Annotated in this window: 110 protein-coding genes and 3 pseudogenes (1 of these 113 only partly in view); 56 read left to right on the top strand and 57 right to left on the bottom strand. The window is 35.3% G+C overall.

What is annotated here, in order from left to right; genetic code table 11:
• Window positions 1-110: 110 nt before the first annotated feature.
• From C4F50_RS21660 to C4F50_RS21635, 6 genes are all read right to left on the bottom strand, one after another.
• Window positions 111-539, bottom strand: coding sequence for an ArsR/SmtB family transcription factor (locus C4F50_RS21660; RefSeq protein ID WP_194140731.1), 429 nt, complete (start codon window positions 537-539; stop codon window positions 111-113).
• A gap of 400 nt (window positions 540-939) precedes the next feature.
• Window positions 940-2,106, bottom strand: coding sequence for a lycopene cyclase family protein (locus C4F50_RS21655; protein ID WP_194140730.1), 1,167 nt, complete (start codon window positions 2,104-2,106; stop codon window positions 940-942).
• 18 nt (window positions 2,107-2,124) lie between these two features.
• Window positions 2,125-2,589, bottom strand: a complete 465-nt coding sequence (locus tag C4F50_RS21650; RefSeq protein WP_194140729.1) for a thioredoxin family protein — start codon at window positions 2,587-2,589, stop codon at window positions 2,125-2,127.
• Between the two features lie 163 nt (window positions 2,590-2,752).
• Window positions 2,753-5,005 (bottom strand): TonB-dependent receptor, encoded by a 2,253-nt coding sequence (locus C4F50_RS21645; protein WP_194140728.1) that lies wholly within the window; start codon window positions 5,003-5,005, stop codon window positions 2,753-2,755.
• A 230-nt stretch (window positions 5,006-5,235) separates the two neighbouring features.
• Window positions 5,236-6,141, bottom strand: a complete 906-nt coding sequence (locus C4F50_RS21640) for an NAD(P)/FAD-dependent oxidoreductase (RefSeq protein ID WP_194140727.1) — start codon at window positions 6,139-6,141, stop codon at window positions 5,236-5,238.
• 4 nt (window positions 6,142-6,145) lie between these two features.
• Window positions 6,146-6,499 carry a MerC domain-containing protein gene (locus C4F50_RS21635; protein ID WP_194140726.1) on the bottom strand — a complete coding sequence of 118 codons (354 nt, stop codon included), beginning with the start codon at window positions 6,497-6,499 and terminating at the stop codon, window positions 6,146-6,148.
• Window positions 6,500-6,593: 94 nt separating this feature from the next.
• On the opposite strand from C4F50_RS21635, the gene C4F50_RS21630 reads away from it, so the two are divergent.
• From C4F50_RS21630 to C4F50_RS21620, 3 genes are all read left to right on the top strand, one after another.
• On the top strand, window positions 6,594-6,986 hold the full coding sequence (locus C4F50_RS21630) for a Fur family transcriptional regulator (RefSeq protein ID WP_194140725.1): 393 nt from the start codon (window positions 6,594-6,596) through the stop codon (window positions 6,984-6,986).
• Window positions 6,987-7,060: 74 nt separating this feature from the next.
• Complete coding sequence (locus C4F50_RS21625) at window positions 7,061-8,932, top strand: Nramp family divalent metal transporter (protein WP_194140724.1); 1,872 nt, start codon at window positions 7,061-7,063, stop codon at window positions 8,930-8,932.
• Window positions 8,933-9,021: 89 nt separating this feature from the next.
• On the top strand, window positions 9,022-9,675 hold the full coding sequence (locus C4F50_RS21620) for a metal-dependent transcriptional regulator (protein ID WP_194140723.1): 654 nt from the start codon (window positions 9,022-9,024) through the stop codon (window positions 9,673-9,675).
• A 265-nt stretch (window positions 9,676-9,940) separates the two neighbouring features.
• Here the strand turns inward: C4F50_RS21620 and C4F50_RS21615 are convergent, their stop codons facing one another.
• The 6 genes from C4F50_RS21615 to C4F50_RS21590 form a co-directional block, all read right to left on the bottom strand.
• Complete coding sequence (locus tag C4F50_RS21615; RefSeq protein WP_194140722.1) at window positions 9,941-10,342, bottom strand: hypothetical protein; 402 nt, start codon at window positions 10,340-10,342, stop codon at window positions 9,941-9,943.
• A gap of 116 nt (window positions 10,343-10,458) precedes the next feature.
• Window positions 10,459-11,241, bottom strand: coding sequence for an enoyl-CoA hydratase/isomerase family protein (locus C4F50_RS21610; protein WP_194140721.1), 783 nt, complete (start codon window positions 11,239-11,241; stop codon window positions 10,459-10,461).
• Between the two features lie 10 nt (window positions 11,242-11,251).
• The gene (locus C4F50_RS21605; RefSeq protein WP_194140782.1) at window positions 11,252-12,667 is read right to left on the bottom strand and encodes an ATP-binding protein; all 1,416 of its coding nucleotides are present in this window, start codon (window positions 12,665-12,667) and stop codon (window positions 11,252-11,254) included.
• Between the two features lie 134 nt (window positions 12,668-12,801).
• Window positions 12,802-13,350, bottom strand: a complete 549-nt coding sequence (locus tag C4F50_RS21600) for a CopD family protein (protein ID WP_194140720.1) — start codon at window positions 13,348-13,350, stop codon at window positions 12,802-12,804.
• A gap of 68 nt (window positions 13,351-13,418) precedes the next feature.
• Window positions 13,419-14,432 carry a ferrochelatase gene (gene hemH, locus C4F50_RS21595; protein WP_194140719.1) on the bottom strand — a complete coding sequence of 338 codons (1,014 nt, stop codon included), beginning with the start codon at window positions 14,430-14,432 and terminating at the stop codon, window positions 13,419-13,421.
• Between the two features lie 345 nt (window positions 14,433-14,777).
• Entirely contained in the window at window positions 14,778-15,653 is an 876-nt protein-coding gene (locus C4F50_RS21590) for a helix-turn-helix domain-containing protein (protein WP_194140718.1), read from the bottom strand.
• Between the two features lie 226 nt (window positions 15,654-15,879).
• On the opposite strand from C4F50_RS21590, the gene hemA reads away from it, so the two are divergent.
• The 14 genes and pseudogenes from hemA (at window position 15,880) to C4F50_RS21525 (ending at window position 27,356) form a co-directional block, all read left to right on the top strand.
• Window positions 15,880-17,130: a glutamyl-tRNA reductase gene (gene hemA / locus C4F50_RS21585; protein ID WP_194140717.1), complete on the top strand. Its 1,251-nt coding sequence runs from the start codon at window positions 15,880-15,882 to the stop codon at window positions 17,128-17,130.
• 179 nt (window positions 17,131-17,309) lie between these two features.
• Entirely contained in the window at window positions 17,310-17,714 is a 405-nt protein-coding gene (locus C4F50_RS21580) for a GxxExxY protein (RefSeq protein ID WP_194140716.1), read from the top strand.
• Between the two features lie 101 nt (window positions 17,715-17,815).
• Window positions 17,816-18,739, top strand: a complete 924-nt coding sequence (gene hemC / locus C4F50_RS21575; protein WP_194140715.1) for a hydroxymethylbilane synthase — start codon at window positions 17,816-17,818, stop codon at window positions 18,737-18,739.
• Window positions 18,739-19,416: a uroporphyrinogen-III synthase gene (locus tag C4F50_RS21570; RefSeq protein WP_194140714.1), complete on the top strand. Its 678-nt coding sequence runs from the start codon at window positions 18,739-18,741 to the stop codon at window positions 19,414-19,416. The genes hemC and C4F50_RS21570 overlap by 1 nt, the downstream gene beginning before the upstream one ends.
• A 50-nt stretch (window positions 19,417-19,466) precedes the next feature.
• On the top strand, window positions 19,467-20,492 hold the full coding sequence (gene hemE, locus C4F50_RS21565; protein WP_194140713.1) for a uroporphyrinogen decarboxylase: 1,026 nt from the start codon (window positions 19,467-19,469) through the stop codon (window positions 20,490-20,492).
• A gap of 125 nt (window positions 20,493-20,617) precedes the next feature.
• Entirely contained in the window at window positions 20,618-20,998 is a 381-nt protein-coding gene (locus tag C4F50_RS21560) for a hypothetical protein (protein ID WP_194140712.1), read from the top strand.
• 5 nt (window positions 20,999-21,003) lie between these two features.
• Window positions 21,004-21,918 carry an oxygen-dependent coproporphyrinogen oxidase gene (hemF, locus tag C4F50_RS21555; RefSeq protein ID WP_194140711.1) on the top strand — a complete coding sequence of 305 codons (915 nt, stop codon included), beginning with the start codon at window positions 21,004-21,006 and terminating at the stop codon, window positions 21,916-21,918.
• 282 nt (window positions 21,919-22,200) lie between these two features.
• Window positions 22,201-22,293 (top strand): annotated as a pseudogene (locus tag C4F50_RS25740) (oxygen-dependent coproporphyrinogen oxidase); the annotation flags it as partial.
• 165 nt (window positions 22,294-22,458) lie between these two features.
• Window positions 22,459-22,677, top strand: coding sequence for a hypothetical protein (locus C4F50_RS21550; RefSeq protein WP_194140784.1), 219 nt, complete (start codon window positions 22,459-22,461; stop codon window positions 22,675-22,677).
• Window positions 22,678-23,067: 390 nt separating this feature from the next.
• Window positions 23,068-23,526 carry an IS200/IS605 family transposase gene (tnpA, locus tag C4F50_RS21545; RefSeq protein WP_194140710.1) on the top strand — a complete coding sequence of 153 codons (459 nt, stop codon included), beginning with the start codon at window positions 23,068-23,070 and terminating at the stop codon, window positions 23,524-23,526.
• Between the two features lie 95 nt (window positions 23,527-23,621).
• Window positions 23,622-24,560 carry a DUF4421 family protein gene (locus C4F50_RS21540; RefSeq protein WP_194140709.1) on the top strand — a complete coding sequence of 313 codons (939 nt, stop codon included), beginning with the start codon at window positions 23,622-23,624 and terminating at the stop codon, window positions 24,558-24,560.
• Window positions 24,561-24,644: 84 nt separating this feature from the next.
• A complete protein-coding gene (locus tag C4F50_RS21535) occupies window positions 24,645-25,535 on the top strand; it encodes a fructose bisphosphate aldolase (RefSeq protein WP_194140708.1) in 891 nt (296 codons plus the stop codon).
• 413 nt (window positions 25,536-25,948) lie between these two features.
• On the top strand, window positions 25,949-26,944 hold the full coding sequence (hemB, locus tag C4F50_RS21530) for a porphobilinogen synthase (RefSeq protein ID WP_194140707.1): 996 nt from the start codon (window positions 25,949-25,951) through the stop codon (window positions 26,942-26,944).
• 13 nt (window positions 26,945-26,957) lie between these two features.
• Window positions 26,958-27,356, top strand: a complete 399-nt coding sequence (locus C4F50_RS21525) for a c-type cytochrome (protein ID WP_194140706.1) — start codon at window positions 26,958-26,960, stop codon at window positions 27,354-27,356.
• A gap of 77 nt (window positions 27,357-27,433) precedes the next feature.
• On the opposite strand, the gene C4F50_RS21520 is transcribed toward C4F50_RS21525, so the two are convergent.
• Entirely contained in the window at window positions 27,434-29,494 is a 2,061-nt protein-coding gene (locus C4F50_RS21520; protein WP_194140705.1) for a M13 family metallopeptidase, read from the bottom strand.
• Between the two features lie 317 nt (window positions 29,495-29,811).
• Here C4F50_RS21520 and C4F50_RS21515 point away from each other — a divergent pair, with 317 nt between their 5' ends.
• From C4F50_RS21515 to C4F50_RS21495, 5 genes are all read left to right on the top strand, one after another.
• On the top strand, window positions 29,812-30,477 hold the full coding sequence (locus C4F50_RS21515; protein ID WP_194140704.1) for an SCO family protein: 666 nt from the start codon (window positions 29,812-29,814) through the stop codon (window positions 30,475-30,477).
• A 103-nt stretch (window positions 30,478-30,580) separates the two neighbouring features.
• Window positions 30,581-30,820, top strand: a complete 240-nt coding sequence (locus C4F50_RS21510) for a FeoA family protein (protein WP_194140703.1) — start codon at window positions 30,581-30,583, stop codon at window positions 30,818-30,820.
• On the top strand, window positions 30,820-32,919 hold the full coding sequence (gene feoB, locus C4F50_RS21505) for a ferrous iron transport protein B (protein ID WP_194140702.1): 2,100 nt from the start codon (window positions 30,820-30,822) through the stop codon (window positions 32,917-32,919). Before C4F50_RS21510 ends, feoB begins: the two co-directional genes overlap by 1 nt.
• Before the next feature lie 6 nt (window positions 32,920-32,925).
• The gene (locus C4F50_RS21500) at window positions 32,926-33,048 is read left to right on the top strand and encodes a FeoB-associated Cys-rich membrane protein (RefSeq protein WP_194140701.1); all 123 of its coding nucleotides are present in this window, start codon (window positions 32,926-32,928) and stop codon (window positions 33,046-33,048) included.
• A gap of 179 nt (window positions 33,049-33,227) precedes the next feature.
• Window positions 33,228-33,782 carry a PH domain-containing protein gene (locus C4F50_RS21495; RefSeq protein ID WP_194140700.1) on the top strand — a complete coding sequence of 185 codons (555 nt, stop codon included), beginning with the start codon at window positions 33,228-33,230 and terminating at the stop codon, window positions 33,780-33,782.
• Between the two features lie 46 nt (window positions 33,783-33,828).
• Here C4F50_RS21495 and C4F50_RS21490 read toward each other — a convergent pair whose 3' ends face one another.
• The 3 genes from C4F50_RS21490 to C4F50_RS21480 are packed head-to-tail and all read right to left on the bottom strand — an operon-like array spanning window position 33,829 to window position 39,389.
• On the bottom strand, window positions 33,829-35,193 hold the full coding sequence (locus C4F50_RS21490; RefSeq protein ID WP_194140699.1) for an efflux transporter outer membrane subunit: 1,365 nt from the start codon (window positions 35,191-35,193) through the stop codon (window positions 33,829-33,831).
• Window positions 35,190-38,336: an efflux RND transporter permease subunit gene (locus tag C4F50_RS21485; protein WP_194140698.1), complete on the bottom strand. Its 3,147-nt coding sequence runs from the start codon at window positions 38,334-38,336 to the stop codon at window positions 35,190-35,192. Before C4F50_RS21485 ends, C4F50_RS21490 begins: the two co-directional genes overlap by 4 nt.
• Window positions 38,337-38,339: 3 nt before the next feature.
• Window positions 38,340-39,389, bottom strand: a complete 1,050-nt coding sequence (locus C4F50_RS21480; RefSeq protein ID WP_194140697.1) for an efflux RND transporter periplasmic adaptor subunit — start codon at window positions 39,387-39,389, stop codon at window positions 38,340-38,342.
• 321 nt (window positions 39,390-39,710) lie between these two features.
• Between C4F50_RS21480 and trhO the strand changes: the two genes are divergently transcribed.
• From trhO to C4F50_RS21465, 4 genes and pseudogenes are all read left to right on the top strand, one after another.
• Window positions 39,711-41,069 carry an oxygen-dependent tRNA uridine(34) hydroxylase TrhO gene (gene trhO / locus C4F50_RS21475; protein ID WP_194140696.1) on the top strand — a complete coding sequence of 453 codons (1,359 nt, stop codon included), beginning with the start codon at window positions 39,711-39,713 and terminating at the stop codon, window positions 41,067-41,069.
• Between the two features lie 30 nt (window positions 41,070-41,099).
• Window positions 41,100-41,417 (top strand): annotated as a pseudogene (locus C4F50_RS25920) (IS200/IS605 family transposase); the annotation flags it as partial.
• Between the two features lie 185 nt (window positions 41,418-41,602).
• Window positions 41,603-42,844: a peptidase U32 family protein gene (locus tag C4F50_RS21470; protein ID WP_194140695.1), complete on the top strand. Its 1,242-nt coding sequence runs from the start codon at window positions 41,603-41,605 to the stop codon at window positions 42,842-42,844.
• Window positions 42,844-43,074 (top strand): ferredoxin, encoded by a 231-nt coding sequence (locus tag C4F50_RS21465; RefSeq protein ID WP_039118414.1) that lies wholly within the window; start codon window positions 42,844-42,846, stop codon window positions 43,072-43,074. Before C4F50_RS21470 ends, C4F50_RS21465 begins: the two co-directional genes overlap by 1 nt.
• A 60-nt stretch (window positions 43,075-43,134) precedes the next feature.
• Here C4F50_RS21465 and C4F50_RS21460 read toward each other — a convergent pair whose 3' ends face one another.
• The 6 genes from C4F50_RS21460 to C4F50_RS21435 form a co-directional block, all read right to left on the bottom strand.
• On the bottom strand, window positions 43,135-43,887 hold the full coding sequence (locus C4F50_RS21460) for a hypothetical protein (RefSeq protein WP_194140694.1): 753 nt from the start codon (window positions 43,885-43,887) through the stop codon (window positions 43,135-43,137).
• Between the two features lie 57 nt (window positions 43,888-43,944).
• Window positions 43,945-45,009: an ankyrin repeat domain-containing protein gene (locus C4F50_RS21455; protein WP_194140693.1), complete on the bottom strand. Its 1,065-nt coding sequence runs from the start codon at window positions 45,007-45,009 to the stop codon at window positions 43,945-43,947.
• 43 nt (window positions 45,010-45,052) lie between these two features.
• The gene (locus C4F50_RS21450) at window positions 45,053-45,592 is read right to left on the bottom strand and encodes a hypothetical protein (protein WP_194140692.1); all 540 of its coding nucleotides are present in this window, start codon (window positions 45,590-45,592) and stop codon (window positions 45,053-45,055) included.
• A gap of 22 nt (window positions 45,593-45,614) precedes the next feature.
• Complete coding sequence (locus C4F50_RS21445; protein WP_228012105.1) at window positions 45,615-46,961, bottom strand: ankyrin repeat domain-containing protein; 1,347 nt, start codon at window positions 46,959-46,961, stop codon at window positions 45,615-45,617.
• 35 nt (window positions 46,962-46,996) lie between these two features.
• The gene (locus C4F50_RS21440) at window positions 46,997-48,178 is read right to left on the bottom strand and encodes an ankyrin repeat domain-containing protein (protein ID WP_194140690.1); all 1,182 of its coding nucleotides are present in this window, start codon (window positions 48,176-48,178) and stop codon (window positions 46,997-46,999) included.
• Between the two features lie 328 nt (window positions 48,179-48,506).
• Complete coding sequence (locus tag C4F50_RS21435; protein WP_194140689.1) at window positions 48,507-49,211, bottom strand: hypothetical protein; 705 nt, start codon at window positions 49,209-49,211, stop codon at window positions 48,507-48,509.
• A 299-nt stretch (window positions 49,212-49,510) separates the two neighbouring features.
• Here C4F50_RS21435 and C4F50_RS21430 point away from each other — a divergent pair, with 299 nt between their 5' ends.
• From C4F50_RS21430 to C4F50_RS21400, 7 genes are all read left to right on the top strand, one after another.
• Window positions 49,511-50,902: a PSP1 domain-containing protein gene (locus C4F50_RS21430; RefSeq protein WP_194140688.1), complete on the top strand. Its 1,392-nt coding sequence runs from the start codon at window positions 49,511-49,513 to the stop codon at window positions 50,900-50,902.
• Window positions 50,886-51,365, top strand: coding sequence for a gliding motility lipoprotein GldH (locus C4F50_RS21425; RefSeq protein ID WP_194140687.1), 480 nt, complete (start codon window positions 50,886-50,888; stop codon window positions 51,363-51,365). The genes C4F50_RS21430 and C4F50_RS21425 overlap by 17 nt, the downstream gene beginning before the upstream one ends.
• 11 nt (window positions 51,366-51,376) lie before the next feature.
• Window positions 51,377-53,683 (top strand): penicillin-binding protein 1A, encoded by a 2,307-nt coding sequence (locus C4F50_RS21420; protein WP_194140686.1) that lies wholly within the window; start codon window positions 51,377-51,379, stop codon window positions 53,681-53,683.
• A 290-nt stretch (window positions 53,684-53,973) separates the two neighbouring features.
• Complete coding sequence (locus C4F50_RS21415) at window positions 53,974-54,675, top strand: CoA transferase subunit A (RefSeq protein WP_194140685.1); 702 nt, start codon at window positions 53,974-53,976, stop codon at window positions 54,673-54,675.
• 201 nt (window positions 54,676-54,876) lie between these two features.
• On the top strand, window positions 54,877-55,764 hold the full coding sequence (gene bla / locus C4F50_RS21410) for a class A beta-lactamase, subclass A2 (RefSeq protein WP_194140684.1): 888 nt from the start codon (window positions 54,877-54,879) through the stop codon (window positions 55,762-55,764).
• A gap of 95 nt (window positions 55,765-55,859) precedes the next feature.
• Window positions 55,860-56,516 carry a CoA transferase subunit B gene (locus C4F50_RS21405; RefSeq protein ID WP_194140683.1) on the top strand — a complete coding sequence of 219 codons (657 nt, stop codon included), beginning with the start codon at window positions 55,860-55,862 and terminating at the stop codon, window positions 56,514-56,516.
• 347 nt (window positions 56,517-56,863) lie between these two features.
• A complete protein-coding gene (locus C4F50_RS21400) occupies window positions 56,864-59,641 on the top strand; it encodes a M4 family metallopeptidase (RefSeq protein WP_194140682.1) in 2,778 nt (925 codons plus the stop codon).
• A gap of 92 nt (window positions 59,642-59,733) precedes the next feature.
• Here C4F50_RS21400 and C4F50_RS21395 read toward each other — a convergent pair whose 3' ends face one another.
• Window positions 59,734-60,261 carry a DUF6646 family protein gene (locus C4F50_RS21395; RefSeq protein WP_194140681.1) on the bottom strand — a complete coding sequence of 176 codons (528 nt, stop codon included), beginning with the start codon at window positions 60,259-60,261 and terminating at the stop codon, window positions 59,734-59,736.
• Between the two features lie 49 nt (window positions 60,262-60,310).
• Window positions 60,311-61,045 carry a metallophosphoesterase family protein gene (locus C4F50_RS21390; RefSeq protein ID WP_194140680.1) on the bottom strand — a complete coding sequence of 245 codons (735 nt, stop codon included), beginning with the start codon at window positions 61,043-61,045 and terminating at the stop codon, window positions 60,311-60,313.
• Between the two features lie 139 nt (window positions 61,046-61,184).
• Here C4F50_RS21390 and dinB point away from each other — a divergent pair, with 139 nt between their 5' ends.
• On the top strand, window positions 61,185-62,267 hold the full coding sequence (gene dinB / locus C4F50_RS21385; protein WP_194140679.1) for a DNA polymerase IV: 1,083 nt from the start codon (window positions 61,185-61,187) through the stop codon (window positions 62,265-62,267).
• A 99-nt stretch (window positions 62,268-62,366) separates the two neighbouring features.
• Window positions 62,367-62,867, top strand: a complete 501-nt coding sequence (locus tag C4F50_RS21380; protein WP_194140678.1) for a PAS domain-containing protein — start codon at window positions 62,367-62,369, stop codon at window positions 62,865-62,867.
• A gap of 137 nt (window positions 62,868-63,004) precedes the next feature.
• On the opposite strand, the gene C4F50_RS21375 is transcribed toward C4F50_RS21380, so the two are convergent.
• The 9 genes from C4F50_RS21375 to C4F50_RS21335 form a co-directional block, all read right to left on the bottom strand.
• Window positions 63,005-64,609 carry a fumarate hydratase gene (locus C4F50_RS21375; RefSeq protein ID WP_194140677.1) on the bottom strand — a complete coding sequence of 535 codons (1,605 nt, stop codon included), beginning with the start codon at window positions 64,607-64,609 and terminating at the stop codon, window positions 63,005-63,007.
• 84 nt (window positions 64,610-64,693) lie between these two features.
• Window positions 64,694-65,431 (bottom strand): hypothetical protein, encoded by a 738-nt coding sequence (locus C4F50_RS21370; RefSeq protein ID WP_194140676.1) that lies wholly within the window; start codon window positions 65,429-65,431, stop codon window positions 64,694-64,696.
• 247 nt (window positions 65,432-65,678) lie between these two features.
• A complete protein-coding gene (locus C4F50_RS21365) occupies window positions 65,679-67,118 on the bottom strand; it encodes a nucleoside recognition domain-containing protein (protein ID WP_194140675.1) in 1,440 nt (479 codons plus the stop codon).
• 86 nt (window positions 67,119-67,204) lie between these two features.
• Entirely contained in the window at window positions 67,205-68,275 is a 1,071-nt protein-coding gene (locus tag C4F50_RS21360) for a winged helix DNA-binding domain-containing protein (protein WP_194140674.1), read from the bottom strand.
• A 93-nt stretch (window positions 68,276-68,368) separates the two neighbouring features.
• The gene (locus C4F50_RS21355) at window positions 68,369-69,082 is read right to left on the bottom strand and encodes a 3'-5' exonuclease (RefSeq protein WP_194140673.1); all 714 of its coding nucleotides are present in this window, start codon (window positions 69,080-69,082) and stop codon (window positions 68,369-68,371) included.
• Between the two features lie 189 nt (window positions 69,083-69,271).
• Entirely contained in the window at window positions 69,272-69,748 is a 477-nt protein-coding gene (locus tag C4F50_RS21350; protein WP_194140672.1) for a methylated-DNA--[protein]-cysteine S-methyltransferase, read from the bottom strand.
• 173 nt (window positions 69,749-69,921) lie between these two features.
• Window positions 69,922-70,746, bottom strand: coding sequence for an SDR family oxidoreductase (locus tag C4F50_RS21345; protein ID WP_194140671.1), 825 nt, complete (start codon window positions 70,744-70,746; stop codon window positions 69,922-69,924).
• Window positions 70,747-71,021: 275 nt separating this feature from the next.
• Window positions 71,022-71,471, bottom strand: coding sequence for a GNAT family N-acetyltransferase (locus C4F50_RS21340; RefSeq protein ID WP_194140670.1), 450 nt, complete (start codon window positions 71,469-71,471; stop codon window positions 71,022-71,024).
• On the bottom strand, window positions 71,456-72,358 hold the full coding sequence (locus C4F50_RS21335) for a LysR family transcriptional regulator (RefSeq protein ID WP_194140669.1): 903 nt from the start codon (window positions 72,356-72,358) through the stop codon (window positions 71,456-71,458). Before C4F50_RS21335 ends, C4F50_RS21340 begins: the two co-directional genes overlap by 16 nt.
• A gap of 146 nt (window positions 72,359-72,504) precedes the next feature.
• Between C4F50_RS21335 and C4F50_RS21330 the strand changes: the two genes are divergently transcribed.
• Complete coding sequence (locus tag C4F50_RS21330; RefSeq protein ID WP_194140668.1) at window positions 72,505-72,900, top strand: rhodanese-like domain-containing protein; 396 nt, start codon at window positions 72,505-72,507, stop codon at window positions 72,898-72,900.
• Between the two features lie 255 nt (window positions 72,901-73,155).
• On the opposite strand, the gene C4F50_RS21325 is transcribed toward C4F50_RS21330, so the two are convergent.
• From C4F50_RS21325 to C4F50_RS21310, 4 genes are read right to left on the bottom strand one after another with little or no spacing between them, the layout of a single operon-like run.
• Window positions 73,156-75,540 (bottom strand): M28 family peptidase, encoded by a 2,385-nt coding sequence (locus C4F50_RS21325; protein ID WP_194140667.1) that lies wholly within the window; start codon window positions 75,538-75,540, stop codon window positions 73,156-73,158.
• A gap of 11 nt (window positions 75,541-75,551) precedes the next feature.
• Window positions 75,552-75,899, bottom strand: coding sequence for a hypothetical protein (locus C4F50_RS21320; protein WP_194140666.1), 348 nt, complete (start codon window positions 75,897-75,899; stop codon window positions 75,552-75,554).
• A gap of 13 nt (window positions 75,900-75,912) precedes the next feature.
• Window positions 75,913-76,248 carry a hypothetical protein gene (locus C4F50_RS21315; RefSeq protein WP_194140665.1) on the bottom strand — a complete coding sequence of 112 codons (336 nt, stop codon included), beginning with the start codon at window positions 76,246-76,248 and terminating at the stop codon, window positions 75,913-75,915.
• Window positions 76,249-76,271: 23 nt separating this feature from the next.
• Complete coding sequence (locus C4F50_RS21310) at window positions 76,272-77,798, bottom strand: bifunctional GNAT family N-acetyltransferase/carbon-nitrogen hydrolase family protein (RefSeq protein ID WP_194140664.1); 1,527 nt, start codon at window positions 77,796-77,798, stop codon at window positions 76,272-76,274.
• A 465-nt stretch (window positions 77,799-78,263) separates the two neighbouring features.
• Between C4F50_RS21310 and C4F50_RS21305 the strand changes: the two genes are divergently transcribed.
• Window positions 78,264-78,596 (top strand): single-stranded DNA-binding protein, encoded by a 333-nt coding sequence (locus C4F50_RS21305; protein WP_194140663.1) that lies wholly within the window; start codon window positions 78,264-78,266, stop codon window positions 78,594-78,596.
• A gap of 313 nt (window positions 78,597-78,909) precedes the next feature.
• Here C4F50_RS21305 and C4F50_RS21300 read toward each other — a convergent pair whose 3' ends face one another.
• The 14 genes from C4F50_RS21300 to metG all read right to left on the bottom strand — a co-directional run bounded on the left by C4F50_RS21300 (window position 78,910) and on the right by metG (window position 92,069).
• Window positions 78,910-79,602 carry a DUF2461 domain-containing protein gene (locus tag C4F50_RS21300; RefSeq protein WP_194140662.1) on the bottom strand — a complete coding sequence of 231 codons (693 nt, stop codon included), beginning with the start codon at window positions 79,600-79,602 and terminating at the stop codon, window positions 78,910-78,912.
• 82 nt (window positions 79,603-79,684) lie between these two features.
• The gene (locus C4F50_RS21295; protein ID WP_194140661.1) at window positions 79,685-79,870 is read right to left on the bottom strand and encodes a hypothetical protein; all 186 of its coding nucleotides are present in this window, start codon (window positions 79,868-79,870) and stop codon (window positions 79,685-79,687) included.
• Window positions 79,871-79,951: 81 nt separating this feature from the next.
• A complete protein-coding gene (locus tag C4F50_RS21290; RefSeq protein ID WP_194140660.1) occupies window positions 79,952-80,470 on the bottom strand; it encodes a ferritin in 519 nt (172 codons plus the stop codon).
• Window positions 80,471-80,561: 91 nt separating this feature from the next.
• Window positions 80,562-82,013, bottom strand: coding sequence for a hypothetical protein (locus C4F50_RS21285; RefSeq protein ID WP_194140659.1), 1,452 nt, complete (start codon window positions 82,011-82,013; stop codon window positions 80,562-80,564).
• Window positions 82,014-82,174: 161 nt separating this feature from the next.
• Entirely contained in the window at window positions 82,175-83,626 is a 1,452-nt protein-coding gene (locus C4F50_RS21280) for a hypothetical protein (RefSeq protein ID WP_194140658.1), read from the bottom strand.
• A gap of 153 nt (window positions 83,627-83,779) precedes the next feature.
• Entirely contained in the window at window positions 83,780-84,907 is a 1,128-nt protein-coding gene (locus C4F50_RS21275; RefSeq protein WP_194140657.1) for an OmpA family protein, read from the bottom strand.
• Between the two features lie 108 nt (window positions 84,908-85,015).
• Window positions 85,016-85,648 carry a chloramphenicol acetyltransferase gene (locus C4F50_RS21270; RefSeq protein WP_194140656.1) on the bottom strand — a complete coding sequence of 211 codons (633 nt, stop codon included), beginning with the start codon at window positions 85,646-85,648 and terminating at the stop codon, window positions 85,016-85,018.
• Window positions 85,648-86,355, bottom strand: coding sequence for an HAD family hydrolase (locus C4F50_RS21265; protein WP_194140655.1), 708 nt, complete (start codon window positions 86,353-86,355; stop codon window positions 85,648-85,650). Before C4F50_RS21265 ends, C4F50_RS21270 begins: the two co-directional genes overlap by 1 nt.
• Window positions 86,356-87,129: 774 nt before the next feature.
• Complete coding sequence (locus tag C4F50_RS21260) at window positions 87,130-88,017, bottom strand: DMT family transporter (protein WP_194140654.1); 888 nt, start codon at window positions 88,015-88,017, stop codon at window positions 87,130-87,132.
• 101 nt (window positions 88,018-88,118) lie between these two features.
• Window positions 88,119-88,685 carry an NfeD family protein gene (locus tag C4F50_RS21255; protein WP_194140653.1) on the bottom strand — a complete coding sequence of 189 codons (567 nt, stop codon included), beginning with the start codon at window positions 88,683-88,685 and terminating at the stop codon, window positions 88,119-88,121.
• 117 nt (window positions 88,686-88,802) lie between these two features.
• Window positions 88,803-89,078: a hypothetical protein gene (locus C4F50_RS21250; RefSeq protein ID WP_194140652.1), complete on the bottom strand. Its 276-nt coding sequence runs from the start codon at window positions 89,076-89,078 to the stop codon at window positions 88,803-88,805.
• Window positions 89,079-89,356: 278 nt separating this feature from the next.
• Window positions 89,357-89,656 carry a type II toxin-antitoxin system RelE/ParE family toxin gene (locus tag C4F50_RS21245; RefSeq protein WP_194140651.1) on the bottom strand — a complete coding sequence of 100 codons (300 nt, stop codon included), beginning with the start codon at window positions 89,654-89,656 and terminating at the stop codon, window positions 89,357-89,359.
• Window positions 89,638-89,874 (bottom strand): hypothetical protein, encoded by a 237-nt coding sequence (locus C4F50_RS21240; RefSeq protein WP_194140650.1) that lies wholly within the window; start codon window positions 89,872-89,874, stop codon window positions 89,638-89,640. Before C4F50_RS21240 ends, C4F50_RS21245 begins: the two co-directional genes overlap by 19 nt.
• A 131-nt stretch (window positions 89,875-90,005) precedes the next feature.
• Window positions 90,006-92,069 carry a methionine--tRNA ligase gene (gene metG / locus C4F50_RS21235; protein ID WP_194140649.1) on the bottom strand — a complete coding sequence of 688 codons (2,064 nt, stop codon included), beginning with the start codon at window positions 92,067-92,069 and terminating at the stop codon, window positions 90,006-90,008.
• A gap of 588 nt (window positions 92,070-92,657) precedes the next feature.
• Between metG and C4F50_RS21230 the strand changes: the two genes are divergently transcribed.
• Together C4F50_RS21230 and C4F50_RS21225 are read left to right on the top strand one after the other, a co-directional pair.
• Window positions 92,658-92,885 (top strand): CDGSH iron-sulfur domain-containing protein, encoded by a 228-nt coding sequence (locus tag C4F50_RS21230; RefSeq protein ID WP_194140648.1) that lies wholly within the window; start codon window positions 92,658-92,660, stop codon window positions 92,883-92,885.
• A gap of 159 nt (window positions 92,886-93,044) precedes the next feature.
• Complete coding sequence (locus C4F50_RS21225; protein ID WP_194140647.1) at window positions 93,045-94,175, top strand: mycothiol transferase; 1,131 nt, start codon at window positions 93,045-93,047, stop codon at window positions 94,173-94,175.
• 63 nt (window positions 94,176-94,238) lie between these two features.
• Here C4F50_RS21225 and C4F50_RS21220 read toward each other — a convergent pair whose 3' ends face one another.
• From C4F50_RS21220 to C4F50_RS21210, 3 genes are all read right to left on the bottom strand, one after another.
• Window positions 94,239-94,706, bottom strand: a complete 468-nt coding sequence (locus tag C4F50_RS21220) for a YrhB domain-containing protein (protein WP_194140646.1) — start codon at window positions 94,704-94,706, stop codon at window positions 94,239-94,241.
• Window positions 94,707-94,759: 53 nt separating this feature from the next.
• A complete protein-coding gene (locus C4F50_RS21215; protein ID WP_194140645.1) occupies window positions 94,760-95,662 on the bottom strand; it encodes a PhzF family phenazine biosynthesis protein in 903 nt (300 codons plus the stop codon).
• Between the two features lie 63 nt (window positions 95,663-95,725).
• On the bottom strand, window positions 95,726-96,145 hold the full coding sequence (locus C4F50_RS21210; RefSeq protein ID WP_194140644.1) for a hypothetical protein: 420 nt from the start codon (window positions 96,143-96,145) through the stop codon (window positions 95,726-95,728).
• Window positions 96,146-96,319: 174 nt separating this feature from the next.
• Between C4F50_RS21210 and C4F50_RS21205 the strand changes: the two genes are divergently transcribed.
• The 10 genes from C4F50_RS21205 to proC all read left to right on the top strand — a co-directional run bounded on the left by C4F50_RS21205 (window position 96,320) and on the right by proC (window position 106,188).
• Window positions 96,320-96,859: a DMP19 family protein gene (locus C4F50_RS21205; protein WP_194140643.1), complete on the top strand. Its 540-nt coding sequence runs from the start codon at window positions 96,320-96,322 to the stop codon at window positions 96,857-96,859.
• Window positions 96,860-97,019: 160 nt separating this feature from the next.
• The gene (locus tag C4F50_RS21200; protein ID WP_194140642.1) at window positions 97,020-97,940 is read left to right on the top strand and encodes a hypothetical protein; all 921 of its coding nucleotides are present in this window, start codon (window positions 97,020-97,022) and stop codon (window positions 97,938-97,940) included.
• A gap of 159 nt (window positions 97,941-98,099) precedes the next feature.
• Entirely contained in the window at window positions 98,100-99,371 is a 1,272-nt protein-coding gene (gene serS, locus C4F50_RS21195; protein WP_194140641.1) for a serine--tRNA ligase, read from the top strand.
• Window positions 99,372-99,445: 74 nt separating this feature from the next.
• Entirely contained in the window at window positions 99,446-100,288 is an 843-nt protein-coding gene (lgt, locus tag C4F50_RS21190) for a prolipoprotein diacylglyceryl transferase (RefSeq protein ID WP_194140640.1), read from the top strand.
• Window positions 100,289-100,335: 47 nt separating this feature from the next.
• A complete protein-coding gene (locus C4F50_RS21185; RefSeq protein ID WP_194140639.1) occupies window positions 100,336-102,117 on the top strand; it encodes a tetratricopeptide repeat protein in 1,782 nt (593 codons plus the stop codon).
• Window positions 102,118-102,210: 93 nt separating this feature from the next.
• Window positions 102,211-102,522, top strand: a complete 312-nt coding sequence (locus C4F50_RS21180) for a DUF4286 family protein (protein ID WP_194140638.1) — start codon at window positions 102,211-102,213, stop codon at window positions 102,520-102,522.
• 250 nt (window positions 102,523-102,772) lie between these two features.
• Complete coding sequence (locus tag C4F50_RS21175; protein ID WP_194140637.1) at window positions 102,773-102,955, top strand: hypothetical protein; 183 nt, start codon at window positions 102,773-102,775, stop codon at window positions 102,953-102,955.
• 70 nt (window positions 102,956-103,025) lie between these two features.
• Window positions 103,026-103,811, top strand: a complete 786-nt coding sequence (gene rsmA / locus C4F50_RS21170) for a 16S rRNA (adenine(1518)-N(6)/adenine(1519)-N(6))-dimethyltransferase RsmA (protein ID WP_194140636.1) — start codon at window positions 103,026-103,028, stop codon at window positions 103,809-103,811.
• A complete protein-coding gene (mgtE, locus tag C4F50_RS21165; RefSeq protein WP_194140635.1) occupies window positions 103,795-105,144 on the top strand; it encodes a magnesium transporter in 1,350 nt (449 codons plus the stop codon). Before rsmA ends, mgtE begins: the two co-directional genes overlap by 17 nt.
• A 267-nt stretch (window positions 105,145-105,411) precedes the next feature.
• Window positions 105,412-106,188: a pyrroline-5-carboxylate reductase gene (gene proC / locus C4F50_RS21160; RefSeq protein ID WP_194140634.1), complete on the top strand. Its 777-nt coding sequence runs from the start codon at window positions 105,412-105,414 to the stop codon at window positions 106,186-106,188.
• A gap of 577 nt (window positions 106,189-106,765) precedes the next feature.
• Here the strand turns inward: proC and C4F50_RS25915 are convergent.
• Window positions 106,766-106,861 (bottom strand): annotated as a pseudogene (locus C4F50_RS25915) (c-type cytochrome); the annotation flags it as partial.
• A 244-nt stretch (window positions 106,862-107,105) separates the two neighbouring features.
• Window positions 107,106-108,242: a Na+/H+ antiporter NhaA gene (nhaA, locus tag C4F50_RS21150; RefSeq protein ID WP_194140632.1), complete on the bottom strand. Its 1,137-nt coding sequence runs from the start codon at window positions 108,240-108,242 to the stop codon at window positions 107,106-107,108.
• A gap of 350 nt (window positions 108,243-108,592) precedes the next feature.
• On the opposite strand from nhaA, the gene C4F50_RS21145 reads away from it, so the two are divergent.
• The 6 genes from C4F50_RS21145 (at window position 108,593) to C4F50_RS21120 (ending at window position 112,693) form a co-directional block, all read left to right on the top strand.
• Window positions 108,593-109,543 (top strand): 2-hydroxyacid dehydrogenase, encoded by a 951-nt coding sequence (locus tag C4F50_RS21145; RefSeq protein ID WP_194140631.1) that lies wholly within the window; start codon window positions 108,593-108,595, stop codon window positions 109,541-109,543.
• A 186-nt stretch (window positions 109,544-109,729) separates the two neighbouring features.
• Window positions 109,730-110,107, top strand: a complete 378-nt coding sequence (locus C4F50_RS21140) for a DUF4234 domain-containing protein (RefSeq protein ID WP_194140630.1) — start codon at window positions 109,730-109,732, stop codon at window positions 110,105-110,107.
• Entirely contained in the window at window positions 110,082-110,546 is a 465-nt protein-coding gene (locus C4F50_RS21135; RefSeq protein WP_194140629.1) for a DUF2752 domain-containing protein, read from the top strand. Before C4F50_RS21140 ends, C4F50_RS21135 begins: the two co-directional genes overlap by 26 nt.
• Before the next feature lie 68 nt (window positions 110,547-110,614).
• Window positions 110,615-110,887, top strand: a complete 273-nt coding sequence (locus C4F50_RS21130) for a TM2 domain-containing protein (protein ID WP_194140628.1) — start codon at window positions 110,615-110,617, stop codon at window positions 110,885-110,887.
• Window positions 110,888-111,053: 166 nt separating this feature from the next.
• Window positions 111,054-111,425, top strand: coding sequence for a DUF805 domain-containing protein (locus tag C4F50_RS21125; protein WP_194140627.1), 372 nt, complete (start codon window positions 111,054-111,056; stop codon window positions 111,423-111,425).
• Between the two features lie 167 nt (window positions 111,426-111,592).
• Window positions 111,593-112,693, top strand: a complete 1,101-nt coding sequence (locus tag C4F50_RS21120) for a suppressor of fused domain protein (RefSeq protein WP_194140626.1) — start codon at window positions 111,593-111,595, stop codon at window positions 112,691-112,693.
• An 83-nt stretch (window positions 112,694-112,776) separates the two neighbouring features.
• Here the strand turns inward: C4F50_RS21120 and C4F50_RS21115 are convergent, their stop codons facing one another.
• Window positions 112,777-114,579 carry a GNAT family N-acyltransferase gene (locus tag C4F50_RS21115; protein ID WP_194140625.1) on the bottom strand — a complete coding sequence of 601 codons (1,803 nt, stop codon included), beginning with the start codon at window positions 114,577-114,579 and terminating at the stop codon, window positions 112,777-112,779.
• A gap of 118 nt (window positions 114,580-114,697) precedes the next feature.
• On the opposite strand from C4F50_RS21115, the gene C4F50_RS21110 reads away from it, so the two are divergent.
• Window positions 114,698-115,343, top strand: the 5' portion of a protein-coding gene (locus C4F50_RS21110; RefSeq protein WP_194140781.1) for an exodeoxyribonuclease III. Its footprint extends 116 nt past the window's final position; only the first 646 of its 762 coding nucleotides appear in the window; the start codon lies at window positions 114,698-114,700; the stop codon falls past the right edge of the window.

Raw genomic sequence — 115,343 nt, 5'->3', positions numbered from 1 at the left:
AGTTTAGACGCAACTCCTTAATTTCAAGTATAAAGTTTTGTTATAGTTTGATTGATAAAACTTTGTACTAAATAGGATGTATAATTTACTCCAGAATTGCCCACCAATTCCTAAACAGCTTCTTCTTTTGGCATTTTGTGGGGAAATTGATAATTGTGTTTTTTCAAATGATGGTTTCTTCCTACTCTAATTCTAGTTGTCAATACGGTTGATTTTTCCTTTTCGGCAATTTCAATGGTAGAAAGGTAGTTTGTCAAATACTTTTTGAGTATTTGTATTTTGTCAGTATCAACAGAGTAAATAACCTGCTTTCCTTTGTTTTTAATATTGACAAGATCGGCTTTTTTTAGCTCCAGCAAATGTTTGGATATCGTGGATTGCGCTAATGGAATTAATTCTACAATATTGCCGCATGTCCTATTGTTTCTTTTCCAGAGCAGTGTCATAATCTGAATTCTGGTAGGATGTCCGAGAGCTTTGCAAATTTTTCCTATTGCCTTTGTCTCAATGTCAAAATCTAAATGTTTGGTAATTCCCATAATTTCTACTAACTCATTATCGTAAATGAACGATTACAGTACGTCTGCCTTGTTCATCTCTTTATTTAATTTACTCTAAATCGTTTGGCCGCAGTTATTAAAAAAAACAAATAACCTGTTTTCTAATAATAATTGCCTTTGCAATTTTTAGAAAGAACAAAATTAAACAGAGCCTTTTGTTTTAAGCTTCCGTAAAAGTTCTAAAAGCAAAAGAATAAGACATTTTTTACGAAGGTTTACCTTTTCTGTGATAAAGAATGGAGTCAGTATTTTAAAGATATGCACTATTTTTAGCGATGGGAAAAATTAGATGCATTTTCCAATAGAGCAAAGTAGTTGCAGGTTTCTTGCTTTTTGGATTAGAAATTAATAAGCAGTTCCAATTTTTAAGTCAAACACATTAATTGAAAATTACACGAAATAAAGCTTTTATAAAGGGGATTTTAGGACATTTAAGTATAACCTGTAAATCCTCAATTAGTGAAGTTTCTTCGTCTAAAAATTTGAAAATCAACTCAGGATTTCCTTTTTTGAATAAAGAAGAAAAAATAGAAGCTCCTAATTCGTTGTGATGATGAAGTATATCAAGAAGCAGTAAATCGTAAAACCAAAATTTGTTTTTCTTATGAAACGCAGTCATGCTTAGATTTTGCTCAGTAGGATTGAGAAATTGCAGCAGCTGCGAAGATTTTTTGTCTGAGTTTTTAAAAGTGTAGCCCGTGCTGGCTTTTGTCCATCCGCCTGCTGTGCCAATGTTTAAAACTCGTTTGGTGTTTTTGTTCCAAAACGGATAACACGTCATCGGGATATTTCCCTGTTCTTTTTCTATAATTTCATATCGCTCGGTTCCGAGTTGCTTTAAATAAATCGCAATCTCTCTTTCATATTCTTCTTTCGGCAGGAGATTTTCAGAAAACAGCGTATATTCAACTAAAGCTCCGGTTTTAGAAAAGGGCAAAACATACATAAATCGTGTATTTCCCTTTTGCTCAACCGAAAAGTCCATGAAAGTTACTTTTTCAGAATTAAAAATTTCTGTTTCCGTTTTCACAAACCAGCCCACAAAATGCTGATGCAAAACAGGATACTTTGTTTGATTTTCCGCGAAAGCCTTCGTATAAATACTGTTTAAAAGATAATTGCAAGTAAATCGGCTTTGTTCTGTTCCAACAAAAACGTGTGTTTCAAGTTCGTTGATATCAGTTACTTTTTCGTTTAAGAAGATAATATTTTGATGTCTTGAAATTTCATCCAAAACAAAATTATAAAAATCTAAACTCTTAATTTGATTGTATCGATAGGGCTTCAACGCCAAATCGCGTTGAAAGTTTTGATTCGCAAATAACGCCAAATCCCACTTTTTTGAAATAACGGAATCCCAAATGCTTTCGTTTTTATCCCAAAAACACCAAGTTCTGTCATTGGTTTTCTTTAAATCCTGATCTAAAAGTAAAATCGATTTATCTGAAAATTTTTTGGACAAAATCATTTTATAAACCGTCATTAAAGAAGTAAGGCCGGTTCCTGTAAAAATGTAGTCGTAATGTTTGATTTGCGAAGAATTCATTCTCAAAAATAAGGAATTTTATTCTTCTAGTTTTTTTAAAAGAAGCTTAAAATCTTTCGGACTTAAATAGCTGTTATATTGAAATATAATTTCTTTCTTTTCATTCATAACACATAAAACGGGATATGTAATTTGATTGTTGATTGTTCCAAGTTGCAAAGCCAGTTCGTGAACGCCAACATTATTTCCTGAAGGTTTGAATTTGAATGTTTGGTTTTGAAAAGTAATATCTTGTTTTTCTTCGGCATTCAAATCAACAAAATAGAAATTGGAGTTTAACTTTTCTATGATTTCCTTGTCTCTAAAAGTGGCCGCTTTCATTCGCTGGCAAAATTGACACCAATCGGTATGAATAAAAACAATCATTTTTCGTTTTTGAGTTTGCTGCAAACTATCGACTTCTTCAAAAGAATGTTGCTTTAGCTGGCAAAATCCTGTTGAAGTAATTCCGAAGAAGATTATAAATAGTAATAGCTTTTTCATTTTGTTTTTTTTTGTCGCTTAAACCCAATTGTCACCCTGAGCGAAGTCGAAGGCTTATAAGTTGGAATGGGTTTCGATTTCGCTCAGCCTGACAAATGTTTGTCAAAAGAGAATCAGTGGCAACCTGTTCAATTTGTCAAATCCGTGCGCCATCATTAACAGCTTACCTCAAAGTATATCGCAATCCAAAAAAACCTCGAATAGTTTGGTTCTGTCCGTAAACATAAGTTGTATCAAAAGTTAACCCATAAGGATTATCTGGAGTTGCCAAAACTTTTCCTGCCGAATCGTATTGTACATTTTTATCAAAAGGATCATTGGTTCTCGAAATCAAAAACGGATTATGCTGCTTTGGTGTAAAGTTCAGTAAATTTTTAATTCCGCCATACACTTCAAAATTCTTCCAGCCTGAATAGGTAAACTGAATATTCTGAATGCTGTACCAAGGAGAATCTGGATTTCTGGGATCGGTTTCACTTAATAAAGGCAGTTTCATAGGGCTGTATACATTTCCGGTATAATCCATAGATAAATCCCAAGGCTGTATTTTATACGAAATACTCCAGGTCCCGGTGAAGTTTTCGGTTAAAAAGGGTCTTTGCGAAATCCCATCTTGGACATTTTTGTTATCCAAAAGCGTTGCTCCAACAATAAATTTTAAACCCGATGGAAAATTCAAATCCACATTTGTGCTGATTCCCTGACTCAACGCATAACCGTCAATATTGTCGTATATGATTTTATTAGGATCGGATTCGTAATCTGATATGATTTTATTACTGAATCGGGTATAGAAAGCCGTGGTTTCAATTCCCATAAAAGTTCCGTTTCCAAAATTGATTTTCTGAATGTAATTTAAATTCACATTTACCGATTTCTCTGGATTCAGATTATTTGCAATTACAACATCACGCGAACCCGTGAGCGCAGCATGATCTTCGGTAAATAAATTCACAACCCGAAATCCAGTTCCGGCGTTTAATCTGAAAATTGTGTTTTCGCTGGCTTTAAATCGGTAAGCAAATCTGGGCGTAAAAATCGAACCGTGAATGGAGTTATAATCGTATCGCATTCCGAGCAATACCTGACTTTTTGGAGAAAGCGTAATTTCATCCTGAACAAAAATTCCCGGCAGCCAGGTGTTTTCGGCTTCTTTGGTTGCGGGCGTATTGTCGTCATAATAGGTGTAACGGCTGGCAATTCCGGCCAAAAGATCATTTCGTCCTAATTTTTTGTCCCAAGTTAATTGCATGAAACCAATTTTCTGATTGGCGATATACGACGTTGTTCCGTAACGACTGTCTTGATAATGCACGTTGCCAGAAAACGAAAACATTAATTTTTCTTCAAACGGCAATTGATAACTACCAATTAATTCTGCTCTTTTGGTATAAATACTTTCACCGTAAATTTCGTCTCCTCCACGATACTTTTTTTCCCATCGAATATCTCCACCCCAGCGATCTTCATACATGCCGCGTACGGCGATAGTAAAAAGGCGATTGTTATTTCGAAGGAAATTCCATTTGTTAAAAACCGAAATTCTTTCAGAAAGCGTAACATCGGTAAAATTATCGTGGTCTTTATCAATAACCTGATCGTAGTTGAAGTAGTTAACACCCACAATCGATGTGGCTTTTTTACCGGCATTAAATTTCATTCCCAAATCAAGATTACTTTCAAAATAAGTAGTGGTAAAATAATCGACAGAAAAGAGTGGTGCGTTCGTCGGATTTTTGGTTATAATATTAATCAAACCACCAACAGCTTCACTTCCGTAAAGAGACGAAGCAGGTCCTTTAACAATTTCGATTCGTTCAACCAAAGAATTCGGAATTCCAGATAAACCATAAACTGTAGAAAGACTGCTTACAATTGGCATTCCATCGATCATGACCAAAGTGTACGGACCTTCAAGGCCGTTTATGTGAATGTCTCCCGTGTTGCAAACCCCGCAATTAAGCTGCGGCCGAACGCCGTTGATGTTTTGTAATGCATCATAAATACTTGGAGTGGGATTTTTTTTGAAGAAAGTTGGAGAATAAACTTCAACTGGCACTGCACTTTCTAAACGCTTTACGGGTTTTAAAGTTCCAGAAACCACGACTTCATTTAGTTCGTTGTTGTCTTCTTTTAGATCAAAATTGAAAGTAAGATTTTGTCCGTTTTCAATTGAAAACCTTTGGATTATTGGTTTGAATCCAGTCGAGGTCACTTGAATTTTGTAGTTTCCAGTTGGAATATTTTCTAATTTATAAAAACCAGTCGAATCGGTTTGAGTTTTAAAGTTAGTGTTTAATAAGCTAACGTTAATTTCCTTGTATCCAGATAAGTCGGTAAATACTTTTCCGGAGATATGCTGCGAATAGGAGTTTGTAATGGAGAATATTAATATTGTCAAAAATAAATATTTCATTATTGTAAAATTAAATTTAGACAAATCTAAAAATTAAATTTGATAAACAATGATTTTAAATTTATATTTTTATAACTTTTCTCATGTCAATATGTTATATTTCTATTTATTAAAAATGAATAGCTTCCAGTTTTAGCTGGATGAAGAAAATACGAAACCGAAAAAGGCTTTAGCCAAAACGTTATAATTTGACTAAAGCTCTTTCCTCGCTAGTTGAAGCTGGGGGTGATTCAAAAATTTTCCTCAATAAGTTCTTTATTGATTAGTGCGCCGGCAAAAGAACCTGTAGAAATTGCAATGGCTACAGACCGCATTTGCGTTGTGCAGTCGCCGCTCGCATATATTCCCGGGATATTCGTTTTCTGCATAAAATCGACTTTTAGTAATCCCTGCTCATTTAAATCACATCCCAGAGATTCCGGAATATCACAATGCTGTTCAAAGGGCGGTTTACTGTAAATGGCTTTTACTGCAATTTTTTCTTTGTTTTTGAAGATAATGTTCTCAATATAACCGTTTGTATGTTCGAAAGAATCAATTTCGTTTTCAAAAACCTGCACATTGTGTTTTTTTAAAGCTTCAGTTTGTTCCAAAGTCAAAGTCGATTTCCCATTGGTGCATAATCTTAGATCTTTGGTCCAGTTCGAAATCAGTTTTGCATATTCAAAACCCATTTCACCATTGGCAATTATTGCTGTTTTTTCATTTTTGACTTCATAACCGTGACAATATGGACAATGTAAAACCGAAATTCCCCAGCAATCTCCAAAACCTTTAATTTCGGGAATTAAATCTTTAACGCCGCTTGCAAACAAAATTTTCCGCGCCTTAAAAACTTTCCCAGCTTCAGTTGTTATTTCAAATCCGTTTTTGGTTGGGATTGCTTTTGTGGCAAGTCCGTTGTAAAAGTGGATTGTTTTGTAAAGATCAACCTGCAGTTTGGCTTTCGCCGCAATAACAGCGGGCTTTTCTCCGTCCTGTGTTATGAAATTATGAGAATGCGGCGTTTGTCTGTTACAGGGCAAACCGCTGTCAATAACCAAAACCTGACGTAAAGAACGTCCTAGACTCATCGCAGCCGATAAGCCGCTGTAACTGCCGCCAATGATAATGACTTCAAAATTTTCCTGTTCCATATTTTTAGTGATTTTGTTTTTTGTGTAATCTATAATTTATCAAATGCCCGATGACCATTCCTATTCCGCCAAAATAAATCAGGTCCAAATGAATTTCTAAGAAAATTTCAGTCAAAATGCTGATCCAGATTAAACCCATTGAAACAATCAAAATTGATGAAACCAAAAGCGTCGATTTTTTTGTAATTTTGAAAATTACAAATAACCCGATTGAAGCAAATGCCAAATCGATAATTGGATTGTGAGTTAAGCCCAAAGGAAGAATCGTTAAGAGTGGAAAAATCAAACAATGAACGAGACAAATTGCGGCACTTGAAATTCCTAAAATATCGTAAAAGGAGGAGGCTGATTTCTTCATTTCTTGTAAATTTGTTTAATGCAATACTGTTGCAAATATACACAATAAAATCAATTGCAACATTGTTGCGTTAATTTTTTTAATTCAAAATATAATGAAAGCTACACGTAACACTACAGCAAAGACGGCCGTTTTAGAGGTTTTTGAGAAATCCAAAACCGCCTTGTCTCACACCGAAATTCAAAAACAATTGAACGATGTCTGCGACCGCGTTACTATTTATAGAATTTTAGACCGTCTGGTAAACGATGATATTATTCATAAAATTTCGAATCTGGACGGAACGGTAAAATATGCAAAATGCAATCATTCGCACCAGCGTGTGCACATACACAATCATGCCCATTTTAGCTGCGAGAACTGTCATGAAATCACATGTCTCGAAAGTGTAAAACCAAGCTACATTATGCCGCACAATTATAAAGTTAATGAGATAAATTTCACGCTTTCTGGATTGTGTCCAAAATGTTTAAATTCTAACATATAATATTTAGACTCGTCTAAAAATATTGTTTCGCGAATATAATTTTTACATATATTTGTGAAAACAATACTTTTACAATGGGTAAATCTTTAGAAGAGGTACACGAATCTGTTTCAACCGAACATAAAAAAACAGGTTTCAGGAAAATTTTAGCCTTTTTAGGTCCAGCATATTTAGTAAGCGTCGGCTACATGGATCCAGGAAACTGGGCGACAGATATTGCCGGCGGAAGTCAGTTTGGCTACACTTTAGTCTGGGTTTTGTTGATGAGTAACTTAATGGCGCTGCTTTTGCAAAGTTTAAGCGCCCGACTCGGAATCGTGACGCAGCGAGATCTCGCACAAGCATCAAGAGAAACCTATTCGAAATATATTAATTACATTTTATATTTTCTTGCCGAAATTGCAATTGCGGCTTGTGATCTGGCCGAAGTTCTCGGAATGGCGATCGGAATTAATCTGCTTTTCGGAATTCCTTTACTCGAAGCAGTTCTAATTACTGTTTTAGACACCTTTTTGCTGCTTTTCCTGATCAATAAAGGAATTCGCAAGATGGAAGCCTTTATTATTGCTTTGGTCGCGATTATCGGCTTTTCTTTTATTTTTGAAATGATTTTTGCCGAACCAGAAATGCATAAAGTTTTGGAGGGTTTGATTCCTTCAATTCCAAACTCAGCAGCTTTGTATATTGCAATCGGGATTATCGGGGCAACAGTTATGCCGCATAACCTTTATCTGCACTCTTCTTTGGTACAGACCAGAAAGTTTGACCGAACTCCAGCCGGAATCAAACAGGCTTTAAAATACAATTTTATAGATTCGACAATTGCTTTAAATCTTGCCTTTTTTGTAAATGCAGCAATTTTAATTCTCGCCGCCGCGACTTTTCATAAAAACGGAATGTACGAAGTTGCAGAGATTCAGGATGCTCATAAGTTTCTGGAACCGCTTTTAGGAACAAAATGGGCGCCGGCTTTGTTTGCTATTGCACTTATTGCAGCGGGACAAAGTTCGACGGTGACGGGAACACTGGCAGGGCAGATTGTAATGGAGGGTTATCTTCATTTTAGAATACAGCCTTGGGTGCGCCGAATCATTACCCGCTTAATTGCTATTATTCCAGCCGTAATTGTGATTTTGATTTATGGCGAAAGCGTCACGGGAAAACTGCTGATCTTAAGTCAGGTTATTTTGAGTCTGCAGCTGGGTTTTGCGATTATTCCGCTTATTCACTTTGTCAGCGATAAATCAAAGATGAATGGTTTTCATATTTCTAAAACTACACAAATTGTCTCTTGGATTATTGCCGCGATCATTGTTTCCTTAAACGCAAAATTGGTGTACGATGAAATAACATCCTGGCTGGAAAGTTCAGATCATCCGATGGTGCTTTGGTTTACAGTTGTACCGCTGGCTTTTGGATTTTTGGCTTTATTGCTCTATATTATTTTTAATCCTTTTATCACTAAAGTTAAGAACAAAGCAGTCAATCACTCGCCTCATAATTTAAATCTGCAGTTTTCGCCAAGAGAAAGCCAAAGTATTAAAAACATTGCGATTTCTGTAGATTTCTCTAAAGCAGATGAAGCCGCATTGAACAAAGCTTTTGAATTGGGCGGAATCCATACAGAATATACCCTTATCCATATTGTGGAAACCGTTGGAGCATTAATGTATGGAGTCCATGTACACGATCATGAAACGACAATAGATGAAAAACTTTTGCAGCAATATAAAGACATGTTGACCGAGAAAGGTTTTAAAATTGAAACTAAGCTCGGATTTGGAAAACCCAACAATGTAATTTCAAAAATTATAAATGAGGGAAGTTTCGATATCTTGGTCATGGGAACCCATGGCCACACTGGACTAAAAGATATTCTCTTTGGTACAACAGTCGATAAATTGAGACATAAAATTTCTATACCTTTGTTGATTGTTAAAAACTAGGGACAAAGGTTCTGAGGTACAAAGGAGCAAAGTTTTTGAAAACTCTGAACCTTTGTCACTTTGCAGCTTTGAACCTCAAAAAATAAAAAATGACCTTCTCAGAAGAAAATTACTTAAAATCTATATATCACCTAACAGCCGTTGCTGATTCGGAGGTGAGCACCAATGCGATTGCGGAAATGATGGAAACCAAAGCATCATCGGTAACGGATATGCTTAAAAAGCTGGCAGATAAAGATTTGGTTAATTATAAAAAATACCAAGGGGTTTCTCTTACTGAAAATGGAAAGCTTGCTGCTAAAATGATCGTGAGAAAACATCGTTTGTGGGAAGTCTTTTTGGTAGAAAAATTAAATTTCAGCTGGGATGAGGTTCACGATATTGCCGAACAATTGGAACACATCAAATCAGAACAATTGATTAATCGATTGGATGATTTTCTGGGAAATCCGACTGAAGATCCTCATGGAGATCCGATTCCAGATGCTAACGGACGAATTATTAAAATTGAAAAACAGCTTTTATCTGAATTGAATGAGAATCAAACCGGCGTTTGCGTGGGGGTAAAGGATACTTCATCAGAATTTTTAAAATATCTGGACAAACAGGGAATTGCTTTGGGTTCAAGAATTGAATTTCTTTCCCGCGAATCTTTTGATTTATCCGTTAAAATTAAAGTCGATGGAAGGGAATTGTCTATTTCGAATAAAATTGCTTCTAATTTGTTTGTAAAGCTGGTTTAGAGTTATTTCACAAAGATTCGCGAAGAGGTTTCGCAGAGATGCGAGGAGATTTTGTTTTTTGTCAGACTGAGTTGAAGTTTTCTTTTGTCAGACTGAGCGAAGTCGAAGTTCCGCAAAGTAATTCAGAAACCGAGGCTTCAACTTCGCTCAACTTGACATGAGGAATTTCCTAGCCCCGATAGAAGTGGAAATCCTTTTGTGCCGGTCCCGAGGCTTCGGGAGGCATAAAAGATTGAAACGGATAGCGGGATTAGCTTCTAAAAAATTAGACAATCCCTTTTTCTATCATTTCTAACATTACTGGCGACGCATTTTTAAATGTCGGTTCCTGCTCGATAATACTACCAGCATTCTTTTTATTTACTTTGAAAGTTACGTCATTGTCTGTCGTAAATAAAAGCGCGGTCAAAAATGGATTTTTAATATAAGTTCCTAAAATCAAAAGCGCTTCCTCTAACGTATGAATGCTTTCGATTTCTTCTGTTTTATATCGTGTAGTCAATGAAATGGAGAAAGTATCATCTTCATTCAAAACCAAACGAAAATAGATGTTTTTGATTTCGGTATCGCCCATTGTTTTAGCCAAGGTCAATTTAGCGAAAGTTCCGGCTTGGATACTTTCTTTAACACGCTCACAAAAAAGGGCAAATATTGGTTCGTAGGACATGATGTTTGTATTATAATTTAACCGCAAAGGTCGCAAAGATTTACGCAAGGTTCGCTAAGTTTTTGATTTCCTTGTGTGCTTTGCGTAATCCCTTGTGAACTTTGCGGTTAAGAAAATTATTTTCCTGTAAATTCAGCTTTTCTTTTTTCTAAAAAAGCCGTTGTTCCTTCTTTAAAATCCTGAGTTCCGAAACATTCTCCGAATGATTTTATTTCAATATCAAATCCGTTTTTACCGTCTTTAAAGTTGGCATTAATTGCTTTTATTGCTTTTCCGATTGCAAAGGGAGCATTTTTAATGATTTTTTGTGCGATAACTGCTGTAAAAGATAATAATTCAGCCTGCGATACTACGTGATTGACTAAGCCATATTGTTTCGCTTCTTCGGCAGAAATCATAGCGGCGGTCATGATCAATTCCATGGCGCGTCCTTTGCCCACTAATTGCGGCAGACGCTGTGTTCCTCCATAACCTGGAATTAATCCTAAGGTTACTTCTGGAAGTCCCATTTTAGCATTATCGGATGCTATTCTGAAATGACAGGCCATTGCCAGTTCTAATCCTCCTCCAAGAGCAAAACCGTTAATGGCTGCAATAACCGGTTTTTTTAAGTTTTCAATAAAGTCAAATAACGCTTCTTGTCCTTCAGCCGCCAATTGCGCTCCTTCAACAACATTATAATTAGCAAATTCTGAAATGTCGGCGCCGGCAACAAAAGCTTTTTCTCCGTTTCCTGTTATAATAATTACACGAACCTCTTCATTATTTGCTAATGCATTAACAGCATTGCTAAGATCGCCAATTGTCGATTTGTTTAAAGCATTTAGTTTTGTAGGTCTGTTTATTGTAATTGTTGCAATTTTTTCTTCTATAGCAACTAAGATATTTTCGTAGTTCATAACAATTGGTTTAGGAGTTGGTGATAGGTAAAGAAACTCTAAAAGTGGTTCCTTTTCCGTAAGTTGACTCAAAGGTAATTGTTCCTTTGTAATTTTCGATAATGTTTTTTATAATTCCGAGTCCAAGGCCCATGCCGCTGGTTTTGGTGGTAAATTTTGGTTCGAAAATTCGGCCGGTATCCAGTTTCTGAATTCCGATTCCGTTGTCTTTTACCGCGATTTCGACATTATTATTACGGCGTTTGACAGTAACAAAAATCGATTTTTGTAACTGACTTTCAGGAATCGCCTGCGTTGCATTTTTAACCAGATTGGTAATGACACGGATCAATTGTGTACGGTCCATTTTAGAAATGATTTCCTGTTCTTCGGCTTCAAAGACAATATAATCTTCGTTAAAAATATCCAAAGCCAATTCTACAACCTCTACAACATTCAAGGTTTCGTTTTGCTGTGCTGGCATCGAAGCAAAGTTAGAAAATGCCGAAGCCACTGCTGTCATGGTATCAATCTGCTGAATCAGGGTTTCAGAGTAATCGTTCATTTTCTGTTTTACATCAGGATCGTTGGGATCAAATTTCCTTTGAAAACTCTGAACCGTTAATCGCATTGGCGTAAGCGGATTTTTAATTTCGTGTGCAACCTGTTTGGCCATTTCACGCCAAGCTTCTTCACGTTCGCTTTGCGCTAATTTAATGGCACTGCTTTCCAGTTTGTCGACCATGCCGTTGTAAGCTTTAATCAAGAAGTTCACTTCTTTGCTGTTGGCTTCGAGAACAATTTTTTCGTTTTTCTGATCCAAGTTGGTTTCCTCTAAACGATCCGAAATTGTTTTTAATGATTTGGTGATATAAGTCGAAAGGAAATAAGCCAGTGCAAAAGCGACAATCAGCATAAATGAATACACCTGACTTAAACGGATCAGGAAAGTATTCAATTCGTTGTCGTAATACCCGTCATCTTCTAAATAGGGCAGGTTTAAAACGCCGAGGGGTTTGAATTTTTCGTCTTTTATTAAACTGTATGAAGATCTGTTTTTGACGCCATCGATAGTTTTAATATCAACAAATCGTTTTTCTATTGAGGAACGAACGAGTTTGAGTATATATTCAGGAATCGGAGGCGCGACTTTGTCGACTGCAAAAGACTCTTTGGAAGATTTAAGTAGTTTTCCGTCGAGGCTGTAAATGTTAATTTCGATTTTATGAATCTGCGCCAGTTCGTGGATTTTATCTTTAAAAATCAAATCCAGATTCTGTGTTTTTAATGGGTAAGTTGTAGTCGAAAGCACATAATTGATGTGTTCTTTTACCGCATTTTCTTTTCTTTCGAGTCTTTCCTGATGGTATTCTTTGGCTTCTGTTTTAAACTGAATAATAGAAATAGAAGCCAATAAAAAAGATGCTACAACAATCAATACAATCATCGACAGGAAAATCCTGGTACGAAGCGAAAGCATTGACATTTTGAAGTTCTGCATCTGTTTTTGTTTTATTATTTTCAGGTTTCAAGTTTCAGGTTAGGCTGCGTTTGGAAACTTGAAACCTGAACCTAAAAAAACTATTTTTTTTCTCTAATGCGTTTATAAAAACGGAATCCCAGCATGATTAAAACCGAAAATAAAATAATTCCGATCACGCCGTAAATCCAGTTGATTGCACTTTTTAAAACTACTAAAAAAACGACAGCAAACAAAATAATCGTGGCACCTTCATTCCACAAACGCATAAAATTGTTCGAGTATTTTACTTCATTATTTTGTAATTGTTTGAAAATCTGATGGCATTTTCCGTGATATAAATACAAAAGGAAAACGAAAACCAGTTTGACGTGCATCCACGGCATTTTCATCCAAACATGACCAGCTTCTGTAAAAAACAGCATCCAAAAAGCAAAAATACTTGCCAAAACTGCCGAAGGCCACGTAATAATATACCACAAACGATACGTCATTATTTTATATTGCGCCTGCAGAATTTCTTTTTCTGGTGAAGGTTTTTCATTGGCTTCTATTTGATAGACAAACAAACGCACAATGTAAAACAAACCTGCAAACCAAGTCACTACAAAAATAAGATGCAGTGATTTTAAGTAGTTATAGTAGTCCATACTTTTTTGTTTGAGGTTTCAAGTTTCAGGTTTTTAAGTTTTCAATAACCTGAAACTTGAAACAAATATTATTTAGCCCAATCATTAATCCAATTAGAAACCGTCTGGCACCATTCGTCATCGTCATTCAAACACGGAATTGCTAAAAACTCTTCTCCTCCTTTTGCTTCAAAATCTTCTTTGGCGCGCATGGCGATTTCTTCCAATGTTTCTAAACAATCAGATACGAAAGCTGGCGTTACAACCGCTAATTTCTTGATTCCTTTTGCCGGCATATTGTCGATTTCAACATCTGTGTAAGGCTCCAGCCATTTGTCTCCCGCTAAACGCGATTGAAAAGTCAGACTGTATTTATCTTCTGGAAGTCCTAATAATTTTATGACTTGCTTTGTCGTTTCATAACATTGATGGCGGTAACAGAAGTCGTGTGCCGGAGATGGCGTATTACAACAAGAACCGTCTATTTTGCAATGTGATTTGGTTACGTCTGTTTTACGGATATGACGCTCTGGAATTCCATGATATGAAAACAACAAATGATCGTAATCAAAACCAACTAAATGTTTCTGAATTGAATCTGCTAAATTCTTGATGTAATCGGGTTTGTTGTAAAATGCCGGAACATCTGTAAAAGTCATGTTTGGAAATTTCTTTTTACGAATTTCTTCAGCTTTCACTAAAATAGTCAGAGTAGAAGCCATTGCATATTGCGGATATAGAGGAAAAAGCAATACTTCTGTAACGCCTTGATCATGCAATTCCTGAAGTCCTTTTTCGATCGTCATGGTTCCGTAACGCATTGCCAAAGCAACTGGAACATTTACCAGAGGCTTAACTTTTGCCTGCATTCTTTCAGAAAGTACTACTAACGGAGAACCTTCATCCCACCATATTTTCGCATAAGCGTGCGCTGATTCTTCGGGTCTTTTTCTTAAAATAATACCGCGAACCAACAATGCTCTTAATAAATACGGAACATCGATCACGTATTTATCCATTAAAAATTCGTCTAAATATGGTTTTACATCTTTTGGTGTTGGACTTTCCGGAGAACCTAAGTTTACTAATAATACGCCTTTCATTCTTGTTTTTTATTGCTTTAGGCTTAAGCTTTAGGCTTTAAGCTTTTAATTTGTTTTAAATTTCGACAAAAGTATGTTCTGTACTTTATTAGAAATATGATATTTATTACTTTTTAATTATGTCTTTATTTATAAAATTGATTCTCTTAAATCAATCGTTCCTATGGAACGCAAAAAACATTTAATTTTTTTTTCTACCAACGAGATGTTCCTATCGGAACATTTTGACCAAAGATTCATCATTTTTATGTTCTGTTGGAACATTTCGTTGGTAACTTCAAATGTCTACACAGTATAACATTCCGTAGGAACGTTTGATTTTAGATCTCTGGCTTTACAGTATGCTTAAACATTTGCATTTATCGACATCAAATATTTTTTTGGAGTTGTCGCAAACTTTTTCTTGAAAGCCGCTATAAAGTGACTTCCAGTGCTGTAGCCAATTTTTAAACCCACTTCGTTCACATTATAAGAACCACTGTCTAACAACTTTCTAGCGAAATCCATTTTGTAATCGAAAAGAAAACCATACACGGTGTCGCCATAAATTTGTTTGAAACCCATTTTAAGTTTCTTCAAATTCAGACCAATTTCATCTGCCAGTTCTTGTAATCCCGGCGGTTCGGCCATATTGGCGATGATGATTTCTTTGGCTCTTCGGATTTTCAAAACGTTGTCTTCATCAATCAGGAACGGACATTGTTCTGCGTTTGGATCTTCGGTTCTGTTAAAATACAAACTCAGTAATTCGTATCCTTTTCCTTTGTAATACAAGTTTTTGATGGATGGATGGAGATTGTAATGAAACAGCTGGCTCAGCACAATTGCCATTGACGGACTGATATTTCCTTCGTTGTAGTATTTTTTATCCTTATTGTCAGCACTTAGAAAAGTAATGTAATCGGCTTCGGCAGAAAATAATGCGTGAAATTTCTTGATAGATACAATTACAGAGATCGCCCAGGAATTTGGAGCCAATTCTAAATGAAGTGGTAATTCTTTTTGCGGGTTGTATAAAAGCAGTGATTTTTCTTCTTTCAGCTCCAAGGCATAAGTTCCTTGATTGAACAGGAATTTGGCATTGCCTTTTATACCGAAGTGAAACTGTATCAGACCAGTACCGACTATTTCATGCTGTGCAAAAAATGGCTCGGAACTGTCGTTTTGAAAACGGATCAGCGTAAAGTCGTCTTCAATTTTAATAATTTCTTGAGAACCCATAGCGATATTTTTTTGAAACAAAAATCAAAACCAAGTTGTGATCTTATTTAGAATCGCTCTAAACTAATCACTTCTAAAGAGTTGATTTTGCTACAAAAGTAGCCTTTTTTACTCAAAAACACCTAATTAGGACCAAAAAAACATTGAGCGACATAAAAAGTACTTTTAGCGTTATTTTTATCAACGGTATAGTAATAATTTTGTTGCACTTTTTAGAAAGTGAATTATGGAAAACAATAACGTACCGAAACACCTTTATTTTTACTCAGTTGGATTGAGTTACAAAAAAGCTGATGCTGAGGTCAGAGGTCAATTTAGTTTGGATGCAGTTGCGAAAACACGTTTGCTGGAACAAGCTAAAACAGAAGGAATAGAAAGTTTAATTGTCACTTCAACCTGTAACAGAACCGAGATTTATGGTTTTGCAGAACATCCCTTTCAATTAATAAAACTTATTTGTGATAATAGTAACGGATCTGTTGACGCTTTCCAGAAAGTGGGATTTGTGTACAAAAATCAAGAAGCTATTAATCATATGTTTCGTGTCGGGACTGGTTTAGACAGTCAGATTTTAGGCGATTTCGAAATTATATCTCAAATTAAAACCAGTTTTATCCACTCAAAATCAATGGGTTTAGCCAATACTTTTATGGAAAGATTGGTAAATGCGGTAATTCAGGCGAGCAAAAGAATTAAAAATGAAACTGAAATCAGCTCTGGCGCTACTTCTGTTTCTTTTGCATCGGTACAATATATTCTTAAAAATGTTGAAGACATCAGCAACAAAAACATTTTACTTTTTGGAACTGGAAAAATTGGAAGAAACACTTGCGAAAATTTAGTAAAACATACTAAAAACGAACATATTACTTTAATCAACAGAACAAAAGACAAAGCCGAGAAACTGGCAGGAAAACTTAATCTGATTGTTAAAGATTATTCTGAATTACACTTAGAACTTCAAAAGGCCGATGTTGTGGTTGTGGCAACAGGAGCTCAAAACCCAACGGTTGACAAAGCGATTTTAAACCTTAAAAAACCTTTGTTGATTCTGGATTTATCGATTCCGAAAAACGTAAATGAAAATGTAGAAGAGCTAGAAGGCGTAACGTTGATCCACATGGATTATTTGTCTCAATTGACAGATGAAACTTTGGAAAACAGAAAATTACACATTCCAGCAGCCGAAGCAATTATTGAGGAGGTGAAAGAAGAATTCACAATTTGGATGAAAGGCAGAAAATTTGCTCCGACAATCAATGCGCTAAAAGAAAAATTAAACGCAATAAAAATGTCAGAACTGGATTTTCAAAGTAAAAAAATTGCAGATTTTAATGAAGCTCAAGCCGAAATCATCAGCAATAGAATCATCCAAAAAATCACTACACATTTTGCCAATCATTTAAAAGACGACGACACCATGGTCGATGAAAGCATCGAATGGATCGAAAAAGTCTTCAAAATAAAAGCATCTTAGATTAAATTTTACCATTAAGATATTAAGAAAGTTAAAATTTGTAGCAGCAATACTTAATAAAAATTAAACCATTAAGATATTAAGGAAATTAAGTCCAAGCTTTGTCAAGAAAATTAAGCCAAGCTATTCTTGAACAAAAGCTTAATTAGCTTAATAGCTTAAGGGTGAAAATAAGTTCTATGACAAAAAAAGAGGTTACACAATTGGCTTATGAAATTACAGGTTTTGCGATAAAAGTGCATAAAGCTTTAGGACCTGGACTTTTAGAAAGCATTTATGAACAGTGCCTCAAATACGAATTAGAACAAAACGGATACGACGTTAAGCAACAATTAGTTGTCAAAATAGATTATTATGATCTTGAATTAGAATCTGATTTAAGAATTGATTTGCTTGTAAATAATTGTGTTGTTGTGGAATTAAAAGCAATAGAAAATTTATTGCCCATTCACGAAGCCCAATTATTGACATATATGAAATTACTGCAAAGGCCTCAAGGACTATTGATAAATTTCAACACAACAAACATTACAAAATCAATGAAACCACTTGTGAATGATTATTTTGCAAGATTAATAGATTAAATAAAATTTGAACCAGTACTATATTAAAGAAGTTAAGTTTAATGTTCTTTGACAAAGAAAAGCTTAATTACCTTAATATCTTAATGGTTAAAAATTAAAACATGGCTGAAAAAACAATCAGAATTGGAACGCGCGATAGCGAATTGGCACTTTGGCAGGCACATACTGTCGAAAAACAATTGAACGATTTAGGGTATAAAACCTCAATTGTTGCGGTTAAATCGCAGGGTGATATTATCTTGGACAAACCGCTTTATGAATTGGGCATTACCGGAATTTTTACCAAAACTCTTGATATTGCTATGATTAACGGCGATATTGATATTGCAGTGCATTCTATGAAAGACGTTCCTACGGCTTTGCCAAAAGGAATTGTTCAGGCGGCAGTTTTAGAAAGAGCCAATGTTTTGGATATTTTGGTTCACAAAGGAAATCCTGATTTTGCTAATCCGAGTACTATTGCAACAGGAAGTTTAAGACGTCAGGCACAATGGTTTAATAAATATCCTAATCATACTGTAGTTGATTTACGCGGTAATGTCAATACGCGTATGCAGAAATTGCAGGATAATAATTGGGACGGAGCCGTTTTTGCTGCTGCTGGTTTGGAACGTATTAATTTGAAACCAGAAAATGTTATCAATCTGGATTGGATGATTCCTGCACCTGCACAAGGAGCGATGCTGGTTGTGGCAATGGAAAATGATAATTATACACTTGATGCACTTTCGAAGTTAAATCATATCGAAACTGAAATTTGTACGTATATCGAACGTCAGTTTTTAAGAACGCTTGAAGGCGGTTGTACCGCGCCAATTGGAGCTTTGGTCAATTATAATGAAGATGAGGATACGCTGCATTTTCAAGGTGTTCTGCTTTCTGTTGATGGAAAACAAAAACTGGAAATTGATAAAACGGTAGACATTTCGGAATGGAAAAAATTAGGTTTCCATTCGGCTCAGGAAATATTAAACAATGGCGGAGCGGAATTGATGCAGTCCATTAAAGAATCTTTAAAGAAATAATGGCAAAATCGATCCAAATACTATCTACAAAAGTTCTTTCGGGAATTCAAAAACAGGAATTGGTAAAAGCAGGTTTTGAAGTTGCTGCATATGATTTCATCAAAACCGAAAACAAATCTTTTGAAATAAAAGAACTCAACGAAAATCTTCTTTTTACAAGTCAGAATGCAGTTCATAGTTTTTTAGCAAATCCAAAATCTAAAGACCTTATTCCGAAACTTCGGGACAAAAATGTTTTTTGTGTTGGATTAAAAACAAAAGCGCTATTAAGCGATAATGGTTTTAATGTTGTGGCATACACAGGTTACGCTTCTGATCTTGCCGAAATTATAACTTTGATCTACAATAAAGAAAGTTTCACATTTTTTAGCGGTAATCTTAGAAGAGATACTTTGCCAGATGCTTTAAAAGAAGCCGGAATAAAATTTAATGAAATTCAGGTTTATGACACTTCTTTACAGCCTCAAAAAATAAAGACAACTGTTGATGCATTATTGTTTTTTAGTCCGTCTGGTGTTGAGAGTTATTTAAAAGAGAATACAATTAAAAAAGAAACCTGTTTCTGTATTGGAGAAACCACTGCCGAAGCTTTGCATAAAATCACAAAAAACATCATCATCGCAGATCAGCCAACGGTTGAAAATGTAATTGAGGATGTAATTAATGAATATAAATAAAAACCTTTGCAACTTTGTCCCTTTGTGGCTTTGCAACTAAAATAAAAAACATGTTAAAGAACGACCTATTTTTAAAAGCGTTAAAAGGAGAAACAGTACAGCGTCCGCCAGTATGGATGATGCGTCAAGCCGGAAGATATTTACCAGAATTTAGAGAACTTCGCGATAAATATGATTTTTTCACGCGTTGCGAAACTCCAGAATTAGCTGCTGAAATTACGGTACAGCCTATTCGACGAATTGCACCAGATGCGGCAATTTTATTTTCGGATATTCTGGTAGTTCCACGAGCAATGGGAATTCATGTAGAATTAAAAGACAATTTAGGGCCTATAATTCCAAATCCAATTCGTTCGCTGGCAGATGTTCATAAAGTGTATGTTCCAGATGTGAATGAAACATTAGGTTACGTTTTTGATGCTGTTAAATTGACTAAGGAAATGTTGAATGATGAGGTGCCATTAATTGGTTTTGCTGGTTCACCTTGGACTATTTTTTGTTATGCTGTTGAAGGAAAAGGATCTAAAAGTTTTGATACTGCAAAAGGATTCTGTTTTTCAAATCCAGCAGCAGCACATACTTTATTGCAAAAAATCACAGACACAACCATTTTATACTTAAAAGAAAAAGTAAAATCGGGTGTAAATGCCGTTCAGATTTTTGATTCTTGGGGAGGAATGCTTTCTCCAGTTGATTATCAGGAGTTTTCATGGAAATACATTAATCAGATTGTGGATGCTCTTGCAGATATTACTCCCGTAATTGTTTTTGGAAAAGGATGTTGGTTTGCTCTTGGTGAAATGGGAAAAAGCCGTGCTTCTGCACTTGGAGTAGATTGGACTTGTTCTGCTAGAAATGCTCGTTATTTGTCTGGTGGAAACATTACATTACAAGGAAATTTTGATCCGTCAAGACTACTTTCTCCAATCCCGACAATTAAGAAAATGGTTCACCAAATGATCGACGAATTCGGAAAAGATAAATATATCGTGAACCTTGGGCACGGAATTCTACCAAATATCCCAGTAGATCACGCAAAAGCGTTTATTGACGCGGTGAAGGAATACGGGAATTAGTAATCAGTTTTCAGTCGTATTTTACTTTCCTGTAAGGTTTTCAAAACCTTGCAGGTATAGGATTTATAATTTTAAGATCACAGACCTACAAGGTTTTGAAAACCTTGCAGGAAATCAATAAAACCATGCTTAACAAAGGCTTAAGAGATGAAGAAAAAATAAGAATTGATAACGTTCTCAAAACGTTACGAACTCTTGTTTATATTCCTTATCCTTTGGATCACTTGCAAATAGCAGAAATTGAAAATCAACTAAAAGAATTCGCATTAAGTACGGAAACTTTAGTTGATTATTCCAATGAAGATTTAATCGATTTGTTGGTTCGTCTTCATTTCGACTGGGAACAATTAGAACAGTTTGCAGATTTCTTGATGGATTTTTCAAAAATTGAAAACTACAATTTTGAAGATAAAGCTTTGACTGTTTACCAATACATTCAGCAAGAAAGTAAAGTTTTTTCCTTTGGGATAAATACTAAAATTGTTTCGGCGAAAGCCAAAAAATAATTACGATGAAAGATAAATTTTACGCTTACATACAAAATTTACAAGACCAAATCTGCGCTGGATTAGAAGCTGTTGACGGAACTGCAAAATTCCGTGAAGATCTTTGGAAACGTCCAGAAGGCGGAGGAGGGAGAACCCGCGTTATCGAAAACGGTCCCGAAGGCTCGGGAGTTTTCGAAAAAGGCGGTGTCAACATTTCTGCCGTTCATGGAAAACTTCCAGAAACGATGCAAAAGATGTTTGGTGTGGGAGAAGCCGATTTCTTTGCCTGCGGATTAAGTTTGGTTATTCACCCGAAAAGCCCGATGGTTCCTACCGTGCACGCCAATTGGCGATACTTCGAAATGTATGATGAATCAGGAAAGGTTATTCAGCAATGGTTTGGAGGCGGACAAGATTTAACGCCTTATTATTTGTTTGAAGAAGATGCGAAACACTTTCATCAAACCTGCAAAACAGCCTGCGATAAACACAATCCAGAGTTTTATCCGAAATATAAAAAACAATGCGATTCGTATTTTTGGAATGCGCACAGAAACGAAGCCAGAGGTCTTGGCGGTTTGTTCTTTGATTACTGCAAAGCAAACGAACAAATGTCGATGGGAGATTGGTACAACTTTGTAACCGAAGTAGGTAATAGTTTCCTTGAAGCTTATGTTCCGATTGTCGAAAGACGAAAAAATCTTGAATATACTCCAGAAAACAGAACGTGGCAGGAAATTCGCCGAGGCCGTTATGTGGAGTTTAATCTGGTTCATGACAAAGGCACTTTGTTCGGTTTAAAAACAAACGGAAGAATTGAAAGTATCCTGATGAGTCTTCCTCCTCATGTGCAATGGGTTTATGATCATCACCCCGAAGCGGGAAGCGAAGAAGAAAAATTAATAAAGGTTTTAGAAAATCCAATTGACTGGGTTTAATATTTACATCCGAATTTATATTATAAATATGCCGCTCCGATGGAGCTTAAAACTTTTTTCGGCAATTCATTTCTATAAATATTTCGCTCCGCTGGAGCTTTTGAAGAATATCCGATAATTTTTCTATAAAATAAATGTTCTAGCTGGAACTTACTTTAGGCTAAATTTGTTAGCTATAAAAGCTCCGGAGGAGCAAAATATTTATAGCATAATTTGTTTGCGTCGTACCCACAAATCCCCAGGGGGGCGGCATAGTTATCATGCAAAAAAAACAAGTCTTCCCCTCATGTGCAATGGGTTTACGATCATCACCCTGAAGCGGGAAGTGAAGAAGAAAAATTAAAGGTTTTAGAAAATCCAATTGACTGGGTTTAATATTTACATCCGAATTTATATTATAAATATGCCGCTCCGATGGAGCTTAAAACTTTTTTCGTCAATTCATTTCTATAAATATTTCGCTCCTATGGAGCTTTTGAAGAATATCTGATAATTTTCTATAAAATAAATGGTCTAGCTGGAACTTACTTTAGGCTAAATTTGTTAGCTATAAAAAGCTCCGGAGGAGCAAAATATTTACAGCTTAATTTGTTTGCGTTCTACACAAAGCCCCAGAGGGGCGGCATAGTTATCATGCATAAAAAAAACAAGTCTTCCCCCTCATGTGAAATGAAATGGGTTTGTGATCATCACCCTGAAGCGGGAAGTGAAGAAGAAAAATTGATAAAGGTTTTAGAAAATCCAATTGACTGGGTTTAATATTTAAATTCGAATTTATATTATAAATATGCCGCTCCGATGGAGCTTAAAACTTTTTTCGTCAATTCATTTCTATAAATATTTCGCTCCTATGGAGCTTTTGAAGAATATCCGATAATTTTTCTATAAAATAAATGGTCTCGCTGGAACTTACTTTAGGCTAAATTTGTTAGCTATATAAAGCTCCATAGGAGCGAAATATTTATAGAAATAATTTATTTCTATCTATAAAAGCCCCAAAGAGGCATAATATTTATAGCAAAAAATTATTCAAACCCAAATAAGCCCCAGAGGGGTGATATATCTAATTTTTTATAATAAAAAAGAAATATTTATCTTACATTTAAAAATTATTATTTAGCTTTATCTCATTAATAATTTTACTAAATCGTGGCAAATACTTATTCTCAATTATATATTCAAATTGTTTTTGCTGTAAAGGGGAGACAAAATTTAATCTCAAGAAACAAGAAAGATGAGATTTATAAATATATCACAGGAATTATTACCAATCAAAAACAAAAATTGATCGCAATTAACGGAATGCCAGATCATATTCATATCTTAGTTGGTATAAAACCCAATATTTCATTATCTGATTTAGTTAGGGATATTAAGTCAAGTTCATCCAAATTCATAAACGAACAAAAATGGATGAATGGAAAATTTGAATGGCAGACAGGTTTTGGTGCGTTTTCATATGGACATTCACAATTGAACAATGTTATAAAATACATTGAAAATCAAGAAGAACATCATAAAACCAAAACATTCAGCGAAGAATATACTGCATTTTTAAAATTATTCAATATTGATTTTAGAAATGAATATCTTTTTGAAGACGTTTAATAATATATCGCTCCTATGGAGCTTTAAACTATTTAGGCAATTCAATTGCTATAAATATTTTGCTCCGCTGGAGCAAATATAAACTGACTTTGCAGATGAATTTAAAATTAATCAATATAGTATTCTTGTTTAGTTTTTTTTGGTGTTTTGCTCAAAACGATTCTTTGCAAAATCCCTATTTTAAATCATACAATGATAAAATTACCGTCAGTGCTTATTATTTAGATACTTCAAATAGTTTTCAGATTGCTTCAGACGACCAGGATCCAAAGATATATGTAAATCTTATTCCGAATCGAAGGGAACAGATTGGTTTTAATTTGAATTATAAAATCATTGATATAACGCTTGGTTTTGCACCAAAATTTCTAAGCGGGAACAAAGGCGATTCTAATTCGAAGCATTTTAATTTTAATACCCGTTTTTACTATAAAAAATGGATGCAGTCGTTTACTTTTATCAATCAAAAAGGATTTTACATCAGCGACGATAATTTCACTGCACAACTGCCCAATATGCGTACGACTAAAATTGGCGGATCGACAGCATATGTTTTTAATGATAAATTCTCTTTTAAAACATTGGTAAGCCAAAACGAATGGCAGACCAAAAGTTCCGGAAGTTTTATTCCGACCCTTTCCTTTTATTATACCAATTTGGACTTAAATACTCCCGATTCTTCGCCTGGAGATTTGTATGTTCTTACTTTGGCGCCTTCTTATTTTTACAACTTTGTAATCAGTGATCGGGTTTTAATTGGTGCCGGAGTTGCTTTGGGAGCCGGGATAAACGATATTGACGGCGACACATCGGCCTTATATCAGGCAGATTTTAATTTAAAATTGGCGTACAATAATGATCGTTTTTTTGGATTTATCAGCCTTAATACAGTCAGTTTTGCTCAGGACGAAAAGGTCAATCCCAGATTAGACGATAACATTGTTACTTTAAAACTTTCTGCCGGTTATCGATTTGACCCTCCAAAAAAAGTAAAAGAAGTTTACGATAAAGTCAATGAGAAAATTGGATTGTAAAGATTCTTAAATCCCTTTAAAGATTAAGTTTTAGTAAAAAATGCTTAAATTACAGAGATTTATAAAATACTAAAATTCATTGTTATGAAAAATACAGAACAATTAAATCTCATGCATTCTGGAAAAGGTTTTATTGCAGCGCTTGATCAAAGCGGCGGCAGTACTCCAAAGGCATTATCGCAATATGGCATTCTGGAAAACAGTTATACAAATGAAGAAGATATGTATACGCTGGTGCATGAAATGAGAACCAGAATTATAAAAAGTCCCGCTTTTGACAACCAATATATTTTAGGAGCCATTTTGTTTGAAAATACGATGGATCGTAAAATTGACGGTCAATGGACAGCAGATTATCTCTGGGAGAAAAAGCATATTATTCCATTTTTAAAAGTGGATAAAGGTTTGGCCGATCTTGCAAATGGCGTGCAATTGATGAAACCAATCGCTAATTTGGATGAATTATTAAACCGTGCCGTAGAACGAAATGTATTTGGAACCAAAATGCGTTCTGTGATTAAAGAAGCCAATAGAGATGGAATTCGCGAAGTTGTAGAACAACAATTTAAAGTTGGTTTGCAGATTTTTGCAAAAGGATTTGTGCCGATCATTGAGCCAGAAGTTGATATTTATAGTGCTGATAAAGAAAAATCAGAGCAGATTTTAAAAGAAGAAATCCAGAAACAGCTCAATTTATTGGATCAAGATGTGAAAGTAATGCTCAAACTTTCTATTCCGACAGTAAATAATTTTTACAGCGATCTCATGTCTGATCCTCATGTTGTGCGTGTTGTAGCACTTTCGGGAGGTTATTCTCGAGAAGAAGCCAATCATAAGCTTTCGGAAAATCACGGATTGATTGCCAGTTTCTCCAGAGCCTTATCAGAAGGATTAAGCGCAGCTCAATCTGATGCGGAGTTTAATAATCAATTAAGCGATTCTATAAAAGGGATATACGATGCTTCTATTGTGTAAAATTCGTTAAGTATCATTACTTTCTTTATTCTTCGCTTGATTCAAAAAAGACTATTTGATGCAGATTTGACGGTTTTTTAAGAATCTGTGAAAATTACGTTTTTACAAAGCAAATCTGTTTTAGCCGCGTTCTAATCTTTAGAATTTGGTTCTTAAAATAATTACAACAATGATGTAAAAATCCCCAAAAGTTCATTTCGGGGATTTTGTTTTTAAATTATGAAAAAAACTACAAAATTTTAGATAATATTAACGGTTTCTACAAAGGGCTAAAAGTCTAGTTTTGTTCCTTTTTGCTTAACTTTGCAACGCTTAAAATTTTACAAAAGCAATCCTCAAAAATAAAAAACAATAACAGGTTTTTAGATTCCAATTTTCAATGAGGAATCTAAAAACGAAAATCTAAAATTCATATGTTCCCATTACACAGAGGCAGAAGGTTAAGAGTAAATGAATCTATTCGTTCTTTAGTTCGTGAAACAAGTTTAAGTCCAACAGATTTTATGTTTCCAATGTTTATTGCTGAAGGCGAAAATTATAAAGTCGAAATTCCTTCGATGCCTGGTATTTACCGCAGGTCAATTGATTTAACTGTTGAAGAAGTAAAAGAAATCTTCGGATTAGGAATCCGCGCTGTGAATATCTATGTTAAAGTCAGCGAAGAGTTAAAAGACAATACCGGAAAAGAAGCCTGGAACAAAGACGGATTAATGCAGCAGGCAATTCGTGCTATAAAAGCGGCATGTCCAGAAATGATTGTAATGCCGGATGTTGCTTTAGACCCCTATTCGATTTATGGTCATGACGGAATCATTAAAAATGGAGATGTAGAAAATGACAGCACTGTAGAGGCTTTGGTAAAAATGGCTGTTTCGCATGCAGAGGCGGGAGCCGATTTTGTGGCGCCAAGCGATATGATGGACGGAAGAATTTTACGCCTTCGCGAAGGTCTTGATGCTGCTGGATATCACAATGTGGGGATCATGAGTTACTCAGCAAAATACGCTTCGGCATTTTACGGGCCGTTTAGAGATGCTTTAGATTCAGCTCCAAAAGAAGCTGACGTTGTGGTTCCAAAAGATAAAAAAACGTATCAAATGGATTATGCCAACCGCATAGAGGCTATTAAAGAAACTTTATACGATGTTGAAGAAGGAGCTGATATGGTAATGGTTAAACCAGGAATTGCTTATTTAGATATTGTCCGCGAAATAAAAAATGCAGTAAACGTTCCAGTAACAGTTTATCACGTTTCTGGAGAATATGCAATGATCAAAGCGGCAGCCGAAAGAGGATGGCTGGACAATGACAAGATTATGATGGAACAGTTAATGTGTATCAAACGTGCTGGTGCTAGTTTGATTTCTACTTATTTTGCTAAAGAAGCCGCTATTCTTTTAAATAAATAATAATGAAATAAAAATGAAAAAAGTAGTATTCTTAGCTGCAGTTCTGGCTTTTACTGCATGCAAAAAAGAAATTCCGGAAAATACGGAACAACCAGAAGACACGTATTTTGAGGGTGAAACGGCAAAAACTAAAACTCCGGAAGAATTAGGAAAAGAAATTTTTGAAGGAAAAGGAAATTGCACCGCTTGTCATCAGCCGGATCAAAAAGTGATTGGTCCAAGTATACTAGAAATTGCTAAGATTTATAAAGATAAAAAAGCAGACATGGTAACTTTCTTAAAAGGAAATGCAGATCCGATTGTCGACCCAAGCCAGTTTTCTGTAATGCAGACCAATCTTGAAATAACAAAGACAATGTCTGATGAAGAACTGAAAGCTATGGAAACTTATATTTACAGTCACTTGAAATAATAGCTTTTAATTTTAGTAGAAGCATCAATAAAAAACGGCGCTCAATAAGCGCCGTTTTTTGTTTTGTATAAAGTCGATTACCAGATTTTAACCCTTTTTGAAGGTTCTAAATACATAGCATCGCCTGGTTTAATATCAAAAGCTTCGTAGAACGAATCTAGGTTTTTAATTGGCACAACTGCTCTGTACATACCTGGAGAGTGCGGATCTGTTTTTACCTGACTCTTAATAGCTTCGTCGCGAGCTTTTGTTCTCCAAACGGTAGCCCAAGAAATAAAGAATCTTTGCTCTGGCGTAAATCCGTCAATTAAACCTGGATTTCCGTGTTTCTTCAAATACAATTGTAAACCGTCGTAAGCAGCGTTCGTTCCTCCTAAGTCACCAATATTTTCACCAAGAGTAAATTTACCATCTACATGAATTCCAGGAAGAGGTTCAAGAGCGCTGTATTGTGCAGCAAGTTCACCTCCAAGAGCTGTAAATTGTTTTAAGTCTTCTGGAGTCCACCAGTCTACTAAATTTCCGTCAGCATTGTAACGAGCACCAGAATCATCAAAACCGTGAGAAATCTCGTGTCCGATTACCGCTCCGATTCCACCGTAGTTTACTGCTTCATCAGCTTGGTAATTGTAGAAAGGCGGTTGTAAAATAGCTGCTGGGAAAACAATCTCGTTGTATGATGGATTGAAATAAGCATTTACAGTCTGAGGAGACATTCCCCATTCTGATTTATCAACTGGTTTACCCAATTTAGCTAAGTTTTCTGCATAAGCCCATTTTGATAAACTTACAGAGTTGTCAAAGTAAGTACCGCCTTCAGAAACATTTTTAAGTGTTAATTTAGAATAGTCTTTCCATTTATCAGGATAACCGATTTTTACCGTTAGCTTTTTCAATTTTTCAATTGCTTTAACCTTAGTTTCAGGAGACATCCAAGGCAGTGCATTGATTCTGTTTTCGTAAGCCTGCATCACATTAGCAATCATATCTTTTGCTTTTGCTTTTGCTTCAGCAGGAAATAATTTTTCTACATATAATTTTCCTAAAGCTTCTCCAGTTGCACCATTGATAACTTGTAATGCTACTTCTTCGCGCGGACGTTGTTTTAAAGCTCCGGTTAATGTTTTTCCGTAGAAATCAAAATTTGCATTTTCGATTTCTGTACTTAAAGTTGAGGCTGTTCTGTTTAGAGCAGACCATTTTAGATACTCTTTCCAAGCTTCTACTTTCTTTTCAGTAAATGTTTTTTCTAACGCAATCATGTAACGCGGCTGCGCAACATTGACCGTATCTAATTTTGCCATTCCGATTCCAGCAAAATATTTCTCCCACTGAATAGAAGGAGTATTTTTTTTCAAATCTGCAACAGCAGTTGGGTTGTATTGTTTTCTACGGTCTCTTCTTTCTACACGATCCAATCTTGGAGCAGACATTTCTACTTCTAAAGCTAGAATTTGTTTAGCGCTTTCTTTTGCTTTTGCTGGAGACTCACCAATAAATTGCAGCATTCTTGCCACGTGAACTTCGTATTTTTCACGTTTTTCTTTAGAATCCTTATCATCAGAGTTGTAGTAATCTTTATCAGATAACCCCAAACCTCCAGGCGTTAAGCTCACCGCATTTTTATTACTGTTTTTTGCATCAGCGCTTACATAAACGCCAAAGAAACCAATACCGCCCTGAAGCTGCATTTCGGTAAGGAAATTTTGAAGATCAGCTACGTTTTTAATCGCATCAATTTTCTTCAAATACGGCTGCAAAGGTGCAACTCCTCTTTTGTTTCTTCCAACAGTATCTAGAATAGTGTTGAACAAAGCAATTGCTTTACCTTGATCTGTATTTGATTTGTATTTTGGGTCTTTTGAAGCTTCTTTTAAAATCTTTAAAGAGTTTTCGTCTGTTTTCTGACGTAATTCATTAAAACTTCCCCATGCGTTTCTATCGCTTGGAATTTCTGTTTTGTCTAACCATGCTCCGTTTACATAACGGAAAAAATCTTGTTTTGGACTAACTTTAGTATCCATGTTCGAAACATTAATACCAGGCTCTTTTGGTGTGCCACTTTGAGCCTGCAGCGTTGCGAAAGAGAACATTGCAGAAACGACACAAAACACAGGTTTTACAAGCTGTCTTTTCATAATAGTTTATTGTTTTAGGTAAAACACAAACTTATTGTTATTAATTTGAATATTGTGTTAAAATTTCACATTATTTAACAATAAGTCTGCATCAAGTTATTTTTATTAAATGTTAAAAATTAAAGAACATTTAGTAGTTAGTGTACTCATTGTCGAATTTGTTACATGCCTGAAAACAGCTTTCGCATATTTTATTTGTTGAGAACAAAAATCATAATTTTATTCTGATACATTTTCAGTCAGGAACATAGTTAAAATAAAAGCTTAGTTAAGGGTTTTAAAAAGTGCTTTTTGTATTTTTGTGCCAAATTATTTTTATGAAATCGCTTCTTTACAGATACCGTAAATTCTTTATTGTTCTAATTGTCTTTTCGGTTGTTACTATATCTTTATTTTATTCAGCATTAAAACCTAAGAAAACACTTCCGATTTATAATCCGTCTGATGTAAATCCAGAATTAGTAGACAGCACCATTCAATACAAAAGCAAATACCACACAATTGCAGATTTTTCATTTATAAATCAGAACGGTGATACCATAACGCAGAAAAACTACGAAGGGAAAATTTATGTTGCCGATTTCTTTTTTACAACCTGCGGTTCGATCTGTCCAAAAATGTCAACCAATCTTGTTGAGGTTCAAAAAGCCGTTTTGAATAATCCGAAAGTAATGCTGCTTTCGCATACCGTTTTTCCCGAAGTAGACAGTGTTTCGGTTTTAAAAGCGTATGCAATAAAATATGGAGTAGTAGACAGCAAGTGGAATTTGGTTACCGGAGATAAAAAAGAGATTTATAAAATGGCCAGAAAATCGTATCTCGCTGTAAAATTGGGAAGACCAGATCAATTGTATGATATGGTGCATACAGAGAATTTTGTATTGGTGGATCAAAAAAGACGTGTTCGCGGTTTTTATGACGGAACAAATAAAGAGGATATCAAACGTCTTTTAGAAGACATCGATTTTCTTTCAAACGACTAAAATCCCTTATTTTTAGAAACATTTAGCATTTGTCGAAGAGTTAAATGCCTTGAAATAAAGAATAATTACCTACTTTTGCAATCTAAATTCAATCTAAATAAGCTTGCAAAATACAATCCACACTCTGAAAAAAGGCGAGAAAGCCATTATCAAAGATTTTGATATCGATCTTATTCCTCTAAAATTATTAGAAATGGGGTGTCTGCCTGGCAGTGTAGTTGAATTGCTGCAGATTGCTCCTTTTGGAGATCCTTTGTATTTGGATATTAACGGATCGCATGTTGCTATTCGTATTGAAACTGCTCGTGAGATTGAAGTTGAACTCATAGAAAACAATTTATAATGAGCGTTCAAAATATTAATGTTGCCCTTATCGGAAATCCTAATACGGGTAAAACCTCTGTTTTCAATCAATTAACGGGTTTAAACCAGCAAGTTGGAAACTACCCTGGAATTACGGTTGAGAAAAAAATCGGTTTCTGCAAATTACCCAATAATGTAAAAGCTAATATTCTGGATTTACCCGGAACCTATAGTTTGAACGCGAGTTCGATGGACGAAAGCGTTGTTATTGAACTTTTATTAAATAAAAACGACAAATTATATCCGGACGTTGCTGTTGTGGTAACCGATGTTGAAAATCTGAAAAGAAATTTACTGATTTATACTCAGATAAAAGATCTTGAAATTCCAACCATTCTGGTTATCAATATGTCCGATCAGATGGAACGAAAAGGAATTTCATTAGATATTCCGTATTTAGAAGAGAAGTTAAAAACCAAAATTGCATTAGTAAGTTCACGCAAAGGCCACGGAATTGAGTCATTAAAAGAATTAATTGTTTCTTATAAAACCATTACCCACGAACCGTGTTTAAATGCTTCTGTAATTGATCCAGAATATTTTGAAAAGCTCCAGAATGCTTTTCCAAATCAATTAATGTATAAGTTGTGGCTTGTCATTACGCAGGATGTCAATTTTTTGAATTTAGATCGAAATGAAGTTCGAAGCACTTTTACCAAATCGCATTCAGAATTAAAGCGTCTGCAGCAAAAAGAAACCATTAAAAGATACCAGTTTATCAACGATGTATTAAAAGAGGGTTTAAAAATCGACGCTTCGATGGCGAAGGATATTCGTGCCAAATTAGACCGCGTTTTAACCCATAAAATTTGGGGTTACTTTATCTTCTTTGCTATTTTATTTTTAATATTCCAATCCATTTTCAGCTGGTCAACCATCCCGATGGATTTTATTGACAGTACTTTTGCTTCTTTGAGCAGCTGGACGGCAGAAGAATTGCCAAGCGGTATTTTAACCGATTTACTTTCTCAAGGAATTATTCCGGGAATTGGCGGTGTCATTATTTTTATTCCGCAGATTGCCTTCTTATTTCTTTTCATTTCGATTTTAGAAGAAAGTGGTTACATGAGCCGTGTGGTGTTTTTAATGGATAAAATAATGCGCAGATTTGGTCTTTCTGGAAAAAGTGTTGTGCCTTTAATCTCGGGAACTGCTTGTGCGATTCCGGCGATTATGGCAACTCGTAATATCGAAAACTGGAAAGAACGCCTTATTACGATCTTGGTAACGCCATTCACCACTTGCTCTGCGAGATTGCCGGTTTACGCTATAATTATATCACTTGTAGTTCCGAGTAAGCGTGTTTTGGGTATCTTGAATGTTCAGGGATTAACGTTAATGGCACTCTATGTTTTAGGGTTTTTTGCAGCCATTTTATCAGCTTATATTTTAAACAAAGTTTTAAAATTAGATTCAAAAACGTATTTCGTAGTCGAAATGCCAAGTTATAAATTACCGCTTTTTAAAAATGTCGGGATCAATGTTGTAGAAAAAACCAAAGCCTTTGTTGTTGGTGCAGGTAAAATTATTTTAGCCATATCTGTTATTTTATGGTTTTTAGCCTCTTACGGCCCAGGAAAAGAATTTAACGAAGCAGAAACTATTGTAAAAGAAAGATTTGCGAATACCACTTTGGACGAAGCGCAGTTTGAAAACGAAGTTGCTTCTCAAAAATTAGAGAATTCATACATCGGTTTAATGGGAAGAGCGATTGAACCAGCAATTAAGCCTCTGGGTTACGATTGGAAAATCGGAATTGCATTAATCAGTTCTTTTGCGGCCCGCGAGGTTTTTGTCGGTACACTGGCAACTATCTACAGTGTTGGAGACAGCGATAATGAAGCCACCATAAAAAGTAAAATGCAGGCAGAGGTTCGGCCAGATACGGGCAAGAAAGTATTTGATTTTGCAACGGGAATTTCTTTATTATTATTTTATGCTTTTGCCATGCAGTGTGCGAGTACATTAGCAATAACTAAGAAAGAAACCAATTCATGGAAATGGCCTGGAATGCAATTGGTTTTTATGAGTGCATTAGCTTATTTTACTGCTTTAATCGCTTATCAACTATTAAAATAAAAAGTTATGATTCAGGAAATATTTGCCTTCGCGATATTAGGACTTGCAGTTCTTTTTCTGATTAAGAAGTTCTTTTGGAAATCAAAAAAGAAAAAAGACTGCGGCGACGGAAATTGCGGCTGCAGCTGATATTACATTTCGTTGAGGTTCGATATATAAACACAAAGCTTCACAGAGAATAATTCTTTGTGAAGCTTTTTTGTTTGATCGAAAATGACTTCATTTTGAGAAGTATTTTCGTAAAATTGCATTTAATCTTTACGCCTGCTTTGCAAAAAGACTATATTTAACAAAAAGTAACCGTTGTTATGAGTAATTACGAATTCGAAAAAGAATTAAAACCGTCATTAGGTTTGAATGAAGCATTAATTTGGACAGGAAAACCAAAGCAAGGCATTATTTTAAGAAATTCCGATATTTTTTTAATTCCTTTCAGTCTGCTGTGGGGAGGTTTTGCCTTCTTTTGGGAATCTACGGTATTGCTTACCGATGCTCCATTCTTTTTTAAGTTATGGGGAATTCCTTTTGTAGTGGTCGGGCTTTATATTACCATCGGAAGATTTTTTATTGATGCAAAAAGACGATCAAATACAATTTACGGAATTACTCCCGATAGAATTATTATAAAATCGGGTGTTTTTAGCATGGACATTAAATCATTAAATATCAAAACAATTTCAGATATTACCTTAAATCAAAAAGCAGATAATACGGGGACAATTACATTTGGGCCGCTAGATTATAGAAGTTCAATAATGCAGGGCTTTGATTGGCCTGGAGTGAAACAGATATCAAGATTTGAATTGATAGAAGAGGTCAAAAAAGTGTATGATAAAATAATTGAATTTCAACGAGGCAGTTAGAAGAAATTCAATTACTATCATTGAGATTAAAAATAAAACATAAGATTTAGTTCCAGCCTCCGCCCAATGCTTTGTACAATTGCACCATCGAACTTAATTGTTTTTGGGTTAATTGAGAAAGGCTCAACTGCGCTTCAAAAAGAGAACGCTGTGCATCCAAGACTTCAAGATAAGAAACGTAGCCGTTGTAATACCTTGCGTTTGATAGATCATAATTTTTTTGAGCAGCAATAACCTGACGATTTCTAGCTGTCCATTCTTCTTTATACATAGCCACATTTTGAAGTGAGTTTTCGACTTCAGAAATTGCAGTTAGATAGGTTTTTTGAAATAAGAATTTACTTTCTTCCGCAATTTGACGGTTGACTTCGACACGGCGTTTGTTTTTTCCGAAGTTAAAAATTGGTCCTGCCACACCAGCTCCAACATTTTGAATATAAGAAGAATTGTCAAACAGATTGCTGACCATTACACTGGTATAACCTGCTAATGCAACAATGTTGAAAGAAGGAAGCCGCATTGCTTGAGCAACTCCAATTGTCTCATATGCTGAGCGGTACAAGAACTCTGTGCGTTTTACATCGGGTCTGTTTTCTAATAATGCCGAGGGAACAGAAATTGGGAAATCGGACGTCACCATCAATTCACTGTTTGTTTTTCCTCTCGGTACAGGCCCGGGAATTTCTCCCGTTAAAATCGAAATGGTATTTTCTAAAGCCGTAATCTGTCTTTTTATTAACGGAATATTCGATTGCGCGATTGCCACTTGCTGTTCGATTTGAACTTTATCTAATTCTGCGACATAACCGCTCAAAAAACGTTCGTTGATAATGTTGTATGCCTTTTCTCTGGTTTCTAAAGTATGAATGGTAATCTCGAGTTGATTGTCGTAATCCCGCAATTCAAAATAAGCAATCGCAATACCGCTGATTACGTTTGTTAAAATTACTTTTCGTGCTTCATCTGTTGCCAGAAGTTCGTTTTGCAGAGCCCGGTTCTGATGTCGTAATTTCCCCCAGAAATCGAGTTCCCATGACATATTCGCAACTAAAGAAGATGACTGAATAAAAGTCTGAGCGCTGTTAACCTGTCCAGAATAACCAAAAGAGGGGTATAGATCGGCTCTTGCCATTCCGAGATTGGCGCGAGCCTGCTCGATACGCGCCACTGCCATTTTAAGATCGAAATTATTCTGAATCCCTTTTTCAATCAATCCGATTAGAACATCGTCGTTAAAAATAGAAGACCATTTTATAGTCGTTACGTTAGAAGTCGTATCGGTAGTTTTATTTCCGTACAAAAAGCTTTGTGGTTGGGGTTGTTCTGGTTTTTGATATTTCGGACCAACCATACAGCTGTTTGATAAAACAGCCGCCAAAAGTAATACGAGGAGTATTTTTAGATTTTTCATGGTGCGTCTTTTTTAGGTTCCTCCACTTTTTCTGAATGCTTTTTTCCAAAACTTTCAATAAACACAAATAGAACTGGAATCAGACAAACTCCGAGAATTGTCGCGATCAGCATACCGCTGAAAACCGTTAATCCCATTACTTTTCTCGCTTGTGCTCCAGCTCCAGTTGCCGTTAGTAATGGCGTGACACCGAGGATAAAAGCAAATGCCGTCATGAGAATCGGCCTAAAACGCAACTTTGCTGCATAAAGCGCCGCATCGACCACAGGCATTCCTTTTTCATATTCTTCTTTAGCAAATTCTACAATCAAAATAGCATTTTTGGCAGCGAGGCCAATAAGCATAACGAGTCCGATTTGAGCAAAAACATTATTGACATAATCTGGACTTAAGAAACGGCAAAGAAACAAACCGAGAAAAGCTCCAAAAACAGCAAACGGCGTTCCGAGTAAAACACTGAAAGGCAGTTTCCAGCTTTCGTATTGTGCAGCCAGAATTAGAAATACAAAAAGCAATGCCATTAAGAAAACGGTATTTCCTTTTCCTTCGGCTTGTTTTTCCTGATAACTCATATTGGCCCATTCGTAACCCATTCCTGTGGGAAGTACTTTGTCTGCAGTTTCTTGTAAAGCAGTCATCGCTTGCGCGGAAGTAAAACCAGGAGCGGGAGTACCGCCAATTTCGGCTGCACGGTATAAGTTGAAACGGGTTGTAAATTCGGGACCGCTTTCTTTCTGAATTGCAGCGATGCTCGAAATCGGAATCATTTTGTTGTCCCGGCTTCGCACAAATATTTTATTAATGTCTTCTGGATTCACTGTAAAACTTGGATCGGCTTGGAGAAGCACAATATATTGTCTTCCGAATTTATTGAATTCGTTAATGTACTGCCCTCCCAAACTAGCGCCAATCGCGAGATTAACGTCTGAAAGGGATAAATTTAATTCGGTTACTTTTTCGCGGTCAATATCCAGACGAATCTGCGGTACATTCGGATTAAAGGTTGTTCGGATCGTTCCGATTTCAGGACGCTTTTTGGCTTCGGCCATAAAACGCTGGGCATTTTGAAAAAGATATTGTGGTGTGTTTCCCTCTCGATCCTGCAGCATCATTGAGAAACCTGCGGCATTTCCGATTCCCGTTATAGGCGGCGGTCCAAAAGCAAAAACAGTAGCTTCTGGAATTCCGAACACGACTTTTCCGTTCACTTCTTTCAGGATTTGAAAAACATCTTGTTCGCGTTCTTTCCATTCTTTCAAGGAAACAAAGAAAAAGCCGTTATTAGTGGCAACTGAGTTTTTAATCAAACTAAAACCTGCGACAGAAGTATAAGAATCAATGCCTTTGTTTTGGGCTAAAATGCTTTCTACTTTCTGAATCACTTTTCCGGTTCTTTCCAAAGATGCTGCGCCGGGCAGTTCGACATTCACAAACATATACCCCTGATCTTCTTCGGGAACAAATCCTCCCGGAATTCTTCCTCCCAATAAAATAATAGCGCCAATTAAGATTCCGATAAAAATGAAACTTCGCGCTGTTTTTTTGATTAAAAGATTAGCGAAACCAGTGTATTTATTAGTGAAAGCTCCGAATTTGTCATTAAAAGCTTTAAAAAATCTGCCTAAAAGTCCTTTCGATTCCTGATTGGGTTTTAACAAAAGCGAACATAAAGCCGGACTTAAAGTTAAAGCACTTAATGCGGAGAAAATCACAGAAATAGCAATTGTAATAGCAAATTGCTGATACAATCTGCCTGTAATTCCCGGAGTTAATGCAACAGGAATAAAAACGGCAGTCAATACTACTGCAATGGCAATTACAGGGCCCGAAACTTCGCGCATGGCTTGATTGGTTGCTTCTTTGGGAGACATGCCTTGCTCGATGTGATGCATTACGGCTTCGACAACGACAATGGCATCATCGACGACAATTCCGATTGCAAGTACTAATCCTAAAAGGGAAAGCACGTTTACAGAAAATCCTAAAAGCGGGAAAAGCATGAAAACGCCAATCAATGAAACTGGAACTGTTAACAGCGGAATTAATGTCGCACGCCAATTTTGCAGAAAGACAAAAACCACGACAATTACCAATATAATGGCTTCGACCAAAGTATGAATGATTTCTTCGATTCCGGCAGAAATGGCCAAAGTGGTATCTAGTGAAACTCTGTATTTTAAATCCTGCGGAAACCTTTTGCTCAATTGCGCAATTGTATTTTTTACATTTTCAGCAACTTCCAAAGCATTAGAACCTGGCATTTGTTTGATTCCGATTGTTCCTGCTGGATTTCCATTTAGCTTAGCAACAGAGGCGTAGCTTTCTGTACCTAAAGTTACAGTTCCAATATCTTTGAGACGAACTTGCTGGTTGCTGATGTTTGATTTTAGAATAATATTTTCAAAATCTTCTGGATTAATTAAGCGGTCTCGAAGGGTTACGTTATAGGTGAATTCGTTGTCTTTTGTGGCTGGAGGCGCACCAAATTTTCCTCCCGGTGCAATCGCATTCTGGTCCTGAATCGATTTGATGATGTCGGGAACAGTAAGATTGTATTTTGCCATAATATCTGGCTTGACCCAAATTCGCATGGCGTAATTACTGCCCCCGTAAAGGGTTACTTCGCCGACACCTTTTATACGCGCCAAAGCATCTACAACATTAATGTTAGCATAATTGGTCAGGAAATTATTGTCGAAAGTTTTGTTGGGAGAATAAAGCGAAAGAATGAGCATTGGCATCGAAAGCGATTTTTTGGTTGTAACCCCATTTGTTTTTACATCATTTGGGAGTTTGTTGGTCGCTTCGTTCACACGATTTTGAGTCAGCATGGTGGCATTATCCAAATCGGTACCCATATCAAAGGTTATGTTCAATGTCATGCTTCCGTCTCCTGTATTGGTCGACTGCATGTAGAGCATGTTTTCAACTCCGTTCACTTTTTGCTCGATCGGCGTTGCAACGGCCTGCTCTACATTTAAAGCATTGGCACCCCGATAACTTGTAGAGACTTGTACCAGTGGCGGTGCAATTTCTGGATATTGCGCAATGGGTGTTGAAAGAACGGAAAGACCTCCAATTAAAACGATGAAAATGGAGAGGACAATAGCAACGATTGGTCGACGTACAAAGAAATTATCCATAATCTAGTCGTTTAGAGAAAGTGCATTTTCTTTTTTATCAGCAACATAAGGAACCGGTGTTACAGTTGCTCCGGGCTGAATAAACTGATTGCCGATGATAGCGACTCTTTCATTTGGCTTTAAACCTTTGGTCACAATCCAATCAACGCCAATTTTCTGTCCGACTTCTACCATTCTGGTCTGAATGGTGTTTTTGTCATCAATAATAGAAACCTGAAAAAGTCCTTGAATCTCCGTAATGGCTTTTTGCGGAATCACAATGGCATCTTTTTGGGTTCGAAGTAAAACACGGACTTTCGCAAACTGTCCCGAACGTAATGTTTTATCTGGATTTGGAAATTGAGCTTCAATTGTCACCGTTCCAGTCGTAGGGTCAATTTTGGTATCAGAAAAATTTAAACTTCCTTTTGATGGATGAGTGCTTCCATCGGATAAAATCAATTGCAGATCGGTTATTTTGTCGCCGGCTTTAATCTGCTTTTGATAACGCAGATAATCGGATTCGCTGACGGTAAACTGAACTCTTACTTTGTCCAATCTGGAAACGGTATTTAGTTTAGAAGAGTTCCCGATTTTAGTTATATAATCGCCTAATCGGGCATTCGAAAGTCCTATTACGCCGTCTATAGGGGCTTTTATGTTGCAGTAACTGCGTTCGATTTCTTGATTTCTTAAACTTGCGCGAACGCTGGTTAGATTAGATTTTGCGGCTTTGTCTTTGGCTACAGCCGCATCCAATTCTCTTTTACTGACAGCATTCATATCGGCAAGGGGTTTAATTCGCTTCAATTCTTCTTGAGCATTCACAAGATTACTTTGTGCGACAGCCACCTGACCGCGTACTTGCTCAACTTTAGTTTCATATTCCAACGGATCGATGGTGTACAAAAGCTGTCCTTTTTTGACGGTTTGGCCTTCTTTAAAAAACATGCCGGTCAGGATGCCGTCCACTCTTGCAATTAATTCAATGTCTAAATCTCCAAAAGTCTGTCCTGCAAAATCCTTATAGATAGGAACATCTTCACTTTTTGCAGTTACAAATGGAGCCTGCATGGGCGGGGGTGCTTTTGGCTGTTCTTTTTTGCAAGAAAAAAGTAAAGATAGAAATAAGAAAAGGGGGACGATTGGTTTTGGTAGTTTTAAAGCATTCATAATCACAAATGTTAAAATTATTAGTATAAATGTACTAAAAATTTGTAAGCACCTGATTTTTTGGCACTTATATTTTGTATTTGCTGTTTAGAGGCTAAGATTTTCAAAAAAGAAAATAAAGCCAGATTTTGAAAATGCTAAGAAAAGCGTACCTTTGCACCCGAATTTATTCCACTTATAGATTCACAATTAATTTATTCTTAACTTAAAACTGTTTATAGCATGCAACTGTATAACACTTTGAGCGCAGAAGAAAGAGCTATCATGATCGATGATGCCGGTAAACAACGACTTACGTTGTCTTTCTATGCGTATGCCAAAATTCAAGATCCCAAAAAATTTCGCGACGATTTATTTATTGCCTGGAATGCACTCGATGCACTTGGCCGAATTTATGTTGCCAACGAAGGAATAAATGCTCAAATGAGTATTCCGGCCGAAAATCTGGAAGCTTTTAGAGCAACTTTGGAGGTTTATGATTTTATGAAAGGCATTCGTTTGAATGAAGCGGTAGAGCATGACGATCATTCCTTTTTAAAATTAACGATTAAAGTGCGTCACAAAATTGTTGCTGACGGACTAAATGACGATACTTTTGATGTAACGAATATTGGCGTTCACTTAAAAGCCAAAGAATTTAATGATATCCTTGATGATCCCAATACAATTGTAGTTGATTTTAGAAATCACTACGAAAGTGAAGTGGGTCATTTTAAAGGAGCCATTACTCCAGATGTAGAGACTTTTAGAGAAAGTCTGCCCATTATCAACGAACAGCTCAAAGATCATAAAGAGGACAAAAATCTCGTGATGTATTGCACAGGCGGTATCCGTTGTGAGAAAGCGAGTGCTTATTTTAAACATCAGGGATTCAAAAATGTGTATCAGCTGGAAGGCGGTATTATTAATTACAAAAAACAACTTGAAGAAGAAGGTTTAGAAAGCAAATTCATTGGTAAAAACTTTGTATTTGATAATCGTCTGGGCGAAAGAATTACAGACGATATTATTTCGCAATGCCACCAATGCGGGAAACCTTGTGACAATCACACCAATTGTGAAAACGATGGCTGTCATTTGTTATTCATTCAATGTGATGATTGTAAAGCAGCAATGGAAAACTGCTGTTCTACAGAATGTCTGGAAGTAATTCACATGCCTTTGGTAGATCAGGTTCGAATGAGAACTGGTAAGCAAGTTGGAAATAAAGTGTTCAGAAAAGGAAAATCTGAAAATTTGAAATTCAAACATTCTGGTGAACTGCCGGATACGGCGCTTGCAGCTGCAGAGAAACCTGCTGATATTCGTCAAAAAATAAAAATCAAAAAAGTACTTCTTGGAAAAGCAGAACATTATTATGTTAAAGCTCAAGTAGCACAATTTACTATAGAAAACCACGATCTTAATGTGGGTGATAAAATCTTAATTTCTGGTCCAACTACTGGTGATCAAGAAATGGTTTTAGAAAAATTAGTTGTAAACGGAGCAGCAACCACTACTGCTAAAATTGGAGATAAAGTTACTTTTGAAGTTCCTTTCCGTATCCGTTTATCAGATAAATTGTATAAAATTATAAAGTAGCATAAATTTTTATGCTGCTTTATTGATGTCATAATCTTTACCAAATTATGGATATGCAATTTGGGCAACTAAAAATCGACAGGAATTAATTGATTTTTCAATTGAGAAAATTTATATGATTTTATTCGGGATGAGCTAATTATATTAGGTTGTCCCGTTAGAATTAGTAAGGGAATGCCTGATCATGTCCATGTTTTATTTTTACAAAATCCACAAAAACGATTTCAGAGATTGTAAAGCAAATTAAAGGAAGTTCTTCTCATTTTATAAATAGAGGAGCATTTATCCTTGAAAAATTGCTTGGCAACTGGTTTTGCCGCTTTCTCTGTCAGCGAATCTCAGCTAGATAATGATTGTTCTTCGATACGTTCCCCCGTGTTGAAACCATGAGCTATATTGATAATAGCTATGAGAAAAATATCCACAAACAAAAGACATAGCCTGCGGTTTCAAACGCAGGAACAGAAAGAACATCCACAACAATCATAACATTCCAAATGGTTTCGGCTATTAGGAAATAATAGAAATATAAAATGACAACTACCCACAAAATTGAACTCATGGCGCCCGCGGGGAACTTTGAGTCGCTACAGGCAGCCTTAGATAATGGCTGCGATTCTGTTTACTTTGGCGTTGAACAACTGAACATGCGTGCGCGTTCGACAGTAAATTTCACAATAGAAGATTTAGCAGAAATTGCCAAACGCTGCGAAGCCAAAAACGTTCGAAGCTATTTGACATTAAACACAATAATTTATGATCATGATTTGTCGGTTGTAAAAACACTTTTAAACAAAGCAAAAGAAGCCAATATTACAGCAGTAATTGCATCAGATCAGGCTGTAATTGCGATGGCAAGGTCTATTGCAATGGAAGTGCATATTTCTACCCAGCTGAATGTAACCAATATCGAGACCATAAAATTCTACAGTTTGTTTGCTGATACCATGGTTTTGAGTCGTGAATTGAGTCTGCGTCAGGTAAAAAATATTACGGCTCAAATTGAGAAAGAGCAGATAAAAGGTCCGAACGGAAATTTGGTTGAAATTGAGATTTTCGGTCATGGAGCTTTGTGTATGGCAGTTTCGGGAAAATGTTATTTGAGTCTGCATTCGCATAATTCATCTGCAAATCGCGGTGCCTGCAAACAAAACTGCCGAAAAAAATATACCGTTATCGATCAGGAAACGGGTTTTGAAATCGAATTGGATAATGAATACATGATGTCTCCAAAAGATTTATGCACATTGGATTTTTTAGATCAGGTTATAGATTCGGGTATTCAGGTTTTAAAAATTGAAGGTCGCGGACGCGCGCCAGAATATGTGGCGACGGTTATCAAAACCTATCGCGAAGCAATCGATGCGTATTACAATGGAACTTTCTCAAAAGAGAAAACGGCAGTTTGGATGGAAGCCTTAAATACAGTTTACAACCGCGGTTTCTGGTCTGGATATTATTTAGGGCAGGAATTGGGAGAGTGGAGTGATATTCCTGGTTCTGCAGCAACACAAAAAAAGGTTTATGTGGGGAAAGGAACGCATTATTTCCCAAAAGCAGAAGTCGGACAATTCAAAATAGAAGCTTACGACATTAAAATTGGTGATAAAATTTTGGTGACCGGACCAAGTACAGGAGCTCAGGAAATGATTATTGATGAAATGTTTGTGAATGATATTGCTGGAGAAAAAGCAACAAAGGGTGATGATTGCAGTTTAAAACTTCCGTTCAGAATCAGAATGTCGGACAAACTATATAAAATTGTTGAAGCGTAATGGTTATTATAACACTGCAAAGAGACAAATGCATCGGCTGTAATTACTGTGTCGAAATGGATCCAGTTCATTTTCAGATGTCGAAAAAAGACGGAAAATCGGTATTGCTTCATTCGCAGAATGCAAAAGGATTTTTCACTTTAAAATCTCCCAATCATGCCATTGTAGAAAGCTGTGAATTGGCTGCAAAAGCTTGTCCGGTGAAGATTATTACGGTTAAAGAAACATAGAAATACCTTTTTAAAATCAAAACCCCTATTTTGTAACATTACAAGATAGGGGTTTTTATTTCATTCTTCAGAAAGATCAAGTTCATCAAAATCTTTAATTTCAGATAGTTTAAGAAGTTTTGTCCTTTTGATTTTACGCTCACTTTTTTCAAAAATTTCATCATCGTCATACGTATTTTCATTTACGTTTTTATTGACAATTTTTTGCCTAGTCAAGAAATTGATGCTGACATCACTAAGCACAATTGGCCCTCGATTACTGCTGGCATCATAACCAATTAGTTCAAAATCTGAATTTTGATATCTAAAAGTATACTGCCAATAACCATATCTTCCGTGAGCATAGTTTATGTATAATTTTCCGTCTTTTATTTCAAAGTCAAGTTCGGGAGCATAATAAACACCTCCATCTTCATTTTCAGAAGAAAAGCAGTCATAGTTTTTAGCCGCCAGTTCGTAACCGTTATTTTTGTTTACTAAAGCAATAATTCCTCTACGGTTTCGGTCTAGCGCTCCCCGATATTCATGCTGAATTACTTTACTTTTATCAGTTCCTTTAATGATTAGAATATAATCTTCCAGTCCATCTTTATTAAAATCTCCTTTAATGGTATCAAAAGGGACATATCCTTTCGGAATGAAATCTTCTGGTTTTTTCTTTATTTCGATTGAAGCTTTATCTGCTTCAAAAACTTCTGGAACAGTTGGAATTTCTGTGACCTGAGAAGATTCTGTCTTTTCTTTGGTTTTATTGCAACTTGAAAACCCAATAAATAGTAAAATAAGGACTGTAATAAGTAAGTTTCTAATCATAATAGTTTTTAGATTTCATAGAAAAACAATGTTGTATCGTTCAAAATGTTTATAATCTTACCTTTTGTAATTTGGTTCGCTTAGCAAAATGGGTGTTGTATTGGCAAGAACCCATTTAGTTGCGAGTTCGCATAAAAAATTAAGTTCGTCGATTTCTCCGTCTCCATTTTTGCGAACATATTTTATAATTAAATCTGCTTTTGCCAATTCGTTATCAGACAGTGAATTATTTGAGGATAAATGGATAAAAAAGGCATCTAACATTTTTTTAAAATCGATATTCCAATTTCCACCGCCATTTCGATATATTTCATCTCTTACTTTTCCTGAAATGCGCACGACTTCGCCTTGTATGGTTTTTGAACTGCCCTTTGATGGTATTAAGAGCTCCCATAGTTCTTCGAATTGTTTTTCCCAAGTTGTGCCAGTTACGGAAATGGGAGATACACCGTCGTGTAGAATGCGTCTTTTTACAGGCGGGACATTATACATTTCGTAAAGCTGCTTTAATGCATGGTCTGTCTCTTCTAAATAATCTTTGTTGAAATTTTCCCTATGAAATTCAAAATCTTCTCCCCTTCGGACAACGGCATCTTTCATGGTTTGAGTTATTTCGATATCAGATTTTAAAAGTATTTTTGATATTTCAGCCAAATTTTTAAGGTCAATGTTATTTGCTCTAACCAAAGCACGTTCCAAAGGAGTTTGTTTGTAATTATTCAATGCTTTGGTATCTGCTCCATATTCTATCAATCTTTTGACAGCATCTACATTAAAGCCACTTCCACTTGCAAAATGCAAAGGGGTATCTCCATAATGGTCTCTTGCATGTATATTGGCACCGAGTTCTAATAAAGTTGAAACCTTACCAGTTCGTATCATGGCGTTTTGATGTAATGCAGTACGGTTATAAGTATCAACAGCTTCCAAATCTGCACCATTTTCTACCAGCCAAATTATAAGCTCATCGGGAATACCCCAAAAGCTTAACGCTGTTGTTTTTCCGTAGCCGCCTCTTGCATCCAATTCGCAGGTGTCAAATACAGCTTTCAAAGCTTCAATGTCTTTCTTCTCAATTAATTCGCTAAAATTTTTCGGAAGCGTTTTCTTTTTCTTTGCCATTCTTTTCGTTCCTTTTTAAAATCATTTGTCAAGATATTTGATTTCAGACACCAATTTTAGCATTGATATTATGTTTTTCTACATAGGCTTTAGCTGCAGTCATCAATTTTGTAAACTTGGCATCAATTTCATTTTGAGTTGAGGCGTCAAAATCTGCAATAGCTTTTTGTATTTGCTCTGGCGAAGCTTTTTCGTCTTTTAGTTTAGCAATTGGCAGATAACCTTCTTTTTGTTTGGCAATTGCATATGAAAACAAGTCTTTGGATGCTTGAAGAAGTTCTTTATTGTCATCATCTTCCGGAATTTCTTTAATTCTATTAAGTTGAGTTTCTAAATTGGCGATGTCAAATTTAAAATAATCGTAATAAGAAGATGGTACCATCTTTTTTTGGCTTTCTTCATATATCTGAGGTTCAGATTCCAGCTTAAAATTGATGTCCTTACTGCCAAATCGAGATAACAAATTCGAATTTAAAGCAGCAATTTCAAACGTCTTTTCTGGCGAAAGGTTTGTACAAGAAGCAGTAATTATACTTACGGTTATTAATGCGAATACTATGGATTTATTTAAGATTTTTTTCATTTTTAAGTTTGTTTATTATTATTTATCCTTTTAAAATTTTACTTTTCTCTAAATCAAATTCTTCCGAAGTTAAAATTCCAGCATCGAGAAGCTCTTTCAAATCTAATAATGCCTTTTTCTTTTCTTCCATAGAATTTCCAGAACCAGAGTTTGAAGTTTCATTTTTCTGAGGAGTTTGTATCGGATTTACAACAGTTCCCGACGGTGCATATTTCAGAATCAGTTCTGTAATTTCATTAAAGCCTTTTACGTTTGAATAATCAATCGCTTTTTGTTCTTTCACATTGACAATTGAGGCATCAGCTTTATTATCCAATAAATATTTAACCACATCTTTCTTTCCGTTTGCGGCGCTGTAATGCAAAGGTGTGTTTCCAGATTCGTCCTGAATGTCTATGTTTGCTCCAGCCTCGATCAGCAGTTTTACCATGCTCAAATTGCCTTTTTTGGTAGCAATATGTAAAAGACTTTCTCCGCCATAGCTATAAGAGCTGTTGAGCGTAAAACTAGATTCGTTGGCAATACTCGATGCGCTGGTAATCCAATCCAAGTAGTCATTCATTGATGAGGTGTCTTGAGCGACAGGTTTACTAAAATTCACATCAACACCATTTTCCAGGAACAGCGATACAATTTCTTTTTGATTGTTAGCGCAGGCATACCAGATAGGAGAGTGGCCGTTATTGTTTGAGGTGAAAACATCAGCTCCTCTTTCTACTAAAAGTTTTGCAAGCATTCTGTTGGTTTCATAGCAGGCAATTAAAAGTGCATTTTCACCCGAATGATTTACGTGATTTACATCGGCGCCATTATCAAGAAGTAAAGTCACCATTGGAATCGATTTGGTATAACAGGCATAAAGCAAAGCTGTGTTTCCTTGTTTATCTGTGGTATTTATATCGGCGCCATTGTCTAAAAGCAGTTGGATAATTTCTCTATTGAGTTTTGTAGAGGCTAATAAAAGCGGGCTTTGTCCGTTGTTATTCAATAAATTAACGTCGATTCCGCCTTGAAGCAACTTTGTTGCAATTTCAATTTGAGCCGTCTGCACAACTAAATGCAAGAGGCTGTTTCCTAATTTATCATTTTTGGTGATTGCTGCACCATTTTCTAAAAGATGCAAAGCCGTTTGTTTCTGTTTTTGAAGACAGGCAAAGTACAAAGGAGTTTCTCCTTGATGATCTTCGTAATTAATATCGGCTCCGTCTTCGATTAGAATTTTTACAATATCGAGATAACCTCTGTGTGCGGCGTAATGCAAAGCAGTTCTTCCTCTTTCGTCTGTATATTTTGCATCCACTTCTTTGTTTTGAAGCAATAGTTCGGCTATTTTTCTGTTCCCGTTTTCACAGGCAATTATAAAGGACATTGACATGTTTTTCAGTTTTAAATAAATGTATCTTTTTATTGTTTCATCAAAAGTTCGACCGTTTTTATTTTCAAGTTGTCTCCTGATGCAAGCATTAAGGCAGTTTCATCTTTGTCATTGGTAATCGAAATAGCTGCTCCCTGATCTAACAGTAATTTTACTTTTCGATAGGTTTCTTTCGCCATTTCTGAATCATAATTGACATTATAGGCACAAACTTTATGCAAAATGGTATTTCCCTGATTGTCTTGTTCGTTGATATCTAAAGAAACATTTTCTAAAACCGATTTTAAAATTTCCGACTTCTTCTCAACAATAAAATCAATTCCTGACTTAGGCTGTCCGTAATATTGTGCACAGAAATTCACATCGGCACCATCAGCTAGTAACCTTTCTAAGAAAGTAATATCGCTTGGCGAGCCCGAAACAGAACTAATAAAATGAGTGAATAAAGTTCGTCCGTCTTTGTTCACAATATTAAAATCGGGTGAAGAAACAGAAGCTAAGGCATCGTACATATCATACGAAAACTGTTCGGCAACGGCGTAATAAAAAGCAGTATTGTTGAGGTTGTCGGTTTCGTTGGCATCGGCTCCATTTTCTAGTAAGAACGGGACAAATTCTTTTTTGCTTCTTTTAACCGCGCACATTAAAGGTGTTGTTCCGACTATGTTTTTTTCGTTGATATCGACACCATTTTCCAAAAGTATAGCAAGATACTCTTTAGTCTTCTCATTATTGGTGCTGTAGATATTCAGAACGATATGAATGAAATTTTCTCCAGCATTGTTTTTATATTGCGTATTCGCGCCAAAGTCATCAATAAGTATTTTTATGATTTTTGGCGAAGCCCCTTTTTCAAATAGATAACCAAGTAAGGTTTTATCGCTGATTTCGTCATTGATGTTATCGATTTTTGACATTAATTCTTTGAAAAAAGCCTGTGATTCTTCATCATCTTTGAGATAAAGTGCTAATGGAGCGAAAATCGATTTGTCGAAACTGTCCAATTCGTAAATATCAGTTTCAATAAAACCGGCTTTGATTAGTTTTTCGATGAAATCAATTTCTTTGGCTTCAATAATTTTGGCTGCGATCTGAGAAAAGTTGTTTTTAAGATATTGTTCGTTAAAAGTTTCTCCGTTATTTAGGCATTCTCTGGCCTCGTCAAATTTTCCCTGAAAAAGGAAGTTTTCAATCTGGTTTTGTGTTTGCATTTGAGGGGTATTTAAAATGAAAGATTATGTTTGCTGAGTCAGCATCGATAAATGCTGGCTTCATGAATTATGTTGTAAGATAAAACATAAAATTGAGAAATATATTTTAGGATAAAAAGTAAAAACACCTAAAATATTCCTATATAAAAGCAAAACCCTGTTCTGAATGTATAGAATACGGTTTTTAAAATTTTAAGCGAGTGATTTTATTTCTTTTTTGTCTTTAGGATCTTTATAACCTGTGTTTATTTATAATAGTAAAGCTGTTGCTAAATTGAGTATATATTTATTCATGTGAATTTTAGGTAGTGATTTTTTAAGTTTTGGTTTATTGCCTTTCTTTAGTTTTAGACTTTAATTTCCATTTCCCATTTTTTCCCACATATTCATAATCATAGATTCGCTTACCTGTTCGGTCCTGAAAATGCTTTTTTATCGGTATAATAGTAACATTGGGTTTTAAATGATAAGTGCTTTCTTCAGAAACTCCAAAAGCACTTCCGTACAATTCTGTATTGATAGTTTGGGATTCTTTCTCAAATTCAGGTTTTGACCAAATATCCGTTTTTTCAACTGTATTCAATAATCTAACAAGTTTTTGTTGCTTTTGATCATTAATAAAAATTACAGTCCACTGATTTCCATTTACATTAGAAAATACCCAACACAAAAGGTCTTCATCTCCGTCATTATCAAAATCAATTATTTTAAAATTTGAAATAAGCACATCGCTATCAAAGTGCCACATAAAAGGCTGAAAATTCAGGTTTTCCTGAAATTGAAAATTGTTGTTTTTGAATTCATAAAGCGATGCAATCGAATCATTTTGTAAACGAAAAGAATATTTTAATGGAATTTTTCCTTTCAATTCAAATTCGCATTCAGGTTTTTCTTTAGTAAAATCAATATCTTCGACGCTTAATGAAGCAGGAGGAAAATTTACTTTAAAAACAAGATGATAAGAAGAATCAATTTCAGTTTGTGAAAAAGAATAGTTAAAAATTAAGAAAAAAAATATAGAAAGTGGCTTCATTGAATCACGAATTTACTAAATGTAAATATAGTATTCTGTAGGTAATTTTTAATTTTAATAAAGAGAATAGTAAAATAAGTTTTAGAATAATTTTAATAAAAATTAGAGAATTTTTTGTTTGAAAATTTCAACCTGATATTGTTATAAAAAAAGCTTATTTTGCCTTAAAGATTGCTTGCTTTTGTATTTAACGAAGCATTAGTATTAATGCATAAAAAGGCAAATAAAAAAAATACTATCTTTACCGATCAAACGTTTATGAACTTAAGCTGCTTTTTTGCGGCACTACATATATAATTATGGCATGTACAAGTTGTTCAACCTCAGATGGCGGCGCACCAAAAGGTTGTAAAAATAATGGGACTTGCGGCACCGACAGCTGCAATAAATTGACGGTTTTTGACTGGCTTTCGAATATGAGTCCGTCTAATGGAGAGCCGATTTTTGACTGTGTTGAAGTACGTTTTAAAAACGGACGTAAAGAATTTTTTAGAAATACAGAAAAATTGACTTTAAGTATTGGTGATATTGTGGCAACAGTAGCTTCACCAGGACATGATATTGGAATTGTTACGCTTACTGGAGAGTTAGTGAGAATTCAGATGAAGAAAAAAGGAGTGAATTATGAAAGTAATGAAGTTCCTAAGATTTACAGAAAAGCATCACAAAAAGATATCGATATCTGGTCTGTAGCACGTGATCGTGAAGAACCGATGAAGGTTCGAGCACGAGAACTGGCAATTCAGCATAAGTTAGAGATGAAAATTTCGGATATCGAATTTCAAGGTGACGGATCTAAAGCTACATTTTATTATACAGCAAACGATCGTGTCGATTTTAGAATGCTGATTAAAGATTTTGCAAAAGAATTCAGTACCAGAGTAGAAATGAAGCAAGTGGGTTTCCGTCAGGAAGCGGCTCGTCTGGGCGGTGTTGGTTCTTGCGGACGTGAACTTTGCTGTTCTACATGGCTGACCGATTTTAGAAGTGTCAATACTTCTGCGGCACGTTATCAGCAGTTATCGCTTAATCCACAAAAATTGGCGGGACAATGCGGTAAACTTAAATGCTGTCTAAACTATGAGTTAGACACTTACATGGATGCATTAAAAGATTTTCCGGATTACGACACTAAACTTGTGACTGAAAAAGGGGATGCAATCTGCCAAAAACAAGATATTTTTAAAGGGTTAATGTGGTTTGCCTACACTAACAATTTTGCAAACTGGCACGTTTTAAAAATTGATCAGGTAAAAGAAATTATTGCCGAAAACAAACAGAAAAACAAAGTTTCGTCTTTAGAAGATTTTGCGATTGAAGTTACCTCAGAACCAGAAAAAGACTTTAATAACGCTATGGGGCAGGAGAGTTTAACTCGTTTTGACCAGCCTAAAAAGAAGAAAAAACCAAACAGAAAACGTAAAAATGCCGAACCGGCTGGAGCAGCGACTCAAGCAAAACCACAGCAGGAAAAAAACAACAATAATAATCCTAAGCCTGCAGGAAACAATAAACCTTCTGGCGGCAATCCGAATCAGCAGAACAAACAAGCTAATCCGAACAAGCAAAACCATAAGAACAAGCCTAATCCGAATAAACAGAACAATTCGAACAAGCAAAATTCTAATGAAAATAAACCTGCTGAACCTAGAAAACCAATAATTATTACTAAAAATGAGAATAAAAAATAGCGGAATTCTCTTCTTGGCAGCGATACTCTTTTTTTCGTGTGATAAAAAACGAGTGTTTGATGAGTATAAATCTGTTGGAAGTGCCTGGCACAAAGACAGTATTGTAACTTTTGACCTGCCGGTTTTAGATTCTACCAAAAAATACAATTTGTTTGTAAATCTGAGAGACAATAACAATTATCCTTTTAAAAATCTGTTTTTAATTGTTGCTCTTGAAATGCCAAATGGCTTTACAAAAGTAGATACATTAGAATATGATATGGCCGATGCCGAAGGAAATCTACTAGGAAACGGATTTACAGATATTAAAGAAAGTAAACTGTTTTACAAAGACAATGTAAAGTTTAGAGGAAAATATAAAGTAAATATCAAACAAGCGGTAAGACAATCTGGAAAAATTTCTGGAGTCGAAGCTTTAGAAGGTATTACAGACGTTGGTTTTAGAATAGAACAAATAGATTAGATAAAATAGGTATGGCTGCTAAAAAAAACAATCAAACAACTAGTAATAAGGATATTAATTATTACAAAAAGAAATACTGGAGAATTTTTGCCTATGGTTTATTAGGTGTCTTAGCATTCTTTTTGTTTGCCTCTTGGGGATTATTTGGTTCGATGCCTTCTTTTGAAGACTTAGAAAATCCAGACTCAAACCTGGCTACAGAAATTATTTCTTCGGATGGAGTTGTAATCGGTAAGTATTTTAAAACCAATAGATCACAGCTTAAATATTCGGATCTTCCAAAAAGTTTAGTAGAAGCTTTGGTGGCTACCGAAGATGCTCGTTTTTACGAACATTCGGGTATTGACGGGCGTGGTACTTTGAGAGCCGTTTTTAGTTTAGGAACAAATGGAGGAGCGAGTACGCTGTCGCAGCAGCTTGCAAAACAATTGTTTCATGGCGAAGGTTCTAAGTTCTTGCCTTTTAGAATTGTACAAAAAATAAAAGAATGGATTATCGCCATTCGTCTGGAAAGACAATACACTAAAAACGAAATCCTGGCAATGTACTGCAACGTTTATGATTTCGGAAATTATTCTGTTGGAGTGAGCTCTGCAGCGCAGACTTACTTTTCAAAAGTTCCAAAAGATTTAACGATGGACGAATCGGCTATTTTGGTCGGAATGTTTAAAAACTCAGGATTGTATAATCCAGTTCGTAATCCAGAGGGAGTGAAAAATCGCCGTAATGTGGTGCTTTCGCAGATGGAAAAAGCTAAAATGATTTCTGAATCAGAAAAAATAAGGCTGCAGGCTTTACCGATTTCTTTAAAATTTAAATTAGAAAGCCACCGTGAAGGTATGGCAACTTACTTTAGAGAATATCTTCGTGATTACATGAAAAAATGGGTCACTGAAAATAAAAAACCAGACGGATCGGATTACGATATTTACAAAGACGGTTTAAAAATCTATACTACGATAGATTCTAGAATGCAGTCTTACGCAGAAGAAGCTGTTTCTGCACACATGAAGAATTTACAACAGCAGTTTTTTATTGACATGAAAACCAATAAAAACGCGCCATTCGTAAATATCACGCAAGCTGAAACTGATAGAATTATGATGCAGGCCATGAAGAATTCGGTTCGTTGGGCTCAGATGAAAGAAGCAGATAAAAGTGAAGACGACATTATTGCTTCATTTAAAATAAAAACAAAAATGCGTGTTTTTACTTGGAAAGGAGAACGCGATACTACAATGACACCGTTAGATTCTATTCGTTATTACAAGCACTTTTTACAATCGGGCTTAATGGCAATGGAGCCTCAGACTGGAGCAATTAAAGCTTGGGTTGGAGGTATCAACTACAAATATTTTCAATACGATCACGTAGGACAGGGAGCAAGACAAGTAGGTTCTACTTTCAAACCTTTTGTGTACGCCACTGCGATTGAGCAGCTGAACATGTCTCCTTGTGATTCTATTTTGGATGGTCCGTTTATGATTCATAAAGGACGCCATCACGTTACAGAAGATTGGGAACCAAGAAACTCAAACCACACCTACCGCGGTATGGTAACTTTAAAACAAGCTTTGGCAGGTTCCATTAATACTGTTTCGGCTAAATTGATTGATAGAACTGGTCCAGAAGCGGTTGTAGATTTAACAAAAAAATTAGGTGTTAAGACAGAGATTCCGGTACAGCCTTCTATTGCATTAGGTGCCGTTGATATTACTGTAGAAGATATGGTGGCAGCATATAGTACTTTTGCAAATCAAGGGGTATATGTAAAACCTCAGTTCTTAAGCCGAATCGAAAATAAAAGCGGGGAGGTAATTTACGAACCAATTCCAGAATCTCACGACGTTTTAAATAAAGATATTGCTTTTGCAGTAATCAAATTACTTCAGGGTGTAACCGAAACAGGTTCAGGTGCACGTTTGCGTACACAAGGAGGCGGAAGCGGTGACAAACGCTGGACAGGTTATCCTTATATGTTTACAAACCCTATTGCAGGTAAAACCGGAACAACACAAAATCAATCGGATGGCTGGTTTATGGGAATGGTTCCTAATTTGGTAACTGGAGTATGGGTAGGATGCGAAGATCGTTCGGCTCGATTTAAAAGCTTAACTTACGGACAAGGAGCAACAGCTGCACTTCCGGTTTGGGGGTATTTTATGAAGTTGTGTTATGCAGATAAAGATCTTCAGGTTTCTAAATCTGAATTTGAGCGTCCGGCAAATCTTTCTATAAAAGTAGATTGTTATCAGAGACCGGCTGTCGTAAAAGACACAACGCAGACCGAACAAGACACAGACGAATTCGCGTTATAGTTTAGGTTTCAAGTATAAAAAAATCCTTTTGTAATCTTCTTTAATTTAGAAGATACAAAAGGATTTTTTTTGGAATAGGTTTTTATTTCAACTTTCGAAATGACTAAAAGCGCAGCATTGCGAACTTAGCACAATTACAGCTGCTTGCATTAGAAAAACCTTATGTACTTTGCAGTAAAACAATATGCAGCTAAACAGCTGTATCTAAATTTATTTTTTACGAAATCGTTATAATTTAATTAGAAAATCTTATTTTTATCAAAATTATAAGGCATTAAAGACCATTTGTTATGATAACAAAAAAAGTAAATACAATTCAAGAAGCAATTGAAGGAATTGAGAGCGGGATGACCATCATGTTTGGAGGTTTCGGATTGTGCGGTATTCCAGAAAATACAATTGCAGCTTTGGTTGCGGCATCAGTTTCCGATTTAACTTGCATTTCAAACAATGCTGGAGTCGATGATTTCGGTTTGGGACTGCTTTTGCAAAAAAAGCAGATCAAGAAGATGATTTCGTCTTACGTTGGAGAAAATGCGGAGTTTGAGCGTCAGATGCTTTCGGGTGAATTAGAAGTAGAATTAACACCTCAGGGAACTCTAGCAGAACGCTGTCGTGCTGCTCAGGCGGGAATTCCTGCATTCTTTACACCTGCAGGTTACGGAACAGAAGTTGCAGAAGGAAAAGAGGTACGAGAATTTAACGGCAAGATGCACATTATGGAAGAAGCTTTTAAAGCTGATTTTGCGATTGTAAAAGCATGGAAGGGAGACGAAGCTGGAAATCTTATTTTTAAGGGAACAGCGAGAAATTTTAATGCTTGTATGGCTGGTGCTGGAAAAATAACCATTGCCGAAGTGGAAGAATTGGTGCCTGTTGGAACTTTAGATCCGAATCAGATTCATATTCCTGGCATAATGGTGCAGCGTATTTTTCAAGGTGAAAAGTTTGAAAAGAGAATCGAGCAGCGAACGGTTAGGCAGAGAGATTAACTCAGTAGATAATTAGAAAATGGGCCAATTAGAGCATTATTTTAATATCGCAACTTTGTTGCTTTAATTGTTTTTATAAATTGTAATTAATTCATATTTAAATAATTATTTTCTTTTATGTAAAGTAAAAAATTAGGCTATCTTTAGGTCTTCACTAAAATTCCCTAATTATCAAATTGACTAATTGACACATTAAAAAAGATGAAGAAACTTTCTTTAGTTTTATTTTCCATTATATCATTTCAGGGTTTTTCACAAACCTCCAATCAACTTAGAGAAGAACTGCAACAGATAATTGCCTCAAAAAATGCAACAGCTGGGATTTCTATAAAAAGTATTGAAGATAAGGATACGTTAAGCATTAACGGAAACTTAAAAGCACCAATGATGAGTGTTTTCAAGTTTCATATTGCGTTAACCGTTTTGAATAAAGTAGACGAAGGTAAACTTTCGTTACAACAAGAAATATTTATAAAAAAGAAAGATCTTCATGAGGATACATGGAGTCCGATGATGAAAGATTTTCCAAACGGAAATATGAATTTGACTTTGGACAAACTGCTTCGTTACACGGTTTCGCACAGTGATAATAACGGCTGTGATATTCTGATTGATCTGGTTGGAGGAACAAAAGAAGTTCAGAAATTTATCAATAAACAAGGAATCAAGGACTTTGTTATTAAAGTAAACGAGCAGCAAATGCGATCTTGGAAAAATCTGTATGTGAATACCACAACGCCTCTGGCAACAACAGAATTGCTGGAGAAGTTCTACAAGGGGCAGGTCTTAAAAGAAAACACGACAAAATACCTGTACCAAATTATGGTCGAAACATCAAGAGGTTTGACGTGGATGAAAGCAGGACTTCCTGAAAATACCGAATTAGCACATAGAACAGGAATTTCGGGAACTAACGATGCTAATCTTAGAGTGGCAATGAATGATGTTGGAATTGTGAAACTCCCAAACGGAAAACATTTTATTCTTTCGGTTTATTTAAAAGAAATTACAGAAAAACAAGAAGATACAGAAAAGATAATTGCAGACATTGCTAAAGCAGCTTGGGCTTATTTCGTTAAAAAGAATTAGATAATTAGAAAATGTGATAATTTGTCAATTAGATATATATGAAATTATCTAATTATCAAATTGCCTAATTGACACATAATAAATAGATACACATTATGGCACTGAACAAAGAAGATATAGCAAAACGAATTGCAAAGGAAGTTAAAGACGGTTATTTCGTAAATCTGGGAATCGGAATTCCGACTTTGGTGGCAAATTACGTTCGGGAGGATATCTCGGTGGAATTTCAAAGTGAAAACGGTGTCCTCGGAATGGGACCTTTTCCTTTTGCAGGAGAAGAAGACGCCGATATTATCAATGCGGGTAAACAAACCATTACGACGCTTCCGGGGGCTAGTTTCTTTGATTCAGCTTTTAGTTTCGGTATGATTCGAAGCCAAAAAGTTGATTTGACTATTTTGGGCGCAATGGAAGTTTCTGAGAACGGTGATATCGCCAATTGGAAGATTCCGGGCAAAATGGTAAAAGGAATGGGTGGTGCGATGGATTTGGTGGCTTCTGCCGAAAATATAATCGTAGCCATGATGCACGTCAATAAAGCAGGAGAGTCTAAAATTCTAAAAAAATGCACTTTGCCGTTAACTGGCGTAGGATGCGTTAAAAAGGTTGTAACTGAGCTTGCAGTTCTCGAAGTGACAGAAAAAGGTTTTAAGCTCTTAGAACGAGCGCCAGGCGTCTCAGTCGAGCACATTGTTGCTTCTACAGAAGCTGATTTGATAATTGAAGGCGAAATTCCTGAAATGATAATTTAAAATAACTCAAAATTATAAAAAAATGAAAGCCGGCTTATAAGCCGGCTTTTTTTGTAAGTATAAATTAAAATTCAAAGTTGTAAAATGGTTTTTTTTAGTTTTTGTACTGGTTTTTAGTTAATTAAATATTTAAAATATACAAAAATTCGCACTTTTATTTGTGGATTTTATAGGGTTTGTTAAATAAAAGTGCATTTAAAGTAAAAATTGTTGCGTTTTATCGATTAACGGCAAATTTCATCGATAATCTAACAAAATTAAAATACTTTTATTTAAAATTTAAGTATTTACTTACTTTAATGGAAATGTTTGTAAATGATTTAACCAAATTAAAAACCAAAATTATTATGAAAAGAAAATTACCCAAAATTATCACAGCTTTTGTTGTGATGACAGTATCGTTTTCTGCTGCGGCACAGGTTGCTGACAAGCGGATTAACCAGAAAAACGTATCTGAAAATGGACAGCCTAGTTTAATTACCTTTAGCAATGAGTCGACTTACAAAGGGACAGATTCTCAAAAAGTTTTTAAAGAACAACTTGGATTAAAAGACAATCAGACTTTTAGAAAAGTAAGAACTGAAACGGACAGACAAGGTTATACACACGAAAAATTTCAATTGTACGAACAGGGAATCAAAGTAGAATTTGCTAATTATACACTGCATTCTCAAAACGGAAAGTTAGTTTCGATGAATGGAGAATACTACAATATTGAAAATGTAAAATTAACTCCAGCTCTTTCTCAACAAGAAGCTTTTAACAGAGCTCTTAGTCATACCAATGCAGCAGAATATCTTTGGGAAAAACCACAAGACGCAAAAGAGATTGGATATGAAAAACCTGTTGGAGAATTGGTGTTGCTGCCAGATATGGAACAACAGGGAGAACAAAGAACTACAGATAAAGTTCGTCTGGCTTACAAGTTTGATATTTATGCAACAAAGCCGTTAAGCCGCGGCGATTTGTATATAGATGCTCAAACAGGAAAAGCATTGTTTTATAATGCAACGATAAAGCATTTGAATGATAATGTTCATGCAAAGAAATTATCTTCATCAAAAAACGCAGATGCAAAAACGGCTTCAGCTAAAAAAACAATTGTGGCAGCAAATGCTGAAACACGTTACAGCGGTACACAAACTATAGAAACCACTTTGAGCGGTTCATCTTATATACTTTTAGACGGAACACGTGGTAACGGAATTCAAACGTATAATTCTGCCAGAACCGCAACTTATCCAACAACTAACTTTACAGACGCAGATAATAACTGGACGGCTGCAGAATATAATAATACCAACAAAGACAACGGGGCTCTTGATGCACATTGGGGAGCTGAAATGACTTACGATTATTGGTCTGCAGTGCATGGCAGAAATAGTTTTGACGATGCTGGAGCAAAAATTAGAAGTTATGTACATTACAATTTAATTGCCGCTGGATATTCAAGTAATAATAATGCTTTCTGGAATGGAAGTGTTATGACGTACGGCGACGGAAGCGGAACAGGCGGATTTGATATTTTAACTTCTTTAGACGTTGCTGGACACGAAATTGGTCATGCTATTTGTACTTATACTGCAAATCTGGCTTATCAAAAAGAATCTGGAGCGATGAACGAAGCTTTCTCAGATATCTGGGCGGCTTGTATTGAATATCGAGCGGCGCCAACGAAATCAATTTGGTTAGTGGGGGAGGATATTGAAAGAAGAAGCGGGCACGTTGCACTTCGTTCTATGAGTAACCCAAAATCAGAAGGACAGCCTGATACTTACGGAGGGACAAACTGGATCAATGTAAATTGTACGCCAACGGGCAATAATGATTATTGCGGGGTACATACTAATTCGGGAGTTTTTAACCACTGGTTTTATATTTTGGCTGTAGGTAAAACAGGTACAAATGACATAGGAAGTTCCTATAACGTTACAGGAATTGGAATTGATAAAGCGGCAAAAATTGCATTTCGATTAGAAGATGTTTATTTAACATCCAACTCTACTTTTGCAAATGCAAGAACATCGGGTATTCAGTCTGCAATTGACTTATATGGAGCAGGATCTGCAGAAGTTATTGCAACTACAAATGCATTTTATGCCATAGGTGTTGGAGCGGCATATACAGGATCAACAGATACTGCTGCGCCATCTGCACCAACAGCTTTAGCTGCTTCTGGAACAACAGGAACTACTACCAATTTGACTTGGACGGCTTCAACAGATAATGTTGCAGTAACGGGATATGATATTTACCAAGGAACAACTTTAAAAGGTTCGTCAACTACAACTTCGTATAACGTAACGGGATTAACAGCTTTAACGACTTACAGCTTTACTGTAAAAGCGAAAGATGCTGCTGGAAATGTTTCTGCTGCGAGCAATGCTGTAAGCGTAACTACTACGGCAGCAACAGTTTCTTACTGTACATCTCAAGGAAATAGTACTGCGGATGAAAGAATAAGCAAAGTTGTTTTTGGAACTATTAACAATACTTCAACTGGAACAACAGGTTATGAAAATTATACTTCACTTTCTACGAATGCTGCCAGAGGAAGCGCTTACACGATCACAATAACTCCGGTTTGGACATCCACAACTTATAATGAAGGTTATGCCGTATTTATTGACTATAACCAAGATGGTGATTTCACTGATTCTGGTGAAACAGTCTGGACAAAAACGGCGTCAAAAACTACTCCGGTAACAGGAACAATTACAATTCCGGCGACTGCGGTATTAGGAGCAACTAGAATGAGAGTTTCTATGAAATATAATGCCATTCCAACATCTTGTGAATCATTCTCATATGGACAAGTCGAAGATTATACCATAAATATTACGGCTTCGGGAACCATTGAAGCAGAACCAGTAACCGCAGGAATTGTTGAAATTGCTGAAACAGAAAGTTTTGCTTTGTATCCAAACCCGGTACAAAGTGAATTAAATATTTCAATTTCAGAAATAAACGGCTATTCTTATAAAATTATTAATACACTAGGACAGCAATTAGGTTCTGGACAAATTTCAGGACCAATTGATGTAAGCAATCTGAGTACAGGAATTTACCTGATCGAATTGAATAATGGTGCTAAAAAGATAATTAAGAAATTTGCTAAACTATAAAAAAACAAAAACCGCCATAAGGCGGTTTTTATTTTTTATAAACTTAGAGACTTTGTCCCTTTGTGTCTTTGAGACTTTGAAACTCCAAAAAACTACAAGTTAAATGAAGCTCCTAAACTAAAAGTTGCTTGATTGTTTAAGTGGTAAAAAGGATCGTTGTTAGAACCATATTTTGCAACTGGGAAACCAACTTCTGTGAAAACACCGAATCCGTCAGTAAAGAAGTAACGACCTCCTACATGAGCACCAAAATTATGTAAACCTAAGCTTAATCCAGGATAAACGTCTAATTGTTTTACGCCGATTACACTAGATAAGTTAGCGTTAATTCTTGCTTTTGCATCAAAACGATCGATAAATTCTGGTTTTTGATCGTTATATGGAGTTAAACTTCCATGATAAAAACCACTATAATTATCAACACCTAATAAATAGCTTGCAACAAAACCAAAAGAGAAATTTTCTCCCAAACCAAAATCAACTGATCCTTGAATTCCAGAACCTCCATCTTGAAGATTAGCACCAACATTTACTTTGATGTCACCTTTTCCCGAAAAGGCTTCTTGAGCATTAATAAATCCGAATGAAACTAAACACAAAAGTGTAATAACCTTTTTCATAAATTTTAATATTAATTATTTTGAGGCGCAAATGTAAATTTTAAATAATTTAATTCCTACCTTTTTCGTTAAAATACAGCTCATTTAACGGTTCGCTCTGCCAGTATTCCTTGGTATCGACATTCATAATCGTCAGAGGGCCCCTAAAGGCCGCTCCCGTGTCAACATTCCATACACAGGCCTTTTGTACCGGAACCGTTTTTCCGATTCGTGTTACTGGAGTATGTCCAATATAGATTTCATCATAAACCGTAAATCGCTTCGGATAGTTGATATCATCAGGTTTTAATTTTGGGTCCAGAGATAGAGCAGTTTCCCAAAGTGTTCTGTCCCAATAGAATAATTTCGAAAAATATTCCCATTTAACACCATTCAGATTCGTAAAACCAGCGTGTACAAACAAACGGTTCTGATCATCAAGATGATAATCTTGCAGGTTTTCCAGAAATGCTATATGGGCTTTCTTTTTTTCAGCAGAAATTTTCGCATAACTTTCAACAGTAGCTTTACCGCCATGTTTGTACCACATTTCCTCATCAAAGTTATCGTGTCTTTCTTCGAGCCAGTCCAATGCCAGCTGATCGTGATTTCCTCTAATGCAGATGCAGTTTTGTCTTCGCTTCAATTCGATTAAATAGTCAATTACTTCTACAGGCTGGCTCCAGCCGTCAACATAATCGCCTAAAAAAATCAGAGTATCTTCTGTAGTAACTTCGGCTCTTTTCATCACTTGTTCCAGTGCAAGTAATCCGCCGTGAATGTCACCTATAACAAATGTTCGCATTATTTAATTTTTCGTGTAGAACAACAAAAATAAAAAGAATAATCGGTTTGCACTCATCGAATCTCTATTCTTTAAAAATTGATATTATTTATAACTATCAACAAGGTTTTTTTATTGCTTTACTTTTTAAATTTGTAAAATGTCTGAAACGCCAACATATCGCAAGATTATCCATATTGATATGGACGCATTTTATGCATCTGTAGAACAAATGGACAATCCTGATCTGCGCGGCAAACCAGTTGCAGTAGGCGGTTCCGAAAATAGAGGAGTAGTATCTGCCGCAAGTTACGAAGCCAGAAAGTTTGGTGTCCGAAGTGCTATAAGTGGTGTCTTGGCCAAAAAATACTGTCCCGAAATTATTTTTGTACGGCCGCGTTTTGATCGGTATAAAGAAATATCATCCAAGATTCATAAGATATTTCACGAGTATACCGATTTAGTTGAACCTCTTTCGCTTGACGAAGCCTATTTAGATGTTACTCAAAATAAAAAAGGAAACCCCAGTGCGAGCCTTCTGGCTCAGGAAATTAGACAGCGAATTCTAAGCGAAGTCGGTTTGACCGCTTCGGCTGGAATTTCAGTCAACAAATTTGTTGCAAAAATTGCCAGTGATTATAATAAACCAAACGGACAGAAAACCGTAAATCCGGATGAAGTAGAGGCTTTTTTGGAAGATTTGCCTATTCGTAAATTTTATGGTGTCGGAAAAGTAACGACCGAGAAAATGTATCAGCTGGGAATTTTTACTGGAACCGATTTAAAAGCAAGGTCGTTAGAGTTTCTAGAAAAACACTTCGGAAAATCAGGCGTTTTTTATTATCACGTTGTTCGAGGCATTCACAACAGCGAGGTTAAACCTTCTAGAATAACCAAATCTGTCGCCGCAGAACATACCTTTGATGTCAATTTATCATCGGAGATTTTTATGCTCGAACAATTAGAAAGAATTGCAGCTTCTTTAGAAAAAAGGTTGAAAAAATATACTATTTCGGGAAAAACAGTGACCCTTAAGATTAAATACAGCGATTTTACCCAGCAGACAAGAAGCAAAACATTGCCCTATTTTATATCCGACAAAAGGCTGATCATGGAAACAGTGGAGGAATTATTGTATCAGGAAAAAATGAAAGATTCTGTACGATTGCTCGGAATTTCTTTAAGCAATCTCAATACAGAAGAAAAAAAAGCAGTTGTGGTGCAGTTAAAGTTTACCTTTTAATAACGATTTTTGCACATTAAATGTGGAAAACCGTAAAGATTTAAAGGGGATTCGGCTTATCTTTGAGTAAAAGATTGTCGGTCATTAAAATATTTTTGTATGAAAAACACTAATTATGAAGACTTTACACAGCGTAATTCTGTTCCAATACTGGCTTGGGATTTTCATTATGAATATGTAAATGAATTAAAAGCTTTGACGGCCGACTTAAAAAAAGTAAGTCAGATTTCGAGTCGCTTTGTTTGGGACGAAAAAAAACTAAATATCGAAGAAAGGATTAAAGAAGAGGTGGTTTTAATAACCGATTTAGATTTGACGATCGTTTTTGCTTCCAGCGGTATTAAAAAAATGACAGGATATAAAGAAGATGAAGTGCTGGGAAAAACGCCTAAAATGTTTCAAGGTCCTGAAACATCTAAAAAAACACTTAGTGAAATTAGAAAAGCGGTAAAACTTCAGATTCCTTTTGAGAAAACGCTCGATAACTACCGAAAAAATGGACAGACTTACAAGTGTATCATAAATGCTTTCCCTGTTTACAACCGTAAAGGTGTGCTGTCGCATTTTATCGCGTTTGAAAAGCAGGATATGAGTGCGTAAAGTTTTTTGCCGCAAAGGCACTAAGCCGCGAAGAATTTTTAAAGAATACTTTAGTTATAAAATAAAAGAAACCGCCTGTTGGCGGTTTTCTTATTATAAAATCTTTGCGACTTAATGCCTTTGCGGCAATCATTTCACTAAAGATTAGCAAAAAAATCATTTCCTTTATCATCTGTGATAATAAAAGCAGGGAAATCTTTTACTGTAATTTTTCGAACGGCTTCCATTCCTAATTCTTCAAAATCAACTACTTCAACTTTAAGAATATTATCTTGAGCAAGAATTGCGGCAGGACCTCCGATAGAACCTAAATAAAAACCTCCATATTTGTTACAAGCATCTGTTACCTGTTTGGTGCGGTTTCCTTTTGCAAGCATAATCATGCTGCCTCCGTTTTTCTGGAATTCATCTACATACACGTCCATACGGCCGGCAGTTGTAGGTCCAAAACTTCCCGAAGCCATTCCGTCTGGAGTTTTTGCAGGACCAGCGTAATAAACAGGATGATTTTTAAAATATTCAGGCATTGGTTTTCCAGCGTCTAGTAATTCTTTGATTTTTGCGTGAGCAATATCTCGTGCTACAATTACAGTTCCGTTTAGTTTTAAACGCGTTTTTACAGGATATTGAGAAAGCTTCGCAAGTATATCCGCCATTGGCTGATTCAGATCAATCTCTACCGGCGCTTCTAAATGCGGCGCTGTTTCTGGTAAAAACTGTTTTGGATTTACTTCTAACTGCTCAACAAAAATCCCATCTTTTGTAATTTTTCCTTTAATGTTTCGATCTGCAGAACAGGAAACGCCTAATCCGACCGGGCAGGAAGCTGCGTGGCGCGGAAGACGAATTACGCGTACATCATGCGTAAAATATTTACCTCCAAACTGTGCTCCGATAGCGCTCTCCTGACAGATTTTCTGAACACGTTCTTCCCATTCATGATCACGGAACGCCTGACCGGCCATATTTCCTGTAGTAGGAAGGTGATCGTAATATCCAGCAGATGCTTTTTTAACAGCACTTAAGTTTGCTTCTGCAGAAGTACCGCCGATTACCAAAGCCAGGTGATAAGGAGGACAAGCAGAAGTTCCTAAATCTTTGATCTTCGCACGAACAAATTCGTCCAAAGATTTTTCATTTAAAAGCGATTTAGTCTGTTGGTATAAATATGTTTTGTTGGCAGAACCTCCTCCTTTTGCCATAAACAAAAAGTCGTAAGAAGTTCCTTTTTTAGCATAAATATCAATTTGTGCCGGAAGATTTGATCCCGAATTCTTTTCTTCAAACATCGAAATCGGCACAATTTGAGAATAACGTAAATTGCGTTTTTGGTAGGTATTAAAAATACCGCGGCTCAACCATTCTGCATCATCAACACCAGTAAAGATGTTTTCTCCTTTTTTAGCCATAACAATTGCCGTTCCAGTATCCTGGCAGCTTGGTAATTGCCCCTCTGCTGCTACAGAAGCATTCTGAAGCAGATTGTAAGCCACAAAACGATCATTGTCTGTAGCCTCTGGGTCATCCAGAATGTTTTTTAGTTTTTGCAGGTGGGTCGTTCTAAGCATGAACGAAACATCTGTTAAAGCTTCTTCAGCCAATAATTCTAAACCTTTTGGGTCAACGGTCAAAACTTCACGTTCTCCAAACTGCTCTACCTTTACAAAATCTGAGGTGATTTTGCGGTACTGCGTATCATCCTTTAAGATTGGATAAGGATCTTGGTATATAAAATCAATCATTGCTTTGTTTTTTTTTACAAATTTAGAAATTATTTACCTAAGAAAGAATTTGAATAAGGGCTGCAGAGAGAGTTTTTACAATGCTTATTGCTGGTTATGAAATTCGTCAAAAGTCATTTTCTTTTCAAAATAAGGTTTGTCTTTTGATGAAAGAAGCATTTTTTTCCAACGATCGTCTTTTAATTCAAATGATATTGAATCGGAGTATTTTACAATCCCCATGTCCATATTATCATCCTCTGTAGGTTCAAATGCAACAGTTTTGCAATAAAAGGATTTTGGGCTGGAATCGCTTTCTGGGCTTACAATTTCGACCCAGCTTCCCCAGCCGCTGTCGGTCATGGTGTTCCACTGATGTATTAATTGTAAAGTATTGTTTTTAAGATAATACAAATAATTATCGTGCGTATAACCGCAGGCAGGGTAACCAACAGAAACTTGTATAAAAGGAGATTTTGAAGTGCCTTCTGAGTTTAGTCCGTATGAAGCCACCCATTCAGAACCTTTTTGAAAACCTGTAATTGTAATTTTTGAAGACGTAGTTTTGGTTTTATTCTGATAAAAATCCAATCGATATTTTGCCGTTACAATACTGTCTTTATCCGCTTTTTGTTCTATCAGATTGGCTAGAACATAATCAGCAGCAGATTCTTTTCCATCAGCATACATTGAAATAGTATCGGTTTTAATGATCTTTTCGTCTGCAGAAACAGCGCCGGTTTCCTGAGGAACGGGTAATTCAGTTGCTGATTCAGTGGTTTCCGTTTTTGTTTTTTGACATCCTATTAAAACAAATAAAAGGAGGATAGTGTGGATTTTCATGAGGTTAGATTAAAGATTCAAAAAATATATCTTTCGTTGTAATCGAGGATAAATTTATTCAGAAAATTTAAATATTCCTTGTTAAAATTTCGCTTTTTTATGAGGTCCTTTTTGGTTTTTCGTGTATTTAAAACACAATCATTCGGAGACTGATTGTAAGAGAACACACCATGACCCGCTCACTAATAAAATTTTGATTTTGTTAATGGATCGTAATTAATACATTTTGAAGATTATCGACAACGGATTAAAAAAACCAAGTCGCTACAAAAATAGCCGTAATCACACAGATTAAATCAACCAAAAGCATAGTGCCGAGCGCATAACGCGTATTTTTGATATTAACAGAACCAAAATAAACCGCAATTACATAAAAAGTACTTTCGGCACTGCACTGAAAAATACTGCTCAATCTTGCTGTCAAAGAATCTGCTCCAAAAGTATTCATCGAATCAATTAAAAATCCTCTTGATCCCGCAGAACTAAACGGACGTAACATCGCAACCGGGAGTGCGTTTGTGATTTCTTTGCTCACGCCCATATTCGAAAAAATAAATCCAATAGCATCACTTATAATTTCGAATAAACCGCTGTTTCTAAATAATGAAATTGCAACTAACATTCCTAAAACATAAGGAAAAATAGTAACTCCGGTTTTAACTCCGTTATTGGCTCCCACAACAAAAGTGTCAAAAACAGTCGTTTCGGCTTCTTTAAATTTTTTCTCATGTACAAAAGAGAAAATCAGTGTAAAAACAATAATAGCAAGTAAGATTAATCCAGAAAGATTAGAAGTGAAATAATTTTTTCCGATTAAATCCAGATGATTTACATACAGCAGCAAACCAACAATCGCTGCAATTAAAACCATTAAACCAATAACAAGCGAAGCACTTCTAAAATTGATTTTTTGTTTGATTCCCACAATTAAAAAGGCTGCAATAGTTCCGATAAACGACGTAATAATGCACGGCAGCATTACATCGGCCGGGTTACTTGCGTTTGCCGCAGCGCGATATCCGATGATAGAAGTAGCAATTAAAGTTAAACCAGAAGCGTGCAGACACATAAACATAATCTGTGCATCACTTGCTTTGTCCTTCTCGGGGTTAATTTCCTGTAAACTTTCCATCGCTTTAAGTCCAAATGGCGTTGCAGCCGAATCTAATCCGAGGAAATTCGCAGCAAAATTTAAAGTCATATACGAAATAGAAGGATGGTTTTTAGGAATAGTTGGAAACACCTTTACAAATACCGGACTCAGTGCTTTAGCCAATTTTCCAGATGCTCCGGAAACGATTAAAAGCTCCATTAATCCACAGAAAAAAGCCAGATAGGCAATAAGAGGCAGAATCAAATCTACCAAAGTGCTTTTGCAAGTTGGCAGTAAACCATCCGATTTTTGAAGACCGCTGTAAATTTTAACGGTTTTATTTTTGTAAACGTAAGTTGTGTCAGAATTAAGCGTGTCACGATTGATGATCATAGTTTGATCTGGCGCTTTTTGTATACTGTCTTTAATAAAAACAGGAAGTTCATGAATGTATTTTTCTGAAACTAAAATAGGATCGTCTTTCTTTCCATTCAAAACAGAATCAATAGTATAAGTGTTAGCCGTAAATAAACTGACTACAATAAAGACAATCGAAGAAATAAAAATCGCTAACCAAAATCTACTTAATACCATAATTCTAATTTTTTGTAAATGTAATTATTTAGCCAGAATATGCACAAAGATTTTAATTAATGAGACGGGAATTTGAAAGAGAACTATTAATCAATCACAATTTTCGTCTCCAAATAATTTTCAAGCAATTTGATTCCCTTGACTAAATCTTGTTTTTTGTCTGCGTCTGTTGCATTAAAAAACGCTGTTTCAATTTTTGCGTGATCCTTTTTTATGGTTCTTTTCCAAGTTCCAATGACTTTGCCGTTCTCGAGAATTATCGGTTTAAAAATGCCGTTATTGGTAAAAGCTTTCGATTGGTGTTCTAATAAAATTGAAGCTTCTCTGGTTTTATACGAAATCAAGATCTCATCAAAAGCCGGAAGAAAATGTACGCTTTCGCGAAAGCTCATCTCTTCTAAAAGCCCTTTTTTAAACCAATACTGCTGATTATCAATGGTAGTGTTTTCTAATTGCAACTCAATTGCTTTAATTGCGTTTTTGCAAATTGTCTGTGAAAAACCCGACCACCACGAAAAATCCTGTAAAGTTGCCGGGCCGTGGCTTTCAAAATATCGAAGGGCAAGTTTTGCTAATGCTTCTTCTTTTGTGAATTTGGTTGGTGGTTTTAAAACCCTTTCTTCCAATAAGGCATAGGTAATTTGTTTGTCTTTCATTTTTCCGTTGCAGACCAATCCATCCAGTTCGGCATTCATCATTACAATAACCGGAGATAAATCGCCTGTTTTCTTCTGAATACTCAGTTCCTGCATGATTTCTTCTCGCGTTAAATGATTATTTCCTGCGAGTAATTTTTCAATAGCGGTATTAACCTGATTAAGCTTATGGGTGTCATAGCCGTGCTGCAGTGCTGTGGAAGCAAAAAGACGTTTAACCTGAGATCCGGAAAGATCTAACATCCAGTAAATATCCTCTGCTGAAACAAAATGCCAGGTTGGCCGTAAAATATGGGTTCGAATAATTTTTGCGGAGTTTATCGCTTCTTCTATTTCTTTTTCGGTGGCATCACAACGAGATCCGACAGCCCATTTTGCCATTGCGTAATCCTGCGCCTGCATGGCTCCAAAATGCTTTACAATTTCTTCTGGCAGTAATTGACTCGTTTTATAAAGCTTTTGAGAAGCCAAACGGTAATGTGAAATTTCAGAATGCGTCATATTTTAAACCATATAAGTTATATAAGTAATTTAAGTTTGACCCTTAGCAAAAACCTTAGTGCCTCAGAATCTTAGAGACTCAGCACCTCAAAGCTATACATGAATTATTTCTTCTTCTATCAATAAATCTTCTCTACGCAGGCGAAGGAAAATCTGCGCCACGGCAATCGTATCTTTTTCACAATACGTAATAATTCGGTCTATGTCTTTTTCGACATAATATACGTGTGCTACCTGGCTTCCGTCAATATCGCCTTTTGGCGATGGAACCCCTAGGATCTTGGTCAGCAGTTTTAAAGAAGTAAAATGTTTGTAATCGCCAAACTTCCATAATTCAAGCGTATCCAAATGGGGTACTTCCCAAGGTTTTTTGCCAAATAAATTCAGTTTGTCTGGAATTGCCATTTGATTAATGATCATTCGGCGGGCAATAAACGGAATGTCAAATTCTTTAGAGTTATGCCCGCACATTAAATGCTGCGGCTGATTGAAATGATTGTTAATCAAATTAGAAAAGTCTTTTAAGATTTTCTTTTCTTCACCAAAAAATGAAGTAACTCTAAAATTCCGAATATCTCCTTTGATGGTAAAATACCCCACAGAGATACAAATAATCTTTCCGAATTCTGCCCAGATTCCTGCACGGTCATAAAATTCTTCGGGCGTAAAATCGTCTTTTCGCTGGTATTGCGTTTTCAAATCCCAAAGTGACTGCATTTCCGCGTCAAGCGAATTAAAATTCTCTTCTTCAGGAACGGTTTCTATATCAAGAAAGAGAATGTTGTTGAGGTTTATCTTTTCAATCATATTTTGCTATGGTCTTTTGCCACGAATTCACGAATTTATTTTGACTTTTTTATTGGATATAAATGTACACAAATTTGATTTTAGTATTTTTTTAAAGTACAAATAGAATGAATTTTCTTATATAAAAGTATTGAAATATAAGTTACTGAATTAATTAAAAAGAAAATTGGTGAATTCGTGGCTATAAAACTAAAACAAACTTTGCTGTGCAGATGGACTTTCATGTTCCAAAAGCCATTTTTTGCGAGACAAACCGCCGGCGTATCCAGTTAAAGATCCGTTTGTGCCAATAACACGATGGCAGGGAACCACAATCCAAAGCGGGTTTTTACCATTTGCAAAAGCTACAGCACGAATAGCTTTTGGATCGCCCATTTTTTTGGTCTGATCCATATAGCTTACCGTTTTTCCGTACGGAATTTCTAATAACGATTTCCAGACTTTCTGCTGGAATTCGGTTCCCTGCGGATTGAGCTTTAAATCGAAATCGGTTCTTTTACCTTCAAAATATTCGTTTAACTGCAAAACAGCTTGTTGTAAAACCTCTGGAACTTCTGTAGAAACTTCATTAGTCCCAACATCCGAAACAGAAATTACAGCAATACCGTTTTCATCTCCAATGATTTTGGTAATTCCTAATGGGGAATTGATGTAAACTGTTTCCATAGTTTAACTGCATTTTTAACCGCAAAGCCGCAAAGGTTTCTCGCAAAGTTCGCAAAGTTTTTTTAACCCCTATAAGTTACGTTGCAAAATTTACACAATTGTCAACCTGAGCGAAGTCGAAGGCTTGTAAAAACGAAAAGAGGTTTCGACTTTGCTCAGTCTGACATCTAAAACTAGTAAATTTCTAAATTAAACTTATAATTTAAAACGTTTTGGATTTTTTCGCTTGAAATAATCTTTTTAATATTTAATTTTTCAGTGCTGAATTTCGGTAAAGCTAAGTTTTGTTCCTTTGCTTTTTGGGTATAATATGCTTCTCTTGTCGGATGAAAAGGCGCCGCGGCATTGAAAACCTCATTCCATTTTGATTGGTTTATGATTTCTTCAATAATTAAAATGCAGTCATCCTGGTGAATTAAATTTACGGGCGCATCGGGGTTTTCCAGATTTTCTTTTCCGGCTAGAAACTTTACAGGATGCCGATCTTCGCCAATTAAACCTCCAAAACGCAAAACAGCCGTTTCAAAATTTTGGTTTTGAAGCAGTATATTTTCAGTAATAAGTAATTGTCTGCCGCTTTCGGTCTCGGGATTCGGAATTGTTTCTTCTGTGATCAATTCATTCTGATCTCCGTAAACGGAAGTAGAACTTACAAAAAGTACCTTTTTTATCGATGACTTTTCTATTGAAGGAATTACGTTTTGAATTTTTTTGACGAATTCCATTTCGGTAGAAACTGCATTTATTTCAGATTTTCTATTCAATTTTGGCGGAATATCAATGATTAAAATCTCGCTTTCCGCTAAGAAATCAATGACGTTTTCAGAAACACTTTCACTATTAAGAATCAGCAAAAACGGATTTATTCCAGCACTTTCTAAAGTTGAAAGTTTGTTTTCTGAGGTTGTAGAACCTTTTATCGAATATCCTTTTTCGATTAATCTTTTTGCTAAAGGAAATCCCAGCCAGCCGCAGCCTAAAATACTTATTTGTGTCATTTTTTTCTTTATGAGGTACAAAGTTACAAAGGTTCAGAGTTGCAAAGGTTTATTTTATGTTGATTGAAGCAGCAATGTATTCGCAAAAAGTAAATAAATCGACGGAATCTGTAAAATCTGCGTGAAATAAAAAATTTAGATCATTCTTAAAGTCGCAAGATTATCTATGCAAACTTGCAAATCTTTGTAGAGCTTCTTGTGGAGATTTCTCCTTCGTCGAAATGACAATAATGTGTAAAAAAACTGCATCTTAGCGGCTTAACAATAGTATTTTTTTACAAGGTCAATGTAAATCGCACTTTGTCTTTTCCTTTTGCGCCCATTCGGTTATAGAATTTAATCGCTCTTTCGTTAAACTGTGGTGTCTGCCACTGAATGTTAACACAGTTTTTTTGCTTTCCAATTTCTTTTAGTTTTTCGATTAACATCTCGCCAATTCCTAAACCTCTGGTTTCTTCCTCAAGAAACAAGCAGTCCATGTATAAAAAATCAGCAGCATCCCAAGTTGAAAAATCAATCGTATAGGATGCATAACCAACGATGGTTTCTTTTGCAGCAACTACCAGGCAGAATAGTTGTGGATTTTCACCAAAGAGGGCTTTTCTCAGCTTTTCTTCTTTTCCTTCTGGAGCATAATCGGCTTTTTCAAATTCGGCGTGTTTTTGACATAAAATAATGAGTTTCGGCAAATCGGCGATTTCGCAGTTTCTTATTGCATATTCCATTGCAGGTTGATTTCGGTTTGTAAAAAATTAATAAAATGCTGTAAGTAATCCGGATGATTTTCCTTGGCTCTTATGGCAACAAAATGTTTTCGTTTTAAACCATTTTTACCCACTTTCACTGCTTTAATAGGGTTGTTTTTTAAATACGGCTGTAAGGCCCATTTTGCCATTGACATCACGCCCATATCTGCTTTGACCATTTCGACGCAGGCTTCGGTCAGCGGTAATGGGGTTATTTTTCTAGGATTGACCTTGGCTGGAGCCAAAATGAACTGATGTATGGTCACGGTTTCTAACGGAAGGGAATGTATTAGTAAATGCTCGTTTGCAAAATCTTCGGCAACGACATATTTTTTGTCTGCCCAAGGATGATTTTCAGAAACTACCATGACCACTTCGTCCTGAAAAAGCTCGGTATATTTGATGTTATGGTCTTTGATGGTATCGCTTACAATCGCAATGTCAATCGTATGGTCTAAAAGTTTTTGAAGCGGTATATGAGTTGCTTCGGTTATGATCTTAAGTTCAACATTTGGATATAAAAGCTGAAACTGTTTTAAAACCGACGGAAGCCAATGATAACCCGAGAAACATTCGGTGCTGATTCTGATCTCGCCCTGTTCCCCGTAAACCATTTGTTTGATCTGCGTTTGAGTTTGTGCGAGTTTGTCGAGAACTTCGTTGGCGAGTTCATAGATTTTTTCACCAGCTTTGGTCAGAATCAACTTTTTATTTGCTCTCAAAAAAATAGCCGTTCCCAATTGAGATTCTGCTTCTTTGAGCTGATGACTCAAAGCCGATTGTGTCAAATGAAGTTTATCGATCGCTTTGGTAATGCTGCCTTCTTCGACAATTGCTTTTATTAATCTTAAATGACGAATTTCCATTTTTTGCGGGTGGTTTATGCAAAGGAACAAAATTTTGAATTGGCTTTTACATGAAAAAAAGTAATCAACTTCATGAATTCTTTTCGTTTTTATGAGAATGTATACTGCGGTACTTTTGAAAAATGAAATCAATAAAATTCTAAGAAATGGAAGCACAAATTAAACATTATGAAAACAAACTGGCCTTTGAAATGGATCCGTCCGATTTGTTTGATGCCCTTAAAAATGGCGAGAAAGTAATTGCGATTGATGCAAGAAAAGCTTTTGGTTTTGAGGCAGAACATATTCCGAATGCGATTAATATACCGCATCGCGAAATGAATCTGGAAACCACAAAACATTTGGATCGTGATATTTTGTACGTTACGTATTGCGACGGAATTGGATGCAACGCTTCTACAAAGGGCGCTTTGAATATGGCGAAACTGGGTTTTAAAGTAAAAGAATTAATTGGCGGTATCGAGTGGTGGAAGTTTGATGGTTATGCAACCGAAGGCGTAAAAGGACAGCAGACAGGTTTGAAAATAGAATGTGCGTGCTAAAAAAAGAAAGCAGACTTTAACCAAAGTCTGCTTTTTTTATATCTTCTAAAGATTTGTTAACCGTTCTATTAGTACAACCGCTGCTATTATAATCCCGATTAGCAAGTAAAACTGTTGACTAATAGAATCATATTGAAGGAAGTAGTCTTTTTTTGAAAATCCTTTTTTAGCATTAATTGATCTGTACATCAAAAAACATAAAACAAAAAGTAAAAGGAACAATGTTGTTAAATCCGGACCTTCCATAATTTATTATTACGGTTGAACTGGTTTTAGACTGTCTTTTACAATTGCTGTGCTGTCTACTGCCGGCGCAGTTTGGAGCGGCGCAATAGGTTCTGTATATCGTTTTATTTTCTGCTGAATCATTACGGCATCGTTTAAAACAAATGGTGTCGGCATCATCCAGTCGCTTCTTGGTTTTACTTTTAAAAGCGGATTGGTCATTAAATCGAAAGAACTTTCTATTAAATCCATATCAAAGACAGATGATTTATTAATGTAGAATTCCATTTCAAGCGGTTCGTTTGCAACAACATAATAACAAATTATTTTGGTTCCCTCTCGCTCTAAACGGTTTCCTTTTTGATCAGAAGTAGCAACGCCATTTGCTTTGAAATTATAAAATGTCATTTTTGGATTGGCGTAGATGTCGTAACGGTTTACTTTTCTATTGGGAGTAATTCGGATTTTTAAATACCTGTTAGCACCAATAACACTGTCTTTTAGAAATGCAATTGTAGGTTTAGGCACCTCAATAACAGGAGCAACAGCACTGTATGTAAAACTTGTATTGTATTTACTTGAAATTGGAAGAGCATTTAAACCAACTGCTTTTTGGTTTTTCTCACCCAAATAACTTTTGGTCCATTCGTCTAAATTAGTGTCATAAGTTGCCCAGGCAGCACTATTATTGTCTGCATTGTAAATATACAGAAGGCTGTTCGATTTTGCTTTTCCATATTCGTATCCAGAATGATATCCGGCGTAAATAAAAAATCCGATCGATGCTGCAAAGAAAACCATGATCCATGCCCCTTTTTTAGCAAAGGCGCCAAAAACAGGCAGTAGTAAGCCGAATAATAAAACGGTTAAAATAGCACTTCCGTAAAGAATCTTTAGTCCTAAGCCAATAGGAAACATTACAATAAACGGAGCGATGATCGCCAAAGCTGGAATGCTGAAAATTAAATTGATCCCTAAACTATAATGCTGTGTGAAGACAAATAGTGCAAAAAGAATGATTCCAAAATAAACTGGTATAATTAAGAAACCAGCGCCGGTTAAGCTGTTTGCTAAGAAAGCATTGATGATAATCCAAAGTAAAAGAGGCGCAACAAAATGATTCATTGTGATTTTTGCCTCAGAAAAATGATGGTAGAAAGCCAGACAGATTGCGATACTTAAAGTTACAAAAGCGCCAATATACGCATGACCATTATAAGTAAATCCGTTTAAAAGATCGGAATACTGCGGATAAACTTCTAATATAATTTTCCACCCCAGGAAAGTAACAAGTCCTGCGATAATTAAGGATCCCAAAAGCGGTACAAAACCTTTGAAGATTTCTCTAAATGAGATAATTCGTTTCGCTTTTCCGATAAAAAGCATCAGAACCAATAGTCCAAAAGCGATAAGTGTCATTGGCATTACCCAAGAAAATGGATAAGTGATGAATGAAAACGGAACGCTGAAATAAACATTATCCTGAGCAGATTCTGTTTTCGTAAGATCGATGTTGGCGAAGTACTTTAACAAAGGCATTAAATAAGTACCTTGATGTGCCAAGGTTGTTTTGTTTAAATGCTGTACGTCATCTTGCTGTGTATGATAATTAAAATGCCCGTCTATAAAAGCAAAATTAAAACCTTGAATATTGCCTTGTTCTCTAAAAACGGTTAGATCGGTATCATTTGGCAGCATTTTGTAAATACTGTACATTAAAGAGTTTGAAACCGGATAAGAAGTTTTAGCATTAGAAAATTCTTTAATCAAAGCTTCGTTTCCTTTATTGGTTTCCAAAAGCATGTAACTTGGTCCAGAAGTTCCTCTTGCTTCAAAATTTAAAACCAAACCAACATCTTTTGCCCAAGGATGTTTGTTTACAAATAATGCAGCTCCATTTAAACCCAATTCTTCTGCATCAGAAAATAAAATAATGATATCGTTTTTCTGCGGATGCTTTGCATATAAAAAAGCCCTTATTCCCTCTAAAATTGTTGCTACTCCAGAAGCGTCGTCACTGGCACCTTTTGAAAAAGAATGCGGTGCACTATCATAATGAGAAAGTAATAAAAGCGCTTTGGTATTTTGAGTCCCTTTGATTCGCGCCAGAATATTTTTAGATTTTACCAATAAACCTTTGTCATTTAAGGTAAAACCTTCTTGAACACTCGTTTCTAAACCAATTCTGTTAAGTTCCAGTTTCAAGTAATTGGCAACTTGTTCGTGGTTAGTTGACCCCACATAATGCGGTTTCTGTGCAATGATTTCGACTTGATTGAGTGCTCTTTCGGTCGAAAATTCTGCTAAAGCTTCTTCATCTTTAGAAATACCTTGCGGCATCATTGTAATGTAGATTAGAGCTAGAATCGCTAAAATACCGATTATGGCTAGAATGGAGTTCTGGTTTTTTCTCATGGTGGGCAGCGCTAAATTTCTTTTTTGACAAGCATATAGTAATCATTGTCTAACGAACGATATCCTTGGTCGTATAAAAAATAATATGTATTTCCTGTTTTGGTTTGCAAAATATTGGTAAAGAACTCAAAATCAAAACCTTTTGTGATCAATTTCTCTCTGGTTGCTTTTGATTTTCCTTCCGTATTTAATTCTGCCAAAATACGGTAATTTTTGCGTAACTTGTTGTTCACATTACGCATGAAATTTGTACTATCTTTATTTATTTTATTATTGTACGCATTGCGGCAACTATCTGAGCAGAATTTTTTGTCTTCGCGTCCCACAATTTTCTCAGAACATTCTAGGCAGGTTCTCATTATTTTCTTTTTATTAAAAATCAGATTTTGAAACTTTATTTTTAAGAATCAGCCGGTTAATCTCGTAGATTACCGCTTCAGCTTTTTCAATATTACAATCAGTTAGAATTATATTCTTGAAACCATTTTCCATATTAATTCTTAGTTCATTGGATTTCGCAGGGATATTAAAACCAAATGTAATTTCAATAATTTTATTGAAAAGAGATCCATTCCTTATTAATTCAACATTCAGAATACTTTCCAATTCAAATATCCCATTATCTTTTCTGCTGTCAGAATTGTTAATTATCAAATAATTGTTTTCGGTATAGATTTCAAATAATGGCTTTTTTCTAATTACAGTCATTGATCAATATGAAATAAATTTTATCATTTCAGTTTTTTAATTTCGTATAAATCCTTTCTGCGGTCTTTTAATATCTTAACACTTCCATGTTCATGAAGTTCTTTTAAAAGATTCAAATCCACATCAACAATCAAAGTCATTTCTGTATTTGGAGTCGCTTCGGCTTTGATCCCGTTACTCGGAAAAGCAAAATCAGAAGGAGTAAACACAGAAGCCTGGGCGTATTGAATATCCATATTGTTTACTTTTGGCAGATTTCCAACACATCCAGCAATTGCCACATAACATTCGTTTTCTATTGCACGTGCCTGCGAGCAATGTTTAACACGAGTATAACCGTTTTGTGTATCGGTAAGAAAGGGTACAAAAAGGATATTCATTCCTTCATCAGCTAAAAGCCTTGGGAGTTCAGGAAATTCGACATCATAACAAATTAGAATTCCGATTTTACCGCAATCCGTATCAAAAGTTTTAAACTCCGAGCCGCCTTTCATTCCCCAATGAACTACTTCATTTGGGGTAATATGAATTTTGGTATACATTTCTGATGTTCCGTCGCGTTTGCACAAAAAGCCAACATTGTACAGATTACCATTTTCTAGATGAGGCATACTTCCTGTAATAATGTTGATGTTGTATGAAATGGCAAATTCCTGAAAACGTTTCCTGATCGGATCAGAGTGACGCGCCAGTTCTCGAATCGCTTCTGCCTCAGAAAGATGATTGTAATCGGCCATTAAAGGCGCAATAAAAAGTTCTGGAAAAAGGGCAAAATCACTCCCGTAACCCGAAACCACATCGATAAAAAACTCTGCTTGCTCAAACAAAGCTTCCACATTGTTAAGCGGACGCATCTGCCATTGAATTAACCCCAGACGAATGATATTCTTTTTAAGATTAATCAGTCTTGGACTTTCTTCGTAATAAATATTATTCCATTCTAATAAAACCGCAAATTCTTTTGATTCTTCGTCACCCTCCAAATAGTTTTTGATGATTCTTAAAACGTGAAAATCGTTGCTAAGCTGAAAAGAAAGTACCGGATCGTACAATTCTTTAGTTCGAACTTTTTCGATATAAGTTTTTGGAGTCATTTTTTTAGCGTGTTCCCTGTAACTCGGAATTCGCCCTGCAAAAACGATAGCTTTTAGATTTAATTGCTCACAAAGTTCCTTTCTCGCATCATACAATCGGCGGCCAAGGCGCAGCCCTCTATAATTGGGGTGAATAAAAACATCAATCCCGTATAAAATTTCAGCATTTTTATTGTGGGTAGAAAAAGTATAATCACCGCTGATCTGCTGGTAATTGTGCTTTTTGTCTACCAGTTTTTCATCAACAATAAGCGATAATGCAGAACCAACTACTTTTCCGTCAACTAAAATCACCAATTGCCCTTCTGGGAAAATAGAAAGCAATCGTTCTATATCATCAGAGCCCCAATAAGAATCGGCCATTTCTGGATACGATTCGATCATTGATTTTTTTAATTGTTTGTAGTCTTCAATCTCTAAATTTCGTAACTCTACTTTATTAATTTTTGTCTGCATCTTTATTTTAATTTTTATTTTGATCTGCGTTTAAAAATGAAATCTGAACGCAAAACACTATTTATTCCTAAAGCTAACAAAGGAAAATTAAGTATTGTTATATGTTATTTCTCGATCGTTATATATAAAACAGAAAAGCAGCAGGGTATTGACTAAGAAAAGAATCATGCTGTATCTAATACGTCCATCTGAGTACGTTTGAAAAAAAGTCAGAAAGAAGAGCAGCAGACTCGTGACTGCTAAAAATCTAATAACCGATTTCCTTTTAAATCCTAATTTCATTGACGTTCAAGTGAGATAATACTTTCAAATGTACTAAAAAAAATTTCCATTTACAAACGGTTACAAACAGTTACAGTCGAAAGTAAACACTTAACAGCCGAATACTGTTTCTTGATCGATGCATCTTTGCACTGTTGAAATGAATCAACGAATTTTTATACGAACATTTAAATATTATACGCCATGAATGCAATGAGAAACAGAGTACAGTTAATAGGGAATGTAGGAAACCAGCCTGAGATCAAAACATTGGAAAACGGTAAAAAATTAGCGCACTTAAATGTCGCAACCAATGATTATTATACCAATGACAAAGGTGAAAAAGTAGAGCAGACCGAATGGCATCGTCTTACAGCCTGGGGAAAGACAGCTGAAATCATCGAAAAATATGTGGTGAAGGGCAAAGAGGTAGCTATTGACGGAAAATTAACCCATCGTACTTACGACGACAAGAATGGAGAAAAACGATTTATTACCGAAGTGGTTATTAATGAAATTATTCTTCTGAGTAAATAAGATTTTATTAGAGTAACACCCGACAGTGCCCCAATAGAGGGATTGTCGGGATTACTATTTTTATACGTTAAAATTTAAAATGTCAATTGCTTCCAGATTTATCTAGAGTGAAGAAAGCGTATTAAGAGGCTTTAGCCAAATAACATTATTGCTTCAGGAGATTCTATTCGGCTAAAGCCATTTAGATTATCATATTAAAACCAGTATCTAAAGATGCCGGCAGTTGATAGTATTATTTTAGAACGAAATCCATTTATGAGGAGCATTTTCTTTTTACAAATCAGGGCTGTTCTTTAAACTTAATTTTAAAAGCTTATAAAACCGAAGCGCCGTTTACATCTGTTGTCAATACTTCGCTCATATAATCAAAAAAGGGTCTCATATTTTTAAAGGCATCCAAAGCTTGTTCCAGAAAAAGCGGACTTAAAACTTCTTCGTCTGTAAAACGTTTTATGACTAAAAACTGTTTAAATCGCAGTAAATCAATCGCTGGGTGATCAACATCAAAGCCCTTTGGTTTCGTTTTAAGCTGTTCGCCCTGCAAAGTTCCGAAGTTGGTTACAAAAGATTTGGAGTTCAATATTTTCTGAAACGTTTCTGGATCATGGGCAAATTCAGATCGTATTCTTTTTAAATCTGCGGCATTTGGTCCCCAAAAACCTCCGGCAAAAAAGCTGTTGCCTTTTTCGAGATGAAAGTAATAACCGCCGCGTCTCGCTGCTGTTGCGCGGGTATAACTGCCGCCCCAAAAAGTTTTAAACGGAGTTTTATCTTTAGAAAAACGAATGTCGCGATAGATTCTGTAAACACTTTTTTTACCAGAAGCATTTTCTAAAACATCGGTTTTTGATAATTCTTTGAGTAAAGCCCCTGCAAAAGTTTCTATGTGATTTAATTCGATGAGGTATTGCGGTTTATTAGCTTCAAACCAAGGTTTGTTATTATTTTCTTTAAGCTGTACCAAAAAATCAAGACTTGATTGTGGTATGGTAATATCATTTTTCATAATTGAATTTAAGATCTAAATACCCTGCAATTTAAAACTAAAAAACCCACCAGAGAAATCTGATGGGTTTTTCTATATTTTGTTAAGCTGTTTTTTTGAATAAATCAAACATAGGACAGCGAGAACAACGCTTCTTTTCGCTTTTTTTATATTTCTCACAGCAAGAAGATTTACAATTTTCAATCTTCTTTATCTTATCAAGGACATCCTGATTTTTCTTTTTCTTTTTGTCCTTTTTCTTATCCTTGTCTTTTTCTTTCTTGCCCAATTTTCCTCTGTATTATAAAAACAGAGACAAATATAAATGAAAAAAGTTATTTTTAAGCGTTCTAAATAAACTTTAACTTTTTTATTTAGGGTTAATTGCAATGGAGCTCGTAACTGTTAACTGTTGAATATCACGATCAAACAAGTAAAGTCCGCCTTTATCATCTCCGATTAAGTTGATTTTGTCTAAAATAGACTTAGCCGTAGCTTCTTCTTCAATCTGTTCAGAAACGTACCATTGTAAGAAATTATGTGTGGCATAATCTCGATCTTCAAAGGTAATGTGTACCAATTCATTGATGGATTGCGAAACAAAAAGTTCGTGATTGTAAAGTTCCTCAAACATTTCTTTAAAAGTAGAATAGCTTGTCTTTGGAGCTTTTAGGTCGGTAATCTGCGCGTGTCCGCCGCGTTCGTTTACATACTTTACTAATTTTAGCATGTGTGCACGCTCTTCGTCTGACTGTGTGTACATAAATTGAGCGATTCCCTCTAATCCGTGTACTTCAGCCCAACAAGCCATAGAAAGATAAGTTTGCGAAGATTCTGCTTCTATTCGGATTTGCTTGTTTAAAGCTGATTCAATATTTTTTGATAGCATAATTTGTGACTTTTTTGTAAAATTAAAAAAAATAATCCAAACCATTTTTTGAAAGCCCAAAACATAGCGGCGTCCGGATCAATTCAATTAATTAACGTGATTTAATTTTTTCAAAACGAACTGGCTGCGAAAACAAAGACTTATTACTGATAGGGTTTCCAGAATCCAGATTGCTGTAACCCTCCGTAAACCTTCGCATGATGTACTGTTTAGAATTGGTGTCGTAATAACTTAAAAGATAAGAATCCTCTAGTTTTAAAGCATCGTATAGTTGTATTTTTTTGTTGCTGTTCAAAAAATAAAACAAATTATCTATGGCTGATGGTACTGCTCGTTTGTCTTTTATAAAATCGAAATTTTCATTTAACATGGCATCAAAATAAACCATTTTACCTGCCGAATAATAGCTGCGTTCTCCAAAATCATCATCAGCAGCAGCATTGTAATAAAAGTCTTTGAATTCTCCAAGACCGCTGAAAGTAATAAAATTGTTTTTGTTGTTTTTAGTAATAGAAATTCCAGGAGTAAGTCCCTCTAGATTTTTAAGAAATTTTGCAGTTGTTTCCAGTTCACGTGGTTTTTTGTTCTCAACTTGCATATAAAATGGGGACATTTTAAACGGAATACTGTCACTTTTAGTAAGACGATAAGTCTTAATGCTGTTTCCAGATTCAAAATCTTTGATCTCAAATACAAACTCTTCTGTATTTGCAACTACTTGAAATAGCTTTTTATCAAAGTAAAAGGAATTAGCGCTCTGAAACGGATTTTGCGCAGCAGGAAGATTAAACGTTCTTTCTTTTACTTTACCAGTACTCATAGTAAGATCAAAAGCCTGTGTTTTTAGTAAACTGCTGTCAACGGTCAAAATAAGATGGTCATCCTGTACATACAGTTTACTTATTCTTGCGGCCACATCTATAGGATTAAGAACATCTGGTTCTATTTTCTTGATCGGAAAATATTTAATAAGCGCGTTGAAAGAGATGCTTACATTGTCTTTATTTTTATAAGTAAAAGTAGAAAGATCAAACATTTTGATTTCGCACTTACCGTCTTCAAATTTGTAGAGCAAAAGGTGTTCGAAGTCTATTTCTTTCGCTAAAATATAAAAAGCATTATGCTGCTGAAAACTGTAAATAACGTATTCATGATTTCTTGGAAAATCAAAATTTAATGATTTTGAGGTTTTATTTTCGAGGTCGTAGGTCGAAATTAAAATGTTCTTATAGCTTAAAGAACTCCAGTATAAAGTTGGTTTTTGTTCTTTGTCTATACTGCAGCCAATTAAATTTCGATTTTTTTCCTTCTTTATAGAATCTGTAAATTGATTTGTAAGGAACAGCGATTTGTTGTATTTTAAAATATTGATGTTTTCATCGTCCCAGGCAAAAACATAAACAGCATTGTTTTTTTCATCTTCAGTATTTAGAATCTGGGTTTTTCCTAAGAAATTTAGATTTAAAGGAAAAGAATTCAATACTGTCTGACTAAATATTAGGGTATTGCAAAACAAAAGAAAAAGAGTAAATAGTTTTTTCATAAATCTGTTTTTTTAAAGTTCTAATTAATTCCGCTATGGTCCAATTTATGCCTATTGCAATGTTTGAAATTTGAAAGATAAACCAATAAAAATCTTCTGGATGCTTTTTTTGAAAGCCCCAAAACATACCAAATATTGGCCTAATTCTCTATTGAATTACGCTATTTAATTTTTTCAAAACTAAAGGGCTGCGAAAACAAAGACTTGTTCCTAATCGGATTTCCAGGATCCAGATTGATATAGCCATCTGTAAATCTGCGCATCACATACTGCTTAGAACTGTTGTCGTAATAACTTAAAATATAGTAACCGTCTAACTTTAGAATGTTTTGAAGCACTATATTTTTGCTGATACTTAAAAAGTAGGAAATGTTATCAAGCGCCATAGGTTCTGACTGCACATTTTTTATAAAGTTATATTTTTCATCCATCATAGATTCAAAGTAAACCATTTTGCTTTGCGAATATTCTGTGGGCGGCTCATATAAAATTTCATCAGCATTGTAACCGCCGTAGTAGTAATCTCGATATTCAACAAAGCCGCCAAAAGTAATAAAACTGTTTTTTTTGTTTTTTAATATCGAAATTCCAGCCCCTAAGTCGGCTAGGCTTTTTAAAAATCGAGCAGTAGTTTTTAATTCTTGAGGCTTCATGTCATTGGTTTGAAAGAAAAATGGTGAATTTTTAAAAGTGATAGTGTCGTTTTTGGAAACAGCAATACTTTTCAGCGTTTCACCAGAATTAAAATCTTTTATATCAAATAAAAACGTGTCTTTATTAGCTGCAATCTGGAATAACTTTTTATCACTGTAAAAAGAATTTGCCGTTTTGATTGTACCCGCTGCAGCAGGAAAATTAAAAGTCTTTTCTTGAATTTCGGCAGTTTCCATATTGAGATCAAAAACATGCGTTTTCTTGGTATTATAATCCAATGTCAAGAGGATATGATTGTCCAAAACATACATTTTGTTGAGGGATGCTGTTTTGTCCAAAGGATTATAAAGATCCTCTTCCATCTTTTGAATCGGATAGCGAAGAATAAGTAAACTAAAAGAAAAGTTTTTTCCAGCGCCGTTTTGAAACGTAAAAGGCGAAAAATCAAACATTTTTATTTCACAGTTTCCATTTTCAAATTTGTACAACAGTAAGTGAGGCTGCAGTTTTTCTTTTGCTAAAACATAAAAAACATTGTTTTTCTGAAAAATAGTGACAATATAATCATGGTTGGAAGGAAAATCGAAATTTAAGGACTTTGTAGTACCGTTGTTCAGATTGTATTTGATGATTCTAATATTGCTATAGTTTTTAGTACTCCAATACAAAAGCGGATTTTGGTCCTCGCCGATGCTATATCCCAGAAGGTTTCGGTCTTTGGCAAATTTTATAGAATCGGTAAACTGCTGGGTGAGAAAAAGCGATTTGTTGTATTTAAAAATTTTCAAGTTTGTATTATCTGAAGCAAAAAGATATAGGTCGTGTGTCTTTACATCTTCCATATTCAACAGCTGTGTATAAGAACGCTCACTTAGATTTAAAGGAACAGAGTTCAGTATGGTTTGACTAAACGATACTGACTTACAGAGTAATAAAAATAGAAGAAATAGCTTTTTCATAAGATTCGGTGCTCAAAGATCATTCCAAATTTAATGAAATATACGTTTCCGAAATAATCGTAAAAATTACATTGGAAAATTATAAGAGGAAGAAGAATAAAAAAAGCCTGAAAGAAAACTTCTTTCAGGCTAATCCAAAGTTTAATAAAATACTTATTTTACTTTAAAAGTAACTCTTCTAGCTAATCTTCTAGCTTCTTCAGAATCTTTTTGGATTGATGTATCCGCACCTGCAGCAACAACGTTTAATCTTGAAGAGGCAATTCCAGCTTTTTCAAAAATTGTTTTCACATTTGTTGCTCTAAGATTTGATAATCTTTCGTTGTAATCAGATTTTCCAACTTGATCTGCATAACCAATGATGTCAAGAGAAGCAGAAGGATTTTTTCTTAAATACGTTAAGACAACATCGATCGCAGCAGTTGAGTTTTCAATTGGAGTTGCTTTGTTAAAATCAAAATAAACACTGTAATACTTGTCGTTGATCATCTCTTTTACAACATCTTTGTCGTTTACAACTGTGTTTGTAATAGGTTTTTCTACGATAACTTGTTTTGTAGAGATTTTTTTGATTTCATTTTCAAGAGCAGCAATTTTGTTATCGTAAGCCGCAAGGTCTAAATTTTCAGAAAGTACAGTCCAGTCAGCATGTTTGGTGTTTTTTCCTAAATAAACATTTAAACCGATAGTACCGTTAAACATCAATCCAGAAAATCCTCTATTATTAGCAAGATAAGCACCATCAAAAGTGTGATCCTGAGATGCGTTTAAGATAGTAGAAAAATCTCCGGTTAAAGCCACACGGTTTGATAATCGTATCTGTCCTGTTACACCAGCAATAAAATTACCGATTTCGTCTGTTTTTTTAATATTATCACCTCTTAATTGCGCATACCCAAAACCAGCATGTCCTAATAAACCAAAAGTATTCGTCCAGGTTTCAAAATTCATGATGCGTCCTAAGTTAGCAACTGCTTGTAAATCTACTCTGTAGTATTCTGTATCAAAATCGATAGTATTACTTTTTGAAGTAAAACTATTGTATCCAAAATCAGCTTTTAGACCAAATTTGTTGTTAAACATATAACGAACACCTAATTCACCAACCCACGGGCTTGGGGTTTCTGTAGTATAACCAGCAGAGAATGGTCTTTGAGGTTTAGTTAATCCCCCTGCTAATTCTACAGACCATTTGTTATAGTTGTCAGCAGTCTTTTCTGTTTGCGCATTTACGTGCATGAGACTTAAAGCAAACGCTAGAGTAATAACAATTTTTTTCATTGTAAGTGAGTTTTAAAATTTTCCTCAAATCAACGAATTTATTACTGCTCAGTTAAACCACTAAAAGTCATTAAAGTATTAGAATAGGGTAAGTTTGTAAGATTAACATTATTTTTTATTCATTAGCTCCTGAAAGTAATCTACAAATTGTCCCAGATGCAAACCGTCCATCAAGCCATGATGCACATGCACTGACATTGCAATTGTTCGTTTTCCAGTTTCAGAAGTAATCATTTTACCAAAAGAAACTTTAGGGCAGCTGTCTGGAAAAGTAAAACTTCGGGCATGCGAAAGTGATGTAAAATTTAACCACGGAATTGCAGAGAAATGTATGAGGTTGTCGTCATCAAAAGATCTTGTAAAAAGTCCTTTTGTGTTTTGAATACGCTCAATTTCAGCTAAAGCAATTTTTTCAAAAACCTTTAAATCAGGATTATATTCAATTAAAGAAAATCCAAAAGTCCCGTCTTCACGCCCAATAGTTGCCGATGCATCAATACGATCATTGCTGTAGATTTTTCCTTCTGAAATTCTGTACCTGAAATTTTCAATGGCATTTACGGCTGTTAAAGTCTGATGGAGGTAATAGATGAAAAAAGAAACTTTGAGTTCTTTGGCTTTTTCATATGCCTTTGTACAATCAATCTCGACGGTTGCACCAAAAAAGGGTTCATCCATCCTGCTGAAATGTTCAAAATGCTCTTTTCTATTCCAGTTTTCTAAGTCTAAAAGTGTTTTCATTATATTAAATTGTGCACCACTTCTGTGATTTTTTCGAATGAACTAAAATGTTCGTGCTCTACTTTATGATTGATTTTTTCATGTTCCCAAGTAGTATGAAACGGAATATGAACCGCATAACCGCCAATTCCTAAAACTGGAAGTACATCTGATTTTAGTGAATTTCCGATCATTAAAAACTCATTGGGGTGAATCTCCAAACGGCCTAATAATTTTTCGTAATCAATTTCTTGTTTGTCTGACATTACTTCGATATGGTGAAAGTAATGCCCCAGACCTGAGCGGTGCAGTTTACTGTGCTGGTCTTTCAAATCGCCCTTTGTTGCAACAACCAATTTGTATTTTCCGTGTAAAGTCTGCAGCGTTTCTTCGATTCCATCCAAAAGTTCGATTGGTTTTTCGAGTAGTTCTTTTCCATATTGAATGATTTTTTGAATCACTTCTATCGGAATCGTATTGTTCGAAATATTCATTGCAGCCTCGATCATCGAAAGAATGTAACCTTTGATTCCGTAACCGTATAAAGGAAGATTGGCAATTTCTATTTTAAATAATTCCTGCGAAATACCTTGATGCGAAAGATAATCTTCCATCAACGCGCAAAACTTATGTTCGGTTTCCTGAAAATAAGGTTCGTTGACAAACAGTGTATCATCGGCATCAAATGCGATTACTTTAAGATTCGGGATTTTGCTTTTATGTAACATAATGTTTTTGTTTCAAATTTTGTTTTAGTTTTGGTTTTTTTGCCACGAATTCCAGGTTTTTGCCACGAATTCACGAATTTATTGCCACAGATAAAAAAGATTAAAAATCTGCCAATCTGCTGAATCTGCGTGAGATTTTTTGCCACGAATTCACGAATTTCTCTAATTTTTGCCACAGATTACGAAGATTAAAATGATTAAAAATCTGCTGAATCTGCTGAATCTGGGAGAGACTTTTTGCCACGAATTCACGAATTTCTCTAATTGTTTGCACAGATGAAGAAGATTATAATTATTAAAAATCTGCTCAATCTGCTGAATCTGCGTAATACTTTTTGCTACGAATTCACGAATTTCTCTAATTTTTGTCTCAGATTAAGAAGATTATAATTATTAAAAATCTGCCCAATCTGCTGAATCTGCGTTAGACTTTTTGCCACGAATTCACGAATTTCTCTAATTGTTTGCCACAGATTAAGAAGATTATAATTATTAAAAATCTTCTCAATCTGCTGAATCTGCGTGAGACTTTTTGCCACGAATTCACGAATTTCTCTAATTCTTGTCTCAGATTAAGAAGATTATAATGATTAAATCTGCTCGATCTGCTGAATCTGCGTGAGACTTTTTGCCACAAATTCACGAATTTCTCTAATTTTTGCCACAGATAAAAAAGATTATAATGATTAAAAATCTGCTCAATCTGCTGAATCTGCGTGAGACTTTACCACGAAATCACTAATTCTTTTAAAACAATCGGAGTCTATTTTTTCCTTAATCCTTAGAAAACAATCTTCTTAATGAAATGGTTTTATCGTAAAATGTAATTCGGATTCCGAAAAGCAATATAATTCCGCCCAAAACCATTTGCAAAGTTATTTGTTCATTCAAAAATAACCAAGCCAATATAGAAGTAATAATTGCCTGACTCAATAAACTTAATGAAACTCTAGTCGCGCGCATATGCTGTGTAGCGTAACTAATCGAAAGCCAAGCACACAATTGACAAATCACAGCCTGCAAAACCAAGACAAACCAGCCCGTATTGGTAAAACCATTAAAAGGCTCGCCCAAAGAATAACAAAGGACTCCCAAATAAATACTCGAGGCCAATAGACTGATGGTCATAAAAGACAAGACATCGACTTCGGACAACACATTTTTGCTGACCAAAAGATAAATAGAATATAGTATGCCAGATAGGACAGCGAACAGAAATGCTTTGTCAAAATTCAGCTCCATAAAAAAGCTAAAACCAACCAAAGTTATCATTCCGAAAAGTGATACCAGAGTTCCGATCCAGAAATTTACAGCAGGTTTTATTTTTAAAAAGAAAAAAGAACCCACACCAACCCAAACAGGAGATAAATTTGTCAGCAGCGAAGCCTGAGTCGCGCTTGATTCCTGAATGGCGATGTTCCAAACAGCAACATCCGACGAAAATAGAACGCCGCAAAGTGTTGCTAAAAGCAAGAATTTTGGTTTAGGAAGTTTAAAGTTTCTTGTAATAATTACATAAGGCAAAAGCAAAGTAACAGCAAAAAACATTCGGTAAAAAGCCGAAATCAGACCTGGAGTTAGTTTGAGTTTAACCAAGATTGGGAATATTGAAATGCAAAGGATTCCGGTGATAAGTGCTAATCTTGGTTTGGTAATTTTCATTTTATAAAAAGTAGTTTTTTTCAAAAATACGAGATAAAGCTGGATTTTATTTTTTAAAATAGATTTACGATTTGAAATGTTGAATTATCGAGCCGTTTTTTTTATTCTCTTATCAATTTTACAACCAAAACCCCAGCAGTTATTTTTTCAACTTTTACAAGTGTTCCCATTTCAATTTGACCGTGTTCTGTTACAGCTTCCAATTCTTGAGAGATACCATTTTGTTGAATTCTAATTTTACCCGTTCCTTTTTTATTTTCGGGAATGGCTGCAAAAACTTCGGCTGTCTGATTAATGGCATGTTGAATTTTAAAAGAAGAATCTATTCTCGAAAGCTGTACTTTTTTGATAATGTACGCGCATACAAAAACAAATAAAATACCCGAAGCAACGGATAAAGCAAAAAGAGACAAAGGCTCTTCTATGAAACTGTACAGCAAAATACCAGTCCAGCTGAAAGCAAATAGAAAATGAATTAAACTTTTCAAAGAGAAAAAATGAAAAGCACTATCCTCTTCATTTAAGATAGAATTGTAATTTTCGGATTGATCCATAATATCCAAACCGGTTAAGAATGCCAGTGTTTGAATCAAAAACATAAGGCTTATTGGAACTGCTATAAACCAAAATGATTTTAGTAAAAGTGACGAATTATGTAAGAACTGCATTTGATAAATATTTTAGGACCAATGTCTTATTTTATTTTGAATAAAAAGATGATTTTAAGAGAAATTTAATTTGAGAATTTAAACGCGTGATTCTCTTGATTCACGCGTTTAAGATTGTTAAGCCGTTAGTGTTTTAAGACAGGCTTTTTGAATTTGCTTATCCGAAAACGGTTCTAGTGCTTCGGCCAGCATTTCACTGGTTTTGATGCATTCCATCATTTTGGATCTTAAATCTTTGTCATCGCCCAATTCTGTTTCGAGAATTCGCTTGAAAATCTCGTTTAAATAATCAGGCTGTTCTCTAAATTCTCCTTCAAACCATAAATCGGAAAGAAAATTGGCCATTGATGGCATTACATCATGATGTGTTGGTTTTTGATTTTCTTTAGTCATAATCGAAAATTTTAAACGCACGAAACCCTTGCTTTAGGTGTGACTAAATATCCGTAGATAGATTTAGGGCAGTTTCCTGCTCCTTCACCATAACAAGGGCTTCGCTTATTGTTAACTTTTAATAAGTTTTATTGAAAGTCTACAGAGATTTAGTCGCTGCAAACTTACAAATAAATCATTATATTTGTAAGGTATTTCTGTTAATTTTATTATGTGTTTAGATTACAGTTAGTTAATGTTGAAGGCTTTTTAAAACGATTGCTAGTTTTAAATTGAGATTATTTGACTTTTCTATTTTTAATGTCCTGCCGATTATCCCAAAACGAAACAATTTCAATTTGAGTTGCACTTATTTCGTAGAATAACAAGTAAACTTTCATCGGAATAACACGAGTAATTTTGTTTGAAGTAAGTCTTCCGAGTAGTTCTGAATTTGAAAGTGTATTTAATAAATCTTCAACTTCGTCTAAAAGTTTTAAACTGTAAGTTGGACTTTCATTTTTAATATAATAATATTCAAGTACATTTTCTAGTTGAAGTTTAGCCAAAGAAGACCAGACTATTTCTTTTTTAGCCATTCCCTCATTTCTGAAATTACTTCATCATTTTTATGAAAATTTCCACTTTCAATTTCTTTTCGGCTTCTTTCAATTGCCATTTTTTGATCACTAGATAAACCGTAAAGTTCCTGCTCAGATGAATCAAAAATTGTTTGAAGAGCTTTTAGAAAGTCCAAATCTGTAGAATCTTTAATTCTCGAGATCAAATTCTTTTTTATTTGTGCAGTCAAGTCCATAATATCTCTTTATATCTTCAAAATTAAAAATTTATTTTCAGATCGTATGCTTTTATATCTAAAATAAAGAAAGTTACCTGCCTATATTTTAGACTGATAACTTTCTTTTATATTTTGAGTAAATAAAAATCTTAATTCACAGTTTCTCCATTCGGCGCATCAGCATCTGGATTGATGAAAACCAATTTTCCTTCTGCATTGGTCGTCATCAAGATCATTCCCTGGCTTTCAACACCGCGTAAAGCTCTTGGTGCTAAGTTTGCCAGAACAGAAACACGTTTTCCGATAATTTCTTCTGGAGAAAAACTCTCAGCAATTCCAGAAACAATGGTACGAACATCTATTCCAGTATCTACTTTAAGAACCAATAGTTTGTTTGCTTTTGGCATTTTTTCAGCCTCTAGAATAGTTCCTACACGAATATCCATTTTTGCAAAATCTTCAAACTGAATCAAATCTTTCTGCGGTTCTGGTTGTTTGCTTTCTGCAAGATTGGCTGTTTTTGTTGCTTCCAATTTATCTATTTGTTTTTGAATTTCTGAATCTTCGATTTTATTAAAAAGAACGTCTGCTTTTTCAGTTTGAATCACATGACCAGGAGCAATTAACTCTGATAAATCAGCAATTTCATTCCATTTCAAACTTCCATCTAATTTTAGAAGTGTGTTTAGTTTCTTTGCTGTAAAAGGCAGAAAAGGTTCAGATAAAACACTCAATGCAGTTGTAATCTGCAATGCCACATACATTTGTGTTTTAACTCTTTCTGGATCTGTTTTGATTAATTTCCAAGGTTCTTCGTCGGCTAAATATTTATTTCCTAAACGAGATAAATTCATTAGTTCGTTAAGTGCCTCGCGGAATCTGTATCTTTCTATAGAACTTGCAATAACTGCTGGGTACGCTTTTAGTTCGGATAATATTCTTTCGTCAACTTCATTAAAATCATTTGGCTGCGGAATAACACCTTCATAAAATTTTTGAGTCAGAACAATAACGCGATTTACAAAATTCCCTAAGTTATCTGCTAATTCGCTGTTGTTTCTCGACTGAAAACTTTTCCAAGTAAAATCATTATCCTGAGTTTCTGGCGCGTTTGCAGTCAAAGCGTAACGTAGAACGTCTTGTTTTTCTGGAAAATCTTCTAAATATTCGTGTAACCAAACCGCCCAGTTTTTAGAAGTCGAAAGTTTGTTTCCTTCCAAATTCAAAAATTCATTTGCTGGAACATTGTCTGGCAGAATATAACTTCCTTCGGCTTTTAACATCGCTGGGAAAATAATACAGTGAAAAACAATATTATCTTTTCCGATAAAGTGAACCAATTTCGTTTCTTCATCTTTCCAGTACGGTTCCCAGTCTTTTCCTTCGCGGGCTGCCCATTCTTTTGTAGAAGAAATATATCCGATTGGCGCATCAAACCAAACATATAATTTTTTGCCTTCTGCACCTTCAACCGGCACATCAATTCCCCAATCAAGGTCACGTGTTACGGCGCGAGGTTCTAATCCGGCATCGATCCAAGATTTTACTTGTCCGTAAACATTAGGTTTCCAATCACTTTTATGACCCACTAAAATCCATTTGGTTAAAAAATCAGAATAACGATCTAATGGTAAAAACCAGTGTTTTGTAGATTTTAGAATAGGAGTTTCTCCAGTAATGGTCGATTTTGGATTGATCAAATCAGTCGCATTCAAAGTCGATCCGCATTTTTCACACTGATCGCCATACGCTTCTGGATTGTCGCATTTAGGGCAGGTTCCAACCACAAAACGGTCTGCTAAAAACTGATTTGCTTTTGCATCGTACAACTGCTCTGTTACTTCTTCAATAAAATCTCCTTTATCATATAATGTTCTAAAGAATTCTGAAGCAGTATCGTGATGAATTTTTGCAGAAGTTCTAGAGTAATTATTGAATGAAATCCCGAAATCTTCAAATGATTTACGGATAATTCCGTCGTATTTATCTATAACTTCTTGTGGGGTAACACCTTCTTTTTTAGCTTTCATAGAGATTGCAACACCGTGTTCATCGCTTCCGCAGATAAATGCCACATCTTTTCCCTGCAATCTTAAATATCTCGAATATATATCTGCAGGTACATAAACTCCAGCCAAATGTCCAATGTGAATTGGTCCGTTGGTGTATGGCAATGCCGCTGTGATCGTATATCTTTTTGGATTCTGTATCATTAATATGAATTTTATTGAGTGCAAAAATAAGCAATAGATTTGAGATTTTATTAATGCGCAGAGATTCGCACGCAATTTCGCAGAGTTGCCCGATGAAAAACACAGAGATTTGCTAAGTTTTTTTTAAGTAAATCGAATTAATCTCGCAAAGGCGCAGCGTCGCGAAGTGTTTTTTATGCCACAGCTTAGAAGAATTATAAAAGATTTTAATTTTAAATATTAATTGCCTCCAGCTTTAGCTGGAGGTTGTAATGTAATCTTGATTTATATGGCTTTAGCCAAATTCTTATTTTGGGCTAAAGCCAATTTAGTGTGTTCTTATTATAATTACATCCAGCTAAAGCTGGACGTAATTCAAAAAAGCTTTGCGGGATCGCTCAGCTTGACAAAACAGCGGATAAAACTTTGCGCCTCTCCGACTTTGCGCGATTAATTTCACACGTCATACAAAAAACCTCCCCGAATCTCCGTGAAAACTTTTGCATCTCTGTCGTAAAACCCCATAAAATAGAACCAGTTTAAACTAGCATTGGTCCTAAAATCTTCGGAATATATTTTGCAATCTTTGTAACCGAAAAAACAAATTTTATGAGCAAGACAAAACTAATTATCAATAAAAACGGATCTATTAAAATCGAAGGTGATTTTGAGATCATGGATCCAGAAGGAGCACTTTATGGTTTACAAGGAAGATCGGCATTAGGGCTTTGCCGCTGCGGACATTCTTCGAACAAGCCATTTTGCGATGGGGCACACCGTAACAACTTCGAACACGATTCTGTTGCGTTTGATTTACCTCCGATGAAAACGAATTAAGATATTGATTTACAAATACAAGACCGCATTTCTTTACAGAATGCGGTTTTTTTGTGCTGTAAAAAAAGCATCGTGATTTTGCAACCAAGTTTTATTAAAAAAATAAGTTATTTCTTAGAAACAATTTTATATTTACATTTTAATCCTAAAGAATTGAAAGTGAAAAAGATAATTAGCTTTTGCTTGATTTTAAGTTTTACTCTAACTCAAGCGCAGACACAAAAAGTGGTTTCGAGTGATTGGATATCCTTTAATCAGACTATTGATATTCAAACCGCGGTTAAGAAGAAATTTAAAGTTATTGCTTTTGTAAAAGCAGAAACTACAGATCCGAAGTCCTGGGCTGGCGTTTGGGCAAGAGTCGATACCAAAAACGATGAAGAAGGTTTTTTTGATAATATGCAGGACCGACCGGTAAAATCAAAAGAATGGAATTCTTATACTGTTGAGGGTACTATAGATGCGAATAGTAAATCTTTGACTTTTGGTGGATTGTGCATCAATAACGGAAAATTTTATTTTGATAAGTTTGAGCTGCTGATTGAAAATGACAAAGGAGTTTTTGAGCCTTTGACGGTTTTAAACTCAAGTTTTGAAACTCCTGCAAAAAATGGAGATATTCCGAAATGGAATTTTGGAACTTCAAAAGATGCTGTAGTCAAGGTAAAAGAATACAAAGTTACATCTGATAAATCTAGTGCCGACGGAAAAAGCAGTATACTGCTAGAAGGAACTGGTATAAAACCTAGACCAGAAGCCAGAATAGGAAATGTAGAAGGAGCTTCTCCCAAAATTGCAGACATGATTTCGATGCTCGAAGATCTTAAAGCCCGAGTTGAAAGAACGGTTAAAAACATGACCCCATATGAAATTGATTACCTGCATGATGCAGAAGCAAATCGAATAGGAGCTTTGGTCATGCATTTGGCCGCAGCTGAAAAGTATTATCAGGTTTTTACTTTTGAAAACCGAGACTTTAATGAAGAAGAAAAGAAAATATGGAACAACGCCTTAAATCTAGATCAAGCAGGGCGCGACGAATTTAAAGGCCACAACATTCAATATTATTTGGATATTTACAATGAAGTACGAGCAAAAACCATCGAAGAGCTAAAGAAAAGAGATGATAAATGGTTTGCCGAAGTGCAGTTAAAATATGATATGACAAACCAATACTGCTGGTTTCATGTTATGGAACATCAGTCAAGTCATTTGGGACAGATTTTGTTTTTAAAGAAAAGAATTCCGCCAGAACAAAAGAAAACATTAGAAAAAGAACTTAAGAAATAATAGCAAGCCGCATTTTTTGGAGTGCGGTTTTTTTATTTTAATAGTTGTGCTGTACAAATGATATTAGTTTTCCCAAGAAAAAAACAATTTTGTTTCAACGCCGATATTTTGCAATTCAGATTGTAATGATTTCAGTCTAAACTCAGAACCACTGTCAAGCAAATAAGCTGGATTTTCTTTTATTTCTTTTAAAGTATTCAAACTCAAATTCAATTTGTTTTTAAGTGCAATAAGTTTGGCATTGTCGAGAGGAATATCTGGAGTTAAAACCAAATTCCAAATTTTTTCATCTTCTTCAAATTCTTGACCTATTTCATCGTAAGGAGAACAGGGAATTTCTTGTCCGTCTTTTCTGCTGACAATGATGGGAACGTTTCCTGCAATTAAGTATTTAGGGTTTTGTGTTTCGTGCAGCAATTTATAAGTATAAGAAAAAATCCAGCCGTATGGTTTTTCAATCGTATATTCGTCTAAAATAATTAATGAATCTTCATCAAAAAAACTAGAATTTTTTTCAAGTCGATCAGTCATTATTTTTCTGGCTTGTTCAAATGAAATCATGTTGGGTTTACGATTGATTAGGCTTAAATATACAATTCGCCCTTCATGGTAATAACCGAAGAACCTCCCACTAAAATATCTTCGTCACGATTCATAACCTCAATCATCGATGGCTGTTTTAATTTTACGCCTTGAAGAATTTTATATTCCTTCTCAGATTTTGTAAATTTCTTTTGTGTTAAAAAACCAATTAAAGGTCCGGCAGCTGTTCCTGTTGCGGGATCTTCATTTATTCCGATGATAGGATTAAAAAACCTTGTTTCGACTATATGATCCTGACCTTCATCCGCAGGAGCGAAACAATAAAAACCCTCAAAATTATATTCTTTTGAGATTTGAATTAAAAGTTGGTTGTCTGGAACAAAGCTGTTCAATATCTGGCTGTTTTTTATGGGAACCATTGTATGCGCAACTTCTGTTTTGACTATTGTTGGAACAAAAGAATTTACATCCAAATCTTCAATCTTTAAACCCAGCGCCACCGCAATTCTATAAGTTGGAATTTCTTCTTTAATTACAGCCGATTTTTGATGCATTTGAACTGTAGGATATAACGTAACGGGATCAAGACTTACCGTTAATGGAATTGCAGAATGTTTCATAACCACAAAAGGCTCGCTTTCGTTTTGCTCATCAAAAATGGGCATTCCTTTTAATAGTGCACCGCAGACCGCGCCTAATAAATTATGCCCTGCGCCGTCGATTTCTATTCCGGTTGGAGTAAACGAACGAACTATAAGTGCCTTGTCTCTTTCTGAATAATAAACAAAAGAGGTTTCAGAATAGCGAAATTCTTTAGAAATATCCTGATAGGTTTCTAGTTTTAAGTTTCCATTGGTAAACACAACAGAAAGCGGATTTCCTTTGTAGCTTTCGTTCGAAAACACATCTAAAACGTAATATTCTAAAGTCGTTCGTTCTTTCATAGTTTCTTAGCTTTTAGAAGGACTAAAGTTACTATTTATTCTTTTATAATATTTAGGATCATTTTACTTCTTAAAAATAAGTTCAGTTTCTGAATCAAAAATTTCTGGTGTAATGGTTTGAAGAATTAGTTTCTCCTTACTTTTAAATTCAATAATAAGTTTGCTGTTATTGTGGTCTGCTTCGCAGCGAATCGTAGAAATAACTTTTTCAAAAAGATCCAATTCATTAGTTTTATCAACATAACAGAAGGCATCCTCTTCTTCCATTTCTATTTCCGCTTCCATCTCATCATAGTTTCGCCAAAAGACAAGTCCAGCATCGAGAAAATATTCATGCCAATTTTGATTTTCAATTTTTAAAAACAGAATAACAGGTTCTTTTGTTTCTGTTTTTTGACATACGATCAGCTGTTTTAATTTTAAACCGTCAAATTCTGTTAAAAGAGCATTATATCCTTCAATGATACTTTCTCTGTGTTCCATATTTTACTATTTGCTTTAATGCCTTTTTTTGGGTTTTGAATGCTGTAAAGTTAAGGTTTGTTGTTAGTCTTTCATTTTAATAAATCTAGTTTTTCAAGTAAATGAATTGTTTAACTTAATTATATCAATTTTTCCCTCAACTTTGCAATTCAAAAATCTAAACAATAACAAATCATGGAATTCGGCAGAATCATAATTTCAGAAACGGCGGCAAACAGCGAAAATCCTCAAGATGTAGTAAATTCAAATATTTCGGTAATCAACTTAATGCGTGAGGAAAAAATAGACGATGATTTAATTCACGAAGATGCTTTAATGAGTTACTATCTCGATTATTATGCTTCAAAATATGCAGAAGGCAATTTTGCAAAGTTTGTTTATGATTCTAAATGGAATAAAGAACTAAACGAATTAATTGAAGAAGGTTTGGCTTTAATTGGCGCCGAAAAGCATTTAGAATTGTTTCAGGCTCAAGCAAAAAGAGTTCGATTGTTGAGCAGTGTTAAGATAGATAAATTCTTAAAAGGTAAATTTGAAGGGGTAAACCCAACCAGAGATTTATTAAATAATGATACTTTTTTTGAATTAGAAGAAAATCTGGCAGCACTTAATGCCGATTTTCTAAAGTCACATCCGGATACCCAAATACTTTCCGTTGACGAAATGTTTGCTGCTTTAGAAGAGTTTGTGGGGCACGAAATCAAAAGAGGGTAATTTTAAAATCTCAGAAAAGCAATAAATCAGGGCGTTAAGATAAAATATATTGGAGTTTTAAGATTTTTAGTATTTTTTTTGTAAGAAAATTATATATTTGGAAAACTTTTGTGTCTTTAAGGCAAAGAGTCCCCCAAATTCTAAAAACAAATAAATGCCAATGAAAAAATATATTATTCTAAGCGGAATGGTTATGTTTTTAATTTCGTGTAATCAAAGCCAGAACATTAAGAACAAAGCATTGGCTGCGGAACAAGACCAGGATTTTTTTTCTCAAAATGAAGCACGACCGGCTCGAAAACCACTCAAAAAATTGATTTTTAAAAATACAGATCAATTTGAAACTGACGAAAATCTAGATCGGGCATTGCTTTCCAAAGTAGCTTCAAACTTAAATATAAGATATGCTTCGATCAAGTTAAACGAAACAAGTTCGATTAATTATAATGATAAAACGGCTTTTTTTGTTCTCACAATTGCAGAGCATAATAAAAAAATGTCCAAATCTGCTGATGAAGAAGAATTGGGAGATTATTTTCAACGCAAATATTTGTTTGTCGATCGCGAAAGCGGAAGCATAATTGCCGAAGAATTCGATGATAATCTCGGATATTACGATAACGAAGCCATTCGGTTTTCAAAATCGCATATCTTAAAAGATTTGGTGCAGTTGAATGAGGATACTTCTGGAATCGCTTTTTATACAGAAGTAAGCGCCAGCAGCAGAATTGTTTTATATTCGGAACAAAAATTTACCATTCTTGCTTTGGCCGATAACGAAATCAAGAAGTATTTATACGAGTACCCGATACGGCTGACCAACGGAGATTCTAACGGAAGTGGTACTTTTCAGCTCGAAACCTTAGAGACCGGAATGAGTTTTTCGGGTCATAAAACCCACGGTTTTTTCGATTTAATCGTGACTAAGAATTTTTCGTACGAAGAAGCTGTTGAAGGAGATCTTGAAAATGAAATTGAAGGAAAGACGGTGCTTCAGACCAAAAAAGAATCACAAAAACTGCGTTTCAACGGAAAAGAATACGTGTTTAATCGAGACGACAGACATCGTTTTCTAGAATAAAATTTAGAATTTAAATCAAATCAAAAAGCACTTTTTTAGTGCTTTTGTTATTTTTAAGAGATTTCGGCTTTCGTGTTAAAGTTTGTTCTATTCTTAACAAACATTTCCTTAAATTTGCTTCCATTATATAAAAAATACATTAGTTACAAAAATCAAGCTATGTTACAAATCGCATTTATTAGAGAAAATCAAGAGAAAGTAATCAAAGCTTTAGCAAAACGAAATATCGATGCTAAAAGCGTTGTAGAAGAGGTGGTGCAATTGGACGAAAACCGTCGTGCTGCACAAGTAGAATTAGACAATACTTTATCCGAATCTAATAAATTGTCCAAAGATATTGGTGAATTGATGAAATCTGGAGAGAAAGCAAAAGCTGCAATCTTAAAAGAAAAAACAGTTTCCCTTAAAGAAAAAAGCAAAGAATTGGGCGAAAAAGCAGAAGCTTTGGCTGTCGAATTGACGAATAAATTATACACTTTACCAAACCTTCCGGCGGATATTGTTCCAGAAGGAAAAACTCCAGATGATAATTTGAATGTTTTTCAAGAAGGAGACATTCCGGTTTTGCACGAAGGCGCACAGCCGCATTGGGAATTGGTTAAGAAATACGATATCATCGATTTTGAATTGGGTGTAAAAATTACCGGAGCTGGTTTTCCTGTTTACAAAGGAAAAGGAGCAAGGTTACAGCGTGCTTTAATCAATTACTTTTTAGACAAAAATACAGCTGCAGGATATAATGAAGTTCAGGTGCCGCATTTAGTAAACGAAGCTTCTGGTTACGGAACAGGACAATTGCCAGACAAAGAAGGGCAGATGTACCATTCTACGATCGATGATTTGTATTTGATACCAACTGCTGAGGTCCCGGTTACGAATTTATTCCGCGATGTTCTTTTAACAGAAACAGAATTACCAGTTTTATATACTGCTTATACACCTTGTTTCCGTCGTGAGGCAGGTTCTTACGGGGCGCACGTACGCGGATTAAACCGTCTGCATCAATTTGATAAAGTAGAGATTGTTCGTGTTGAACATCCAGACAATTCTTATGCAGCGCTTGACGGAATGGTAGAGCATGTTAAAGAGATTCTTAAAGAATTAAAACTGCCGTACAGAGTTTTACGTCTTTGTGGAGGCGACATGGGATTCACTTCGGCATTAACGTATGATTTTGAAGTGTTCTCTACAGCACAAGACCGATGGTTAGAAATTAGTTCTGTTTCTAACTTTGAAACCTTTCAGGCAAACCGTTTGAAATTGCGTTTTAAAGACAAAGACGGAAAAAACCAATTAGCGCATACTCTGAACGGAAGTTCATTGGCATTGCCAAGAGTTTTGGCCGGAATTATAGAAAATTACCAAACGCCGGAAGGAATTGTAATTCCAGAAGTTTTACGTCCGTACTGCGGATTTGATATTATAAACTAAATATTAAAAAGTTTAGTTAAACCTGACAGGTTTTTAAAATCTGTCAGGTTTTTTACTGCTGCAAAACCGAGCTTATGAAGAACGGAGTTTTAAACTGGAACGTTGATCCTGTTATTTTCTGGGTCACCAAAAGCTTTCCTTTAAAGTATTACGGCGCACTTTTTGCCTGCGGACTTCTTCTAGGTTATTATATCGTCAGAAGAATTTATAGAAGAGAAAATCTTTCTTTAGAAAACCTCGATTCCTTATTGATTTACGTAATTGTCGGAACCGTTTTGGGAGCGCGGTTAGGACATTGCTTCTTTTACGAAGCCGATTATTTCTTAAAACATCCGATAGAAATTCTTTTACCGATTCAGAAAATAAAAGGAGTTTATGAGTTTGTTGGCTATCAGGGTTTAGCAAGTCACGGAGGATCAATCGGAGTCATTACCGCAATGATTTTATACTGCCGTAGATACAAAGTAAATTTTTTGGGACTTCTCGATAAAATGGCCGTTGCAGTTCCTGTAACCGGGGCTTTTATCAGACTTGGAAATTTTATGAATTCTGAAATCTATGGAAAACCAACGAATGGAAATTGGGGCGTTGTTTTTCAAAGAGACGATTTAATACCGCGTCATCCCACACAATTGTACGAAGCATTTGCATATTTATTGATTTTCGCCATTTTGTTTTGGATGTATAAATCAGAAAAAAATAGAAAGGCACAAGGATTAATTTTTGGAACTTTCTTAACTTTATTATTCACGGCACGTTTTATAATTGAATTTTTTAAAGAAAATCAAGAAAGCTTCGAAAATAGTATGCTGCTGAATATGGGGCAGATTTTGAGTGTTCCGTTTATATTAATTGGCGTACTTTTGATTTTCTGGAAATCATCAAAGAGGAATGCTTCAGAATTTCATAAGGTTTGATTGGGTTCTAATCTGTAGGGAACAGGATAATTTTTTAAGTTTTAAAAATGAAAAACATATTGCTTTATATCGTTTTGTTATTTTCTAGTTTTGCTTTTAGCCAAAACGATCAGCTAGCGCAGTATTACTACGATAAAGGCGATTTTGAAAAAGCCAAAATAAGCTACGAAGAACTTTTAAAAAACGCTCCTTCTAACACACAATATTTTTTGCGTACAGTAGACTGTTATCAGCAGCTGCAACAGTTTGCCAATGCCGAAAAAGCAATTTTGGAACGTTACAACAGAGCAAAGCAAGGAGTTTTTTTGGTAGAATTGGGTTATAATTACCAGCTTCAAAAAGAAGAATCAAAAGCCAAAAAGTATTACGAAGAAGCTGTTGAAAAAATTAAAACAAATCCGAATGATGTTTACGGCGTTGCCAATTCGTTTGAGAAAAAAGTATTGCTGGAATATGCTTTAAAATCTTATCAAGCCGCAATGCAGGTACAGCCGAATTACAATTTTAATTTCCAGATCGGAATGTTGTACGGTCAATTGGGCCAGACCGATTTAATGATTGACCTGCTTTTAACCGAATCTTTTAAGAATCCGCAGAACACCAATCTCATTCAGACACAATTGTCTCGTTTTATGAATGGCGAGACCGATAATACGGCTTTTAAAGATGCCATGCGTAAAGCATTAATTCTTAAAACTCAAAAAGAACAAGACGTTTTCTGGAATCATTACTTAAGCTGGTTTTATGTACAGCAAAAAGAATTTGGCAAAGCCTTTATTCAGGAAAAAGCCATTTACAAACGAGAACAAGAATCGTTGATGAGTATTGTCAATCTGAGTCAGTTTGCGATGAATGAAGGTGATGACGAAACGGCTGTAGAGATTCTGAACTTTATACTGCAGAATACAAAAGATTTAGATTTATTAATTCAGTCAAATGCTTATTTGATGGAGATTAAAATCGAAAAAGCACAGGAAAAGGACTATCCTGCAATCAGCCAGGAATTGCAGCAATTATTGACTACTTACGAAATCAGTCCTTTTACCGTATCTTTGCAAATCATTCAGGCACATTTTCTGGCTTTCAATTTAAAAAATATCGAAGAAGGGAAAGCTGTAATGAGGAGAGCATTAGAATTAAATCTAAACGAATATCAAAAAGCCGATGCTAAAATGGAATTGGCGGATATTTTGCTTTTAGAAGAAAAATACAATCAGGCGCTTATTTATTATTCGCAGATTCAATTGGATTTGAAGAATGATGTGATGGCGCACGAAGCGAGTTTAAAAGCAGCTAAAACAAGTTATTACAAAGGTGATTTTGAATGGGCCAATAAACAGTTTAAAGAACTAAAAGCGGCCAATACGCAGTTAATTGCCAATGATGCGCTTGAATATTTTTTATTAATTAATGATAATACTGCTGCAGATTCGACTCAGGTTGCTTTGAAGGCATTTGCCAAAGCAGATTTTTTAATTTATCAAAATAAAAAACAAGAGGCGATAACGCAGTTTCAGAATATTTTGAAGACGTATAAAGGTCAGGAAATAGAAGCCGTAACATTATTGCGTTTAGGAAAAGTTTACGAAAGTCAGAAAGATTTTGCTTCGGCTTTAAGCCAATACCAGCAGATTATTGACCATCACAGCGACGGAATTTATGTAGACGAAGCTTTGTACTTCTCGGCAGAAATTTATAATGACGAACTAAAAGATCCAGAAAAGGCAAAGCCTTTATATGAAAAGGTAATTTTTAACCATCAAGACAGTATTTACTTTGTCGATGCCAGAAAAAAATACCGCGAATTGAGAGGGGATAAGAATTTGTAAAAATAAATTCCAAATTTTAAATCCCAAAATCCAAATTTCTAAGAGAAAAAGCTTAGAAGCTTAGCCTCTCAGAACCTTAGAACCTAAAAAAAAATGATTATTTACAACGTTACTACCAACATACACGAAAGCGTTCACGACCAATGGTTAAAGTGGATGCAGGAAAAACACATACCAGAAATTTTAGCAACTCAGAAATTCTCTTCAGCGCGAATTGTAAAAGTTTTGGTTGAAGAAGAAATGGGCGGCATTACATATTCGACTCAATATGTAACAGACAGCAAAGAAACTCTGGAGAAGTTTTATATCGAAGATGAACCAGAATTTCATAGAGAAGCTTTAGGATTATTTGCCGATAAGATGCTTTCTTTTAGAACAGAATTGGAAGTGATTTCAGAACACTAGGTTTTTTAGTGTTCAGTGTTCAGGAATTAGTATTCAGTTAAAAAATAGAATTTATGAAAATTCGATTTCAGACAAAGAAGAAAGTAACAGACAACAGCAAGAGGATTTTTTGAAATTATCTGGAGCTTAACGCTTGCGCAGTTTTCTAAGATTAAGCGAACAATGAGTAGATTTCCGGTAAAAAAATCTAATAAATAAGAATAAGGACAATTTTTTGATTGTAATAAAATCAAAGTAATATGTCAAAACTGTGGCTGCAAAGCATAATGTTCGAATGCTTATGGTTGATGTTGGAGCAGTTAATGTAAATGATAAAACATTTTTGAGATGGAATGTTTTGTCTTTAGAAGATTTGATTACCAGTAAAATTAAAGCAAATCGTGCAAAAGATTTATTTGATGTGCAACAGCTCCGTGAAATAAATAAAAAATAAAGTTCTGGTTCTTTGAGCCTTTACAGCAAAAAGAATACTTTTGCAGCCTCTGGGCAAATAAGATAATGAAATGGAAAAAGTAAAAGCCAAAAAACACTTAGGACAGCACTTTCTTAAAGACGAAAGTATCGCTAAAGCAATTGCAGATACTTTGACGCTTAAAGGATATGATGAGGTTTTAGAAATAGGACCAGGGATGGGTGTGCTTACTAAGTATTTGCTTGAAAAACCAATCAATACGCACGTTATCGAGATTGATACAGAATCTGTAGACTATTTAGGAGCGAATTATCCAAAATTAAAAGATCATATTATTTCTCAGGATTTCCTGAAATACAATATAAACGAAGTTTACGAGAACAAGCAATTTGCTATAATTGGGAATTTCCCCTATAATATTTCAACGCAGATTGTTTTCAGAACTTTAGAATTCAAACATCAAATTCCTGAATTTTCGGGAATGTTTCAAAAAGAAGTCGCAGAACGCATCTGCGAGAAAAAAGGTTCAAAAGCTTACGGAATCTTATCCGTTTTAGCTCAGGCTTTCTATATTACCGAGTATCTGTTTACGGTTGATGAAAACGTTTTTATTCCTCCGCCCAAGGTGAAATCGGGTGTGATGAGAATGACCCGAAAGGAAGATTATAGTCTTCCTTGTGGCGAAAAGTTGTTTTTTACTGTTGTAAAAACGGCTTTTCAGCAAAGACGAAAAACATTACGTAACAGTTTGAAAACATTAAATTTATCTGATAAACTGCGAGAAGACACTATCTTTGATAAACGTCCAGAACAGCTTAGTACAGAGGAATTTATTGAACTAACTCAAAAAATAGAAGCCGATGGAGTTCAAAGTTAGTAAAGAATTTATACATCAATTAGAAGAGCTGATCATCAGTAAAAACGACAACGAACTTGAAGTTTTACTTAATGATCTGCATCATGCCGATATTGCTGAAATCTTAGATGAATTAGATTTTGACGAAGCAACCTATATTTTCAAGGTTTTAGATAGTGACAAAACAGCCGAAATTCTTCTGGAATTAGAAGAAGATCTGCGTGAAAACATCTTAAGCCGTCTTTCGCCAAAAGAAATTGCTGAAGAGCTTGACGAGCTTGAAACCAATGATGCTGCCGATATTATCGCAGAACTTTCGCAGGAAATCAAAGCCGAAGTAATTTCGGAAATGGTCGATGTTGAACACGCCAAAGACATTGTAGATCTTTTGCGTTACGACGAAAACACCGCCGGTGGATTGATGGGGAAAGAGCTTGTAAAAGTAAATGAAAACTGGAACGTCTTAACCTGCGTAAAAGAAATGCGCATTCAGGCAGAAAATGTATCCAGAGTACATTCTATTTATGTTGTTGATGACGAAAACCGGCTAAAAGGCAGATTGTCTCTGAAAGATTTATTGACTTCTTCGACTAAAACACAAATTGGCGAGGTTTACATCAGAAAATTAAATTTTGTAAATGTAGATACCGAAGATGTTGAGGTCGCGCGTATCATGCAGAAATACGATTTGGAAGCTATTCCTGTTGTAGATGAACTAGGACGTTTGGTAGGAAGAATTACAATTGATGATATCGTAGACGTAATCAAGGAAGAAGCAGACAAAGATTACCAGTTAGCGGCCGGTATTACCCAGGATGTTGAGTCTAATGACAGTGTTTACGAATTGACAAAAGCGCGTCTTCCGTGGCTTTTAATAGGGATGGTTATCGAAATCGTTGCTTCTTTTGTATTGAAAGGAAACGAAGCCACTTTTCAAAAATATTCTACTTTAATTATTTTTGTGCCATTGCTTTCGGCAACAGCAGGAAATATTGGGGTACAGGCCTCAGCAATTGTTGTACAAGGTTTGGCCAACGGAACCCTGAAAGAATTCAGCAGAGCTTACTTTACAAAAGAACTTACCGTATCGATGATTTCGGGAAGTATTATTTCATTGCTTCTTTTAGGATATCATTCCGTAATGTACCAGCAGTATTTGGTCGGTTTTGCTATTTCAATTTCTATGATTGTAGTGATTCTTTTTGCAGCAACTCTTGGAACTTTAGTGCCGCTTTTCCTGAATAAAAACAAAATTGATCCTGCTATTGCAACAGGACCCTTTATTACAACTACAAATGATGTATTTGGCATCATGCTGTATTTTACAGTTGCCAAATTAATTTTAGGATTTTAGATTTTTGCCACAAATTGATTAATTGCCGTGATTTTAGATCTCTAAAATCTGCGTAATTTGTGAGCAGGAAAAAGACAGTGTTATTTGCAATTCGCTATTAGTCATTACACACATAGAAACATAAGTTTGTTTTAAAGAAAAGGCAGTAAAAAGAAATTAGTAAACCGCCTTTACAGATTTATTGGTCCTATGTCTCTATGTGTTAAAACAAAAATTGCATTTAATAGCTTGTTGTTAATCAGTTTCAAATAATTAAAGCCAGCCAAAATGAAAGTACACATAATTGGAGGAGGAAATCTTGGAGTTTCTATTGCCTTGGGAATTGCAAAATTTTCAAAAAACAATCAAGTAACTGTTACCAGAAGAAACACAGCCAGTATTCAATATTTAGCAGAATACGGAATTACTGTTTCGTCTGATAACAAACATACTATTCAGGAAGCAGACGTGGTGATTTTAACCATAAAGCCGTATCAGGTTGATACCGTTTTGGGTGAAATCCTTCCTGTTATTCAAAACAAAACAATTGCTTCGGCAGTCAGCGGATTGTCTTTGGATGTACTTCAGACAAAAACAAACAACGAATTTCCGGTTGTTCGTATTATGCCCAATATTGCGGCGCAGTTTGGAGAATCGGCAACTTGTATTTCTTTCCCGGAAAAATATAAAGATAACGCCGCGCCAATTGTAGATTTATTCCAAGATTTGGGTACAGCACCCGTAATTGACGAAAAGCTGATGGACGCTGCAACAGTTTTGGGCGCTTGCGGAACTGCTTATGCCTTGCGTTACATTCGTGCGTCTATGCAGGCAGGTATCGAAATTGGTTTCGATTCGAATACTGCTTTGGCTATTGCTGCACAAACGGTAAAAGGAGCTGCAAAAATGCTTTTAGAAGAAAGAGTGCATCCAGAACAATTAATCGATCGTGTAACAACGCCGCAGGGCTGTACCATTGTCGGTTTGAATGAAATGGAACACAATGGCTTTAGTTCTTCTTTGATTAAAGGGATTAAAACTTCTTTGAAACAGATTAAAGGTTAGATTATTGAAATCTCAATATTAAAAATCCAAATTCCAATTGATATTGGAGTTTGGATTTTTTGTTTCCGATTATAGGAACATTTCCGTTTCCTCAGTGATTTCTGAGGTGAAATAAAAATTCCGGAGGAATTGAATATTTATAGATTAATTGTATGCCAAATCTCAAAAGCTCCAGCGGAGCGGCATATTTCACAATTTGATTATTAAACGGATCGCTCCGCTGGAGCTCTTTCAAATCGGATAAATTATTTCTACAAATATTTCGTCCCTCTGGGACTTGCTGAAAATAATTTTATTGAAGCCGCTTGTGCTTTATTATTTCGAACGAATGATCTGTGTTTAATTTTCTTATCAATTATAAAGCAGATATGAAAAGAAGAACAAAAAAGATTGTCATGGTTTGAATTTCAAACTAATAACGCTCACTAGAACAATAATCCAGTATCAAGACAGCATCTTTCTTGTTTACGCGTTCTGTAAACATTGTTTGGTGAAAATCGATTCCAAGTTTTTCAATTTTAGTACTGTCGACTTTATGATTTTTGTTGATGAGCCATTTTACAAACACAAGCGAGTCTACATTGCGAAGTGCTGGCCCCGTACTTTTTGCATCCAATTTGTGACAGGCAGCACAGTTGGAGTTGAAAATCTCTCTTCCTTTTTTCTGGTCTTCAGTTAAAATAGGATTCGTTGTGCCGCAAAAAGGAACAGTATCAACTACTGCACAACCCAAAACTTCGGGCGTCGCGATAGTAGTTTCATAAATAATGATACCGCTAATAATCAAAATAAGCAGGATAGGAAAAAGAAGTATTTTTCTAATACTTTTCATTTGCTTTTGAAAAGGTTAATTATTGGAATTTGAACTCGAACGATAGCATCATGTACAGCAAATTAAAAATATTGAAATTTGGAATTTATTTTTTACTAAGTGTGTATTTTAAAAATGCAAAGCCCATAATTCCTGCTAAGAAAGAAGCAATAAGAATCGCTATCTTAGAAAAAACAATAATTTCTGGATTTTTAAATGCTAAAACAGTTATAAAAATAGACATTGTAAAACCAATTCCACCCAGCATTCCAGCGCCTAAAATATGTGCCCATTTTAAGTTTTTAGGTAACATGCACAAACCAGCAGTTACACCAACAGAAGAAAAGAGCAGGATTCCCAGCGGTTTACCAATTACAAGTCCAAGAATAATTCCGTACGAATTGCTGTGGCTTAACCCTTCATGCCAGTTTTCGGTAATTGTGAGGGCAGTATTGGCAACAGCAAACAAAGGAAGGATAAAAAATGCCACAGGCTTGTGTAAAAAATGCTGCAGTTTGTATGAAGATGTTTTTTCACCGCCATCGCCAAAAGGAATTACAAAAGCCAAGATTACACCCGTTATCGTAGCGTGAACGCCAGAATTAAGCATAAAATACCACATTGCCGCGCCGCCTAGGATATAGGGTATTAAGTTGTGAATTTTCATTCGATTCAAAACAAATAAAAAACACCAGATTCCGAGTGCGATGCCTAAGTTTAAAAAAGATATCGAAGTAGTGTAAAAAATGGCTATCACGATAATCGCGCCTAAGTCGTCAATAACAGCCAAAGCGGTTAAAAAAACTTTGAGAGAAGCAGGAACTTTATTGCCGAGAAGAGACAAAATTCCAATTGCAAAAGCAATATCAGTCGCCATCGGAATTCCGGCACCGTTTTGTGTTGTCGTTCCGAAATTTAACGCCAGAAATATTCCGGCAGGAACCAGCATGCCTCCAAAAGCAGCCATAATAGGCAAAGCGGCATTTTTTAAGTTTGATAATTCTCCGTGATATATTTCCCGTTCCAGTTCCAATCCGATTAAAAGAAAAAAGACAGTCATTAAACCGTCATTGATCCAATCCGTTATGGTATGGCCTGCAATCTGTTTTTCCCAAAATGAAATATATGGCCCTTGAAAAGCTGAATTGGCAAGATACAGGGATAAAATCGTGACAAAAAGCAAGATGATACCACCTGATTTCTCATTTTCAAAAAAGGCTTTAAAAGTTTTGGTTAATTTCATTTGGAATTATTCTGAAGATTTAATCGTAAAAAGTACGACTCATTCAAAGTTAAAAAAAATCTGACCAATAAAAAATTTTTGATAAGATGCTGTGTGTTGCTTCGCCACTAAAGACCCAAGTTTTAAAAAAAGACCAGCTTGATCTAAATTTTAATGCAAAGCAGCCAAGTTTTTACTTTAGCTTGTTTTGATTATAAAAAATCTCAATTCTAAAAAATTTAGAGTACTCTGCGTAAATCTTTATGAACTCTGTGATAAAATTTAACGCAATGACTATAATAACTTGCTCAATAAAATCTTCTTCTACTTCAAATTACTGTATTTTTGTTAGATCATAAAATACAATAAAAATGAGTGTAAAAATTCTTCATATCGACAGCAACAATCCCATTCTTTGGAATCAGTTAGAAGAAGCGGGGTTTGAAAATCACGCTGATTTTAAATCTTCAAAAGAAGAAATAGAAGCCAAAATTCAAGACTATAACGGAATCGTGATACGAAGCCGATTCAAGATTGACAAGGGCTTTTTAGATAAAGCAACAAAGTTGCAATTTATTGCAAGAGTTGGTGCGGGTCTGGAAAGTATTGATTGTGAGCATGCTTTGTCGAAAGGAATTCATCTCATTGCAGCTCCAGAAGGTAATCGCAACGCTGTTGCAGAACATTCGCTGGGTGTAATTCTATCGTTATTTAACAACTTAAATCAAGCCGACGCCGAAGTAAAAGCTGGACAATGGAATCGTGAAAGCAATCGCGGTCATGAATTAGATCTTAAGACTGTTGGGATTATAGGCTACGGAAACATGGGAAAAGCTTTTGCGAAAAAACTAAGAGGTTTTGAAAGTGAAGTTTTATGTTATGATATTTTGGATAATGTAGGTGACGAAAATGCCAGACAAGTGTCACTTGCCGAATTACAAGAAAAGAGCGATGTTTTAAGTCTTCACCTTCCTTGGACACCAGAAACAGATAAAATGGTCAATAGTGCGTTTATAAATGCCTTTAAAAAGCCGATTTGGATTATAAACACTTCTCGCGGTAAAAACATCGTTACAGCAGATTTGGTAGAAGCAATGAAACAAAAAAAGGTTCTCGGAGCAGGTTTGGATGTTTTGGAGTATGAGAAGCTTTCTTTTGAAACGCTTTTTCAGGATAAAAATACGCCAGAAGCTTTTCAATATCTTTTAGAATCTAAAAATGTCTTATTGACGCCCCATATTGCAGGATGGACTTTTGAAAGTCACGAACGTTTGGCGCAGGTAATAGTAGATAAAATTAAGGCTGTATACAACAGAGCATAGTCAGGAGCCTTTTAGATTTTAATAACGAGTTTTTTCTTGTAAATTAATGAGTCGATATTAGTTTTATTTGTTAATTTTTAATAATATTGTTTCCGAATTTCAGAAGAATCAATCTAAATAAAGTTCTTTTGAATTTGGAGAAACCGAAAATCCAAAGAGTAGGAATTAACAATTTTAAAAGGAAAAATGGACTTAGAAAAGACATCAAATAATTTTAACGACCCAATCCCAGTATTTAATGTAGATCCAATTATGGTTTTACTTTTTAGTTTTTTATCATGCGGATTGTATTTAATTTATTGGAATATTAAAGTAGCAGAGGTTTTTAATGCTGTAGCAGGCAGAGAAGTTATTTCGCAGCCTATTGCAATATTTGCAGGTTGTTGTATGCCGGTTAATATTTATTTCTACTATTTGGCAGGTAAAGAAGCATTGCCAGAAGTGTATAAAAGAACTGGAGAACTTCAAAAAGACCAATCTACGTTATTAATTATTTTAGGATTCTTTTTTCCTTTCGCTGCAGCAATGATTGTACAAGGTGATATCAACAGACTTTATAAATAATAAGCAGACAAGACGAAAAATTTACGGAATTATCGGTGCAGTAATTACACTGATAATTCCATTTTTTTTAATGCTTGATAATCATGACCATCACTTAGAAACCGATCAATCGTTCTGCCCGTTCAAAATGCTTATCGGTTTTCCTTGTCCAGGATGCGGTATTACAAAATCCTTGGTTTATTTTTATCAGGGAGATTTATACAAATCAATAAGTTACCATATTCTAGGGCCCTTTGTAATTGTATTCTGTGTAGTGACGATTTTAGTATTAACAACAGAATTGATTACTCAAAAAGAATACTTTAATGGCTTATTATACAATAGAAAACTGGCATATGTATTGGCTGTGTTTTTAGGAGTTTATCATATTTTAAGATTGATTTACTTCGTGCAACATAATACTTTTGATGAGATACTGCGTCAGTCAATTTGGTTTTAATAATCTAGTTCTTCGAGAACTAGAATTTTTGTTCGAGTACTATTTTAAGAATTATAAAAATTAAGATTATGGAAAATACAAAAAGAGAAGATTGGAATAATCCGCGTTATCAGCAGGACAATAAAAAAGTAATTGCCGGAATCCTGGCTATTTTATTAGGCTATTTAGGAGTTCACAAATTTTATCTCGGTTACAACAAAGAAGGAATCATACAGCTGCTTTTGGGAATTATGTTCGGAATTGGTGGTATTATCGGTATTATCGAAGGAATAATTTACTTGACCAAATCTGACGACGATTTTTATAAAACGTACCAAGCTGGCCAAAGAGGCTGGTTTTAAAGGAAGCTAAATTACATTAGAGAATTCCCCACATAGAAACGGAATTTTTTAATTAATCGTTTTCTCTTTGAATGGAAAGTATTCCTTGCAGGTATTCTTGTGTCGTAATCCTACTAGAGTGTACAGAATAAAGCCCAATAAAGAAAAGATTTAAAATAAATTAATTATGATAGAAATGTTTAAAAAAGTAGTTTTTGAAAACTACGCAAATTTTGATGGCAGAGCAAGAAGAAGAGAATATTGGATGTTTGTCTTAGGATATTATGTTCTTATATTTGTTTTAGCTTTTGTCTCGGCTATAGTGCCGATTGTCGGCCCTCTAGTATTAGCTGTAGGTGTATTAGGCGTTATCGTACCTTCGATTGCAGTAAGTGTAAGAAGAATGCATGATGTTGGTAAAAGCGGCTGGTATTGCCTTATTCCATATTACAATTTATATCTATATTGTATTGATGGAGAAAAAGGAGCAAATCAATACGGTCCAGATCCTAAGAACCAATTTGAAGATATCAACGAAATTGGAAATGATAAAATCTAAAAAGTTTTAAATAAAATTGTAATAAGAACATCCCATTTCAAAAGAATGGGATTTTTTATTGTTGGAATTTTATACACAAATGCTTATTTTGCTTAGAAACAATGATGGTTTCTAACTAAAAATTGGGATTGAAGTATTAATTTTTTAATGTAAAAGAAGAATAAAATATGGGATTATTTAGCAGAAGTAATAATAAAATTGAAACGCCTAAAGTACTCCTTGAGCTTAGAAGTCCTAGCTGTCCGATAACTGCAATTGTAGAGCAAGACAATAGAACGGCCTATTTTTATTTGTTTGGTGATAATGATGATTTTCGCGTAAAAAGCTGCTGGGTTAGAAATTTAGCTGCAGCACCAGAACAGATTGAGGAAAAATTGATGGAAAAAGGTGTCCCTCCCATGTTAACCACGGAATTTTGCAAATTTCCAGAAGGACAGGAAAGACTTAATGAAAATAATCTGGAAATTGTATGGCTGGAAGAAGGAGATGGAGCGGCATTACTGGAAAATGGAGAAATTTTAGCCATAATTCCCAGCTGGGGCGGTAATGACGGCTTCTTTGGATATGCTCGTGATTGCAAAGGCGAAGGGCATTTTGCCTGGGAGCTTTCGGCAGATAATGAAATGCATCAACGTGTCAAAAACGCGGCTGCTTTTGTAAAAGCCTGGGATGAAGATGAGAATCCTTTTCAATTACTGCAGCCGGAAATTTTAAATTATTACGACGAAATATTCGGGCAAAGTGATAAGTATTACGGAATTGATAATTCAGAATGGCCTCCAAAAGGTCTTTACGTATACGAAGGAGCAGAAAAGATTGTCTTTGCAACTGTTGCCGTCTCATTGCGTCCACAGCCAAAAATTGAAATGTACTTTGAAAATTCAAGTGAAATAAACAGAATTGAAATCGGGATTATTTTGAGAGCAGGGCTAACCCATGATCAAATAAACAGCGTTGCCAGTTTTATCAGCGGGATTACAGCAATACCTTGGGATTATATTACATTCCTGGCTCAAGGACATACCGTGGAGTTTAACACTACGGCTGCAGGAAAATTTAAGTATGGTATTCTTACTAACAAATTAAAAGTCCTGCCTCAAATGAATATCCCTGTTTTAGGAGATTTAAAAACTCTTTTTTTATGGATTGTACCTATTTCAAGCAGCGAATTGGAAGTGGTAAAAGAATCTGGTTCGCAGGAATTACTGTATAAACTGGACAGCATTGGAGAAGAAATTTTCAGTTTGGAGCGGGAAGAAGTAGTTTAAGCCGCATTCAGAAAATAGATTTTAGACATAAAAAAAACTCATAAGTTCTAAGCTTATGAGTTTTTTTAGTTTTTATGATGAACTTAATCTTCTTTCTCAGATAATTTCTTTTCTAGTTCAATCTGAAATTCTTCAATAACAGGTTTCATAGTACTTTCTGGAATATCGGCGATTCTGATGTACATTAAACCGTCAATAGCATTATTAAAAAGCGGATCAACGTTAAACGCAACAACTCGCGCATTTTGTTTGATGTATTTCTTAATTAAAACCGGCAGACGTAAGTTTCCTGGTTCCAATTCATCAATGATTTTGTCAAACTTATTTAAGTCAGATTCAGCTTCATCAAAGATAAAATCTTTATCAGCGTCCTTTAGTTTTACTTTATATGCTTTCTTCGGATGAATGTATTGTGCGATATACGGATCGTAATAATTAGATTTCATAAACTCAATCATTAACGATTTAGAGAAATCAGAAAACTGGTTGCTGATACTCACTCCTCCAACCAAATATTTATGCTCAGGATGACGCAGAGTAGTGTGAATAATCCCTTTCCATAACAAGAACAAAGGCATCGGCTTCTGCTGGTATTCTTTTACGATAAAAGCACGACCCATTTCGATAGATTTGTGCATCATATCATGAAGTTCTGGCTCAAATCTAAAAAGATCAGTCAGATAAAAACCTTCAATTCCGTGTTTCGGATAAATCTCAGAACCCAGTCCCATGCGGTAAGCTCCAGCGATTTTTTTAGTTTCATCATCCCATAAAAACATATGGTGATAATATTGGTCGTATTCGTCTAAGTCAATAGATTCATTGGTTCCTTCGCCCACTTCGCGGAAAGTAATTTCGCGCAGACGGCCAATTTCGTGTATAATGTTCGGAATTTCTTTTGCGCTTGCAAAGAAAACTTCGTAATTTTTGCTTTGTAAAAATCTAGCGTCACTGTTTCGCAATGCTTGAACTTCGTCAATCATTTTTGATTCGTTGGCAGGCGTCACGATTTTTTTAGGAGCTTTTGTTATTTTAAGACTTGCAGTATCAATCAGTTTGGTGTCTTTTTCAAACGGATTTGCCAGCATATAGGTTTTCTTTCTTAAGAATTCAGAGTATTCTTCAAAAGATTCAATTTCGTTTTGTTCGCTTACAGAAATTGGTTTCCCAATACGAACTTTAATCACACGGTCTTTTTGTGTTAAAAGTTCAGACGGCAGTTTTGCAGTACGCAGCGTATCGTCAATTTTAGAAAGCCAGTAAAATAATTTGCTGTTTTTAGCATGAAAATAAATCGGAACAACCGGTACTTTCGCTTTTCTGATCAATTTAATAGCACCTTCTTCCCAAGGTTTGTCCACCATTAATTTTCCGTCTTTATACGTAGAAACTTCACCGGCAGGAAAAATTCCTAAAGGTTTTCCATCGCTCAAATGGCGTAAAGTTTCTTTAATACCAATTACGCTCGATTTTGCATCCTTATGATTCTCAAAAGGATTAACCGGCATAATGTATTTTTTCATCGGAACAATTCTATGCAATAAGAAATTGGCAATGATCTTGAAGTTTGGCTCTCTTTCAAGCATTAATTTCAAAAGCAAAATTCCGTCAATTCCTCCAAGCGGATGATTAGAAATCGTAATGTAAGCGCCGTCTTTTGGCAGACGTTTCAAATCTTCTTCCGGGATTTCGAACTTAATTTCCATTTCATCCAAAATTCCGTTCAAAAACGCAACATCTTCCAGATGTTTATTATGGTCGTAAATTTTATTAAGGGTAGAGATCTTAAGAACCTTCATAAGAATCCAGCCAGAAAATGTACCGAGAACTCCGTACTTTTCAACATTTATTGCCTTTGCAACTTCTTTCGCGGTAACTAAACCCATGTACTACTTTTAAATTATTAGAACAGCGAACAAAGATAACAAAAAACTCTACTTTTCATTGTTTCCAAGACAAACTTTGCACTTTTTTATTACATTTGAAATCCTAAAAAAACCAATGATGAAAATTATTTCTTATAATGTAAACGGAATTAGAGCTGCGATAAACAAAGGTTTTATCGAATGGCTGCAGCAAGCAAATCCTGATGTGATCTGTCTTCAGGAAATAAAAGCGACTCAGGATCAAATTCCTGTAGATGCTATTACAGAGGCCGGATATCCGTTTCAGTATTACTACCCTGCAACCAAAAAAGGCTACAGCGGCGTTGCCATTCTTTCTAAAACAAAACCCAATAATATAGTTTTCGGAACTGGGATTCAGCATATGGATTTTGAAGGAAGAAACCTTCGCGCAGACTTTGATGATGTTTCGGTTATGAGCTTGTATCTGCCGTCGGGAACAAACATAGAAAGGCTCGATCATAAATTCATGTTTATGGATGATTTTCAGACTTACATCAACGAATTAAAAGTAACGATTCCAAATTTGATTATTTGCGGCGATTACAATATCTGCCACGAAGCCATTGATATTCACGATCCAGTCCGCAACAAAACCGTTTCGGGATTTTTACCCGCAGAACGTGCTTGGCTGGATAGTTTTATGAAATCGGGTTTCATTGATAGTTTCCGTCATTTTAATAAAGAACCGCATCATTATTCTTGGTGGAGTTACCGCGCAGGCGCAAGAGGAAACAACAAAGGCT

Origin of the sequence: Flavobacterium hungaricum (genome assembly GCF_015182285.1) — a bacterium.
GTDB lineage: Bacteria > Bacteroidota > Bacteroidia > Flavobacteriales > Flavobacteriaceae > Flavobacterium > Flavobacterium hungaricum.
The sequence above is the reverse complement of the archived record's forward strand: the minus strand, read 5'-3'. Positions and strand labels throughout refer to the sequence as shown.

Bases quoted from the DNA above. Each gene is read 5' to 3' on its own strand.
- C4F50_RS21660 (WP_194140731.1), bottom strand. From the start codon at position 539: ATGGGAATTACCAAACATTTAGATTTTGACATTGAGACAAAGGCAATA.
- C4F50_RS21655 (WP_194140730.1), bottom strand. From the start codon at position 2,106: ATGAATTCTTCGCAAATCAAACATTACGACTACATTTTTACAGGAACC.
- C4F50_RS21650 (WP_194140729.1), bottom strand. From the start codon at position 2,589: ATGAAAAAGCTATTACTATTTATAATCTTCTTCGGAATTACTTCAACA.
- C4F50_RS21645 (WP_194140728.1), bottom strand. From the start codon at position 5,005: ATGAAATATTTATTTTTGACAATATTAATATTCTCCATTACAAACTCC.
- C4F50_RS21640 (WP_194140727.1), bottom strand. From the start codon at position 6,141: ATGGAACAGGAAAATTTTGAAGTCATTATCATTGGCGGCAGTTACAGC.
- C4F50_RS21635 (WP_194140726.1), bottom strand. From the start codon at position 6,499: ATGAAGAAATCAGCCTCCTCCTTTTACGATATTTTAGGAATTTCAAGT.
- C4F50_RS21630 (WP_194140725.1), top strand. From the start codon at position 6,594: ATGAAAGCTACACGTAACACTACAGCAAAGACGGCCGTTTTAGAGGTT.
- C4F50_RS21625 (WP_194140724.1), top strand. From the start codon at position 7,061: ATGGGTAAATCTTTAGAAGAGGTACACGAATCTGTTTCAACCGAACAT.
- C4F50_RS21620 (WP_194140723.1), top strand. From the start codon at position 9,022: ATGACCTTCTCAGAAGAAAATTACTTAAAATCTATATATCACCTAACA.
- C4F50_RS21615 (WP_194140722.1), bottom strand. From the start codon at position 10,342: ATGTCCTACGAACCAATATTTGCCCTTTTTTGTGAGCGTGTTAAAGAA.
- C4F50_RS21610 (WP_194140721.1), bottom strand. From the start codon at position 11,241: ATGAACTACGAAAATATCTTAGTTGCTATAGAAGAAAAAATTGCAACA.
- C4F50_RS21605 (WP_194140782.1), bottom strand. From the start codon at position 12,667: ATGATTGTATTGATTGTTGTAGCATCTTTTTTATTGGCTTCTATTTCT.
- C4F50_RS21600 (WP_194140720.1), bottom strand. From the start codon at position 13,350: ATGGACTACTATAACTACTTAAAATCACTGCATCTTATTTTTGTAGTG.
- hemH (WP_194140719.1), bottom strand. From the start codon at position 14,432: ATGAAAGGCGTATTATTAGTAAACTTAGGTTCTCCGGAAAGTCCAACA.
- C4F50_RS21590 (WP_194140718.1), bottom strand. From the start codon at position 15,653: ATGGGTTCTCAAGAAATTATTAAAATTGAAGACGACTTTACGCTGATC.
- hemA (WP_194140717.1), top strand. From the start codon at position 15,880: ATGGAAAACAATAACGTACCGAAACACCTTTATTTTTACTCAGTTGGA.
- C4F50_RS21580 (WP_194140716.1), top strand. From the start codon at position 17,310: ATGACAAAAAAAGAGGTTACACAATTGGCTTATGAAATTACAGGTTTT.
- hemC (WP_194140715.1), top strand. From the start codon at position 17,816: ATGGCTGAAAAAACAATCAGAATTGGAACGCGCGATAGCGAATTGGCA.
- C4F50_RS21570 (WP_194140714.1), top strand. From the start codon at position 18,739: ATGGCAAAATCGATCCAAATACTATCTACAAAAGTTCTTTCGGGAATT.
- hemE (WP_194140713.1), top strand. From the start codon at position 19,467: ATGTTAAAGAACGACCTATTTTTAAAAGCGTTAAAAGGAGAAACAGTA.
- C4F50_RS21560 (WP_194140712.1), top strand. From the start codon at position 20,618: ATGCTTAACAAAGGCTTAAGAGATGAAGAAAAAATAAGAATTGATAAC.
- hemF (WP_194140711.1), top strand. From the start codon at position 21,004: ATGAAAGATAAATTTTACGCTTACATACAAAATTTACAAGACCAAATC.
- C4F50_RS21540 (WP_194140709.1), top strand. From the start codon at position 23,622: ATGAATTTAAAATTAATCAATATAGTATTCTTGTTTAGTTTTTTTTGG.
- C4F50_RS21535 (WP_194140708.1), top strand. From the start codon at position 24,645: ATGAAAAATACAGAACAATTAAATCTCATGCATTCTGGAAAAGGTTTT.
- hemB (WP_194140707.1), top strand. From the start codon at position 25,949: ATGTTCCCATTACACAGAGGCAGAAGGTTAAGAGTAAATGAATCTATT.
- C4F50_RS21525 (WP_194140706.1), top strand. From the start codon at position 26,958: ATGAAAAAAGTAGTATTCTTAGCTGCAGTTCTGGCTTTTACTGCATGC.
- C4F50_RS21520 (WP_194140705.1), bottom strand. From the start codon at position 29,494: ATGAAAAGACAGCTTGTAAAACCTGTGTTTTGTGTCGTTTCTGCAATG.
- C4F50_RS21515 (WP_194140704.1), top strand. From the start codon at position 29,812: ATGAAATCGCTTCTTTACAGATACCGTAAATTCTTTATTGTTCTAATT.
- feoB (WP_194140702.1), top strand. From the start codon at position 30,820: ATGAGCGTTCAAAATATTAATGTTGCCCTTATCGGAAATCCTAATACG.
- C4F50_RS21500 (WP_194140701.1), top strand. From the start codon at position 32,926: ATGATTCAGGAAATATTTGCCTTCGCGATATTAGGACTTGCAGTTCTT.
- C4F50_RS21495 (WP_194140700.1), top strand. From the start codon at position 33,228: ATGAGTAATTACGAATTCGAAAAAGAATTAAAACCGTCATTAGGTTTG.
- C4F50_RS21490 (WP_194140699.1), bottom strand. From the start codon at position 35,193: ATGAAAAATCTAAAAATACTCCTCGTATTACTTTTGGCGGCTGTTTTA.
- C4F50_RS21485 (WP_194140698.1), bottom strand. From the start codon at position 38,336: ATGGATAATTTCTTTGTACGTCGACCAATCGTTGCTATTGTCCTCTCC.
- C4F50_RS21480 (WP_194140697.1), bottom strand. From the start codon at position 39,389: ATGCAGGCTCCATTTGTAACTGCAAAAAGTGAAGATGTTCCTATCTAT.
- trhO (WP_194140696.1), top strand. From the start codon at position 39,711: ATGCAACTGTATAACACTTTGAGCGCAGAAGAAAGAGCTATCATGATC.
- C4F50_RS21470 (WP_194140695.1), top strand. From the start codon at position 41,603: ATGACAACTACCCACAAAATTGAACTCATGGCGCCCGCGGGGAACTTT.
- C4F50_RS21465 (WP_039118414.1), top strand. From the start codon at position 42,844: ATGGTTATTATAACACTGCAAAGAGACAAATGCATCGGCTGTAATTAC.
- C4F50_RS21460 (WP_194140694.1), bottom strand. From the start codon at position 43,887: ATGATTAGAAACTTACTTATTACAGTCCTTATTTTACTATTTATTGGG.
- C4F50_RS21455 (WP_194140693.1), bottom strand. From the start codon at position 45,009: ATGGCAAAGAAAAAGAAAACGCTTCCGAAAAATTTTAGCGAATTAATT.
- C4F50_RS21450 (WP_194140692.1), bottom strand. From the start codon at position 45,592: ATGAAAAAAATCTTAAATAAATCCATAGTATTCGCATTAATAACCGTA.
- C4F50_RS21445 (WP_228012105.1), bottom strand. From the start codon at position 46,961: ATGTCCTTTATAATTGCCTGTGAAAACGGGAACAGAAAAATAGCCGAA.
- C4F50_RS21440 (WP_194140690.1), bottom strand. From the start codon at position 48,178: ATGCAAACACAAAACCAGATTGAAAACTTCCTTTTTCAGGGAAAATTT.
- C4F50_RS21435 (WP_194140689.1), bottom strand. From the start codon at position 49,211: ATGAAGCCACTTTCTATATTTTTTTTCTTAATTTTTAACTATTCTTTT.
- C4F50_RS21430 (WP_194140688.1), top strand. From the start codon at position 49,511: ATGGCATGTACAAGTTGTTCAACCTCAGATGGCGGCGCACCAAAAGGT.
- C4F50_RS21425 (WP_194140687.1), top strand. From the start codon at position 50,886: ATGAGAATAAAAAATAGCGGAATTCTCTTCTTGGCAGCGATACTCTTT.
- C4F50_RS21420 (WP_194140686.1), top strand. From the start codon at position 51,377: ATGGCTGCTAAAAAAAACAATCAAACAACTAGTAATAAGGATATTAAT.
- C4F50_RS21415 (WP_194140685.1), top strand. From the start codon at position 53,974: ATGATAACAAAAAAAGTAAATACAATTCAAGAAGCAATTGAAGGAATT.
- bla (WP_194140684.1), top strand. From the start codon at position 54,877: ATGAAGAAACTTTCTTTAGTTTTATTTTCCATTATATCATTTCAGGGT.
- C4F50_RS21405 (WP_194140683.1), top strand. From the start codon at position 55,860: ATGGCACTGAACAAAGAAGATATAGCAAAACGAATTGCAAAGGAAGTT.
- C4F50_RS21400 (WP_194140682.1), top strand. From the start codon at position 56,864: ATGAAAAGAAAATTACCCAAAATTATCACAGCTTTTGTTGTGATGACA.
- C4F50_RS21395 (WP_194140681.1), bottom strand. From the start codon at position 60,261: ATGAAAAAGGTTATTACACTTTTGTGTTTAGTTTCATTCGGATTTATT.
- C4F50_RS21390 (WP_194140680.1), bottom strand. From the start codon at position 61,045: ATGCGAACATTTGTTATAGGTGACATTCACGGCGGATTACTTGCACTG.
- dinB (WP_194140679.1), top strand. From the start codon at position 61,185: ATGTCTGAAACGCCAACATATCGCAAGATTATCCATATTGATATGGAC.
- C4F50_RS21380 (WP_194140678.1), top strand. From the start codon at position 62,367: ATGAAAAACACTAATTATGAAGACTTTACACAGCGTAATTCTGTTCCA.
- C4F50_RS21375 (WP_194140677.1), bottom strand. From the start codon at position 64,609: ATGATTGATTTTATATACCAAGATCCTTATCCAATCTTAAAGGATGAT.
- C4F50_RS21370 (WP_194140676.1), bottom strand. From the start codon at position 65,431: ATGAAAATCCACACTATCCTCCTTTTATTTGTTTTAATAGGATGTCAA.
- C4F50_RS21365 (WP_194140675.1), bottom strand. From the start codon at position 67,118: ATGGTATTAAGTAGATTTTGGTTAGCGATTTTTATTTCTTCGATTGTC.
- C4F50_RS21360 (WP_194140674.1), bottom strand. From the start codon at position 68,275: ATGACGCATTCTGAAATTTCACATTACCGTTTGGCTTCTCAAAAGCTT.
- C4F50_RS21355 (WP_194140673.1), bottom strand. From the start codon at position 69,082: ATGATTGAAAAGATAAACCTCAACAACATTCTCTTTCTTGATATAGAA.
- C4F50_RS21350 (WP_194140672.1), bottom strand. From the start codon at position 69,748: ATGGAAACAGTTTACATCAATTCCCCATTAGGAATTACCAAAATCATT.
- C4F50_RS21345 (WP_194140671.1), bottom strand. From the start codon at position 70,746: ATGACACAAATAAGTATTTTAGGCTGCGGCTGGCTGGGATTTCCTTTA.
- C4F50_RS21340 (WP_194140670.1), bottom strand. From the start codon at position 71,471: ATGGAATATGCAATAAGAAACTGCGAAATCGCCGATTTGCCGAAACTC.
- C4F50_RS21335 (WP_194140669.1), bottom strand. From the start codon at position 72,358: ATGGAAATTCGTCATTTAAGATTAATAAAAGCAATTGTCGAAGAAGGC.
- C4F50_RS21330 (WP_194140668.1), top strand. From the start codon at position 72,505: ATGGAAGCACAAATTAAACATTATGAAAACAAACTGGCCTTTGAAATG.
- C4F50_RS21325 (WP_194140667.1), bottom strand. From the start codon at position 75,540: ATGAGAAAAAACCAGAACTCCATTCTAGCCATAATCGGTATTTTAGCG.
- C4F50_RS21320 (WP_194140666.1), bottom strand. From the start codon at position 75,899: ATGAGAACCTGCCTAGAATGTTCTGAGAAAATTGTGGGACGCGAAGAC.
- C4F50_RS21315 (WP_194140665.1), bottom strand. From the start codon at position 76,248: ATGACTGTAATTAGAAAAAAGCCATTATTTGAAATCTATACCGAAAAC.
- C4F50_RS21310 (WP_194140664.1), bottom strand. From the start codon at position 77,798: ATGCAGACAAAAATTAATAAAGTAGAGTTACGAAATTTAGAGATTGAA.
- C4F50_RS21305 (WP_194140663.1), top strand. From the start codon at position 78,264: ATGAATGCAATGAGAAACAGAGTACAGTTAATAGGGAATGTAGGAAAC.
- C4F50_RS21300 (WP_194140662.1), bottom strand. From the start codon at position 79,602: ATGAAAAATGATATTACCATACCACAATCAAGTCTTGATTTTTTGGTA.
- C4F50_RS21290 (WP_194140660.1), bottom strand. From the start codon at position 80,470: ATGCTATCAAAAAATATTGAATCAGCTTTAAACAAGCAAATCCGAATA.
- C4F50_RS21285 (WP_194140659.1), bottom strand. From the start codon at position 82,013: ATGAAAAAACTATTTACTCTTTTTCTTTTGTTTTGCAATACCCTAATA.
- C4F50_RS21280 (WP_194140658.1), bottom strand. From the start codon at position 83,626: ATGAAAAAGCTATTTCTTCTATTTTTATTACTCTGTAAGTCAGTATCG.
- C4F50_RS21275 (WP_194140657.1), bottom strand. From the start codon at position 84,907: ATGAAAAAAATTGTTATTACTCTAGCGTTTGCTTTAAGTCTCATGCAC.
- C4F50_RS21270 (WP_194140656.1), bottom strand. From the start codon at position 85,648: ATGAAAACACTTTTAGACTTAGAAAACTGGAATAGAAAAGAGCATTTT.
- C4F50_RS21265 (WP_194140655.1), bottom strand. From the start codon at position 86,355: ATGTTACATAAAAGCAAAATCCCGAATCTTAAAGTAATCGCATTTGAT.
- C4F50_RS21260 (WP_194140654.1), bottom strand. From the start codon at position 88,017: ATGAAAATTACCAAACCAAGATTAGCACTTATCACCGGAATCCTTTGC.
- C4F50_RS21255 (WP_194140653.1), bottom strand. From the start codon at position 88,685: ATGCAGTTCTTACATAATTCGTCACTTTTACTAAAATCATTTTGGTTT.
- C4F50_RS21250 (WP_194140652.1), bottom strand. From the start codon at position 89,078: ATGACTAAAGAAAATCAAAAACCAACACATCATGATGTAATGCCATCA.
- C4F50_RS21245 (WP_194140651.1), bottom strand. From the start codon at position 89,656: ATGGCTAAAAAAGAAATAGTCTGGTCTTCTTTGGCTAAACTTCAACTA.
- C4F50_RS21240 (WP_194140650.1), bottom strand. From the start codon at position 89,874: ATGGACTTGACTGCACAAATAAAAAAGAATTTGATCTCGAGAATTAAA.
- metG (WP_194140649.1), bottom strand. From the start codon at position 92,069: ATGATACAGAATCCAAAAAGATATACGATCACAGCGGCATTGCCATAC.
- C4F50_RS21230 (WP_194140648.1), top strand. From the start codon at position 92,658: ATGAGCAAGACAAAACTAATTATCAATAAAAACGGATCTATTAAAATC.
- C4F50_RS21220 (WP_194140646.1), bottom strand. From the start codon at position 94,706: ATGACTGATCGACTTGAAAAAAATTCTAGTTTTTTTGATGAAGATTCA.
- C4F50_RS21215 (WP_194140645.1), bottom strand. From the start codon at position 95,662: ATGAAAGAACGAACGACTTTAGAATATTACGTTTTAGATGTGTTTTCG.
- C4F50_RS21210 (WP_194140644.1), bottom strand. From the start codon at position 96,145: ATGGAACACAGAGAAAGTATCATTGAAGGATATAATGCTCTTTTAACA.
- C4F50_RS21205 (WP_194140643.1), top strand. From the start codon at position 96,320: ATGGAATTCGGCAGAATCATAATTTCAGAAACGGCGGCAAACAGCGAA.
- C4F50_RS21200 (WP_194140642.1), top strand. From the start codon at position 97,020: ATGAAAAAATATATTATTCTAAGCGGAATGGTTATGTTTTTAATTTCG.
- serS (WP_194140641.1), top strand. From the start codon at position 98,100: ATGTTACAAATCGCATTTATTAGAGAAAATCAAGAGAAAGTAATCAAA.
- lgt (WP_194140640.1), top strand. From the start codon at position 99,446: ATGAAGAACGGAGTTTTAAACTGGAACGTTGATCCTGTTATTTTCTGG.
- C4F50_RS21185 (WP_194140639.1), top strand. From the start codon at position 100,336: ATGAAAAACATATTGCTTTATATCGTTTTGTTATTTTCTAGTTTTGCT.
- C4F50_RS21180 (WP_194140638.1), top strand. From the start codon at position 102,211: ATGATTATTTACAACGTTACTACCAACATACACGAAAGCGTTCACGAC.
- rsmA (WP_194140636.1), top strand. From the start codon at position 103,026: ATGGAAAAAGTAAAAGCCAAAAAACACTTAGGACAGCACTTTCTTAAA.
- mgtE (WP_194140635.1), top strand. From the start codon at position 103,795: ATGGAGTTCAAAGTTAGTAAAGAATTTATACATCAATTAGAAGAGCTG.
- proC (WP_194140634.1), top strand. From the start codon at position 105,412: ATGAAAGTACACATAATTGGAGGAGGAAATCTTGGAGTTTCTATTGCC.
- nhaA (WP_194140632.1), bottom strand. From the start codon at position 108,242: ATGAAATTAACCAAAACTTTTAAAGCCTTTTTTGAAAATGAGAAATCA.
- C4F50_RS21145 (WP_194140631.1), top strand. From the start codon at position 108,593: ATGAGTGTAAAAATTCTTCATATCGACAGCAACAATCCCATTCTTTGG.
- C4F50_RS21140 (WP_194140630.1), top strand. From the start codon at position 109,730: ATGGACTTAGAAAAGACATCAAATAATTTTAACGACCCAATCCCAGTA.
- C4F50_RS21130 (WP_194140628.1), top strand. From the start codon at position 110,615: ATGGAAAATACAAAAAGAGAAGATTGGAATAATCCGCGTTATCAGCAG.
- C4F50_RS21125 (WP_194140627.1), top strand. From the start codon at position 111,054: ATGATAGAAATGTTTAAAAAAGTAGTTTTTGAAAACTACGCAAATTTT.
- C4F50_RS21120 (WP_194140626.1), top strand. From the start codon at position 111,593: ATGGGATTATTTAGCAGAAGTAATAATAAAATTGAAACGCCTAAAGTA.
- C4F50_RS21115 (WP_194140625.1), bottom strand. From the start codon at position 114,579: ATGGGTTTAGTTACCGCGAAAGAAGTTGCAAAGGCAATAAATGTTGAA.